General features: G+C 67.9%; 105 protein-coding genes, 2 tRNA genes and 1 other RNA gene (2 of these 108 only partly in view). 52 read left to right on the top strand and 56 right to left on the bottom strand.

Annotated features, from left to right (window positions below):
• Positions 1 to 707: the 3' portion of an ABC transporter substrate-binding protein gene (locus O3I_RS01520; protein WP_014981123.1), read on the top strand. 361 nt of this gene lie to the left of the window's left edge; only the last 707 of its 1,068 coding nucleotides appear in the window; the start codon falls outside the window, past its left edge; the stop codon is at positions 705 to 707.
• Positions 704 to 1,498, top strand: coding sequence for an ABC transporter ATP-binding protein (locus tag O3I_RS01515; RefSeq protein WP_014981122.1), 795 nt, complete (start codon positions 704 to 706; stop codon positions 1,496 to 1,498). Before O3I_RS01520 ends, O3I_RS01515 begins: the two co-directional genes overlap by 4 nt.
• Positions 1,499 to 1,513: 15 nt before the next feature.
• On the opposite strand, the gene O3I_RS01510 is transcribed toward O3I_RS01515, so the two are convergent.
• From O3I_RS01510 to O3I_RS01495, 4 genes are read right to left on the bottom strand one after another with little or no spacing between them, the layout of a single operon-like run.
• Positions 1,514 to 2,584: a zinc-binding metallopeptidase family protein gene (locus tag O3I_RS01510; RefSeq protein WP_014981121.1), complete on the bottom strand. Its 1,071-nt coding sequence runs from the start codon at positions 2,582 to 2,584 to the stop codon at positions 1,514 to 1,516.
• A gap of 6 nt (positions 2,585 to 2,590) precedes the next feature.
• On the bottom strand, positions 2,591 to 3,505 hold the full coding sequence (locus tag O3I_RS01505) for a transglutaminase family protein (RefSeq protein ID WP_014981120.1): 915 nt from the start codon (positions 3,503 to 3,505) through the stop codon (positions 2,591 to 2,593).
• Positions 3,502 to 6,336 (bottom strand): circularly permuted type 2 ATP-grasp protein, encoded by a 2,835-nt coding sequence (locus O3I_RS01500; protein WP_014981119.1) that lies wholly within the window; start codon positions 6,334 to 6,336, stop codon positions 3,502 to 3,504. Before O3I_RS01500 ends, O3I_RS01505 begins: the two co-directional genes overlap by 4 nt.
• A gap of 38 nt (positions 6,337 to 6,374) precedes the next feature.
• On the bottom strand, positions 6,375 to 10,097 hold the full coding sequence (locus O3I_RS01495) for a transglutaminase family protein (RefSeq protein WP_014981118.1): 3,723 nt from the start codon (positions 10,095 to 10,097) through the stop codon (positions 6,375 to 6,377).
• 172 nt (positions 10,098 to 10,269) lie between these two features.
• On the opposite strand from O3I_RS01495, the gene O3I_RS01490 reads away from it, so the two are divergent.
• Together O3I_RS01490 and O3I_RS01485 are read left to right on the top strand one after the other, a co-directional pair.
• Complete coding sequence (locus O3I_RS01490) at positions 10,270 to 10,476, top strand: hypothetical protein (protein ID WP_014981117.1); 207 nt, start codon at positions 10,270 to 10,272, stop codon at positions 10,474 to 10,476.
• Between the two features lie 21 nt (positions 10,477 to 10,497).
• Positions 10,498 to 11,142, top strand: a complete 645-nt coding sequence (locus O3I_RS01485; RefSeq protein WP_014981116.1) for a hypothetical protein — start codon at positions 10,498 to 10,500, stop codon at positions 11,140 to 11,142.
• Here the strand turns inward: O3I_RS01485 and O3I_RS01480 are convergent, their stop codons facing one another.
• From O3I_RS01480 to O3I_RS01470, 3 genes are all read right to left on the bottom strand, one after another.
• Positions 11,143 to 11,760: a LysE family translocator gene (locus O3I_RS01480; protein ID WP_014981115.1), complete on the bottom strand. Its 618-nt coding sequence runs from the start codon at positions 11,758 to 11,760 to the stop codon at positions 11,143 to 11,145.
• A gap of 92 nt (positions 11,761 to 11,852) precedes the next feature.
• Positions 11,853 to 12,461 carry a recombination mediator RecR gene (gene recR / locus O3I_RS01475; RefSeq protein ID WP_014981114.1) on the bottom strand — a complete coding sequence of 203 codons (609 nt, stop codon included), beginning with the start codon at positions 12,459 to 12,461 and terminating at the stop codon, positions 11,853 to 11,855.
• A 41-nt stretch (positions 12,462 to 12,502) separates the two neighbouring features.
• A complete protein-coding gene (locus O3I_RS01470) occupies positions 12,503 to 12,832 on the bottom strand; it encodes a YbaB/EbfC family nucleoid-associated protein (RefSeq protein WP_014981113.1) in 330 nt (109 codons plus the stop codon).
• Positions 12,833 to 13,014: 182 nt separating this feature from the next.
• Between O3I_RS01470 and O3I_RS01465 the strand changes: the two genes are divergently transcribed.
• From O3I_RS01465 to O3I_RS01455, 3 genes are read left to right on the top strand one after another with little or no spacing between them, the layout of a single operon-like run.
• Positions 13,015 to 13,596: a hypothetical protein gene (locus O3I_RS01465; RefSeq protein ID WP_014981112.1), complete on the top strand. Its 582-nt coding sequence runs from the start codon at positions 13,015 to 13,017 to the stop codon at positions 13,594 to 13,596.
• A gap of 57 nt (positions 13,597 to 13,653) precedes the next feature.
• Positions 13,654 to 14,469: a MerR family transcriptional regulator gene (locus O3I_RS01460; protein ID WP_014981111.1), complete on the top strand. Its 816-nt coding sequence runs from the start codon at positions 13,654 to 13,656 to the stop codon at positions 14,467 to 14,469.
• Positions 14,470 to 14,484: 15 nt separating this feature from the next.
• Positions 14,485 to 14,835: a VOC family protein gene (locus tag O3I_RS01455; protein WP_014981110.1), complete on the top strand. Its 351-nt coding sequence runs from the start codon at positions 14,485 to 14,487 to the stop codon at positions 14,833 to 14,835.
• A gap of 51 nt (positions 14,836 to 14,886) precedes the next feature.
• Here O3I_RS01455 and O3I_RS01450 read toward each other — a convergent pair whose 3' ends face one another.
• Positions 14,887 to 15,321, bottom strand: coding sequence for an SRPBCC family protein (locus O3I_RS01450; protein ID WP_014981109.1), 435 nt, complete (start codon positions 15,319 to 15,321; stop codon positions 14,887 to 14,889).
• Between the two features lie 207 nt (positions 15,322 to 15,528).
• Here O3I_RS01450 and O3I_RS01445 point away from each other — a divergent pair, with 207 nt between their 5' ends.
• Positions 15,529 to 16,971, top strand: coding sequence for an FAD-binding oxidoreductase (locus tag O3I_RS01445; protein ID WP_014981108.1), 1,443 nt, complete (start codon positions 15,529 to 15,531; stop codon positions 16,969 to 16,971).
• Positions 16,968 to 18,284, top strand: coding sequence for a class I SAM-dependent methyltransferase (locus O3I_RS01440; RefSeq protein WP_014981107.1), 1,317 nt, complete (start codon positions 16,968 to 16,970; stop codon positions 18,282 to 18,284). Before O3I_RS01445 ends, O3I_RS01440 begins: the two co-directional genes overlap by 4 nt.
• Positions 18,285 to 18,327: 43 nt before the next feature.
• Here the strand turns inward: O3I_RS01440 and O3I_RS01435 are convergent, their stop codons facing one another.
• The 5 genes from O3I_RS01435 to O3I_RS01415 form a co-directional block, all read right to left on the bottom strand.
• The gene (locus O3I_RS01435) at positions 18,328 to 21,885 is read right to left on the bottom strand and encodes a serine/threonine-protein kinase (protein WP_014981106.1); all 3,558 of its coding nucleotides are present in this window, start codon (positions 21,883 to 21,885) and stop codon (positions 18,328 to 18,330) included.
• A 364-nt stretch (positions 21,886 to 22,249) separates the two neighbouring features.
• Entirely contained in the window at positions 22,250 to 23,371 is a 1,122-nt protein-coding gene (locus O3I_RS01430; RefSeq protein WP_041563282.1) for an esterase-like activity of phytase family protein, read from the bottom strand.
• A 182-nt stretch (positions 23,372 to 23,553) separates the two neighbouring features.
• The gene (locus O3I_RS01425) at positions 23,554 to 25,689 is read right to left on the bottom strand and encodes a 3-hydroxyacyl-CoA dehydrogenase NAD-binding domain-containing protein (RefSeq protein ID WP_041563281.1); all 2,136 of its coding nucleotides are present in this window, start codon (positions 25,687 to 25,689) and stop codon (positions 23,554 to 23,556) included.
• Positions 25,690 to 25,750: 61 nt separating this feature from the next.
• Positions 25,751 to 26,965: an acetyl-CoA C-acetyltransferase gene (locus O3I_RS01420; RefSeq protein ID WP_014981103.1), complete on the bottom strand. Its 1,215-nt coding sequence runs from the start codon at positions 26,963 to 26,965 to the stop codon at positions 25,751 to 25,753.
• Positions 26,966 to 27,256: 291 nt separating this feature from the next.
• A complete protein-coding gene (locus O3I_RS01415; protein ID WP_041562345.1) occupies positions 27,257 to 30,208 on the bottom strand; it encodes a DNA polymerase III subunit gamma and tau in 2,952 nt (983 codons plus the stop codon).
• 441 nt (positions 30,209 to 30,649) lie between these two features.
• Between O3I_RS01415 and O3I_RS01410 the strand changes: the two genes are divergently transcribed.
• The 6 genes from O3I_RS01410 (at position 30,650) to O3I_RS01385 (ending at position 38,476) form a co-directional block, all read left to right on the top strand.
• Positions 30,650 to 31,504: a hypothetical protein gene (locus O3I_RS01410; RefSeq protein WP_237748239.1), complete on the top strand. Its 855-nt coding sequence runs from the start codon at positions 30,650 to 30,652 to the stop codon at positions 31,502 to 31,504.
• Between the two features lie 153 nt (positions 31,505 to 31,657).
• Positions 31,658 to 32,962, top strand: a complete 1,305-nt coding sequence (locus O3I_RS01405) for an ammonium transporter (protein WP_014981100.1) — start codon at positions 31,658 to 31,660, stop codon at positions 32,960 to 32,962.
• A gap of 86 nt (positions 32,963 to 33,048) precedes the next feature.
• Entirely contained in the window at positions 33,049 to 35,325 is a 2,277-nt protein-coding gene (locus O3I_RS01400) for an MMPL family transporter (RefSeq protein WP_014981099.1), read from the top strand.
• Positions 35,322 to 35,999 (top strand): TetR/AcrR family transcriptional regulator, encoded by a 678-nt coding sequence (locus O3I_RS01395; RefSeq protein WP_014981098.1) that lies wholly within the window; start codon positions 35,322 to 35,324, stop codon positions 35,997 to 35,999. The genes O3I_RS01400 and O3I_RS01395 overlap by 4 nt, the downstream gene beginning before the upstream one ends.
• Before the next feature lie 104 nt (positions 36,000 to 36,103).
• Positions 36,104 to 36,811 (top strand): hypothetical protein, encoded by a 708-nt coding sequence (locus O3I_RS01390; RefSeq protein ID WP_041562344.1) that lies wholly within the window; start codon positions 36,104 to 36,106, stop codon positions 36,809 to 36,811.
• A gap of 375 nt (positions 36,812 to 37,186) precedes the next feature.
• Positions 37,187 to 38,476 carry an ROK family transcriptional regulator gene (locus O3I_RS01385; protein ID WP_014981096.1) on the top strand — a complete coding sequence of 430 codons (1,290 nt, stop codon included), beginning with the start codon at positions 37,187 to 37,189 and terminating at the stop codon, positions 38,474 to 38,476.
• 58 nt (positions 38,477 to 38,534) lie between these two features.
• Here O3I_RS01385 and O3I_RS01380 read toward each other — a convergent pair whose 3' ends face one another.
• Entirely contained in the window at positions 38,535 to 40,154 is a 1,620-nt protein-coding gene (locus tag O3I_RS01380) for a DUF2207 family protein (RefSeq protein ID WP_014981095.1), read from the bottom strand.
• Positions 40,155 to 40,230: 76 nt separating this feature from the next.
• On the opposite strand from O3I_RS01380, the gene O3I_RS01375 reads away from it, so the two are divergent.
• Positions 40,231 to 41,403, top strand: a complete 1,173-nt coding sequence (locus O3I_RS01375) for a neutral zinc metallopeptidase (RefSeq protein WP_237748238.1) — start codon at positions 40,231 to 40,233, stop codon at positions 41,401 to 41,403.
• A gap of 7 nt (positions 41,404 to 41,410) precedes the next feature.
• Here the strand turns inward: O3I_RS01375 and O3I_RS01370 are convergent, their stop codons facing one another.
• A complete protein-coding gene (locus tag O3I_RS01370; RefSeq protein ID WP_014981093.1) occupies positions 41,411 to 41,743 on the bottom strand; it encodes a hypothetical protein in 333 nt (110 codons plus the stop codon).
• A 100-nt stretch (positions 41,744 to 41,843) separates the two neighbouring features.
• Positions 41,844 to 42,416, bottom strand: a complete 573-nt coding sequence (locus O3I_RS01365; protein WP_014981092.1) for an HhH-GPD-type base excision DNA repair protein — start codon at positions 42,414 to 42,416, stop codon at positions 41,844 to 41,846.
• 237 nt (positions 42,417 to 42,653) lie between these two features.
• Between O3I_RS01365 and O3I_RS01360 the strand changes: the two genes are divergently transcribed.
• Positions 42,654 to 43,460, top strand: coding sequence for a methyltransferase domain-containing protein (locus O3I_RS01360; protein ID WP_014981091.1), 807 nt, complete (start codon positions 42,654 to 42,656; stop codon positions 43,458 to 43,460).
• Between the two features lie 42 nt (positions 43,461 to 43,502).
• Here O3I_RS01360 and O3I_RS01355 read toward each other — a convergent pair whose 3' ends face one another.
• Entirely contained in the window at positions 43,503 to 44,792 is a 1,290-nt protein-coding gene (locus tag O3I_RS01355) for an aminotransferase class I/II-fold pyridoxal phosphate-dependent enzyme (RefSeq protein ID WP_014981090.1), read from the bottom strand.
• 180 nt (positions 44,793 to 44,972) lie between these two features.
• Positions 44,973 to 45,067: signal recognition particle sRNA small type (gene ffs / locus O3I_RS43310), an RNA gene on the bottom strand.
• A 139-nt stretch (positions 45,068 to 45,206) separates the two neighbouring features.
• Here ffs and O3I_RS01350 point away from each other — a divergent pair.
• A tRNA-Ser gene (locus O3I_RS01350) sits at positions 45,207 to 45,294 on the top strand.
• A gap of 61 nt (positions 45,295 to 45,355) precedes the next feature.
• Here O3I_RS01350 and O3I_RS01345 read toward each other — a convergent pair.
• Entirely contained in the window at positions 45,356 to 47,005 is a 1,650-nt protein-coding gene (locus tag O3I_RS01345; RefSeq protein ID WP_051066467.1) for a PQQ-binding-like beta-propeller repeat protein, read from the bottom strand.
• A 420-nt stretch (positions 47,006 to 47,425) separates the two neighbouring features.
• On the opposite strand from O3I_RS01345, the gene O3I_RS01340 reads away from it, so the two are divergent.
• The 6 genes from O3I_RS01340 (at position 47,426) to O3I_RS01315 (ending at position 51,794) form a co-directional block, all read left to right on the top strand.
• Positions 47,426 to 48,829 (top strand): lipase family protein, encoded by a 1,404-nt coding sequence (locus tag O3I_RS01340; RefSeq protein WP_041562343.1) that lies wholly within the window; start codon positions 47,426 to 47,428, stop codon positions 48,827 to 48,829.
• Positions 48,830 to 48,940: 111 nt separating this feature from the next.
• A complete protein-coding gene (locus O3I_RS45310; protein WP_167829095.1) occupies positions 48,941 to 49,114 on the top strand; it encodes a hypothetical protein in 174 nt (57 codons plus the stop codon).
• Positions 49,115 to 49,242: 128 nt separating this feature from the next.
• On the top strand, positions 49,243 to 49,590 hold the full coding sequence (locus tag O3I_RS01330) for a WXG100 family type VII secretion target (RefSeq protein WP_014981087.1): 348 nt from the start codon (positions 49,243 to 49,245) through the stop codon (positions 49,588 to 49,590).
• Positions 49,580 to 49,867, top strand: coding sequence for a WXG100 family type VII secretion target (locus O3I_RS01325; RefSeq protein WP_014981086.1), 288 nt, complete (start codon positions 49,580 to 49,582; stop codon positions 49,865 to 49,867). Before O3I_RS01330 ends, O3I_RS01325 begins: the two co-directional genes overlap by 11 nt.
• Positions 49,855 to 51,174 carry a putative toxin gene (locus O3I_RS01320; RefSeq protein ID WP_237748237.1) on the top strand — a complete coding sequence of 440 codons (1,320 nt, stop codon included), beginning with the start codon at positions 49,855 to 49,857 and terminating at the stop codon, positions 51,172 to 51,174. The genes O3I_RS01325 and O3I_RS01320 overlap by 13 nt, the downstream gene beginning before the upstream one ends.
• Complete coding sequence (locus tag O3I_RS01315) at positions 51,171 to 51,794, top strand: HEAT repeat domain-containing protein (RefSeq protein WP_014981084.1); 624 nt, start codon at positions 51,171 to 51,173, stop codon at positions 51,792 to 51,794. The genes O3I_RS01320 and O3I_RS01315 overlap by 4 nt, the downstream gene beginning before the upstream one ends.
• A 12-nt stretch (positions 51,795 to 51,806) precedes the next feature.
• On the opposite strand, the gene O3I_RS01310 is transcribed toward O3I_RS01315, so the two are convergent.
• From O3I_RS01310 to O3I_RS01285, 5 genes are all read right to left on the bottom strand, one after another.
• A complete protein-coding gene (locus tag O3I_RS01310) occupies positions 51,807 to 52,169 on the bottom strand; it encodes a hypothetical protein (RefSeq protein ID WP_141691664.1) in 363 nt (120 codons plus the stop codon).
• A gap of 271 nt (positions 52,170 to 52,440) precedes the next feature.
• Positions 52,441 to 53,664 (bottom strand): cytochrome P450, encoded by a 1,224-nt coding sequence (locus tag O3I_RS01300; protein WP_014981082.1) that lies wholly within the window; start codon positions 53,662 to 53,664, stop codon positions 52,441 to 52,443.
• Between the two features lie 106 nt (positions 53,665 to 53,770).
• The gene (locus O3I_RS01295; RefSeq protein ID WP_141691663.1) at positions 53,771 to 54,781 is read right to left on the bottom strand and encodes a helix-turn-helix transcriptional regulator; all 1,011 of its coding nucleotides are present in this window, start codon (positions 54,779 to 54,781) and stop codon (positions 53,771 to 53,773) included.
• A 47-nt stretch (positions 54,782 to 54,828) separates the two neighbouring features.
• Positions 54,829 to 55,569 (bottom strand): class I SAM-dependent methyltransferase, encoded by a 741-nt coding sequence (locus O3I_RS01290; RefSeq protein ID WP_014981080.1) that lies wholly within the window; start codon positions 55,567 to 55,569, stop codon positions 54,829 to 54,831.
• A gap of 220 nt (positions 55,570 to 55,789) precedes the next feature.
• Complete coding sequence (locus O3I_RS01285) at positions 55,790 to 56,239, bottom strand: nitroreductase/quinone reductase family protein (RefSeq protein ID WP_014981079.1); 450 nt, start codon at positions 56,237 to 56,239, stop codon at positions 55,790 to 55,792.
• Positions 56,240 to 56,327: 88 nt separating this feature from the next.
• On the opposite strand from O3I_RS01285, the gene O3I_RS01280 reads away from it, so the two are divergent.
• Both O3I_RS01280 and O3I_RS42305 read left to right on the top strand, forming a co-directional pair.
• Positions 56,328 to 57,545: a saccharopine dehydrogenase family protein gene (locus O3I_RS01280; protein WP_014981078.1), complete on the top strand. Its 1,218-nt coding sequence runs from the start codon at positions 56,328 to 56,330 to the stop codon at positions 57,543 to 57,545.
• 126 nt (positions 57,546 to 57,671) lie between these two features.
• Complete coding sequence (locus O3I_RS42305) at positions 57,672 to 58,181, top strand: MmpS family transport accessory protein (RefSeq protein ID WP_014981077.1); 510 nt, start codon at positions 57,672 to 57,674, stop codon at positions 58,179 to 58,181.
• Positions 58,182 to 58,227: 46 nt separating this feature from the next.
• Here O3I_RS42305 and O3I_RS01270 read toward each other — a convergent pair whose 3' ends face one another.
• The 4 genes from O3I_RS01270 to O3I_RS46180 all read right to left on the bottom strand — a co-directional run bounded on the left by O3I_RS01270 (position 58,228) and on the right by O3I_RS46180 (position 64,139).
• Positions 58,228 to 59,445 carry a cytochrome P450 family protein gene (locus O3I_RS01270; protein WP_014981076.1) on the bottom strand — a complete coding sequence of 406 codons (1,218 nt, stop codon included), beginning with the start codon at positions 59,443 to 59,445 and terminating at the stop codon, positions 58,228 to 58,230.
• Between the two features lie 10 nt (positions 59,446 to 59,455).
• Entirely contained in the window at positions 59,456 to 60,742 is a 1,287-nt protein-coding gene (locus tag O3I_RS01265) for a cytochrome P450 (protein WP_014981075.1), read from the bottom strand.
• Positions 60,743 to 60,950: 208 nt separating this feature from the next.
• Positions 60,951 to 61,538, bottom strand: a complete 588-nt coding sequence (locus O3I_RS01260) for a TIGR03086 family metal-binding protein (protein ID WP_014981074.1) — start codon at positions 61,536 to 61,538, stop codon at positions 60,951 to 60,953.
• Between the two features lie 84 nt (positions 61,539 to 61,622).
• Positions 61,623 to 64,139, bottom strand: coding sequence for a bifunctional serine/threonine-protein kinase/ABC transporter substrate-binding protein (locus tag O3I_RS46180; RefSeq protein ID WP_014981073.1), 2,517 nt, complete (start codon positions 64,137 to 64,139; stop codon positions 61,623 to 61,625).
• Positions 64,140 to 65,005: 866 nt separating this feature from the next.
• On the opposite strand from O3I_RS46180, the gene O3I_RS01245 reads away from it, so the two are divergent.
• Positions 65,006 to 65,491: a GNAT family N-acetyltransferase gene (locus tag O3I_RS01245; RefSeq protein WP_202804914.1), complete on the top strand. Its 486-nt coding sequence runs from the start codon at positions 65,006 to 65,008 to the stop codon at positions 65,489 to 65,491.
• Positions 65,492 to 66,031: 540 nt separating this feature from the next.
• Positions 66,032 to 66,670 carry a class I SAM-dependent methyltransferase gene (locus O3I_RS01240; RefSeq protein WP_237748235.1) on the top strand — a complete coding sequence of 213 codons (639 nt, stop codon included), beginning with the start codon at positions 66,032 to 66,034 and terminating at the stop codon, positions 66,668 to 66,670.
• A gap of 341 nt (positions 66,671 to 67,011) precedes the next feature.
• On the opposite strand, the gene O3I_RS42300 is transcribed toward O3I_RS01240, so the two are convergent.
• Positions 67,012 to 68,673, bottom strand: a complete 1,662-nt coding sequence (locus O3I_RS42300; protein ID WP_014981070.1) for a WS/DGAT domain-containing protein — start codon at positions 68,671 to 68,673, stop codon at positions 67,012 to 67,014.
• 119 nt (positions 68,674 to 68,792) lie between these two features.
• A complete protein-coding gene (locus O3I_RS44640; RefSeq protein ID WP_141691661.1) occupies positions 68,793 to 68,981 on the bottom strand; it encodes a hypothetical protein in 189 nt (62 codons plus the stop codon).
• A 59-nt stretch (positions 68,982 to 69,040) separates the two neighbouring features.
• Between O3I_RS44640 and O3I_RS01225 the strand changes: the two genes are divergently transcribed.
• Positions 69,041 to 70,699, top strand: coding sequence for a cytochrome b (locus O3I_RS01225; protein ID WP_041562340.1), 1,659 nt, complete (start codon positions 69,041 to 69,043; stop codon positions 70,697 to 70,699).
• Between the two features lie 78 nt (positions 70,700 to 70,777).
• Here O3I_RS01225 and O3I_RS43500 read toward each other — a convergent pair whose 3' ends face one another.
• Positions 70,778 to 70,987: a DUF397 domain-containing protein gene (locus O3I_RS43500; RefSeq protein ID WP_014981068.1), complete on the bottom strand. Its 210-nt coding sequence runs from the start codon at positions 70,985 to 70,987 to the stop codon at positions 70,778 to 70,780.
• Between the two features lie 418 nt (positions 70,988 to 71,405).
• Between O3I_RS43500 and O3I_RS01220 the strand changes: the two genes are divergently transcribed.
• The 4 genes from O3I_RS01220 (at position 71,406) to O3I_RS42295 (ending at position 74,248) form a co-directional block, all read left to right on the top strand.
• Entirely contained in the window at positions 71,406 to 71,891 is a 486-nt protein-coding gene (locus O3I_RS01220) for a DUF309 domain-containing protein (RefSeq protein WP_041563272.1), read from the top strand.
• A 48-nt stretch (positions 71,892 to 71,939) separates the two neighbouring features.
• Positions 71,940 to 72,857, top strand: coding sequence for a tRNA glutamyl-Q(34) synthetase GluQRS (gene gluQRS, locus O3I_RS01215; protein ID WP_014981066.1), 918 nt, complete (start codon positions 71,940 to 71,942; stop codon positions 72,855 to 72,857).
• Positions 72,858 to 72,904: 47 nt separating this feature from the next.
• Positions 72,905 to 73,612, top strand: a complete 708-nt coding sequence (locus O3I_RS01210; RefSeq protein WP_014981065.1) for an RDD family protein — start codon at positions 72,905 to 72,907, stop codon at positions 73,610 to 73,612.
• A 258-nt stretch (positions 73,613 to 73,870) separates the two neighbouring features.
• Entirely contained in the window at positions 73,871 to 74,248 is a 378-nt protein-coding gene (locus tag O3I_RS42295; RefSeq protein ID WP_014981064.1) for a hypothetical protein, read from the top strand.
• Positions 74,249 to 74,366: 118 nt separating this feature from the next.
• Here O3I_RS42295 and O3I_RS01200 read toward each other — a convergent pair whose 3' ends face one another.
• On the bottom strand, positions 74,367 to 74,894 hold the full coding sequence (locus O3I_RS01200; RefSeq protein WP_014981063.1) for a DUF4190 domain-containing protein: 528 nt from the start codon (positions 74,892 to 74,894) through the stop codon (positions 74,367 to 74,369).
• 29 nt (positions 74,895 to 74,923) lie between these two features.
• Between O3I_RS01200 and O3I_RS01195 the strand changes: the two genes are divergently transcribed.
• On the top strand, positions 74,924 to 75,703 hold the full coding sequence (locus O3I_RS01195) for a queuosine precursor transporter (RefSeq protein WP_041562338.1): 780 nt from the start codon (positions 74,924 to 74,926) through the stop codon (positions 75,701 to 75,703).
• Positions 75,704 to 75,735: 32 nt separating this feature from the next.
• On the opposite strand, the gene tgt is transcribed toward O3I_RS01195, so the two are convergent.
• The 5 genes from tgt to O3I_RS01170 form a co-directional block, all read right to left on the bottom strand.
• Positions 75,736 to 76,980 (bottom strand): tRNA guanosine(34) transglycosylase Tgt, encoded by a 1,245-nt coding sequence (tgt, locus tag O3I_RS01190; RefSeq protein ID WP_014981061.1) that lies wholly within the window; start codon positions 76,978 to 76,980, stop codon positions 75,736 to 75,738.
• 167 nt (positions 76,981 to 77,147) lie between these two features.
• Entirely contained in the window at positions 77,148 to 79,067 is a 1,920-nt protein-coding gene (locus O3I_RS01185; protein WP_051066466.1) for an ABC transporter ATP-binding protein, read from the bottom strand.
• A complete protein-coding gene (locus O3I_RS01180) occupies positions 79,064 to 80,797 on the bottom strand; it encodes an ABC transporter ATP-binding protein (RefSeq protein ID WP_014981059.1) in 1,734 nt (577 codons plus the stop codon). Before O3I_RS01180 ends, O3I_RS01185 begins: the two co-directional genes overlap by 4 nt.
• 162 nt (positions 80,798 to 80,959) lie before the next feature.
• Complete coding sequence (locus tag O3I_RS01175; protein WP_014981058.1) at positions 80,960 to 81,481, bottom strand: RrF2 family transcriptional regulator; 522 nt, start codon at positions 81,479 to 81,481, stop codon at positions 80,960 to 80,962.
• 46 nt (positions 81,482 to 81,527) lie between these two features.
• Positions 81,528 to 82,121: a TetR/AcrR family transcriptional regulator gene (locus tag O3I_RS01170; protein ID WP_014981057.1), complete on the bottom strand. Its 594-nt coding sequence runs from the start codon at positions 82,119 to 82,121 to the stop codon at positions 81,528 to 81,530.
• Positions 82,122 to 82,322: 201 nt separating this feature from the next.
• Here O3I_RS01170 and O3I_RS01165 point away from each other — a divergent pair, with 201 nt between their 5' ends.
• Positions 82,323 to 84,617, top strand: a complete 2,295-nt coding sequence (locus O3I_RS01165) for an MMPL family transporter (protein ID WP_014981056.1) — start codon at positions 82,323 to 82,325, stop codon at positions 84,615 to 84,617.
• 202 nt (positions 84,618 to 84,819) lie between these two features.
• Complete coding sequence (locus O3I_RS01160; protein WP_014981055.1) at positions 84,820 to 87,114, top strand: MMPL family transporter; 2,295 nt, start codon at positions 84,820 to 84,822, stop codon at positions 87,112 to 87,114.
• A gap of 51 nt (positions 87,115 to 87,165) precedes the next feature.
• On the opposite strand, the gene O3I_RS01155 is transcribed toward O3I_RS01160, so the two are convergent.
• The 3 genes from O3I_RS01155 to O3I_RS01145 all read right to left on the bottom strand — a co-directional run bounded on the left by O3I_RS01155 (position 87,166) and on the right by O3I_RS01145 (position 88,081).
• The gene (locus O3I_RS01155; protein WP_014981054.1) at positions 87,166 to 87,420 is read right to left on the bottom strand and encodes a hypothetical protein; all 255 of its coding nucleotides are present in this window, start codon (positions 87,418 to 87,420) and stop codon (positions 87,166 to 87,168) included.
• Positions 87,421 to 87,488: 68 nt separating this feature from the next.
• Positions 87,489 to 87,689 (bottom strand): hypothetical protein, encoded by a 201-nt coding sequence (locus tag O3I_RS01150; protein WP_029894749.1) that lies wholly within the window; start codon positions 87,687 to 87,689, stop codon positions 87,489 to 87,491.
• Between the two features lie 191 nt (positions 87,690 to 87,880).
• On the bottom strand, positions 87,881 to 88,081 hold the full coding sequence (locus O3I_RS01145; RefSeq protein WP_029894752.1) for a hypothetical protein: 201 nt from the start codon (positions 88,079 to 88,081) through the stop codon (positions 87,881 to 87,883).
• Positions 88,082 to 88,277: 196 nt separating this feature from the next.
• Here O3I_RS01145 and O3I_RS01140 point away from each other — a divergent pair, with 196 nt between their 5' ends.
• From O3I_RS01140 to O3I_RS01125, 4 genes are read left to right on the top strand one after another with little or no spacing between them, the layout of a single operon-like run.
• A complete protein-coding gene (locus O3I_RS01140) occupies positions 88,278 to 88,478 on the top strand; it encodes a DUF6191 domain-containing protein (RefSeq protein WP_014981051.1) in 201 nt (66 codons plus the stop codon).
• Positions 88,479 to 88,526: 48 nt separating this feature from the next.
• Complete coding sequence (locus tag O3I_RS01135; RefSeq protein ID WP_014981050.1) at positions 88,527 to 88,835, top strand: hypothetical protein; 309 nt, start codon at positions 88,527 to 88,529, stop codon at positions 88,833 to 88,835.
• Between the two features lies 1 nt (position 88,836).
• The gene (locus O3I_RS42290) at positions 88,837 to 89,454 is read left to right on the top strand and encodes a carboxymuconolactone decarboxylase family protein (RefSeq protein WP_014981049.1); all 618 of its coding nucleotides are present in this window, start codon (positions 88,837 to 88,839) and stop codon (positions 89,452 to 89,454) included.
• Positions 89,455 to 89,490: 36 nt separating this feature from the next.
• Positions 89,491 to 89,919 carry a hypothetical protein gene (locus tag O3I_RS01125; protein WP_014981048.1) on the top strand — a complete coding sequence of 143 codons (429 nt, stop codon included), beginning with the start codon at positions 89,491 to 89,493 and terminating at the stop codon, positions 89,917 to 89,919.
• A gap of 6 nt (positions 89,920 to 89,925) precedes the next feature.
• On the opposite strand, the gene O3I_RS01120 is transcribed toward O3I_RS01125, so the two are convergent.
• On the bottom strand, positions 89,926 to 90,774 hold the full coding sequence (locus O3I_RS01120) for an NAD(P)H-binding protein (protein ID WP_014981047.1): 849 nt from the start codon (positions 90,772 to 90,774) through the stop codon (positions 89,926 to 89,928).
• Positions 90,775 to 90,836: 62 nt separating this feature from the next.
• Between O3I_RS01120 and O3I_RS01115 the strand changes: the two genes are divergently transcribed.
• Entirely contained in the window at positions 90,837 to 91,238 is a 402-nt protein-coding gene (locus O3I_RS01115; RefSeq protein ID WP_014981046.1) for a winged helix-turn-helix transcriptional regulator, read from the top strand.
• 228 nt (positions 91,239 to 91,466) lie between these two features.
• Here O3I_RS01115 and O3I_RS01110 read toward each other — a convergent pair whose 3' ends face one another.
• A complete protein-coding gene (locus O3I_RS01110; RefSeq protein ID WP_014981045.1) occupies positions 91,467 to 92,081 on the bottom strand; it encodes a class I SAM-dependent methyltransferase in 615 nt (204 codons plus the stop codon).
• A gap of 72 nt (positions 92,082 to 92,153) precedes the next feature.
• Between O3I_RS01110 and O3I_RS01105 the strand changes: the two genes are divergently transcribed.
• The 4 genes from O3I_RS01105 to O3I_RS43305 all read left to right on the top strand — a co-directional run bounded on the left by O3I_RS01105 (position 92,154) and on the right by O3I_RS43305 (position 93,638).
• The gene (locus O3I_RS01105; protein ID WP_014981044.1) at positions 92,154 to 92,591 is read left to right on the top strand and encodes a MerR family transcriptional regulator; all 438 of its coding nucleotides are present in this window, start codon (positions 92,154 to 92,156) and stop codon (positions 92,589 to 92,591) included.
• A gap of 144 nt (positions 92,592 to 92,735) precedes the next feature.
• Positions 92,736 to 92,906: a hypothetical protein gene (locus O3I_RS43495; protein ID WP_237748234.1), complete on the top strand. Its 171-nt coding sequence runs from the start codon at positions 92,736 to 92,738 to the stop codon at positions 92,904 to 92,906.
• A 37-nt stretch (positions 92,907 to 92,943) separates the two neighbouring features.
• The gene (locus O3I_RS01100) at positions 92,944 to 93,312 is read left to right on the top strand and encodes a type II toxin-antitoxin system RelE/ParE family toxin (RefSeq protein WP_014981043.1); all 369 of its coding nucleotides are present in this window, start codon (positions 92,944 to 92,946) and stop codon (positions 93,310 to 93,312) included.
• A gap of 2 nt (positions 93,313 to 93,314) precedes the next feature.
• Positions 93,315 to 93,638 (top strand): helix-turn-helix domain-containing protein, encoded by a 324-nt coding sequence (locus O3I_RS43305; RefSeq protein WP_063632229.1) that lies wholly within the window; start codon positions 93,315 to 93,317, stop codon positions 93,636 to 93,638.
• Between the two features lie 50 nt (positions 93,639 to 93,688).
• Here O3I_RS43305 and O3I_RS01090 read toward each other — a convergent pair.
• From O3I_RS01090 to O3I_RS01080, 3 genes are all read right to left on the bottom strand, one after another.
• A tRNA-Ser gene (locus tag O3I_RS01090) sits at positions 93,689 to 93,779 on the bottom strand.
• A gap of 61 nt (positions 93,780 to 93,840) precedes the next feature.
• Positions 93,841 to 94,275 carry a nucleoside deaminase gene (locus tag O3I_RS01085; protein WP_014981041.1) on the bottom strand — a complete coding sequence of 145 codons (435 nt, stop codon included), beginning with the start codon at positions 94,273 to 94,275 and terminating at the stop codon, positions 93,841 to 93,843.
• A gap of 34 nt (positions 94,276 to 94,309) precedes the next feature.
• On the bottom strand, positions 94,310 to 94,849 hold the full coding sequence (locus tag O3I_RS01080; RefSeq protein WP_029894770.1) for a tRNA adenosine deaminase-associated protein: 540 nt from the start codon (positions 94,847 to 94,849) through the stop codon (positions 94,310 to 94,312).
• Between O3I_RS01080 and O3I_RS01075 the strand changes: the two genes are divergently transcribed.
• Entirely contained in the window at positions 94,848 to 95,858 is a 1,011-nt protein-coding gene (locus O3I_RS01075; RefSeq protein ID WP_081593867.1) for a prephenate dehydrogenase, read from the top strand. The genes O3I_RS01080 and O3I_RS01075 overlap by 2 nt on opposite strands.
• Before the next feature lie 43 nt (positions 95,859 to 95,901).
• Here the strand turns inward: O3I_RS01075 and O3I_RS01070 are convergent, their stop codons facing one another.
• The 5 genes from O3I_RS01070 to O3I_RS01050 all read right to left on the bottom strand — a co-directional run bounded on the left by O3I_RS01070 (position 95,902) and on the right by O3I_RS01050 (position 103,917).
• The gene (locus O3I_RS01070) at positions 95,902 to 96,519 is read right to left on the bottom strand and encodes a putative glycolipid-binding domain-containing protein (RefSeq protein ID WP_014981038.1); all 618 of its coding nucleotides are present in this window, start codon (positions 96,517 to 96,519) and stop codon (positions 95,902 to 95,904) included.
• A 52-nt stretch (positions 96,520 to 96,571) separates the two neighbouring features.
• Complete coding sequence (locus O3I_RS01065; protein ID WP_041562335.1) at positions 96,572 to 98,422, bottom strand: ABC transporter ATP-binding protein; 1,851 nt, start codon at positions 98,420 to 98,422, stop codon at positions 96,572 to 96,574.
• Positions 98,423 to 98,448: 26 nt separating this feature from the next.
• A complete protein-coding gene (locus tag O3I_RS01060; RefSeq protein WP_014981036.1) occupies positions 98,449 to 100,344 on the bottom strand; it encodes an ABC transporter ATP-binding protein in 1,896 nt (631 codons plus the stop codon).
• A 290-nt stretch (positions 100,345 to 100,634) separates the two neighbouring features.
• A complete protein-coding gene (gene fadD32, locus O3I_RS01055; RefSeq protein ID WP_014981035.1) occupies positions 100,635 to 102,563 on the bottom strand; it encodes a long-chain-fatty-acid--AMP ligase FadD32 in 1,929 nt (642 codons plus the stop codon).
• Between the two features lie 106 nt (positions 102,564 to 102,669).
• Positions 102,670 to 103,917 (bottom strand): KasA/KasB family beta-ketoacyl-ACP synthase, encoded by a 1,248-nt coding sequence (locus O3I_RS01050; RefSeq protein WP_014981034.1) that lies wholly within the window; start codon positions 103,915 to 103,917, stop codon positions 102,670 to 102,672.
• A 391-nt stretch (positions 103,918 to 104,308) separates the two neighbouring features.
• On the opposite strand from O3I_RS01050, the gene O3I_RS01045 reads away from it, so the two are divergent.
• The 3 genes from O3I_RS01045 to O3I_RS46175 all read left to right on the top strand — a co-directional run bounded on the left by O3I_RS01045 (position 104,309) and on the right by O3I_RS46175 (position 107,482).
• A complete protein-coding gene (locus tag O3I_RS01045; RefSeq protein ID WP_171904446.1) occupies positions 104,309 to 105,442 on the top strand; it encodes a DNA cytosine methyltransferase in 1,134 nt (377 codons plus the stop codon).
• 251 nt (positions 105,443 to 105,693) lie between these two features.
• The gene (locus O3I_RS01040) at positions 105,694 to 106,107 is read left to right on the top strand and encodes a very short patch repair endonuclease (protein ID WP_081593866.1); all 414 of its coding nucleotides are present in this window, start codon (positions 105,694 to 105,696) and stop codon (positions 106,105 to 106,107) included.
• Positions 106,108 to 106,753: 646 nt separating this feature from the next.
• The gene (locus O3I_RS46175; RefSeq protein WP_014981031.1) at positions 106,754 to 107,482 is read left to right on the top strand and encodes a DUF998 domain-containing protein; all 729 of its coding nucleotides are present in this window, start codon (positions 106,754 to 106,756) and stop codon (positions 107,480 to 107,482) included.
• On the opposite strand, the gene O3I_RS01030 is transcribed toward O3I_RS46175, so the two are convergent.
• The gene (locus O3I_RS01030) at positions 107,463 to 109,034 is read right to left on the bottom strand and encodes an esterase-like activity of phytase family protein (RefSeq protein ID WP_041562334.1); all 1,572 of its coding nucleotides are present in this window, start codon (positions 109,032 to 109,034) and stop codon (positions 107,463 to 107,465) included. The genes O3I_RS46175 and O3I_RS01030 overlap by 20 nt on opposite strands.
• A gap of 128 nt (positions 109,035 to 109,162) precedes the next feature.
• On the opposite strand from O3I_RS01030, the gene O3I_RS01025 reads away from it, so the two are divergent.
• Complete coding sequence (locus O3I_RS01025) at positions 109,163 to 109,555, top strand: RidA family protein (RefSeq protein WP_041563267.1); 393 nt, start codon at positions 109,163 to 109,165, stop codon at positions 109,553 to 109,555.
• 61 nt (positions 109,556 to 109,616) lie between these two features.
• Entirely contained in the window at positions 109,617 to 110,348 is a 732-nt protein-coding gene (locus O3I_RS01020) for a maleylpyruvate isomerase family mycothiol-dependent enzyme (RefSeq protein WP_014981028.1), read from the top strand.
• 70 nt (positions 110,349 to 110,418) lie between these two features.
• On the opposite strand, the gene O3I_RS01015 is transcribed toward O3I_RS01020, so the two are convergent.
• The 4 genes from O3I_RS01015 to O3I_RS01000 all read right to left on the bottom strand — a co-directional run bounded on the left by O3I_RS01015 (position 110,419) and on the right by O3I_RS01000 (position 113,441).
• Positions 110,419 to 111,369: a Gfo/Idh/MocA family protein gene (locus tag O3I_RS01015; protein ID WP_014981027.1), complete on the bottom strand. Its 951-nt coding sequence runs from the start codon at positions 111,367 to 111,369 to the stop codon at positions 110,419 to 110,421.
• Between the two features lie 73 nt (positions 111,370 to 111,442).
• Positions 111,443 to 111,817 carry a hypothetical protein gene (locus O3I_RS01010; protein WP_014981026.1) on the bottom strand — a complete coding sequence of 125 codons (375 nt, stop codon included), beginning with the start codon at positions 111,815 to 111,817 and terminating at the stop codon, positions 111,443 to 111,445.
• Positions 111,818 to 111,914: 97 nt separating this feature from the next.
• Positions 111,915 to 112,262 (bottom strand): DoxX family protein, encoded by a 348-nt coding sequence (locus tag O3I_RS01005; RefSeq protein ID WP_014981025.1) that lies wholly within the window; start codon positions 112,260 to 112,262, stop codon positions 111,915 to 111,917.
• Positions 112,263 to 112,361: 99 nt separating this feature from the next.
• The gene (locus O3I_RS01000) at positions 112,362 to 113,441 is read right to left on the bottom strand and encodes a nitric oxide synthase oxygenase (protein WP_237748443.1); all 1,080 of its coding nucleotides are present in this window, start codon (positions 113,439 to 113,441) and stop codon (positions 112,362 to 112,364) included.
• Between the two features lie 566 nt (positions 113,442 to 114,007).
• On the opposite strand from O3I_RS01000, the gene O3I_RS00995 reads away from it, so the two are divergent.
• On the top strand, positions 114,008 to 115,078 hold the full coding sequence (locus O3I_RS00995; protein WP_014981023.1) for an alpha/beta hydrolase: 1,071 nt from the start codon (positions 114,008 to 114,010) through the stop codon (positions 115,076 to 115,078).
• On the opposite strand, the gene hisC is transcribed toward O3I_RS00995, so the two are convergent.
• Positions 115,075 to 115,343: the end of a histidinol-phosphate transaminase gene (gene hisC / locus O3I_RS00990; RefSeq protein WP_014981022.1), read on the bottom strand. 811 nt of this gene lie beyond the right edge of the window; the window shows 269 of its 1,080 coding nt (coding positions 812-1,080); its start codon lies off the right edge, out of view; its stop codon occupies positions 115,075 to 115,077. The two genes, O3I_RS00995 and hisC, sit on opposite strands and share 4 nt — an antisense overlap.

The following is a 115,343-nucleotide window of genomic DNA, read 5'->3' as shown; positions in this document are numbered from 1 at the left end:
TGCAGCTGCCGGTGCGGGTGCTGTGGATCCACGATGTCATCGGCAAGTCGGAGTCGCTGGTCGCCAGGGACGCCGCGGTCACCGACCTGGCCGGGCTGCGCGGTAAGCGCGTCGCGACGCCGTTCGGCAGCACCGCGCACTACAGCCTGCTCGCCGCGCTGGGCCGGGCCGGCCTGGCCGCGGACGTACAGCTGATCAACCTGAAACCCGACGCGATTCCCGGCGCGTGGACCGGTGGCCAGATCGACGCGGCGTGGGTGTGGGATCCGACCCTGTCGAAACTGCTCGAATCCGGTGGCCACATCGTGACGTCCAGCGCCGACACCGCCGCGGCGGGTGCGCCGACCTTCGATCTGGCGGTGGCGGACCGGAAATTCCTGGACGAGCACGCGCGCTTCGCGGTGGTCTGGGCGAAACTCCAGGACTACGCCGTCCAGCAGCTGCGGACCGCGCCCGCGGACGCGGCCGTCTCGATCGGCGCGCAGCTCGGCATCGACCCGAAGCTGGTGGGGCCGCAGCTGGCCGGGTACACCTATCTCGGCGCGGCCGAGCAGGCCGACGCGAAGTATCTCGGCGGCGGCTTCAGCGGCGATCTGCGCAAGACCGCCGAATTCCTGTCGAGCCAGGGCGGCATCGACGCCGTCGGCGACGAAACCGCCTACCGTGACGGCATTTACGTCGATGCCGCGAAGGGCGCGGGCTCGTGACGGTGCGCGCCGACGTGCGGCACCGGGTCACCCTCGCCGGGGTGAGCAAGTCCTACCCCGGCGACGATGGTCCGACGCAGGTGCTCGCCCCGACGGACCTGACCATCGAGAGCGGCGAATTCGTCTGCGTCGTCGGCCCTTCCGGCTGCGGCAAATCGACGCTGCTGAACCTGCTCGCCGGCTTCCTCGAGCCTACCGAGGGCACAGTCCGGGTCGGTGACCGTCCCGTCACCGGACCGGACCCCGACCGCGGCGTCGTCTTCCAGCAACCCAACCTCTACCCGTGGCTCTCGGTCCGGCAGAACGTCGAGTTCGGCCCGAAAGTCCGTGGCGTGCCCAAGGCTCGGCGCGTCGCCGAGGCGGAGCGGATGCTGTCCCTGGTCGGCCTCGACCACCTCGGCGGTCGCCGACCCTACGAGCTGTCCGGCGGGCAGCAGCAGCGCGCGCAGATCGCCCGCGTACTGGTCAACGATCCACAGATCATCCTGATGGACGAGCCGTTCGGCGCGCTGGACGCGCTGACCCGCGAAAAACTCCAGGGTGAACTGCTCACGCTGTGGCGCGATCGCCGCAAGACGGTTTTCTTCGTCACCCACAGCATCGAGGAAGCGCTCCTGCTCGGCACCCGGGTCCTGGTCATGGGCACCCGTCCCGGCCGGGTGAGCTACGACGAGCCCACCTCGTTCAAGGCCGATCTCGTCGAGCCGACGTTCGCCGCCATGCGCGACCGGGCCGGTTTCACCACGATGCGCGACGAGGTCTCCGCCCAGATCTACGCCGCGCACGAATAGCGCTCTGGGACAGGGTCACCCGGCCGAGCGCGCGCAGAGCTCGTGGGCCAGGCGCATCTTGTCGAGCACGCGGTCCGGGAGCACGAACGGGTAGAGGTCGGGGTGGCCCATGGAGCGGTTGACCATGTTGAGCGACCAGGCCAAGGGCAGCCAGAGGTCGATGATCTTGTCGAAACCGGAGCGGCCGACCTGCGGACGGTCGAGACTGGCGCCGGCGGGGGCGATACCGAACGCCGCCGCGGTGTCCAGGGTGTCGCGGATGTGCAGGTAGTGCGCGAAGGTTTCGGCCCAGTCCTCGGCGGGATGCATGGTGGCGTAGGAGGATACGTAGTCGGACTCCCAATTGGGCGGCGCGCCTTCGGCATAGTGGCGGTTCAGCGCGGCCTGGTAGTCGGCGTCGGGATCGCCGAACAGGTCCCGGAAACGCTGCCGCGCCTCGTCGTCGGCGACCAGCACCATGAAGTAGTAGTGGCCGATCTCGTGCCGGAAATGCCCGAGCAGGGTGCGGTACGGCTCGTCCATCTCGATACGCAGTTGCTCGCGGTGCGGATCGTTGGCCTCGGCCAGATCCAGCGTGATCACCCCGTCCTTGTGACCGGTGATCACCTGCTTGTCGACGCTGGAGAGCAGGTCGAAGGCCAGGCCACGGGCCGGATCCCGGTCGCGTCCGACGATGGGCAGGCCGAGTTCGGTCAATTCGACGAGCAGCCGGCGTTTGGCCGCTTCGGCCTCGGCGAACGCAGCCAGCCCCGCGGCGTCGAGATCGTTCGGACGGGTCCGGGTCAAGCGGCACGACGCGCACAGCACCGGCTGTCCGTTGCCGTTGCCGATACCCGCGTCCGACCCGTCCTGCGGCACCTGGACCAGCCAATTGCACTGCGCCACATGGAGGTTGTCGCACAGCCGGAAGCGGCTCGCGTCGACCACGCCGGCGGCCGCGTCGACCGCGGCGTCACCCGGCGGGTCACCGATCACCACCAGGCTGAGCGTGCTGAGATTGAAACCCAGTGGGCTGGAACAGGACAGGCACACCGAGTTCTCGAAGGCCAACTGCTGGCCGCAGTGGGGACAGGCGAAATCACGCACGCTGGCTCACACCTCCACCGGAGAGACGTCGACCGAAACGGTAATTGTGCTCTCTTTGGCGTCGGTATAGATGATGCCACGCAGCGGCGGCACGTCGGCGTAATCGCGGCCCCAGGCCACGGTGACGTAGCGTTCGTCGCCGAATTGGTCGTTGGTGGGGTCGAAATCGATCCACCGCCCGGTGCGGTCCTGCGCGTCGGCGCCGGGTACCCACACGGCGGCCCAGGCGTGCGTGGCGTCGGCGCCGACCATGCGCTCCTTGCCGGGCGGCGGGTCGGTGGCCAGGTAGCCCGAGACGTAGCGGGCGGCCAAACCGTGCGCGCGCAGGCAGGCCACGCCGACCCGGGCGAAGTCCTGGCAGACGCCCGTCCGGGCCGCGAACACGTCGGCGACCTTGGTGGACACCGTGGTCGAGCCGGACTTGTAGGCGAAATCCGCGTGGATCCGGCTGTTCAGTTCGGCCACCGCCGCCAGCAGCGGACGCCCGGGGGTCAGCGATTCGGCCGCGTACGCCGTGACCTCCGGGGTGATCTCGGGCGGGCGCAGATCGAGCGTGAATTCCACGGCCAGCGGCCCCGTCGCGCCGGTCGGCCGGGCAGTCTCCCACGGCCTGCTCGCCGGGCCCGCCGCGGCGTCGCCGGGCCGGTCGACCTCGACCAGCGACTCACCGGTGACCACCAGGGTCCGATGTTCGGCCGTGACATGGAAATACGACGTGGTGTTGCCGTAGACATCCGAGCCGATGGACTGATCCGAGGGCACCGGATCGACCGACACGTCGTGCGAGAGCAGCCGCTGCCCCGGAAATTCGCGCGGCGTCAGATACGCGCGACCATAGGAACTGGTGACCTCGTCGGAGTACCGGTAGGTGGTGCGGTGGGCGACGCGATACCGCCGGGCCGCACCCTTGCGCTCGCTCATCCGACCACCCGGGTGCTGCCCCACAGCGGCTGGAAGCCCGCGGGCAGCGCCAGTTTCGCGGTCTCGAACGATTCGGCCAGCTTGCGCAGGCGCAGGTGCACACCGTCGAGCAGTTCGGCCAATTCGGTGCGCCTGCCTTCGTCGTCGGTGACTTCCAGATCGTCGGGATCCACCCGCCGCAGCATGCGTTGTGCGTCGGCGAGCAACCGCTGCGGCCGCGACGATCCCGAGGCGCCGGGCAGCGCCCGCAGGTCGGCGTCGAGCCGGTCCAGCTGGTAGGCCAGCGAACGCGGGTTGGCGGTATCGAAGAGCAGCAGCCCGGCGACGGCCGAGATGCGCACCGAATCCCGGTGCCGCCGTCGGTAACTCACCTGCGATTCGGCCGCCCGCAGCACCGACTCGGTGACCACCCGCTCGGCCTCCTCCGGGTAGGTCTGGGTCAGCGCCGCCGACATCAACGCGGTCAGCGCGAGCCCGCGTTCGATGCGTTTGCCGATATCCATGACGTACCAGCCGGAGTCGCGCACCAGTGACTCGGCGCCGATCCCGGACAGCGACAGCAGTGCGGCCAGCGTGAGCGAATGCACCGCCGACAGCGCCGCTTCGCGGTCCTCGCCGAAGCCCCGGTATTCGGCCATGGCGCGGTCTACCGCGCTGAGGATCATCCAGGTGTCGTTGGAGAGCTGGTCGCGCACGGCCCGCGCGGCGTTCGCGCAGCGATCGACGGCGAAAGCCAAGGAGCCGGGCAGATCTCGGTCGACGGTCAAGGCCACCAGATAGTCGTGTCCCTCGCGAGAGGCCCCGGCCACGGCCGGCCGGGGTTCAGGCGAATCGGCCGCGCCCATCGACTGGGACTGCCCGGAGGCGCCTTGCGTGGCCGCCATCGCACCCGGCTGGGTCTGGGCCTGGCGTCCTGCCGAACTCGTTTGCGTCGCAGTGTGATCGGGTGTCGCGCCCGCGGGTGACATCGCGTCGTCGGGTGCGGCGCCGAACAAGACCGCGGCCGGCGCGACGGTCGCCGTGGCCCGCGCCAGCGCGGCCATCAGGACCGGCACCGCCTCCGCACCCTCCAACCACGGCCGGTACCGGAAGTCCTGGTAGCGCTCGTGCGTGGCGATCAACAATCGGGCCGCCGCTTCGGCGCGTTCGCTGTAGCGGCCCATCCAGAACAGATCGTTGAGCACGCGCGGCGAGCTGATCGCCGCCACGATCGGCAACCGCCGCGAGACCCGCTCCTCGTGCGGGGCCTCGGTGCCGACTGCGGGTGCGGGCGCCGGCGCGGCCCGCACCCAGATGTCCTTGGCGGCGATCTTGATCACCACCCGATCGGGCAGCGTGCGCTGATGCAACTGGCCGAGGCCGCCCGCCATCGCCGTGTAGCCACCGCGCCGGGCCATCGAGAACAGCCGCATGCCGACCGGCGCGGGGGTCAGCCCGCCGTAACCCTCCACCGCCGGCGCGACCGAGAACTGCGCGGGCTCCTGGCCGACCCACTGCCAGCCATCGGCCTCGATCCGCGCGCGCAGATCGGCTCGCTGCCGGATGGACAGCGCGGGGCCGAAGAGCGTCGCACCGTCGATGGCGGACCGAATGATCAAGCGGTGCAGGTTCTTTGTCAGATGGGCGCGTTCCTTGTCGTCGCCGCCCCAGAAGCTCGGCGCGCTCTCCAGCAGCAGATCCTCGCCGAGCAGCGCCTTGGCCAGACGCGGCAGGAAACCGGTCAGCGCCGGGTTCTCCAGCAGGCCGCTGCCGAGGGTGTTCACCACGGTCACCGCGCCCCTGCGCAGGACCTCCACCAAACCGACCACGCCCAGCCGCGAGTCCGGCCGCAGATCCAGCGGATCGGAGAACTCCGCGTCCACGCGTCGCAGCACCACGTCGACCCGGCGCAGCGTGCCCAGTGAGCGCATCCACAGCGCGCCGTCGCGCACCACCAGGTCCGCGCTCTCCACCAGCGGGAAGCCCAGCATGGACGCGAGATTGGCTTGGTCGTAAGCGGTTTCGGAGTGCACACCCGGACTCAGCACCACGACCACGGGATCGTCGGCCTCACCCTCGGGTGCCGACTCGATCAACATCAGCCGCATCGCCCTGGCGAACGGGGTGAGCGGGCGGGGATTCGAGTGTTCGAAGGCCTCCGGGATCGCCGTCGACACCACCCGGCGATCGGCGAGTGCGTAACCCGCACCCGACGGCGCCTGGGCCCAGTCGGCGGTGACCCGGAACCGGCCGTCGCTCCACCGGCTGATATCGCAGGCGTGCAGGAACAACTGATGCCGCCCCGGCACCGTGATGCCATGTGCGGCACGGACATAGCCGCTGTAGCCGAAGACCACCTCCGGCGGGAGCAGCCCGTTGGTGAGCATCCGGCGCGGACCGTACACATCGGTGAGTACCTCGTCGAGCACCCGGGACCGCTGCACCAGACCGGCCTCCAGCCGGGTCCAGTCGTCCGCGGAGATGAGCAGCGGAATCGGATCCAATCGCCACGGCGTCGTCACCGCCTGCTCACCCGAGCCGGTGACCTCGGTATAGGTGATGCCGTCGTCCTCGATCAGCCTGCGCACGCGGCTGTCCAGCCTGCCGAGGCCGGTGGTGCCGAGTTCGACGAAATCCGCGGACAGCTCCGACCACATGCGGCGCACCCGGCCGCCGGCGTCGACCAGCTCGTCGTAGTACCCCTCGGTGGGCCTGCCGCATTCGTCGTAGGGTGCGGTCTCCACCCCGCCGCTGCGGTAGCGCGCGAATTGCTCGGCAACCTGCTCGCGCACGCCGGGCGCGGCGCTCGTGGCCCGCCGCGCATCCCGCGACGACGCTTCGGCTTCGCGCATTGTCACCGCGCCGACCTCGCTTCCCCTGTCAGACGTGCCTACCGGTCGCCGACCACGCCCCAGACGGTCCGCGCGCGGCGCAGATCGAGCACGCCCGCCACGCCGCCGTCCAGGGACTGTGCTGCCATTTTCGCACGTAGTTCCCCGGGATCCGCGCGGGCCGTGGTGTGCCCCGCCGCCTCGAAGCGGCGGTTGCGGCGCGATTGCGCGGCCACCGCGTTCACCGGAGGCTCCTCGTAGGCCATGCCGCCCGGGTGCGCCACGTGATAGGTGCAGCCACCGCGCGAGAGCCCGGTCTCGGCATCGATCAGGTCGAAGACCAGCGGCACGTCGACGGTGATCGACGGATGCAGCGAATTCGGTGGCTGCCACGCCCGATACCGCACCCCCGCCACCTGCACCCCGGCCTTGCCGGTGGCCAGCAGCGGGATCGGCATGCCGTTGCAGGTCACCACGAACCGTTCGCGGTCCGCGCCGACCACCCGCACCTGCAGCCGCTCCACCGACGAGTCGACGTATCGCGCGGCGCCCGCCGCGGTGGCCTGTTCGCCGAGGGTGTGCCACGGTTCGATGGCGGCGCGCAGTTCCAGTTCGACGTCGCCGAGCACGACCGTACCGATGCGCGGAAAACGGAACTCGGCGAACGGATCCAGCCAGCTGACGTCGAAATCCATACCGTGCGCACGCAGGTCCGCGACCACCTCGGCGATATCGGCGAGCACGAAATGCGGCAGCAGGTACCGGCCGTGCAGATTCGCGCCGTGCCGAATCAGCGGGGCGCGCAACGGTTGGGCCCAGAATCGCGCAACCAGCCCGCGGACCAGCAGCGACTGCACCATCGCCATCTGGAAGTGCGGCGGCATCTCGAAACCGCGCAGTTCCACCAGACCCAGCCTGCCCCTGGCGGTTTCGGGGCTGTAGAGCTTGTCGATGCAGAACTCGGCGCGATGGGTGTTGCCGGTGAGATCGGTGAGCAGGTGCCGCAGCGCGCGGTCGACATGCCAGGGCGCGTGGAACGGGCCGCCCGGTCCCGTGAGCCGGGCGATCTCGGCGAACGCGATCTCCAGCTCGTACAGCGCCTCCGCACGGCCCTCGTCCACCCGGGGCGCCTGCGAGGTCGGCCCGACGAAACGACCGGCGAACAGATACGACAGCGCGGGATGACGCTGCCAGTACGTCAGCATCGACACCAGCAGGTCCGGCCTGCGCAGCAGCGGTGAGCGGGCGGGCGTCGCGCCGCCCAGCGTGATGTGGTTGCCGCCGCCCGTTCCGCCGTGCGTGCCGTCGACCTCGAACGACTCGGTGCTCAACCGGGCCAGCCGGGCCTGCTCGTACAGCGTCGACAACAGGTCGGACTGCTCGGCGAAGGAGACCGTCGGCTGCACGTTGACCTCGATCACGCCCGGATCCGGGGTCACCGAGAGCGTGCGCAGCCTGGGATCGGCGGGCGGCGGATAGCCCTCGAGTACCACCGGACGGTCGAGCTCGACCACGGCGGCTTCCACGCGCTGGATCAGATCGAGGAAATCGTCGAGTTGTTCGGTGGGCGGCAGGAATACGTGCAGCCTGCCGTGACGCACCTCGCCCACCAGGGCGGTGGTCGGTTCCCACGCGGCGGACTGGACCACCGCGGGCGGCTCGGCGGGCGCCGGTGCCCGCGGCCCGACGAACAGCGGGTCGGCGTCGGGGCGCGGGCGCGGCGGATGCCAGGACACCGAGTCGAGCGGCAGGCGCAGTCCGGCCGGAGAATCCCCGTCCGTCAACACGATTCGCCCCGCGGGCTGATCCGCGCACACCCCGCGGCGCAACCGCCAGTCGGCGCTCGCCCAGCCCGCGCCGTCGTCGCGCCGGTACAGCGACAGGACGTAGGCGGCCGGTTCGGTGACCGTGGCGTCGAGCCGCGCGAGCAATGCCGCCCTGGCCTGCACCGAGTCGTCGGCAGGGTCGAGATCGTCCTGTGGTGCGACCGGAACACCTTGCGGCGCACGGGCTTTCCCGGAAATCCGGAGCAGCGGATCCTCGTACGCCGGACGGACCTGGGTGTCCGGCAGGCCGAGACCGGCGGCGACGTGCGCGATCACCGCGCGTGCCGAATCGGGCCGCGCCGGACCATGCGCGCGCGGGCGCAATCCCGCCTGCGCGTTGGCGGGTTGCACCGCCGACACCTGCGCTCCGGCAACCCTTTCTCCTCCGGACGCCGCGGGGGCCACGGACATCGCGGGGGCCACGGACGTCACGGGAGTAGCGGGGGCCACGGACGTCACGGGGGTAGCGGAGGCAACAGACGTCACGGGGGTAGCGGGGGCAACGGACGACAGTGCGGCATCGTCGCCGCGACGTTGTGCGCCCGCTGCCGTGCCGCCACCGCTGTCCACCGAAACGCTCGACAGCTCAGCATCATTCGCCAATGCGATGGCCCCCGTGCCGGAGGCCGAGGCACCACCGGGGGCAAGCGCATCCGGCTGCGGCCACGCGGTGCCGACCGGCGTCCACGGGTCGGCGAGCAGGTCCTGGCGCGTCCACAGCGGCGTCCCGTCGGCCCGCCAGGCCACCGCGATCTCCCAGCGCGGCAACGGTTCTCCCGGATACCACTTCCCCTGCCGGTACTGGGTCAACCCGGTCGGCGCGTAGATTCGCCGCAACCGGTCGGCGAGGTCGACCGCGCGTTCGCGCTTGTGCGCGCCATCGGCCTCGGTGGTCCATTCGGGCGCGGTCTGGTCGTCGATGGAGACGAAGGTCGGTTCGCCGCCGACGGTCAGGCCCACGTCGGCGGCGGCCATCCGCGCGTCCAGCGCGGCACCCGATTGCTGGATCCGCTCCCATTGAGAGGTGGTGTAGGGCAAGGTGACCCGCGGGTCCTCGTGGATGCGCCGGACGATGTTGCTGAAGTCCATGGTGGCGCCGGTGGGCCCGGTCGCGCCGGTGATCGGCGCGGCCGACACCGGGTGCGGCGTCGCCGCGAGCGGGATGTGCCCCTCACCGGCGAACAGGCCCGAGGTCGGATCGAGCCCGACCCAGCCCGCGCCGGGCAGGTACACCTCGGTCCAGGCGTGCAGATCGGTGAAGTCGGCCCGCGGGCCCGACGGGCCGTCCAGCGACGGCACGTCCTGGGCCAGCTGCACCAGATAGCCGGACACGAACCGCGCCGCGAGCCCCAGCTCGCGCAGGATCGACACCAGCAGCCAGGCCGAATCGCGACACGACCCGAGCGCGGCCCGCAGCGTCTGATCGGGCGTCTGCACGCCCGGTTCCATCCGGACGGTGTAGCCCACGTCGTGCCGTAAGGCCTGGTTGACCGAAACCAGGAAGTCGATGGTGCGCGGTCGCGCGGTACCGGAGTGCGCGCGCACCCAGTCGCGGACCGGCGCACCGGGCCCCGACCCCGGCTCCGCCTCGTCCACCGGCCGCAGGTACGGCTCCAGATCCGCGAGCAGGTCCGCGCCGTAGCGGAACGGGAAATGCTCGGCGTAGTCCTCGATGAAGAAGTCGAACGGGTTGATCACCTCGAGGTCGGCGATAAGCCCGACGGTCACCGACAGTTCCCGCGCGGGCTCCGGAAAGACCAGCCGCGCAAGGAAATTGCCGAAAGCATCCTGCTGCCAATTGCAGAAATGCCCGGCCGGCGTCACCCGCATCGAGTAGGCTTCGATCCTGGTGCGGGAGTGCGGGGCCGGGCGCAGGCGCACCACGTGCGGATGTACCTCGACCAGCCGGTCGAAGGTGTAGACGGTCCGGTGTTCGAGCGACACCTTGATGCCCATGCAGCAAGTTCACCACACCCGGCCGCGGCATGGACGTGGAGTTTCCCGAGAGTCGCCGCACCGAGGCCGCCGCGCGACACACGACGCCGACGTCCCCCGCCGCACGGCCCGGGAGTGCTACACACGAAATGACGGACCGATCTCAGCCCTTCGTCCCCGCTGCGAGGTAGCCATGCGCGAGCTGGACTGTTCCTGCTGTGAATCCGCGATCGACCACTGCCACGGCACCCTCGTCGTGCACTCCACCAGGCGCACCGAATGCACCGAGGACGGCTGCGTCGATCTCGACTACACCCGGCACGCCTTCGTCGTCGACTGCGGCGACGTCGCGGGCGGCTGTCCCTGCGCGGAGCCCGACGTAGCCCGTCGCCGCGCCTGAGCAGACCCGTACCCTATTCGGGTGAGCTATGACCACGTGCTGTTGCCGTCCGGTGTCGCGTCATCGATCCCCGAGGTCGACGCTTACCTGAGCACCCAGCAGGGAGTGCAGGAGTCGGAGGTGGTCGCGCAGATCGCGACCGAGCTGAACAAACGCAACGACGAGTTGCCCGCGGACGACAGCTTCCTCAGCAGCGCCCCGGTCGGCGGCGCCGCCACCGGCGCGGCATTGCAGGTGTCCTGCCCCTACGACGCGATCGGCTTCGTGCGGCAGTTGATCTTCTCGGTCGCGACCCCGCTGGACTACGCGGTCTACGATCCGCAGCTCGCCTGGCTGATCGACCCGGCCGGGCACGTGCCGGCCACGGTCACCCACGGCGGCGCGGGCGAGTTCCCCTATTTGACGAAAACCCTGGCCGACCAATGGGTTTCCGAGCTGGCGCCGCCGAACCCCTATCTGGTGGTGGAGCGCGACGACCAGGTCTACATGCAGACCTACCGGGAGAAGACCGGTGCGTTCACCCTCGAATACCGGGACGGCTCGGCCGAGAAACACTTCGGCACCACGGTGCTCGACGCCGCCACCGTCTCCGCGCTGATCTGGGACTGGGCCACCGACAACCGCGACCGGATGCAGACCCTGCCCTGGTCGCGCGTCGAGCTCTGACTACTGGTTCTGCACCGCGAGGCGGCCCGCCAGCGCGAGGAAGGAAGCGCCGAACACCCGTCGCATCCAGGTGACCACCACCGGGCGGGTGATGACGTGGTTGCGCAGCGCGGCCGCGCACACGCCGTAGATCGCGAAGACGACGAACGTGGCCAGCATGAACACCGCGCTCAGTTCGAGCATGCGCGCCAGCGCGTTCGGTGAACCGCTCGGCACGAACTGCGGCAGGAACGCGAAGGCGAACAGGGTCAGCTTCGGGTTGAGGAGGTTGAGCAGCACCGCCGACACGATCACCTTGCGCGCCGACTGCCCGGACTGCTCGGGCTCATCGGGCACGGCGAGCGCGCCCTTGTCGCGGAACGTGCTCCACGCCATGTAGATCAGGTACGCGACACCGAAGTACTTCAAGGTCTGGAAGGCCATCGCGCTCGTGTTGAGCAGCGCGGCGAGACCGGTGATCGCCGCGAGCAGATGCGGGACGGTGCCGAGCGTGCACCCGAACGCCGCGATCAGGCTGGCCCGCGTGCCCCGGGAGAGCCCGGCCGCGAGGGTGTACAGCGCGCCGGTACCCGGGGTGACCACGATGACGAGCGTGGTCAGCAGGAATTCGATGCTCATTTCCGACACAGTAACTCGCGCCACAGCGAGCGCAACCCCCGGTGATTCGGGGCTGGACCGGCCGGTCACGGGCTGAATCGGCCCGCGCGGGACTAGAGCGCGCGGCGTCCCGACAGCGCGCGCCCCAGGGTCAGCTCGTCCGCGAATTCCAGGTCGCCGCCCATCGGCAGACCCGAGGCCAGCCTGGTCACGCTGAGCCCGGGGAAGTCGCGCAGCATGCGCACCAGGTAGGTGGCCGTCGCCTCGCCCTCGGTGTTCGGGTCGGTCGCGATGATCACCTCGCTGACGTCCACGCCGTCCTGCTGGTTTCCGATGCGCGCCAGCAGTTCCCGGATGCGCAGCTGGTCGGGCCCGATGCCGCTGAGCGGGTCGAGCGCACCGCCGAGCACGTGGTACCGCCCACGGAACTCCCGGGTGCGCTCGATGGCCTGCACGTCTTTCGGCTCCTCGACCACACAGATCATGGTGCGGTCGCGCCGCGGGTCGGCGCAGATGCGGCACAGTTCGCCGTCGGAGACGGTGCCGCAGGACACGCAGAACTGCACGCCGTCGCGCACCTTCTGCAGGGCGGCCTGTAGCCGGTCGATCTCCGGCGGCTCCACCTGCAACAGATGAAAAGCGATGCGCTGCGCGCTCTTCGGACCGACACCGGGCAGCTTGCCCAGCTCGTCGATCAGATCCTGAACCGGACCCTCGTACAACGGCTACGTCCTCTTCGCCTCTGCGGCACTCGTCGTGGTGATCAGAAGTTCGGCAACCCCGGCATGCCGCCGCCCGAGAGCGGACCGAGGCGCTCGGCCGCGAGCTGCTGGGCCGTGGCCATCGCGTTGTTCACCGCGCCGATCACCAAGTCCTGCAGCGTGTCCACGTCCTCGGGATCCACCGCCTTCGGATCGATGGTGAGCGCGACGATCTCACCGGTCGCCTTGACGGTCACCTTGACCAGCCCGTTGCCGGCCTGACCTTCCACTTCGGCCTCGGCGAGCTCGGCCTGGGCTTCCATCACTGCCTGCTGCATCTGCTGCGCCTGGGCGAGTAGCTGCTGCATGTCGAACTGACCACCGGGCTGCACGGCATGTCCTCTCTGAAGAAAGTGTCACTGATCAGCCTAGTCCCTGGGCGCGCGGCGCCGACGGGAGCCGCCCGCGGCGCATGACAGGTAACAGGTTGGGTAGTTCCGGCTTAACCGGATCAAGATCGACCTAACATCGGAGGCAGGTCGGGAGACCGGTGCGGCAGTTCTGGAGAAAAGCTATGCACGCGATCCGAGCACGTTTCCTGAGCACGCTGGTGCTCTCGCTGGGCATTCCCGGCATCCTCCTCGGCGTCGGCGGCCCGGTGGCCACCGCCGATCCGGGTGTCACCGAGGCGGCCGCCGACTACGGCGGCGGCTGCGTCCTCTACCCGGACAATCGGGCCGCCACCATCGACGCCCTGCGTTTCCGCTGCGGGCCCGAGCAGCAGGACGCGATCTTCCGGGACGCGCCACGCGGTGCGGTGCCGACGGGCGTGAAAGACGGCTGGGTCACCAGACCGCCCTCGATCCAAGGCATTTCGTCCGCGTTCTGGATCGGCAAGGTCTTCTACACCGGCCCGGACGGCGGCACCCTGACCAACCGCGTCACCGGCGCAGGCTACGAAGCCTGGCCCGCGTACGTGTACACCGCGCCCGCCCTGCTGGACGGCAACCCGGCCTGGGCCCTCGACTACGCGCCCGCCCCCACCCCGCAGGTCTACGACGAGATCCGCGAGGTCACCCCCGGCGTCTGGTTCGGCTACTCGTGGTGGCGCGGCGGCGTCCAGACCACCATGCTGCTCACCTTCGTGCTGACCTGACCGGCCCGATCCACAGAAGTTTGACTCTCCCCCCGCTGGAGGGTGTTCGCTGAAGGCATGACAGCGACCGTCGCCATCGGGGAGTTCGCCCGGCTCACGTACCTGACCGTGAAGACGCTGCGGTATTACCACGACATCGAGCTGCTCGCGCCCGTCTCGATCGACAGCGGCTCGGGGTACCGGCGCTATTCGATCGATCAGGTGCCCCAGGCGCATCTGATCCGCAGGCTGCGCCAGCTCGATATGCCGTTGCCCGAGATCAAGGCCGTGCTCGACGCGGCCGACGAGGACACCCGCAACGCCGCGCTGCGCGCCCACCTCGAACGGATGGAAGCCGAACTGGCGCGCACCCGCGCGGTGGTGACGTCGCTGCGGGCGCTGCTGACCCCCACCGCGCCGCTCGCCGTCGAATATCGCTCGGAACCCGCCTTTCCCGCACTCGCGATCGCGGAGGTGGTCACCCGGGAGGCGATCGGCCCGTGGTGCGAAGCCGCGTTCACGCTGTTGCATCAGACGCTGGGCGCGGCGGGCATCGCGCCGAACGGCGTCGACGGCGCCACCTACTCGATGGAGTTCTTCGAGAACGACATCGGTGCGGTGGTCGCCTTCGTCCCGATCCCCGGCGACGCCGAGATCGCACTGCCCGACCGGGTCTCGCGCATCGAACTACCCGCGCGCCGGTTCGCGGTCGCGCGACACGACGGACCGTTCGACGACTTCGACCGCACCTACGGCGCACTCGGCAGTCATGTCGCCGAACACGACGAGTCGCTCGCCGAACCGATCCGCGAACGCTATCTGGTGAGCCCCGACGCCACCGACGACCCGCACGCCTACCGCACCGAAGTCTGCTGGCCGATCGGCCTGCTCTGAAAAATGGAGACCCCCATGACTCTCGCCCTCGCGCACATCACCATCGACAGCGCCGATGCCGCCGCCCTGGCCGACTTCTGGTCCGAGCTGCTCGACCTCCCGGTCGACCCGGAGGCCTCGACCGAATTCGCCACCGTGGGCCGCACCGCCGCAGCCGCGCCGGTGCTGATGTTCATCCGGGTGCCCGACAAGACTCCCGGCAAGAACGTCATCCACCTCGACCTGCACGCCGCGGACTGGCGCCGGCACGTGGACCGGGCGATCGGCCTGGGCGCCAAGCGCATCGGCGATTTCGACGAGTACGGCGCGCAGTGGACCACGCTGGCCGATCCGGAAGGCAACCTGTTCGATATCGGCGCACAGTAGCCGAAAGCCCGGCACCATCAGGTGCCGGGCTCCGCTATTCGTGCCGGTGCGTCAGGCGAGTTCTTTCTGCAGGTTGCCGAGCACCTCGGCCTGGATCTTCTTCAGGCCCAGCGGCGCGAAGATCCCCTCGAAGATGCCCTTGACCCCGCCCGCGCCCTGCCAAATGGTGCGCTGGGTGACCTGCGAACCGGTGCCGTCCGGAGTCACCGTCCAGGTGGTGACCAGGGTGGAGTTCGAATCACGCTCGGTGACAATCGAATCGGACACCGTCACGACGGCGTGCACATTGCGCGAACGCTTCTCGGTGGCCTGCAGCGTCCACTCGGCCACGGTGCCCGCGCCCTTGCCGCCCTCGACCACCTTGTAATCGCGGTAGTGCGCGGACAGAATGCGCGGCCGCACCGTCTCGTAGTCCGCGATGGCTTCGAGGGTGCGCTGCGGGTCCGCCGCAACGGCGATCGAACTGCTGGCGCTGACCTGTCCCACAATGAGCTCCTTGTCCGGGTACGGTAACTCGACCGGTGTACATCCTGCCCTGTAGCGGCCGCCACGCCGTATACCGGTGCAGCCGTGTGGCGAACTTCTCTACCCGGGCCGATATTCCGGTTCGCAACATATGCGTGACATTTCTCCCCGGACCCCGCCCTCGCGGTGGTCTGACAATGCGGTGCGTACTAGCGTCGAGGGGTGGCAGTGAGTCTGTTGGGCAAGGCCGGACGCGCGCCGGTCGCACGCGAATCCGGGTTTACCGCGCACCACGCTGGGGTCGAGCGACTCTTGGCGAGTTATCGCGCTATTCCCCGGAACGCAAATGTCCGTTTAGCGAAGAAAACCTCCAATCTGTTCCGAGCCAGAGCCAAGAACCCCGCACCGGGACTCGACGTCTCCGGCCTCACCGGGGTCATCGCGGTCGACCCGGTCGCGAAGACCGCGGACGTGGCAGGCATGACCACCTACGAGGACTTGGTCGCGGCGACCCTGCCCTACGGCCTCGCGCCGTTCGTGGTGCCGCAGCTCAAGACGATCACCCTGGGCGGCGCGGTGACCGGCCTCGGCATCGAGTCGACCTCGTTCCGCAACGGCCTGCCGCACGAGTCCGTGCTGGAGATGGACATCCTGACCGGCGCGGGCGAGATCATCACCGCCACACCGGACAACGAGCACGCGGACCTGTTCCGCGGCTTCCCCAACTCCTACGGCACCCTGGGCTATTCGGTCCGGCTGAAGATCGAGCTGGAGACCGTGCAGCCCTTCGTCGCCATCCGGCACCTGCGCTTCCACGATCTGCGTGAACTCGAGCGCACACTCGCCGACATCGTCATCGAACGGTCCTATGACGGCGAGCGGGTGGACTACCTCGACGGGGTCGTGTTCACCGCCGACGAGAGCTACCTGACGCTGGGCCGGCAGACCGACGAGCCCGGCCCGGTCAGCGACTACACCGACATGGACATCTACTACCGGTCCATCCAGCACGACGACGCCGCCCCCAAGCGCGACCGGTTGACCATCCACGACTACCTGTGGCGCTGGGACACCGACTGGTTCTGGTGCTCGCGCGCCTTCGGCACGCAGAACCCGAAGATCCGCCGGTTCTGGCCGAAACGCTACCGGCGCAGCAGTTTCTACTGGAAGCTCATCGCGCTGGACCACAAGTACGACATCGCCGACAAACTCGAGGCGCGCAAGGGCAACCCGCCGCGCGAGCGGGTGGTCCAGGACATCGAGGTGCCGGTGGAGCGCACCGCCGACTTCGTCGAATGGTTCCTGCGCGAGATCCCGATCGAGCCGCTCTGGCTGTGCCCGCTGCGGCTGCGCGACACCGGCGACACCTCCGGCAGCACGGAACGCACCTGGCCGCTGTACCCGCTGGAGCCGAACCGTACCTACGTCAACGCCGGATTCTGGTCGGCCGTGCCCACCGTCCCCGGCGCGCCGGAAGGGGCGGCCAACCGGGCGATCGAGCGCACCGTGACCGACTTCGACGGACATAAGTCGCTGTACTCGGATTCCTATTACGACAAAGATGAGTTCGCGGCGCTGTACGGCGGCAATACCTACACCGAACTGAAAAAACGCTACGACCCGGACCAGCGGCTGCTGGATTTGTATTCGAAGGCGGTGCAACGCAAATGACGACATTCAAGGACCGTTCTGACGTCTTAGCCGATCTCGGGACCAAACTCAGCATTGCCGAGATCTTCGAGACGCTGATCGAGGGCGAAGTCCCGATCCGGCTGACCGCCTACGACGGCAGCACGACGGGCCCGGCGGACTCGAAGTACCAACTCGACATCAAGACTCCCCGCGGCATCAACTACCTGGCGACCGCGCCCGGCGATCTCGGCATGGCGCGCGCCTACATCGCGGGCGACATGACCGCCGAGGGCGTGCATCCCGGCGACCCGTACGACATCCTGAAGGCGATGGACAGCCTGAAGTTCCGGCGTCCGTCCGCGCTGGCGCTGCTCGCCATCGCCCGCTCGCTCGGCTGGGAACGGCTCAAGCCGATCGCGCCGCCGCCGCAGGAGACGCTGCCGCGCTGGCGCCGGATCGCACTGGAAGGCCTGCGGCACTCGAAGACTCGCGACGCCGAGGCCATCCACCACCACTACGACGTCTCGAACACCTTCTACGAGTACGTGCTCGGCCCGTCGATGACCTACACCTGTGCGTGTTACGAGAACGAGGAGCAGACCCTCGAGCAGGCGCAGGAGAACAAGTATCGCCTGGTCTTCGACAAGCTGCGGCTGAAGGAGGGCGACCGGCTGCTCGACATCGGCTGCGGCTGGGGCGGCATGGTGCGCTACGCGGCCAAGCGCGGCGTCAAGGTGATCGGCGCGACCCTCTCGGCCGAGCAGGCCGAATGGGCCCAGGCCAAGATCGCCGAACAGGGCCTGTCCGAGCTGGCCGAGGTGCGGCACTCCGACTACCGCGACATCCCGGAGTCCGGCTTCGACGCCGTGTCCTCGATCGGCCTCACCGAGCACATCGGTGTGCACAACTACCCGTACTACTTCGAGTTCATCCAGAGCAAGCTGCGCGACGGCGGCCTGTTCCTGAACCACTGCATCACCCGGCCGGACAACACCAGGACCACCAAGGCGGGCGACTTCATCGACCGCTACGTGTTCCCCGACGGCGAACTGATCGGCTCCGGCCGGATCATCTCCGAGATCCAGAATGTCGGACTCGAGGTGCTGCACGAGGAGAACCTGCGCGAGCACTACGCGCTCACCCTGCACGAATGGTGCAAGAACCTGGTGCAGAACTGGGATGCCTGCGTCGACGAGGTCGGCGAGGGCACCGCCAAGGTGTGGGGCCTGTACATGGCCGGTTGCCGGCTCGGCTTCCAGCGCAACGTGGTTCAGCTGCACCAGGTGCTCGGCGTCAAACTTCCGCCGGACGGCACCTGGACCGTGCCCCTGCGCCCCTGGTGGACAGCTTGAGCTCGATGTATACCGTCTGAATGTAGACCGTGAATTGCCCGCTCTAGTCCAGGAGTTCGTCCAGGAACAGGGCGGGCAGTTCTATGTCGCCGGTGTGTGCTGCGGCGGAGGGCATTTCGGCGCGCAGCACGCGCAGGATGGACACGACGCCGGGCCCCGCGTCGAGCAGTGGCCTGGTCCAGCCGAGTTCGGCGCAGGTCGCGGCCGCGGGCAGGAGCAGGCCGGTGGCCTCGCCGACCCAGCCGGAGGCGGCGAGACATTCGGCGAGCAACAGCGCCGCGTCCAATTCCGCACGCGGGCGGTGCTTGTCGACCATTCGGGCATACAGGGCGCGCGACCGCCGCACCGCGCGGTCGTCCGAGCCGAGGCTGCCCTCGGCCAGCAGCGTGCGGATGGCCGCGATCTCCTCGGCCTCGGCGGCGAGCACGGCGGCTCCGATCATCCGGTGGCGCGGATGCAGCGCTCCCGCCGGTGCTTCCGCGGACTGGCCGTCGCGCTCCAGCGCGAGTCCGAGGCGCACCCGTTCGGCGCGGATGTGCGCGCCGAGCCGGGTCAGCCGGTTGTCGGCGGCGATCCGCGCGCCCTCATCGAGCCGCGCCGCGGCCGTGAACAGGTCGCCCAGCACCGCTTTCACCCGCGCGCCGACCACGAAGGTCGCGATGAGGAAGTCCACCGGGCCGACCCGGGCGACCAATTGGTGGCTTTCGTCCAGTAACTGGTCGGCGACGTCCAGATCGCCGCGGCGGTAGTTCAATTCACCGAGCAGCGCCGCCGCGACCCGCACCGCGTGCGAGCGCGGACCCGAGCGTGCCTTCGCGACCTCCCACGCCTCCTGGAAACACTGTGTCGCCGTGGGGATGTCGAGCTGTTCGTAGGCGGCCGCGCCGCGCCCGCACAACCCGAACACCGCACCGAGCGGATCCTTGGACCGCGCATGATATTCCGCCGCCCAGTCCTGGATGGACCGTGCGCCGTCGAAGTCGAACTCGCACAACCGCACGAACGAGGTCAGATTCGCCGCGGTCGACACGGTCCAGGCCGGCAGGTCCTGCGGACTCTGCAGGCAGTCCGCGACCCGATCGAGCACGCCTTCGGTCCGGTCCCTGGCGATCTGATCGGCGGCGCCGAGCACGGCGGCCTGGCAACGCTGCTGTTTGACGTCCTCGTCGGTGGCCGCGCCACGCGCGAGCAGATTCGACAACCGGCCCAGCGCCGTACGCGCCGCACCGGACTGCTGCAGGTTCACATTCGCCCGCGCCACCGCCATCAACAGCTTGGACCGCGAAGCCACCTGCTGCATCGGCAGTTTCGAGACCGTGCCGAGCAGTGTGGCCAGCCGGGACCGGTCGATGAGGTCCATGCCGCCGACCTCGAGCAGGTCCAGCGCCATCTTGAGATCGGTGGCCGCCAGCGCGTGGTCCACCGATTTGCGCAACAGCTGGTGTTCGGCGTACCAGCGGGAGGCCTTGCGGTGCAAGGTTTTCGACTTCCCTGGCTGCGCGCGCTCCAAACGGGCCCGCAGGTGCTCGGCGAACAGCGGCTGCATCCGGAACCATTCCGGATCGTGCTCGATCCGGCGCAGGAACAGTTCCCGCTGCTCGGCCTGGATGAGCAGCTGTTCGGCGTCCTCGTCCTCCGACAGCGCCGAGGCCAGCGAACCGCACACCCGCTCGGTCACCGCGATCGACATCAGGAAGTCGAGCATCCTGGGTTCCAGTGTGTCCAAGACGTTTTCGGCGAGATACTCGCGAATGCCGTGATTGCCCCCGGACAGTTGCGCGAGCAGCTGCGCCGGATCGGTCTTGCCCCGCAGGGACAAGCTGACCAGCTGGATGGCGGCGGGCCAGCCGTCGGTGGTCCGATGGATCTCCGACACCTGACTGTCGGTGAGCGCGAACCCGTGCCGCTGCACCAGGATCTCCCGGGTCTCCGCCGCGGTCAGGCGCAGTGCGGCGGAACCGATTTCGACCAATTCGTCGTGCACCCGCATCCGGCTGGTAGGCAGGCCGGACTGCTCCCGGCTGGTCACCACGAAGCGCAGATGGTGACAGCCGTTGTCCAGCAACGCGTCCATCGCCCGGTGCGCGCCCGCGTCGGTGACCCGGTGCCAGTCGTCGACCACCACGACCAGGGTGCTGCCGCTCGCGTGGATCTCGTCGATCAGCGTGGAAATCACGAAAGCGGCTGCGTCGGCGGGTCTTTCCTCCAGCACCTGGTCCAAGCCGTTGCCGATATCCGGGCGGACCCGGCGGATCGCCTGGATCAGGTGGGCGAGAAACCAGATCTCGTTGTCGTCGCCGTGGTCGACCCCGAGCCAGGCGACCGGGATGCCGCGCTCGGTCAGGTCGGTACGCCATTGCGCGGCCACCGTGCTCTTGCCGAACCCGGCGGGCGCGTGGATCACGGCCAGCCTGCGCCGGCCGCCGGCCCGCAGCACGTCCAGCAGGCGCGGGCGGGGCACCGGTTCCCGCGCCGGGGTGGGCGGCCGGAACTTCGTCGCGGCGGTGGGCGGCAGGGTTGCCCCCGTACCCGTCTGCCGTCCACCTCCGGTGTGCTGAGAAACCGCGGGCCGCAACGTCAACGGCCAACTGCGCCGGGCGGTCACCGCGGGCCGCGACGACGAGGTCTCCGCCGGGCGATCGATCGGCTCGGGCGCGGCGACCGTTTCCAGCAGCGCCATCTCGTCGGGCATGTGGTCGTGATCGCGCTGCACCGAGCGCAGCAGCTGACCGAAGTCGTAGGCCGTCGTGGGGCGATCGGCGGGATCGGTCGCCATCGCGTGCTGGATCACCTCGGCCACGTCGGCGGGGATATCGTGCTCGCGCAGATCGGGCACCGGCTGGGTGGTGATCCGCAGGAACTGCGCGACCACCTTCTCCCCCGCCTGCCGCTCGAACGCCGCATGACCGGTCAGCAGCGCGAACAGCGTGGCGCCCAGGCCGTAGACGTCGGAGCGGATGGTCGGATCGTCGCCCTTGAGCACCTCCGGCGCGGTGAACGCGGGCGAGCCGGTGATCATGGAGCTGGAGGTCTGGAAACCGCCGGGGATGCGGGCGATCCCGAAATCGGTCAGCTGCGGTTCGCCGTAACCGCTGAGCAGCACGTTCGCCGGTTTCACGTCACGGTGCAGGATCTGGGCCCGGTGCGAGCTCTCGATCGCGCCCGCGAGCTTCACCCCGGCCCGCAGCGAATCGGCCCAGGTGAGCGGACCCTGATCGCGGATGACCTGCTCCAGCGAGCCACGGGTGCAATACGGCATCACGATGAACGGCAAACCGCTGGGCGTGACGTCGACCTGCAAAATATCGACGATGTTCGGATGCCCGGACAACCGGCCCATGGCCTGTTCCTCGCGCAGGAAGCGTTCGCGGCTTTCCACCTCGATCTCCGAGGAGAGCACCTTCACCGCGACGACGCGTTCGAGCGTCCGCTGCACACAGCGGTACACCACGCCGAATCCACCCCGGCCGATCTCCTTCGCATCGGAGAGCCCCATCGCCTCCAGCTCGTCGGCGATGCCGAGCAGCGGGTGGCGCTGGGTGTCCGAGTCGGCAGGGGTCGAGTCGGGACCGACCTCTTCCGACCGCGTCCGCGGATTCATGTGACCACCTCGAACTCACATCGAATCGACGTCACCGGCGACCAACTGGCGCGCCGACCCCGGACCGCACGAGCAACCCCGCGATGTCCGATATGTCTGCGCATACTCCAACGTAGCGCGGCCCGGCATCGGTCGGCAGAAGTTTCGAATCCGCATGATTTCCACCACCACCCTCCGGATAATTCTGCCCAGGTCAGTGCCACGCGGCGGGGGCTCGCCGCCGATGCGCACAGAAACGAGATCCGCTCCATTACATTCTGACGCCTGGCGTGGGAGAAACGCGGCGATCCGCCAACGACAGGCGGCGTCGGCCGGGTGCGCGCCGGACAGTTGCCGGAGCACTCGGGGAGCTACCGGCGCAGCCTTAGCGGACGGCGAGGGCGATCAGCTGGGTGATCTGGTTCGGGGCGAAGTTGTTGTCGCTCACCAGGACCAGGGTGCGCTCGCCGGAGGGCAGGCGCGGGCCCCAGGTCACGCCCTCGACGTTGTCGATCGCGGGCAACCCGACGTCGGCCAGGTCGACCAGCAGCCGCTTGGTCACCGGGCGGGCATTGCCGATCGGGGCGTCGAGCACATTGCTCGCGCCGCCGAGATCGGCCTCGTAGATCCGGATCTTGTTGCCGACCCCGACCACGAAGGCCCGTTCGAGCACCAGGATCTTCGACGGATCGTAGGGGTCGGCCGCGAGGATCGACGCGATGCCGTTACCGCCCTGGCCGGGCGTCGGCCTGGACTCGGCGAACACCGGCTCGAGCGGGTACACGTACTGGGCGAGCAGCGCACCGGTCCTGGCCTGCACGGTCAGCCGGGCGGGCGCGCCCGCGGTCGTCGTCGGCTCCGGACCGTCCTGCAGCAGCGGGGCCTCCACCGACGTCACGAACAGCGCGCCACCGGCGGCGAAGGTCGCGCCCTCCAGCACGCTGTTCTGGCGCGGACCCGAATTCGGTTGCATCCGTTCGTTGTCCGGGATCGGCAGCTCGCCCGCGAAGCTGCCGTCGGGCCGGGACACCCGCACCGAGGGGTCGGCGAGCACGGTGGCGGTGCGCTCCCCCTCCTGCGTCCAGAAGTAGTTGCCGGTCCACGGATCGACCCGGATCTCCTCCGGATCCACCGACTTGGGACCGTAGGGCGCGCCGTTCGCGGTCGGCAGCGGGCGGGTGCCGGTGAAGCTCACCGGTCCGAGACCGTCGGGGCCGACGGCGAAGCGGGCAGTGTAGAAGCGCGCCGGATTACGCTCCGAGCGGTCGTCGCTGATCAGCACGTAATCGCCGGTGCGCGAGTCGAAGTCGATCCCGGACAGGCCACCGACCGCGGTGCCCTGGTAAACCAGATCGTTCGGCACCACCTGCGCGCCGAGCAGCCGCACGGCCCCCGCGCCGGGCCCGGCCGCCGCCTCGGGCACCGCCCGCGCGGCAGGCACCGCACCGAGCGCCACCGCCAGCGCCGCGATCACCAATGTCTGCCCGCGCACTACCCGTCGTCCCATCCGCATCACGCTAATCACCGCACGGTACCGGCGGGTGAACACCGCGCAAACCGGCGAATTCCGTTATCCCGGTGGTCTTTCCGTCGCCGGTTTGCGGTGCGCAGGGCGCCCTGGCCCGTCAAGCCCCGAAGACGGCGAAAGCCCGCCACCGCGAGTTGCGGTGGCGGGCTTTGCCATTGGAGCTACTTGCGCAGCGAGGCCGGAACCTCGAAACGCTCGCCGTAGGTCTTGGCGAGGTAGTCGGCGCGCTCGACGAACGCCGCCTGGCCACCCGGGTAGCCGACGATGAACTGGTGCACGCCACCGGTCCAGGCCGGGAAGCCGATGCCGAAGATCGAGCCGATGTTCGCGTCGGCGGTGGTCTCCAGCACGCCCTCGTCGAAGCACTTCTGGGTCTCGATCGCCTCCGCGAACAGCATGCGGTCGATCAGATCCTGCAGCGGAACGGTGAAGTCCGCCGTGGTCTTGAAGTGCTCACGCAGGCCCGGCCACAGACCGGTGCGCTTGCCGTTCTCGTCGTACTCGTAGAAGCCCGCCTTCTCCAGGCGACCCGGACGACTTTCGCCGACCATGTAGTCGATGACGTCCTGCGCCGGATGCCGCTTCTTGCCCATCGTGGTGTCGCCGTGCTCGGCGGCCTCGATGGTCTCCTTGGCGATCTTCTGCATGAGCTTCATGTTCAGCTCATCCGACAGCTGCAGCGGCGCGGCCGGGTAGCCCGCCTGCAGACCGGCCTGCTCGATGGTCGCGGGCTCGATGCCCTCGGTGAGCATGGCGATCGCCTCGTTGACGAAGGTGCCGATCACGCGCGAGGTGAAGAAGCCGCGGCTGTCGTTCACCACGATCGGGGTCTTCTTGATCGCGAGGGTGTAGTCGAACACCCGGGCCAGCGCCTCGGGCGAGGTCTTCTCACCCTTGATGATCTCCACCAGCGGCATCTTGTCGACCGGCGAGAAGAAGTGGATACCGATGAAGTCCTCTTCGCGCTTGACGCCCTTGGCCAGGCCGGTGATCGGCAGGGTCGAGGTGTTCGAGCCGAGCAGCGCGTCGGGGGTGACGATGTCCTCGATCTCCTGGAACACCTTGTGCTTGAGCTCGGTGTTCTCGAAGACGGCCTCGATCACGAAGTCCACGCCGTCGAAGTCCTTGGCGTCGGCGGACGGGGTGATCCGGTCGAGCAGCGCCTTGGACTTCTCCTCCGTGGTCTTACCGCGGGAGAGGGCCTTGGCCTCGATCTTCTCGGAGTAGTTCTTGCCGCGCTCGGCCGCCTCGATGCTGACGTCCTTGAGCACGACCTGGTAGCCCGCCTTGGCGGAGACGTAGGCGATGCCCGCGCCCATCATGCCCGCGCCGAGCACACCGATCTTCTTGATGTCCTTCTTCGGCACATCCTTCGGCCGCGAGCCACCGTTGTTGATGGACTGCAGGTCGAAGAAGAACGCCTGGATCATGTTCTTCGCGACCGGGCCGGTGAGCAGGTGCACGAAGTAGCGCGACTCGATGAGCGACGCGTTGTCGATGTCGACCTGCGAACCCTCGACCGCGGCGGACATGATCGCCCGCGGGGCGGGCATGTTCGCGCCCTTGATCTGCTTGCGCAGGTTCGCCGGGAAGGCGGGCAGGTTGGCCGCGAAGGCCGGGCTGGACGGGGTGCCGCCGGGGATCTTGAAACCCTTGACGTCCCAGGGCTGTACGCCCTTGTCCGGGTTCGCCTTGATCCACGCCTTGGCGGCCGGAACCAGCTCTTCGACGGTGCCGACGAGCTCGTTGACCAGGCCGATCTCCTTGGCCTTGGCCGGCTTGTTGCGCTGGCCCTGCAGCAGCACCTGCATCAGGGCGTTCTGCAGACCGAGCATGCGCACGGTGCGGATCACGCCGCCACCGGCGGGCAGCAGGCCCAGGGTGACCTCGGGCAGGCCGATCTGTGAACCCGGCACGTCGGCCGCGATCCGGTAGTGACAGGCCAGCGCGATCTCCAGGCCGCCGCCGAGCGCCGCGCCGTTGATGGCGGCGACGACCGGCTTGCCCAGGGTCTCCAGGCGCCGCAGCGCGCCCTTGATGGTGCCGAGCTCGTCCATGACGCCCTGGCCGTCTTCCGGGCCGACCTTCATCATGTTCTTGAGGTCGCCGCCCGCGAAGAAGGTCTTCTTAGCCGAGGTGATCACCACGCCGGTGATGCTGTCCTTCTCGGCTTCGAGCTTCTCGACGGTCGCGGTCATCGACGACTTGTACAGCTCGTTCATCGTGTTGGCGCCCTGGTTCGGGTCGTCCATCGTCAGTACGACGATGCCGTCCGAATCCTGCTCCCAACCGATCATGTTGGTTTCGGTGCTGGTCACAGCTCTGTGTCTCCTTGAATTTCTCAGCTGCCGGTTGGGATTAGACGCGCTCGATGATGGTCGCCACGCCCATGCCGCCGCCGATGCACAGGGTGATCAGGGCGTAGCGACCGTTGCGGCGCTCCAGCTCGTCGACCATGGTGCCGGTGATCATCGCGCCGGTGGCACCCAGCGGGTGGCCCATGGCGATCGCGCCACCGTTGACGTTCAGCTTCTCGTCCGGGACGTTCAGGTCCTTCTGGAACTTCAGCACCACGGAGGCGAACGCCTCGTTGATCTCGACCAGGTCCATGTCTTCGATGGTCAGACCCGCCTTGGCCAGCGCCTTCTTGGCGGCCGGGGTGGGGCCGGTGAGCATGATGGTCGAGTCGGCGCCGCTGGTCGCGGTCGCGACGACGCGGGCCCGCGGGGTCAGGCCGGAGGCCTTGCCCGCATCCTCGGTGCCGACCAGCACCAGCGCGGCGCCGTCGACGATGCCCGAGCTGTTGCCGCCGTGGTGCACGTGGTTGATCTTCTCGACGAAGTAGAACTTCTGCAGCGCGACGGCGTCGAAGCCGCCCATCTCACCGATCACGGCGAAGGACGGGTTCAGCTTGGCCAGATCCTCGGACGTGGTGCCCGGACGCATGTGCTCGTCCTTGTCCAGCACGACGATGCCGTTCTGGTCCTTGACCGGGACGATCGACTTGGCGAAGTAGCCGCCGGTGGTGGCCTTGGCGGCCAGTTCCTGCGAGCGCACCGCGTAGGCGTCCACGTCCTCGCGGCTGAAGCCCTCGATGGTGGCGATCAGGTCGGCCGAAACACCCTGCGGCACAAAGTACGTGTCGTAGTTGGTGGCCGGGTCCAGCGCCCAGGCGCCGCCGTCGGAGCCCATCGCGACCCGGGACATGGACTCGACGCCACCGGCGATCACCAGATCGTCGAAGCCCGAGCGCACCTTCTGCGCGGCCAGGTTGACGGCCTCGAGGCCGGAGGCGCAGAAGCGGTTCAGCTGGAAGCCGCCGACGGTGTCCGGCAGGCCGGCCACGGTCACGGCGGTGCGGGCGATGTCCATGCCCTGGTCACCGACCGGGCTGACGACACCGAGGATGAGATCGGAGATCCGATCCTCGTCGAGGTTGGGGAAACGGCCGCGCAGCTCCTGGATGAGACCAACAGTCAAGTCGATCGGCTTGACCGAATGCAGCGAGCCGTTCTTCTTGCCGCGGCCGCGCGGAGTGCGGATGGCCTCGTAAATGTAGGCCTCTGTGGTCATATCGGAGTGTTCCTTCCTTAAAGGTGCGGCGGCCGGACGTGGTCCGCCCGAGCGCTCTGTGCGCCTACCCCGCGCGATGCGGCATAGGCGCGGGTAACCTCGCCGACCGGTCCTGCGACCGACCGTCCTGACGCTGTACAAAACGCGGCATGCGACGGCGGACGCAGGTTCCGATCGCCCATACGCCTGGGCTTACCATAGAACCTCGTCGTACCGGAGCTCACGGCCACCCGTTCATATTAGCGTGGCGTGCGAACTCCGGTTAACTTAACGTCGTGACGGCGGTGGTTGTCAACCACTCAGGCGTGTGGCCCCCAGCTCACTCTTCAGCAATTCGAGGGCGACCTCGTCGGGGTCGCGGCGATCCTCTGGCGCCACCGGCACCGCCGCGGCGCGGATCATCTCCTCTTCGTCCTCGGGGGTGTCGACCGGGACCGCCCGGTCGGCGGACCAGCCGTTGCCGCTGCCAGTGTCACTTCCGGTCGGGGGTTGCGCCGACTCGGGCGGCGCACCGTCAAAAGGGCCGGGATCATCCGGTAGATCGGGGAAGTCGGGCGGCGGAATATCGTCGTCGCCGAAGGATCGCGGCCGGTTCGCGGCCTTGTCCGCGGCGGCGTTCTTGGCCTGGCTCGGCCGGGAGAAACGCGGTGGCGCGGGCGCGTCCGCACCCCGCCCGCCTGCGGCACCGGCCTCACGACCGGCCGATTGACCCGACGCACGCTGCGGTTTCGCCTGACCGGTCGTCCGCTGCGCGGCCGCGGGCCGAGTCGCGGCGCCACCCGCCTCCCAGCGCACATCCAGCTCACGCCCCAGCACCGCGCGCACCGCCGACCGCACCGCCTCCACATTGCGCGGATCGGACAGCCGCTGCGCCAACGGCGCATGCTGATGCGCGAACACGATGACATCGCCTTCGATCCGCGCCACCGAAGCCCCCGCCAGCATCGCCTGCACCGCAGCCCCGAACTCCCGCACCTTGGCCCGAATATCCCCCCAAGAACTTTCCACTTCCCGCAACAGATCCCCGTCCTGCGCGGCGGGCGCAGACTGCGCGGCAGGCGCGGCCGGTGCAGCGGATACGTCCGGGGCGGTTGGTGCGGCGGCCGCGGACTGCGCGTCTTGCGCATTCGGCGCAGCCTGCGCGCCGGTTATCTCCTGCGCGGCGGCCGCAGGCGGCGCGGTCGGCCCGGACTGCGCGGCGGATACGCCTTGTGCGGCTGGTGCCACCTGTGCGGCAGCTGCGGACTGCGCGGTAGGTGCGCCCTGCGTCGTTGGACCAGACTGCGCGCCCTGTGCGGCGGATCCACCCTGTGCGACTGGCGCGCCCTGCGTCGTTGGACCAGACTGCGCGCCCTGTGCGGCGGATGCACCCCGTGCGACTGGCGCGCCCTGCGTGGTGGGACCCGACTGCGCAGTCGGCGCACCCTGCGGGGCTGATGTCGGCTGCGCGTCGGGCGCGCCCTGCGTGGTCGGCGCGGCCTGTCCGGAGACCACGCCGTCTGCTGCGGCGGGCGCGTGGGGTTCGGCAGCCCCGCCAGGCCCCTCGTGGGTACCGTGCGAAGCCGCATCGCGGCTCGGCGCAGCAGCCGATCCCTCGGCACCGTCATCGAAACCGCCGGCCGCTCCGGCGTCGCGCGGCCCGTCGCCCTGCTCTGTCGGGGAAACAGGCTGCGCCACTGGAGATTCGGCGTTTTCGGCAGCCGTACCGCCTGGGGTCGCAGGGACCTGGTCGGCAGCGGACTCGCTCGACCGATCGGCCGGTCGCTCAGTCTCGGGAACGCCAGCCGTCGCGTGCGCGCCCGACCCGGCAGCCGCCCCGTCGACCTGTTGCGACCGCACCGCATCGGCCGTGGTGGTCGACGCGTCCACCGAGGAGCCCTGCGTTCCTCCGATGCTCGGATCGGGGGCGACACCGTCGCGGGGTGTGTCGGCGGCACCCTTGCCTGCGGCTTCGCGGCGGATGGCGGCGAGGGCTTCGGCGCCGCGGCGGCGGTTCGATTCGGGGCCGGAGCCGGGGGCGGGTAGGGGGGCGGGTGTACCGCTGGCGGGGGCGGCGCTCGCGGCGGGGGGTGCGGGCGGGACGGCTCCGCCGGCGAAGCCGCGTTCGAGGCGTTCCAGGCGTTGCAGCGTGGCCGATTCGGCGTCGGAAACCGAGGGCAGCAGCATGCGGGCGCAGACGACCTCGAGCAGCAGGCGCGGGGAGGTCGCGCCGCGCATTTCGCCGAGGGCCTCGTGCAGTAGTTCGGCGTAGCGGGTGAGGGTGGCGGGCCCGAGCCGTTCGGCTTGGTCACGCATCCGGTCGAGCACGTCGCCGGGCCCGGAGACCAGGCCCCGGTCCACCGCGTCGGGGACGGCGCGCATAAGGATCAGGTCACGCAAGCGCTCGAGCAGGTCGACGGCGAAGCGGCGTGGATCATGACCGGCCTCGACCACCCGGTCGACCGTGCCGAACAGCGCGGCGCCGTCATCGGTGGTGAGCGCGCCGATCGCGTCGTCGATCAGCGCGACGTCGGTGACGCCGAGCAGCGAGACCGCCCTGGAGTAGGTGACGCCTTCGGGGCCCGCGCCGGCCAGCAACTGGTCGAGCACGCTGAGACTGTCGCGGGGCGAACCGCCACCGGCGCGAATCACCAACGGGTACACCGCTTCTTCGACCGGCACCTGCTCCTGGTCGCAGATCTTGCCGAGCAGCCCGCGCATGGTCGCGGGCGGCAGCAGCCGGAACGGGTAGTGGTGGGTGCGCGAGCGGATGGTGGGCAGCACCTTGTCCGGCTCGGTGGTGGCAAAGATGAAGATGAGGTGGGCGGGCGGCTCTTCGACGATTTTCAGCAGCGCGTTGAAGCCCGCCGTGGTGACCATGTGCGCCTCGTCGACGATGAACACCCGGTACCGGGATTCGGCGGGGGCGTAGAAGGCGCGGTCGCGCAGTTCCCTGGTGTCGTCGACGCCGCCGTGGCTGGCGGCGTCGAGCTCGATCACGTCGAGGTTGCCCGGGCCACCCGGGCCGAGCGCGACACAGGACGGACAGGTGCCGCACGGCGTGGACGTGGGCCCCTCGGCGCAGTTCAGGGAGCGCGCGAGGATGCGGGCGGACGAGGTCTTACCGCAGCCACGCGGCCCGGAGAACAGATAGGCATGACTGATCCGCCCGGTGTCGAGGGCGGTGCTCAGTGGGTCGGTGACGTGCTCCTGACCCACTACCTCAGCGAACGTTGCCGGTCGGTACTTCCGGTACAGAGCCACGGGCAGAGGTTACCGGCGTGCACCGACAAAGAACATTCCCGCTCGTCGTGGTGCTCGGCGCGGCGGAAACTCGGCAGCACAGCGCGACAGTTGTGATCTAACTCACAAGATTCCGAGTCCCCCATTAGACCCCATCGACCCACGACAACATTGGCAACGTACCGGCAATCACGGATACGACACCGGTCGTAACGGGGAAACTACCGCCCAATTCCCCCAAGTAGACGAAAAAATAAGACTCATCCCCCGATTTGCCGCAGGTTTATGGAGATAACGAAAGCGTCAACACGGATGACATCGACGCAATCGTCTGGCTACCGTGGCAATCGGCAACTTCGGTAGCCAAACCTTCATCAGGTTGGTTGCCCCGGCCGGTCCCTCATCCCGACCGGGGCACAACCGAAGTGCACAGTTCAGCGCCCAGAGTTCCAGCGCCACCGAGTGCCACGTCCATCGGAGGAACTGCTCACCGTGTCGCCCGACGACATCGCCGCCGCGTTGCTCGCCAGCACCGATTTCGCCGGCAATCGATCCGCAGTCGACCTGTTGAGTCGCGCGATCAGCCCGCAGGACTTCGCGATCAAACGCGATTCGCTCCCGGTGACCGCCGCGGCCGATCCCGCCACCTCCACCGCCATCCTGGAACTGCTCGAACGCGGCCAGGTGCCGACGATGGCCGCGATCCGCACCCTCACCGCGCAGAACGAGATGCGCCGCGAGGCCGAACGCATCGAGCGCCTCGGCCGCCGCGCCCAGCGCAGCATCGACGATTTCGGCCGCGCGCTCGCCGTGCTGGCCGACGCGCACTGGACCGCGCACGGTATCGGCCCGACCCGGCGCGACGTGCTGTCCTCCGACGAGGTCATGTCCCTGATCCGAACTCGGATCGGCGATATCGCGCCCTCGGCCGTCAAACACCTGTGGCTGATCGAGCGCGCGCAACGGGCCGGCTGGATCGCCTCCAACGCCAACGCCGGCTCGTTGTGCGCGGGCCGCCGGTTCCACGCCGATCAATACGGCAACCGGGTGTCGCTGCGCCCCGTCAACACCATCGGCACCGCCGTGGCCGCCTACCTCGCCGACTACCGGACCGAGCACGGCCGTGCGCCGCGCTGGTGCACCGTGGCTCAGGAGTTGCGCGACGACCGGGGCCGCCGGGTCTTCCACAACACGGCCGACGCCCGGGCGCAGGAGCTCTGGCTGACCACCGCCGACTGGGTCGCCCTGGAGGACGAACTGCCCGTGCCGGGGAAGCGCGGCCAGCGCGCGATCGCCCGCAAATCCCGCACCTCCTGAGCGCTACCGACTGGTAGCGAAAGCGGCCTCGATCCCACAGTGCGGACGAAACATCCCATGTCCAGAACCGCTCGCAATACGCGGACCAGCGCATATCCGGTGGTGACCGTTCGGTAATTTCCTTGCAACGCATCCTGCGTGGAAGGAGCTACCGTGCCCACACCCCTCGATCCCGCGGCCACTGCCTGGCTGCTCGTCAGCACCGCTCTCGTGCTGCTGATGACCCCGGCGCTCGCGCTGTTCTACGGCGGCATGGTGCGCTCGACCGGCGTGCTCAACATGCTGATGATGAACTTCATCGCGATCCCGCTGGTAACCGTGGCCTGGCTGCTGCTCGGCTACAGCATGGCCTTCAGCGACGACGCGGGCGGCGGCCTGATCGGCAACCTGGACCACTTCGGTATGGCGAACATCGACCCGGGCACCGTGCGCGGTGCGGTGCCGGAACTGCTGTTCGCCACGTTCCAGCTGACCTTCGCGATCCTGACCGCGGCACTGGTCAGCGGCGCGATCGCGGACCGGGCGAAGTTCGCCGCGTGGATGGTGTTCGTGCCGGTGTGGGCGCTGGCGGTGTACGCGCCGATCGCACACTGGGTGTGGGGTCCGGACGGCTGGCTGGCCTCGTTCGGCGCGCTGGACTACGCGGGCGGTCTGGTCGTCGAAATCGCTTCGGGCGCTTCGGCACTCGCGCTGGCCCTGGTGCTCGGTCCGCGCATCGGCTTCAAGACCGACGCGATGCGCCCGCACAACCTGCCCTTCGTGCTGCTCGGCGCGGGTCTGCTCTGGTTCGGCTGGTTCGGCTTCAACGCGGGTTCGGCGCTGTCCGCGAACGGCATTGCGGCAGCGGTCTTCTTGAACACGCTGGTGGCGGGCTGCCTCGGCATGCTCGGCTGGCTCGCGGTCGAGCAGATCCGTGACGGCAGGCCGACCACGTTCGGCGCGGCCTCCGGTGTGGTGGCCGGTCTGGTCGCGATCACCCCGTCCTGCGGTTCGGTGAACACGCTCGGCGCGTTGGTCGTCGGGCTCGCCGCGGGCGTGGTGTGCTCGTTCGCGGTCGGCTGGAAATTCAAAGCGGGCTACGACGATTCGCTCGACGTGGTGGGTGTGCACTTCGTCGGCGGCATCGTGGGCACGGTGCTGATCGGCCTGCTCGCCACCCAGGTGATGACCGGCGGTGTCGACGGCCTGTTCTTCGGTGGCGGTTTCGCCCAGCTCGGCAAGCAGTTGGTCGGCGTGCTCGTGGTCGCGGCCTACGCGTTCCTCGTGACGTTCGCGCTCGGCAAGCTCATCGACCGGGTCATCGGCTTCCGGGTGAGCAAGGAAGACGAGACGGCGGGCATCGACTTCGCGCTGCACGCCGAGACCGCCTACGCCGAAGGCGTGCACGGTCACGCGCCGCGCCGATTCGGCGAGGGCGGCCACTTCGGCCACAGCACTGCGAGTGACCGGGATCACTGACCGGCCACGAACTCCCACTGTCGGCGCAGGGTTAACGGCGTTACGCTAACGCCGTTACCTTACTGCGCCGAGCGAGGGAGCCGCGCATGCTGATTCGGATCGCACAGCTGGTCACGCGGTATCCGCGCGCCATCCTGATCGCGGCGGCCGCCCTCGCGATCGCCTGCGGCGCGTTCGGCGCGACGGCGGCATCGCACCTGAAGTCCGCGGGCTTCACCTCACCCGACGCCGACTCCTCCGAGGTCACCCGGCTGCTCGCGGACAATTTCGACGGCGCGGCACCCAACTACATCCTGCTGGTCAGTTCCGACGCGGGCGCCGACGCACCGGCGACCCGCGCGGTCGGCACCCGCCTGGTGGAGACGCTGCGGGCCCGCCCTGACGTCAAAGGCGTGCAGTCCTACTGGACCGCCCCGCCCGCCGTGGGCTCCGCACTCCGCAGCACCAGCGGCAAGGACGCGCTCGTGCTCGCCTACCTGACCGGCGACGACACCGAGGCCCAGCGCACCGCGGGCGAACTCACCGAACAACTCGCGGGCAGCGCCGACGGCGTCACCGTCCGCCAGAGCGGCATCGCGTCGGTCTTCCACGACGTGAACAAGCAGATCACGCACGACCTCGCGGTGGCGGAGGCGGTGGCGATCCCCATCTCGCTGATCGTGCTGATCCTGGTGTTCGGCAGCGTGATCGCCGCCGCCCTGCCGCTCACGGTCGGCATCTTCGCGATCCTCGCCACGCTGGCCATCCTGCGGATGTTCACACTGATCACCGACGTCTCCATCTACGCGCTGAACATGACGACGGCGATGGGTCTGGCGTTGGCGATCGACTACAGCCTGTTCATCGTCAGCCGGTACCGGGAAGAACTCGCCAACGGCCTCGATCCGGTGCGCGCCACCATCCGCGCCGTACAGACCGCGGGCCGCACAGTGCTGTATTCCGCACTGACGGTGGCGCTTTCGATGTCCGTGCTCAGCATTTTCGACATCTACTTCCTGCGCTCGTTCGCTTACGCCGGTGTCGCCGTGGTCGTCGCGGCCGCGGCGGCGGCCATCGTGATCCTGCCCGCAGCGCTCGTACTGCTCGGCCATCGGGTGAACGCGCTGGATATCCGAATTCCGTTGCGCCGCATGTTCGGTCGCCCCACGCCCGATCCGCTGAGAAGCCAAAGGCCGGAACAGAGCTGGTGGTACCGCGTGGTGACCTGGGTGACCCGGCGTTCGGTACCGGTGGCCCTGCTGCTGGTCGCGCTGTTCCTCGCACTCGGATCACCGTTCCTTTCAGTGAAATTCGGCTATCCGGACGACCGCGTGCTGCCGACCTCGGCGGCGAGCCGTCAGGTCGGCGATGTGCTGCGGGCCGAGTTCCCGGCGGCCAATTCCGGCAACAACACCACGATCGTGTTGGACGGATATCAAGGCGGGCCAGGGCCGATCGGCGCATACGCCACGGGTTTGTCCCGGGTGGACGGCGTTTCGGCGGTGCTGTCCAGCGCGGGCATCTACATCAAGGGCGCACGGGTGGCGAGCGGTCCGCCCGGAATGGCCAACGGCACCGGCGAATACGTGAGCGTGGCGACCCGGCCGGACCCGTTCTCCCCCGCGGGCAAGGCGCAGTTGCTCGCGCTGCGGGACGTGCCCGCCCCGGGCCCGACCCTGTTCGGCGGTGCCGCCGCGGTGAATGCCGACGCCCTCGATTCGCTGAGCAAGCGGATGGTGCCCGCGGTCGCCCTCATCGCGCTCGCCACCTTCGTCGTGCTGTTCCTGTTCACCGGTAGCGTGCTGCTGCCGCTGAAAGCCATTGTGCTCAACACGCTTTCGATGGCCGCCGCGTTCGGCGCGATGGTCTGGATCTTCCAGGACGGCCATCTGTCGGACCTGCTCGGGTTCACGGCGGTGGGTTATCTGACGCCGACCACCCCGATCCTGATGTTCTGCGTCGCGTTCGGCATGTCGATGGACTACGAGGTGTTCCTGCTGTCGCGGATCCGGGAGGAGTGGCTGGCGTCGGGCCGGGTCGTCGACGGCGTCGTCGTGCGTACCGCCGAGGACAATGTGCACGCCCTCGCGGTCGGCATCGCGCGGACGGGCCGGATCTACACGGCCGCGGCCCTGCTGATGGCCATCGTGATCGGCGCGATGATCACCTCGAAGGTGTCGTTCATCCAGTTGATGGGCCTCGGCCTGACCTTGACCGTGCTCGCCGACGCCACCCTGATCCGCACCATGCTCGCGCCCGCGCTGATGAAACTGATGGGCACCGCGAACTGGTGGGCGCCCAAGCCGCTGGCCCGGCTGCACGCCCGGATCGGCTTGCGCGAGGAGAGCGATCCCGCCGAACCCGTGCTGGCCGGGCACAAATGATCCGTGCCGGTCGATCCCGTTCGGCGCGCGGTGCCGGCGCCCAGCTACGGACCGAAATCCTGGACGCGGCAACGGAACTGCTGACGCGCACCGGGCACGCCGATGCGGTGTCGATCCGGGCGATCAGCCAGCGGGTCGGGGTCAGCGCACCCTCGATCTACCGGCACTTCGCCGACAAGGACGAGCTCATCGGGGCCGTCGTCGTGCAGGTTTTCGAGAATCTGGACGCCGCGATCGTGGCCGCGACCGATCCCGCCGACACGCCGCTCACCCGGATGCAGCAGCAGGGGTTGGCCTACGTCCGGTTCGCGCGGGAACATCCGGAGCAGTACCGGCTGGCGACCCTGCCCACCGAATCGAGCAGCGCGGTCGATCAGGTGATGACCAGCGGTGCGTTCCAGCACTTTTCGCAGACCGTGCAGGACTGCATGGACGCGGGTGTGTTCACCCCCGGCGACACCCTGCCGGTCGTGCTCGACCTCTGGGCGGCCGCGCACGGCATCGCCTCGCTGCTGATCGCCAAACCGTTCATCCCGTGGGGCGACACGGAGGAGGTGGCCAATCGTGTGCTGCGCGCGGCGTGCGTCGGCCACGTGGTGGTCGACCTGATCGGCCCGGATCCCGCGCCCGCGGACCTGATGGATTGGCTGGCCGGGCAACGCCGATCGCGCTGACGTCGCCAGTTGGAATCTGCCTGCGTTATTCCCTCGTTCTCCTGCGCTTACTGCTCGATGCTTCGCCAGGAGAAACGCACATCGAGATCGAGGGAATGCCGTAGATGAGGATGAGGAAGCTGGCCGTGGTCGCCGCGTTGGTGACCACGGCGACCGGAGTGGCCGCGGGCACCTCCGTCGCCGCGCCCGAAAACACCCCGGGCCCGGTGCATTTCACCGCCCGCACCACCGACACGTCATCGATCATCGAGACCGACGCCGGCTCGCTCGTGGTCGAAGACGGTGCCTTCAAGGTCAAGGCCGCCGACGGCACCACCGTGGCGGCCACGCCGCTGACGCTTCGTATCGACGAGTTCGAGTTCCCGATCGCCGCGCAGATCTCACAGCGCACCGCGACGCTCACCCCGCAACTCGACCAGGCGCACGCCACCTACAAGCCGGTCGCCCTGCCGTTCGAGGACAAAGCCCCGTGGAAAAGCGAATACGACCGTGAACAGGCCGCCTGGAGCCGCTTGACCAGCACCATCAGCGCCGGTGCCACCATCGGCACCCTCGTCGGCGGTCTCGGCGGCGCGGCCGTCGGCTGCGTGCTCGGCGGCATCGCCGGCGCCACCGTCGCCTCGGCCACCATCATCGGCCTGTTCGGCCCGTTCATCCCGGCCGCCGCGATCGGCTGCCTCGGCGGCATCATCGCGATCGGCGCCCTGGGCACCGTCGCGGGCCAGATCTTCGTGACCGCCCCGGTCGCCATCGGTGCGGCGATTCAGTACTTCACCACGATCAACCAGCCTTTCGTGGCACCACCGAAGTAGTCCACAACCGCTCCGAGCAAGCCCCGCCCAGCCGCGCTGAGCGGGGTTTTCTCGTAGTAGGCGGACAAAGCGATCCCCGCCTGCCCATCGCACCCGCGTGACCTGCGGAAACAGTGTGGGTGAGAACACAGCGGCAGTTTGAGGCTTGGTGAGTCGCGCCAACCGGTGTTAATTTCTTTTACATGTCTGCCAGCCGACCGACCGCACTGCGGGTCACCTATGTGACCGCCGCGCTCGGTCTCCGGCTGCCCTTGACGCGCGAACTGTGTTGTCGCCCTTGCTGCAGCTGAGCAGCCTTTTCGGCTCGTTCACTGCCCAGTCGCCCACGTAGGCACGTCCCGCCCCGGTGCGGGACCTCGGCAAGGAATCTGCACTATGTCCCTCCCTACCCTTGAACGCTCCACCGCCAGGGTCACCAACGGTCGAGCCCGGGTCCAGCGCCCGGTCGTCGCCCCCGAACTGCGCCTCGGCGACAACCCGGCGGCCGCGGTACTGCGCGCCGCGACCGGTGGTCCCGTCTCGCGCGACAATGCCGCGCGCACAACGGGTTTGAGCATCGCGACGGTCAACCGCCAGGTGTCCGCGCTGCTCGCGGCCGGCCTGCTGCGCGAACGGCCCGACCTGACGGCCTCGGGTGCGGTCGGACGCCCCCGGGTGCCCTTCGAGATCGATCACGAGGCGTACCTCACCCTCGGCATCCACGTCGGCGCCGCGGTGACCAAGATCGTGGCCGCCGACCTGCGCGGCCGTATCCTCGGCGGCCTGGCCATCGCCACCCCGCAGACCGGTCAGGAATTCGCCACCACCACCGTCGCCCGCAGTGCCAAGGCGTTCCTGCAGCGCTGGCATCGTCGCAAGCCGCTCTGGGCCGGCGTCGCCATCGGCGGCCGGGTCGACCCGGTCACCGGCGTGGTCGATCATCCCAAGCTGGAGTGGCAGGGCGCGCAGATCGGCGCCGTGCTCGGCGAGGTGCTGGAGTTGCCGGTCTCGGTGGCGCCGCACGTCGAGGCGATGGCGGCCTCGGAGTTGTTGCTGCCCACCATCGAATCGCGCGACGCCGCGGCCGGCCGTACCGCGGGCCCGGAGCGCGGCAGCAGCCTCTACTTCTATGTCCGGGAAACCGCCGGTGTGGCAGTGACATTGGACGGTCGCGTGCACACCCCGAGCAACGGCCCCGGCTCCATCGCACACTTGCCGACCGGCTCCGACGTGGAATGCACCTGCGGCAGGCGTGGCTGCCTCGAGGTCACCGTCGGCGACCGCTCGCTGCACTCGCGCGCCGTCGGTCGCGGAATCATCCCGGCGCACAACGGAACCGCGGGCTCCACCATCGCCGACCTGTACCGGGCCGCCGAGGCCGGGTCCGAGCCCGCGCGCGAACTGCTCGCCGAGCGCGCCACCATCCTCGGCAACACCGTGGCGATGGTCCGGGACATGCTCAACCCCGACCGGGTGATCCTGGGCGGCCAGGCCTTCACCGGCTACCGCCCCGCGGTCGCGCATGTGGCCCGCGCCTTCAACCAGGGTTCCAGCCTGCCCCCCACCGATATCCGGATCAGCGGATTCGGCGGCAAGGTCCAGGAATTCGCCGCCGTGGTCACCTCGCTGAGCGTGCTCTACGCGGACCCACTGGCGGCCATCCGCCGAACCACGTTGGCCGACTGAGTATTCCGGCCGTTCGTTTCCCGCACACGATCTCTTGTGTGCGGGAAACGGTGTGCGCTCAGCGCTCCGGTGCGAACAAGCCTTCGAGCGCGGTGATGAAGAACGGGAAGTGGCCGGCGAAACGCTGCAGGTTGCGGTCGCGTTCGAAACCGCCGAACCAGTACAGCCCGGGCTGTGCGTCGGCGGACGGGTTGAGATCGCGGAAGGCCCGGATCCAGTTGTCGGCCCGGCTGCCGATCACCATGAACGGCAACGCACGGGAGAACACCGTCTCCTGATCGATCGGCGGAACCTGTTCGCGCCGAGTCGTTTCCAGCCCGCGCTGCAGCGCGCGGATCTGCCCGGACAGCGCGAGACCGTGCGCGGTCCGCACCGGCAGATACTTCGGCAGCAGCGCCGTGGCGATACCCGCGAGCGCGATCGCCACGCCGACCAGCGCGTGTCCGGCGGTGAGCGCGAGCCCGATCGTGGCGGCGATACCCGCGACGATCAACGCGCCGCCGAGCCAGCCGGCCAGCCCGGGCCGCCGCCGGTCGGTGAAGGTGCCACGGGCGACCGCGTCGTCGAGCAGTGCGGTGCGCACCGGTCCGGACTGCACCCGTCCGGGCGCGCGCAGCTCGGTCATCGTGACCGCGTCCGTGCCGTCGGGCAGCAGGGCCAGATAGACCGCTCTCTCGTACCCGCGCAGCTGATCGTCGGGCGTATTGACCCGGGTGATCCGCCAGTCGGCGTCGCTGAGCGGCAGCACCCGGATATAGCGGCGCACCGCGAGATCGACCACCGTCGCGGCGATGTCGACCGGGTCGACGTGCTCGTCCAGCAGCAGCCCGGCCTCGCCGGGCAGTACACCGTCGGGCGAGACGAACTGGACCCGTTCACCCTCGCGCAGCAGCGGATCGAGGGTCTGCGAGCCCGTGCCCGCCGCGGCGTTCTGCCGCCGCGCACGCAACACGAAGACGGCCAAGCCGATCAGCGCGAGCACCAGCACGCCGAACGCGACCAGCACCGGCGTGGTGAACGCGAACGGACCCGCGGCGCTGTCGTCACGCACGTCGGCATTGCTCGGCACGGTGTTCGGCGGCAACTGCAGGGTGAGGTCGATCGCGTCGCCCTTGTGCAGGTCGGTCTGCTCCAGGTAGAGCACGCCGTCGACCTCGGTCTTCACGTCGGCGCAGGCCCTGGTGTTGCCGGGCGGACCGAGTTTGCAGTCCACGATGCCCATTTCGAAGCTGGGACTGATCAACGTGGCGCTGATCGCGGCGATATCGCTGCGCACCACCCCGAGCCAGTTGAACACCTGGCTGCCCGGGGCGTCGCTGACCAGGTTGTGCACCGAGTAGGTGAACGTAGACGTACCGGGCTTGGCCTCGATGGTGAATTGGTCGTTGGCGACCGTCGCGGTGCCCGCACCCTTGGTGTCGACGTCGGTGACCTTGAAGCGGCGCTCGACATCGTCGCGCACCTGCAGTCGCAGCGGCAGCGACATCTGGAACGTGCCGTCCGGCGGCACCTCGACCTGCTCGACCACCTCGAGCACGCCGTCGCGGTTCAGTTTCAGATCGGCGGTGATGGTCACACCGCTCGGTGCGGGCTCCGGGTGCGCCGCCGGGGCCGTCGCGAACAATGCCGCGGACGCGAGTAGCAGCGCGCCTACGGCGGCCCCCCGAAAAGTCAGCATGGCAGCCTACTTTAGACAGCTTGCTATTCTGCGTCATCGGCTGTCGGCGATCACTGAGACGAGGGGGTACGGGGGCGTGACACAACCACCGTACGGATACGGGCCGGTTCCGCCTGGTGGGCGACCGGTTCCGCCCCCGCCCGGCTACGGTCCGCCCCCGGGGCAGGGTCAGCCGCCGCCCGGCTACGGCCCGCCGCCGGGCTATGGTCCGCCCCCCGGATACGGTCCGCCACCGGGGTACGCCCAGCCGGGATACGGTCCGCCACCGGGTTATTCGGCACCGCCCGGCTACGGTCCGCCGCCCGGCTACCGCGCACCGGCACCGCCGCCGATGCCGTACGGCCCACCCGGCCGTCCCCCGTACCCGCCGCGCCGGCGTTCCGGTGGCGGCGGCGCGTGGATCGCGCTGCTGGTCGTCGTGGTGTTCCTGGTGGTGGGCGGCTTGGTCCGCAACGCGATCTCGGTCGGCCGCAACGACAGCAGCCCCTCGACGGTCACGCCGAGCCTCACCTTCTCCCCCGACGGGTCGACCGGCCCCGCCGAGACCGGCGCGAACCCGCTGCTCGCCGACCCGAGCGCGACGTTGATCCCGGCCCGCTGCCCGTACTCGCCGTGGGGTACCCAGGTGGATGCCGCGCGCAAGTTCTTCGAGAGTGCCGCGTCGTGCCTGGAGGCGGCCTGGAAACCGGTGCTGCAGAAGGCGAATCTGCCGTTCCAGCCGCCGACGCTGAACGTGAGCGCCACCACCACCGGCATCACCACCCCGTGCACCGGCACCACCAGTAATTTCGCTGCCTTCTACTGCCCGGCCAACAAGACCATCTACATGCCGGTCAGTCAGTTGCAGACCGATTTCTTCAAGGACAACTGGGTGGTCTACCTGTCGGTGTTCGCGCACGAGTACGGCCACCACATCCAGGCGATGTCCGGGATCCTGCGCAAGGCCAATAGCGAGCGCGCCGACGCGGGCCCGCGCAGCACCCGCGGCCTCGAGCTGTCGCGCCGAGTCGAGTTGCAGGCCAACTGCTTCGACGGCATGTATATCGCGTCCTCGTCCGGCGGTGGTTCGCTGACCAACTCGCAACTGAATGTCGCCCGCAAGGACGCCTATGGACGCGGCGACCAGGCGGGCGACATGCGTGACCACGGCACCGCCGAGAACGGTGGCCAGTGGTTCGAGACCGGACTGGACAAGAACCGTGCCGCGCAATGCAATACGTTCACGGCGCCGGCGAGTTCGGTCAACTAGCGCAGGCTCACGCGCCGTCGGCTAGCGGCGGTTGCAGGGGCCGGGCGTAGGTGTATTCGGGCGCGACGGTGATCACGTCGCAGAGCTGGACTAGCTGTTCGGGAATGCCACCCTCGAAATGCGCTGCGGCGGGGACGATTACCGCGTCCACCCCCAGTCGCTGCGCCACCGTGGTCAATCTGTGCAGCACGTCGTCGGTTTCCGCACCGAACACCACGGTCTTCGCCAGGTCGTACCCGAATCGCTGGGCCAGGCTCCGGATCAGAACCTCGTCCCATTGCTGCCGGGCACCGGATACATCGCGGCGCAGATATCCGATCGCCGCCGGTCGTCGCCTCATCGAAACCACTCCTTTCGCCCAGAACAATCCCGGTAGACCACGGTCCCCGGCAATGCCCGTCCGCTGCCAGTCCCCCGCCACTGGCTCGGAGCGGCCCGCCCTACTTCTTGGCGGCGGCCTTCGCCTGCTTCTTGAATTCCCTTACCTGAGCCAGGGTTTCGGCGTCGGTGACGTCGGCGACCGAACGGCGTGATCCTTCGTCACCGTAGGCGCCCGCGGCTTCGCGCCAACCCGCCGGCTGCACGCCGCGCTGTTTGCCGAGCAGGGAAAGGAAGATCTTCGCCTTCTGCTCCCCGAAACCGGGCAGGTCTTTCAACCGGCGCAGCACTTCCTTCCCGTCCGGCTTGTCCTTCTTCCACAGGTTCTCGGTCCTGCCGTCGTAGTTCTCGATGATGTAGCGGGCGAGGTCCTGGGCGCGGCGCGCCATCGAGCGGCCGTACCGGTGGATGGCAGGCGGGGTGGCGCACAGGTCTTCGAACTCCTGCTGATCGGCCTCGGCGATGCGGTGGATGTCGAAGCCGCCCATCCGGTCGGCGATCTTCTTCGGGCCGCGGAACGCGTGTTCCATCGGGTATTGCTGATCGAGCAGCATGCCGAGCAGGGTGGCGAAGTGGTCCTCGGTCAATAGCTCGTCGGCTTCGACATCCTGTGCCAGGCAAAGCTTGCGACTCATCGCCGTTCCTTCCCACCGTTACCGAAACTGCTCGGACGGCTCGATCATCTCATTAGTGCCGACGCCCCGGGCGCACACTATTCATCGCACGCTCACCCGCCGGACAGTGAGTCAGGTCACAGGGGCGCAGTGCGGGGCTATACCGCCGCGCGTAGGCTCCAGCGCATGCCTCAGACGACGGCAGTACCTACATCGGCGCCCCACACGACGGGGTCCGCCAGAGATGGAAACGGGAGCATGGACACCTACACGTTGCGCCCGGATCGGTTCGACCGAGCAGGCCAGGACCAGCTCGTAGACGTACGCGATCTGCAAGCCGCACTGCCCGGAATCCGCAGGTTGCGGACCTGGGCCCAGGACGCGCTCGCGCTGCGTCCCGGCGAACGCGCGGTCGACATCGGCTCCGGCACCGGATCGGAGGTGCTGGCCTTCGCGGACACCGTCGGTGCGGACGGTGTCGCGGTCGGCGTCGAGCCCGACCCGAACCTGCTCGCCTCCGCCGAACGCCGCGCGGCCCAGGCCGGCTCGATCGCCAAGTTCCACTCCGGCGACGCCTACGGCCTGCCGTTCGGCGCGGACAGCTTCGACGCCGTGCTGTGCGAGCGGGTGTTCCAGCATCTGACCGCGCCCGCCCGCGCCGCCAACGAGATCGCGCGCGTGCTGCGGCCCGGCGGCCGGGTCGTGGTGGTGGACAGCGACTGGGGCACGGCGATCGTGCATCCGGGCGAACGGTCGGTGGTGCGCGAGGTGATCGACACGCTGATCTCCGCGACCACGAACCCGTTCTCCGGCCGCAGGCTGCCCGGCCAGCTGACCAAGGCGGGGCTGGTGATCGACGAGATCGGCTCGCACGCGCTGGTGCAGGACCGCACCGTGGGCGCGGGCTCGCTGGTCAACCGCATCTCGGCGATGGCGGTGGCCCGCGGCGTGATCACCGGGGAACAGCGCGACCGGCTGCTCGAGGATCTCGAGGCGGGCGCGGCCAGCGGCGACATCCACCTCTCGGTGACCATGTTCGCGGTGCTCGCGCACAAGCCCGAATAGGCGCACAGCGGGGCGCGTACCGAACGCGCCCCGCTGTTCCGGCTACTTGCCGAGCAGCTTCTCGGTGGCCGCGAGCAGCACGCAGGTGGCCAGGCCGTCCATCGCCTTTTCCAGCTCCGGCAGCTTCGGGAAGCTGGGCGCGATCCGAATGTTCTTGTCCTCCGGGTCATTCCGCAGCGGGAACGCCGAACCCGCGGCGGTGAGCGCGATACCCGCGTCCTTCGCCAGCGCGATCACCCGGCTCGCGGTGCCCTCCAGCACGTCGAGGCTGACGAAGTAGCCGCCCTTCGGCTCGGTCCAGGACGCCACCTTCGACGCGCCCAGCCGGTCCTCCAGAATCCGCAGCACCGCCGCGAATTTCGGCTCCAGGATGGCGCGATGCTTCTGCATGTGCGCGCGCACGCCCTCGGCGTTGCCGAAGAACCGCACGTGCCGCAGCTGGTTGATCTTGTCCGGGCCGATCGATTTCTTCGACAGGTGCTGCAGATACCAGTCCAGGTTCGCCGTCGAAGCGCCCAGGAAACTCACCCCGCCGCCGGCGAAGGTGATCTTCGAGGTGGACGCGAACACCAAGGGCCGGTTGGGGTTTCCGGCCGCGGCGGCGAGACCGAGCACGTCGAGCACCGGCGCGGCGGTATCGGTCAGCGGGTGCACGGCGTAGGCGTTGTCCCAGATCAACCGGAAGTCCGGTGCCGCGGTCGGCATCGAAACCAGTTCCCGGACAACCTCTTCGGAGTAGTTGACGCCACTCGGGTTGGCGTAGTTCGGCACCACCCACATGCCCTTGATCTGCGGATCGTTGGCCACCAGCTCCGCGACGGCGTGCGCGTCCGGGCCGTCGGGACCGAGGGGCAGCGGGATCATCTCGAAGCCGAGCGTCTCGGTGATCGAGAAATGCCGGTCGTAGCCGGGGCTCGGGCACAGAAACTTCAGCTTCTCCTCCGCAACCCAGCGGCGCTCGGAGTCGTTGGTGCCGTGCAGCATCGCGAAGGCCAGCACGTCGTGCATCAGCTCGAGGCTGGCGTTGTTGCCGGCGATCAGGTTGTCCACCGGGATGCCGAGCAGTTCGCCGAAGATCGCGCGCAGTTCCGGAAGACCCTGCAGGCCGCCGTAATTGCGGCAGTCGGTGCCCGCGGCGTCGCGGTAGTCACCCTCGCCGGGCAGGGTGAGCAGGGCGGCGGACAGGTCGAGTTGTTCCGGAGAAGGTTTTCCGCGCGTCAGGTCCAGCGTGAGCTTCTCGGTCTTGAGCGTCGCGTAGTTCGCGTTCTGAGTCTCGTGCTCGGACACGAGTTCCTCGTGGCTCATCAAACCGATCTGCGTTTGCCGGGGCATCCTGGGCAGCCTTTCGAAGCTTGCGGGGACGTGGGGTGTCGGCCGGACGATGTGCGGCGGCCGGGCATTCGATCCGCCTGGCGCATGTGCAGACGAACCGTGTTCACGTTACCCGTGTGTTGCTCGGAATTGGAGGCGTTATCCGTCAGCCGGACGAGGTCCGTGCGCAGCCCCGAAAATATAAGGGGACCCCGCGCACCCGGCAGAGCCCATTGACCCTTGCTGCCTTCCGGCCCTGGGGGAGTTCACAGGATGCGCGCCGCGCGGGATCCGTCGGCCAGTGTAGCCGCTCCCGCGCCCAGCGTGGTTCCCCGGGGGTCCCCGAACCCGCCGAAAACAGCCCGAACAGGTACTTCCGCCCTCCCACCGCCCCCATTTGGCGTCCGCCCTCCCCCTACCGGTATGCTGCTCCACGGAGGATTCGCCTAGTGGCCTATGGCGCTCGCCTGGAACGCGGGTTGGGTTAACGCCCTCAGGGGTTCAAATCCCCTATCCTCCGCCACGAAAGACCCCGCCGGTTCAGCTGTGCGGGGTCTTTCGCATTCTCCGTGCACGGCGGTTGTTCACAGACCGAAGGCGAGCAGGACGTTGCCGGGCATGCCGGTGGTGATCTGACGGCCGTAGCCGGAGTTGGTGAACAGCATGCCGTTGGCGATCACTGCGCCGTGGCCGTTGATGCCGCCGCCGACGCCGGGGACGCCGTTCACGGTGTGGAACAAGCGGGCGGTGTTGTATTCCCAGAGGATGGCGCCGGTGTCGGCGGCGAAGGCGCGCATCTTGCCGTCCATGCTGCCCTCGAAGACCAGGCCCGGGGTGGTGGAGACGGCGTTCGGCATCGCGAGCTGGCAGAGCGGCAGCATCGGCAGCGGCGGCGGGTCGAACAGGCAACCGTGCGCGGGATTCGGCGTACTCCAGAGGACGTCGCCGGTCGCCGGGTGCAATGCGAAAAGCGTGCCCGGCGTGCCCTGATACGTGGCGACGTACAGGCGCTGACCGTCGTAGCTGGCGCCCCACTGGATACCTTGCAGCGACTCCGAACCCGGGATGGGCAGCACCGGGACCGGCGTATTCAACCTGGTCTGCCAGATGATCTCGCCGGTGACCGCGTCGAGCAGGTGGAACACCCCGCTCTTCTGCCCGGCGCCGACGACCAGCCGGTCACCGATCTCGAAAATGTTCGGCTGCGAACCGAAGTCGAAATCGTGGCCGGGATCCGGGCAGTTGCCGCCCGGCGGCGGATACGTGCAGCGGCCGTTCCACGGCGCGTCCCCCGGTGTCATCCGGCGCACCCACCGGGTGGTCCCGGTGTCGAGATCGAGCGCGCCGATCGCTTCCGCCCCTTCGGGATAGCCGGTGTAGGGGTTGCCCGCGGTGTAGTACAGCGTGCGTGATTCCGGATGGATCGTGGGCGACGACCACACCGGCGCACCGCTGGGCGCGAACGGCGGCGACCCGCTCGGCGTCGGCTCCGGCGGCGGAATCGTGTAGTGCTGCCACCGGATGTCGCCGGTCGCGGCGTCGAGCGCCGCCACACTGCCGCGGAAGGTGCAGCACGGGTAGTGGTCGAGGGTGGCACTGCCGAGTTCCTGACTGGAAACACCGACATAGATGTGACCGTCGAAGGCCAGCGGCGAGCCGGTGATGATCGCCAACCGGTGCGCGTCCAGTTGGCGAACCCAGCGCAGGGCGCCGGACTGCGCGTCGAGCGCCCACATCCTGGCCGAGTTGTCGCCGAAGAAGACCATCCCGTCCATGACCGCGGGCCCGTTGCGCAACCCGTAGGTCGGGAGGTTTCCGCCGAGGGGCGTCTCGGCTTGGAACGACCACCGCGTCGCGCCGGTGTTCGCGTCCAGCGCGTAAAAGGTCCCGTTGCGACCGCCGACATAGACGGTGCCGTCCACTACGGCAGGCTGACTGGACGCGGCGATCGTGTCGGGAAATGCGAAGGCCCACTTCAGTTTCAGCGCGCCCACCGTGGCCGGGGTCAGCGCCGTCTCGTGCGGGTTGTAGCGCGAACCCGCGAGATCGAACTGCCACATCGGCCAGTCACCGTCGGCATTGTCGGCGCCGGCGGGCGGCGTCCCGATCAGCAACAGCACAGCCGCGCTCATCAAGACCGTCAGGCGCAGCCGCGCACCCCGCCGAACCCTGACCCCGCGGTCGGCAACGATCTTCCAGTCCATACCGAGCCCCCGTCCCTTGACGACCGCCATGCGCCGTCGAAGTGTGACCCGAGTTACATTACGCGCCACCCACCGTCGCTGTCGCCACTCGATTCCACTAACCGAACCGCCCCGAGGACTCCTCTCGACAGTTGCCCAGAGCCGTTCAGCACCCCTCCGCGCGGCGTACAGCAATCGCGATCTCGCGGCTTTCCACTGTCGGGGACACGTCGGTGTCCATGACGGCGCGAGCACTCTTTGCGACGGAGGTACATGAGGCATGCAGTCTCAGGTAATGCCAGGTCAATCCATATATCGGCTGGTAGTAGCTGGATCTGCGCGGGTGGAGTCGAGGGAGATTTGGCGCGAAGCCGCATCGATCCGTCCGAGACGGACTATTGCTCGTCGGCAAACGCCGGGGTAGGTTCGGCTCAGATGTGAGTCGATGTGGTCTCACAATGGGTTAGGGAGATGGCCGTGTTGACGAAGTGGTCTCGGCGGTTGGTTGTGCTGGCGGTGGCGATCACGGCGTCGGCGGCGACGTTGAACGCCGGTATCGCGGCGGGGGCGCCGGAGGGGGCGGTGCCGGTTCCGGTGCAGCCTGCCGCGCCGGTACCGGTGCCGCCCGAACTCGATCCCGGGTTCTACCGCCCGCCCGCCGAGGTGGTCGCGGCCAAAGCGCCGGGTGAGATCATCGCGGCGCGGCAGGTCAATGTCGCGAACGCGGGACTGATCCCGGTCAATGTCGACGCCTGGCAGGTGTCGTACCGGTCGAACAACAGCCGCGACGAACCCATCCCCGCCGTCGCGACGGTGCTGAAGCCGCGCGGATCGGCGCCGGACAAGCTGGTCTCGATGCAGATCGCCGAGGACTCGCTGGCCGCGTACTGCTCGCCGTCGTACGCGGTGCAGCAGTGGTCGCTGGCCACCTTCGTCGGACAGATCGTCGCCCCGCTCGAATTCGTCATCGCGCAGGGCGCACTCCAACAGGGTTGGGGCGTGGTCATTCCCGACCACCAGGGTCCGGACAGCGCGTTCGCGGCCGGACCGCTGGCGGGCCGGATCACCCTCGACGGAATAAGGGCCGCAAGGGATTTCGGTCCCATGCGACTGACACCGGACGCGCGCATCGGCATGTACGGCTATTCCGGCGGCGCGATCGCGACCGGCCATGCCGCCGAGCTGAAGCAGTCCTACGCACCCGAACTCAACATCGTCGCGGCCGCGGAGGGCGGCGTACCCGCCGATTTCGGCGCGGCGCTGGAGAACGGCAACGGCCAACTGTGGGCGGGCATGATCATGGGCGCCGTGCTCGGCATCGGACGCGAGTACCCGGAGTTCGGCGCGCTGCTCAACCGCGACCTGGATCCACTCGGTCAGGTGCTGTCCGTGGTCAAGGGCGGCCTGTGCGTGCAGTACAACACCGGACTGTTCCCGTTCGCGAATCTGAAAGGGATGCTGCGGGTTCCGGAAGGCGACCCGATGCGCAACCCGGTGGTGCGCGACACCCTGGACAAGACCCGCATGGGTAAGGCAGTGCCCGACATGCCCATGTTCATCTACCAGGCCAACCCGGACGAGCTGATTCCGGTCGGCCCCGTCAACACCCTCGTGGACACGTACTGCCAGAGCCCGGACGCGCAGGTCCAGTACGTCCGCGAACATCTCGGCGAGCATGTGACGACGGAGGTTTCGGGCGTCGCGACCGCCCTGCTCTGGCTGCGCGACCGGCTCGACGGCAAACCGGCCGCACCCGGTTGCAGCACCTCCGACGCGGGCTTAATGGTCCTGAATCCCGAGGGTTTGGGTCTGCTCGCCCAAACCTTCGGCGAGACCGTGGCCTCGTTCTTCGGCAAGCCGATCGGCGTCAAATAGGCATACAGCACGCTCCACGTGCAAACCGAGACCGGCCGTTGCTTCGAACGGCCGGTCTCGGTAACGCTCGGGTCCAGTACGCACTACCGTCCGGACCACGAGGAGGCGGCAATGCCCGACCACGAACACTGGTACCTGGCCTACGAGCGCGACGTGCTCGGCGAACCCGGCAGCCCCTGGCCGACCCGCCCACGATCCAGACCGCAGGTCGAGGAAACCCCCCGCTCCGCCTCCCGACTCCGCATCTTCCGCGCCCTACTGTCCCGCCACCGCATCGAACAGTGAAGCGCCCCCGAATCTTTCGCGTCGACCGACGCGTTTCCCCCAGGTCTACAGTGCGCGTTCGATCGAAATGCGCGCGGCGCGACACTATTTGGTAGTGTCAGGCGCAGCAAGCGCTCCCGGGGGGTTCAATGAGCGACGATCAATCATCGGACGGCCGCACGTTGCGCGTTGTGCCCGCAGAGCTCGCCGCCGCCGCGAAAACGATCAAATACCTGCTGGACGAACTCTCGTCCGGATTCAAATCGCTTGATACCGACGTGGTTTCGCTGACCAAAACCTGGCAGGGCTACCAGGGCGGGCTGTTCGCGCAGGGGTACACCGAAGTCAAACAAGGAATCGCTGATCTCTTGGACGCCATAGCCGATACCACGGTGGCTTTGGATGCGGGCGCAGAGTCCTACCTGGAACAGCAGCAGGTGCATGCCGAGGCCATCGAAGCGGTGGCGTTCTCGTTGGATTTGCCCGATGCGACATAGCGTAGATCTCACCCTGCTGGACTCGGTCATCGCGCGCATCAAGGGATTCGAGGGATTCTTCGACGAGCAGATCAAAGCTTTCGACGCGGCGGTCACGAAGATGCACGGCGTGTGGGAAGGGGACGCGGCGATCGCACAGCAGGATTCGCATCGGCGACTCATGGCAGCCGCCAAGGACATTCATGACGGTGTCGGCGATATGCGCCGAGCCGCGGTGGCCGCGCACGCGAACTACAGTGCCGCGGTGCAGGCCAATGTCGACATGTGGCAGGGCTGAGGCGGTTGTCCGAACTGGATGTAGACCCCGAGTTGTTCTACGAGGTCGCCGGGGCATACAGCCGAGCGAGCCGGTCGGCTTCGGCGGCGCTGCTGAAACTGGACCGGGAATTGCGCGCGGCCGTCAAGATGAGTGGCTCGGACTCCGGTAGCAGGTCGTGGGGCGGGACCTACTTCAAATCCGCGGTGGAGGCGCTGGTTACGGCGGGTATGGCGACCCGGGCCCTGGCCCAGATGGCGGCGCTGGTCAGACAGAGCGGAGTCAATCACGACCAGTCCGAACAGGCGGACTCCTACAACACTCCCGGCGGCACGCTGCCGGACGCCGATCCGGGCTCGCAGACCGCCGAGGCCCGGCCGCCGAAAAACCCGGCGGGCGGCACGCGGGCCGAACCGTCGCTCTGGAAAGACGTGATGGGCGCGGTCGAGTGGATCGACGGAGACGCCGACCTCATGGAGAACGCCGCCAACAGCTGGATCGCGGCCGCGAGCAGCTATCAGGCGCTCGATGACGCGATCACGCCGAAGATGAAGAGCCTGCTGGGCTCCACCTCCGAGGAGATTCCCACCATCGGCGAGACCCACACGACCGTGTTCGAGGGCGTCTCGCTGCTCGCCGATGCCATGCGCCAGCAGGGCGGGGCGACCAGTGGGTACGCCGGTCTCCTACGGCTCGCGCAGCAGGACATCGAGTGGGAATTGCGGGTGGAGAAGTTGGTCCAGGCGGTCAACGACCTCAACGCCGCCACCATCGGTAAGCCGATCGAAAAGGCGATCAAGGTGGTCGCCGAGCTCGAGATCGCCTACAGCCGCAGGCAGATCGAGAATGTCTTGACCGGGTTGAACAGCGCCCGCGACATGACCGCCACCATTCTCACCGGGGTTTCGACCACCGTGGTGAACAGCGTGAACACGAAATTCAAGCCGGTACTGGACAAGCAGCTCAAACGGCCGCCGGAGCCGACCTCGGCCGAGCGGCGGCGGAAGAACAAGCTCGAAGGAGCCAAAGCCGAGGCCCGAGCCGGTATCGATCCGACCAAGCCGAAGACGTCGATACCGTCTGCTTCGGGTACGGCCAGCCGTCGCATCCCGGACGACCTGGATACCACGAACAAGCGGTTGACCGAGGTCAAGAACGTGGAGCGCCAGGAATACACTGATCAGATCAAGGATTTCGTCAGTTACTGCGAGACCAACGGCTATGAGTTCGTGCTCGTCACCGACAAGAACACCAAGCTAGCATCAGAGATCCAGGATCTGATCAATCAGGGGAAGATCAAACACGTGCCGATGGACTTCAAGAGTTGACGACGACAGACGACGCCGCCGCGGCCGAGCTGCTCGAAGAATATCGGCAAGCGGGTGGATACGGTCAGACCATCCCTGATATCCCGAACAGTGTTTCGCTCACTCCGCCGGCTGTCGAAGTGGTCGCGCAATGGTTGTCCGAATTGGAAAAGCGGTGGCCCGGCCCCGAAACCGAAGGGCGCGAGCTCGCCCGGCTGAGTCTGGCAAACGCACTCGGCCGCAAGGAAGCCCGCAAGACCTCGGCAGTGCCCGCACTGATCTCTCAGTTCGATGTGGCCAAGCCGATGAGTGCCCGGACGCGATGGGCGGCAGGCAACTCGATCTATGAAATCCCCGCCGGGATCGACTATTTCGACCAACTTGCCGATATCGCGGCGAACCGAGCCTTCGGCGCGGATCGGCAGATGGTGGTCGGCTGGCTCGGCAAGTCCCGCCATCCCCGCGCCGCCGAGGTGGCCCTCGCCCAACTCGATGACACCGACGTCCAGGGCCACGCCCTGGACGCGCTCGCGAAACTACGGCCCCAAGGGGTGCGCGAGCAGATCGAACCGTTCTTGACCAGCAAGAACAAATGGCATCGCCGGACCGCGGAAAGAATCGCCCGCTACGACGAGAGCTGACGGTGCTCGAGGTCAGCGCCAGATGCGGCGTTGCGCTGTCGACGCTTCCAACGGGCTGACGGAAAGGTTCTCCCCCTCGAGCCGATAAGGCTCGAGAACTGTCAACGCGATGCCTTCCGCATGCTCCAGGAAAACTTCGACCCCGTCGCCGCCGGTGTCGGGCAGCCGGACGTCGACGACCAGCGCGGCCGCCCGGATCCGGCTCCGCATCGCGCCTATCGCCGCGGTGCCGAGCGCCAGCGATTGCGTCGCGCCCGCCGCCTCGGCGGTAATCAACTGTGTTGTGCCCTTTCGGTCTACGACGAGACCGAAAGGAACGAGCTGCCCGTGTTCGGTCAGCCGCTGCTCTGCCACCGTCAAGGCTTCGTCGAGCAAGCCGTCCAGATCGGATTGCGCCAGGTCCGACGCTGTCTCTCGCCACGCGACCACCGATGTTCCCCTTCGATCCGACCTCAACCGGCCACGGCTGGCACGCTACCTCGAGGTTCGATGCCGGCGGTGCCGACAGCGGTCGCGCGTTGGCCGCGCACACGCACCGAGCCGCGGCGATGGGATGCAGAGTCCGCGCTGTGCATCGCCACAGGCGCCGGCCGCGCGAACCGCGACCGTTCTTCGCTCACCAGACCTTTGAATGCGCAGCCTGCGATCACGGGGTCGGGGTTTCGAAGCGCAGGGGCAGGGTGAGGGGGCCGGTGGGGCCGAGGGTGGGGCCGGGTCGGCTGGGGGCGGCGAGGACGGGGTGCGGGAGCCGGCGGGCCAGAATCGGGAGGGCTTCGGCGATCTCGGCGCGGGCCAGTGCTGCGCCGAGGCAGTAGTGGATACCGCCGCCGAACATGAGGTGCGATGCGGGTCTGGTTGCGGTGATATCGAATTCGGCGGCACCGAATACGGCGGGATCGGTATTCGCGGCATTGGTCAGCATGTTGATGAAGCTGCCCGCAGGAATGGTGAGGCCCTCGAATTCGATGGTCTCGTCGGTCATCCGCCAGATCGTGTTGACCGCGGGCGCGACCCGCATGATCTCCTCGACCGCCCGAGGTGCGATGGCGGGATCCGCGGCCAGCATCCGCCACTGCTCCGGATAGTCGAGGAAGGTCTGCATCGCCAGACCGATTTGCTGGCGGGTGGTGTCCTGTCCCGCGAACAGCAGCGCACTCGTCATGGCGCGCAATTCGATCGGTGAAAGACGGTCCCCCGCTTCCTCAGCCGCTATGAGATCGGTCAGCAGATCGTCGGACGGGGTGGTGCGGCGCTGCTCGATCAGTTCATCGATCGCTTCGTGCAATGTCGCCAGGGCGGTCTCGATCCGATCCAGCTGTGCGGCCGCGGAAACACTGAACATCAAACCGATTTCGCTCGGCAGGCGACGGAAGTCCTCCCATCGTTCGCGCGGCACACCCAGCAGCTCACACAGAATCCGCGCCGGATAGCGGTCCGCGAAGTCCGCCATGAACTCACACTCGCCCGCGGCAACGATCGGCTCGATGAGTTCCGCTGTGACCGAACGCATTACCGGTCGCAGCCGGTCCACCGCGGCCCGGTTGAACGCCTTGCTCACCAATTGCCGCAACCGGGTGTGATCGGCGCCTTCTACGCTCGGGAGCACCGAGCCGATCCATTCGACCGCGGGCCCCGAGGTAATTCCTTGCGCGGCCAAGGATTCCACGCCGCCCCAGCGCACGCGGCGGTCCGCGAGCAAGGCCGCGGCCTCGCGATGCCGCAACACCGCGAACCCGATCGGCGTGCGGGCGTACCAGTTCGCGGCACGGGCGGCGGCGACCTCCGCCGAATCCGGCCGGAACGCCGGGTCGAGCACATTCAGTTCGACGACTCTGCCTGCGGAGTCCACCTCGTGTCCGGCCATCGACATCCGACATCACCCTTCCCACCGGAACGGTCCACCTCCCGGGACCTGGTGCAAAGGACGCTACGGACGGCCGAGGGCCCGGCCTATCGCAGATTTCTCGTATTTCTTGCTAGTCGCGCCCGTACAGCAGGCCGGTGAGCTGGCGTCTGCTGCGGATGCCGGTTTTGGCGAAGATCGCGGTGAGATGGGCCTGCACGGTCAGCGGCGAGATGAACAGCCGTTCGGCGATCTCGCCGGTACTGCAGCCCTGAACGACCAGCTCGAGGACTTCCCGTTCCCGTGCGGTGAGCCCGAAGGCCGCGTAGAGCAAGGGCGCGACGGCGCCGGGGTGCGCGGCCTGCAAGACCAGCGCGACCTGGGTGTCGGTGGCCGACGCGTGCAACGACACCCACCGCCCGGTGCCCCCGCGCACCCGGGCCGACGCCTCCTGTTCGGTGCGCGCCCGCTCGGCCAGAGCGAGCACCGCGAACGGCAGCGCGTCGTCGGCCGAGCCGAGTTCGGCCAGCCAAGAACGCGCGGGTTGCGAGATCGAGAGGATCTGCCCCGCCGCATCCAGCACCAGCACGCCCGGCCACCGCAGCTCGTTGCCGGGCGCCGAGCGGGCGAGCACGCCCGCGGTGCGCAAACCGCGCCCGAGCACGGCGGCGAGATCGTGCGCGAAATCGCGTTCGTCGGCGCTGAAGTCGTGCGGCCGCTCCCGGAACAGCGAGATATTGCCCCAGCAGGCACCGTCGATCACCAGCGCGGTGCGCAGCTCGCCGGTCATGTTGTTGGGGCGCAACAGTTCCCGATAGCGAATGCTGCGCTCCAGCTGTCCGCCGGTCTCTTCGCTCAGCACCCCGCTGTGCCGTTCGCCGAGCGCGAGGGCGACGAAGGAGTTGTAGTCGTCGGGCAGGTACGCGAACCGCGCCACCTCCGCGTCGGGCGGCGGCATATCGAACGATCGATAGCCCGTCTCGACCATGCTGTCCGGGTCGGTGGTGTGCCAGCAACCGGAGTCGTGCGGTACCGCCGCGGCCAGCAGCACCGCCGCCTCATCGATCAGATCGGCCGTGCTCAGGCCGGCCGCGGCCAGCCCGAGCATCCGCTCATACGTTCGCTCCCGGAGGCGACTGCTCACCTCCCCAGTCTCGCGCGCAACGCCCGCGCAGCCAACCCCTTATCGGATCAGCGAATGGCGGCCACCAAGGCGTCGGTGACCGAGCGCCAGATCACGCCCGCTTCGAGGAAGCCCGCTTCGCGCAGTTCGGTGAGATGCCAGTCGACGGGATGGGTCTCGCCGGTGACATGGGTGCTCAGGATTTCCCGGCTGGCGGCGACGTCGGCGGCGAGCTGCGGGTCGGCGGCCGCGGCCACCCACCAATCCGCCCAATCCAGCGTGCCGGCCTCGGTGACCCGCTGCTGATGCGCCTGCTGCACCGCCTCGTCCAGGGCATTCAGCAGCGGTGTACCCGGGTCGGGCATGTGGTCCGCGTTGAGGAAGATGCCGCCGGGACGGAGCAGTTTGCCGAGGTCACCGTAGAGGCGGACCAGTGGTTCGGCTTTCAGCCAGTGCAGTGCGGTCGCGGTGACGATCGCGTCGAACGGTTCGTCGGGCAGCTGCGACATCCAGTCCGGCGACTTGATATCGGCGGTCACGAAGGTCATCCGGGCGTCGTCCGCGAAGGTGCCACGAGCGATGGCCAGCAGGGCCGGATCACGATCGATGCCGACCGAGGTCGCCGCGGGCAGCCGCGCGAACAGCCGCCTGCTGATGGTCGCCGTGCCGCAGGCCAAATCGAGCACCCGCGGCGTCGATCCGGCCACGGCCTCGACCATATCGAGCATGACCCGGAACCGCTCCTCGCGGTCGGGCATATAGAACTCCTGCTGCCGGTCCCAGCTTTCCTGCCACCGCTCCCAATCCATGACGCCTCCGAATGAGTAGGAACTGTCCTCGCGTATGCGCTCGGCAATTTCGCTGCGCCGGAATATGCGGGAGATCGCGTCGGGCGATAGAGCACTGTTTCCGGGAGACGAGCAGCCGAGGGAACGATACCCGCTGGACAACGGGATATTGATGAACGACGGCAGGCGCCGATGCCGGAAAAAAATTGCCGGAATCAGCGCTCGGTCACCTGGAAACAGGTCAGGCGGGCTCGATCCGGAACACCGCGATCCGCTCGGCCGCTTCGGCCAGGGCCGCCGGGGTCGCCTCCGCGACCAGTCCGGTCTTCACGAACCATTCGTCCAACCGGGCCGGACCGTGCGCGACATGGTCACGCAGCAGCGTACGGCGTTCCGCCACAGGCAATTCGACCATCCGCACCACCGACGAGCGCCGGCCACGGGATAACGTCACGGTCGACGCCGCGCGAACATTGGCCACCCAAGCGGACTTCCCGTAGGCCTGGAACACGTAGCGCTCGCCGGCGATCGGGAGCACCGACAGCGGGACGGTCCGCAGTTCGCCGGTGCGACGGCCGGGGACTGTCAGGATGTGCATCTCGCTGAACGAGATTCCCAGTTTCTGCAACAGCTTTACCAGCCCGTTGAGTTTGTTGATCCGACGGCGCAGCCGCACCGGGTCCTGAGCCATGCCATCCACAGTACTGCCGATGTGCTGCCTTCGGTGGCCAGGACCGCGCGCTGCTGTCACGATGGTGGCAGTCCGGGGAAGGGGAGCAATGCGAATTCTGGTGCTCGGCGGTGCGGGACAGATGGGACGGGTCACCGCTGCGGTCCTCGCCGGTGACGACGCGGTCGAGCGGGTGGTGGTCACCGACCTCGACGAACGCAACGCGCGCTCCGTCGCGGATCGGTTGGGGCCCAAGGTATCCGGCATCGACCTCGACGTGCTGGACGAAGCCGCCCTGGCTGCGGCGCTGCGGGACTGCGACTTGGTGGCCAACTCGGTCGGCCCGTTCTTCCGGTTCGGCGTGCCTATCCTGACCGCGGCGATCGCGGCGGGCCGCGACTACGTCGACATCTGTGACGACTGGGAACCGACCCTGCAGATGCTCGAACTGGACGAGGCGGCACGGCAGGCCGGGGTCACCGCGCTGGTGGGCATGGGCGCCAGTCCGGGCATCGCAAACCTGTTGGCGTGCACCGCCGCTCGCGAACTCGACACCGTGGACGACATCATCACCGGGTGGAACATCGCCGGATCCGCGCCACCGGCGGCCACACCCGGAACCCCGAACGCGGCTGTCGCACACGGGATCCACCAGATCACCGGCACGATCCGGGTGCTGCGCAACGGCAGGATGGTCGATCGGCCCGCGTTGGAACAGCGCAGGTTCCACTACCCGGGCATCGGTCCCGCGCGCGGCTGGACCTTCGGTCATCCGGAGGCGGTCACGCTGCACCGCAACCATCCGCACGCGCGGGAGAACGTCAACCTCGTGATCGGTCAGCGCTGGACCATCGCGCTGCTCTCGGCGCTGCGTTACAGCGTGGATCGCGGGCTGCTCTCGGCGAACAACGCTGCCCGCATCGTCGAAGCGGTGGAACGTCGCGCGCCCGCGCGCCCGGCGAGCGTCCTGCGCCCCGGCGCCCCGCCGCCGATGTTCGCGGTGCTCAGCGGCACCCGCGCCGGTGTCCCCGCGACCGCCGCGACCGCGTTGGGACAGGTCCCGGGCCTGTCGATGGCCGAGATCACGGGCATCCCGCTGGCCGTCGCCGCACGCCTGCTGCCCACCTCGCCCGGTGTGCACACCCCGGAATCCCTGCTCGACCCCGACGTCTTCTTCGCCGCACTGGCCCCGCACTGCCTCGGGGCGCCCGCGCCGCACACCATGACGATCACCACTCGTTCCTGGGTCGACGATCACACCAACGCCGAAAGTCTTTCCGCGGCTTTGCTCACCGCGCTCTTGGTGCCGCCACGGCCGTCGGCGTAGCGATTCCTGCGGATGCGTGGTGGCGCGGCGCGCAGTACTGTCCAGCGCGGCAGACCCGCCGCCGACCGACTCGGAACCCGGTTTTTCTTGGCTCGGCGCGGCCGCAGTGCAAACGATTGGCGCACCATGACCACCCCACCGCATGTCCCGCAGCACCCGCCGGCGGACCGGCCGCCGCGACTACCGACCTGGTTGTGGGTGCTGCTCATCGTGGTGACGCTCGTGGTCGGCGGCGGTGTGGCCACGGCCGCAGTGGTGGCCACCAAGGACGCGAGCGGCTCCGCCACCGCCGTGCAGGCGACGTCACAGCCCGCCCGACCGACGACGGTGCCGCCCACCGGCACCCGCGCCGGACTGCCCACCGATCCGAAAAGGGTGCGCTACGAGGTCGTCTCGTCGACCGGAACGGTGCCGCGGCTGCACTACATCGACGACGCGGGTCCGCATTCCGAGACCAAGGTCGCCTCGCCGTGGTCCAAGGAGGTCTTGACCTTGCAGAAAGACGTACTGCTGACGCTCACGGCACAGGGCGGCAAGGACGCCGACCTGATCTGCCGCATCACCGTCGACGGCACGGTGCGCACCGAGCGGGAGGCGAAGGCGCCACAGGCCAACGCCATCTGCACGCTCGATTGACCTGCCGCCGGACCGCGCACGCTGGGGCGCGCGGTCCGATCCGCGGCTACGTCAGGTACACCGGCAATGTGCGGTGGCCGTTGGAGATGAAACTGCCCACCGGTTCCAGTTCGGCCGGGTCCACGGCGAACCTGAGCTTCGGGAACCGTTCGAACAGCGCGGGCAAGGCAATCGTGGCCTCGAGCCGGGCCAGCGGCGCGCCGATGCAGTGGTGCGCGCCGTGACCGAAGGACAGGTGCTCCTTGTTCGCCCGGTGCACGTCGAAGGTATCGGCCGTCGCGCCGTGCACCCGCGGGTCGCGGCCCGCGCCCGCGTAGGACGCGAGAATGGCCTCCCCCTTGGGAATTCGGATCTCGCCGAGCTCGATGTCCTCGACCGCGTAGCGCAGCGGCAGGTGCGCGACCGGCGCCTCGTACCGCAGCGTCTCCTCCACCAGATCCGACCAGGGCACCCGGCCGGCCAGCACGTCGGCGCGCTGGCCGTCGTGCGTCAGCAGCGCGAAGATCGCCTGATCGAGCAGGTTCACCGTGGTCTCGTGCCCGGCGTTGATCACCAGCATCAGGGTGTCGACGAGTTCCTTCTCGACGAGCTGCGAACCGTCCTCGTCGCGGGTGGCGATCAGCACGCTGGTCACGTCGTCACCGGGCGTGGCCCGGCGGAACGCGACCAATTCGCTGATCAAACCGTACATTTCGAGGTAGTTGGCTTGGGCCTGCTCGGCGGTGAACGAGGAGTCGAAGAAACCGTCGACACACTTGTGCAGGCCGGGACCGAGATGCTCGGGCACACCCATCATCTCGGTGATCACCTTGATCGGCACCGGATACGCGAAATGCGCACGCAGATCGACCGATTCGCCCGGCGGTGTTGCCGCGAGCGCGTCGAGCAGCGTGGTGGTGATCTCCTCGATGCGCGGGCGCAGGGCGGTGCTGCGCCGGTGCGTGAACGCGGGCGAGACAAGCCGGCGGAGCCGGCGGTGATCGGGGCCGTAGGCGGTGAACATGTTGTCCACCGCCACCCACGGCAACAACGGCCAGGCCTCGGTGATCTCCCCGTTGATGAACGAAGACCAGTGCCTGCGCGGATCTTTGGAGACGCGCGGGTCGGCCAGCAAGGTCTTGAGCAGGACGGCATCGGTCACCGACCACGCGGGCACACCGCCGGGTAACGCCACCAAGGCGACCGGTCCACGCGCGCGAATCCTGGCGGATTCGCCCTGGATGTCGACACCCGTCGTGTCCAGGACCAGTGGTTCATGCTCCATCGGACGCTCCTTACATCATGTTCAACGGAGGGGACTTGGGGAAAATGACCGGAAGCGAAGCCAGCGCACGGTGGAAAGGCCCGGGCCGCCAGGACAATTCGGCGACGGAGACGGCGAGCTGCATCTCGGGCAGCGCGTCCAGCAGCTGATCGATGGCGTCCTGCACCACCAGGTAGGCAACGGATTTCGCGGGGCACGCATGCGGTCCGGCGCTCCACGCCAGGTGCGAGCGGTTACCGGTACGGTCGCCGCCGCGGATCTCCGGATCGTTGTTGCACCCCGCGAGGCTGATCAGCACCGGCTGATGCGCGGGCAGCCAGTTGTTGTCGATCAGGATCGGCTGGCGCGGATAGGACGTGCAGAAGTTGGCCATCGGCGGATCGTTGAACAGCACCTCGTCCAATGCGTCCCGGGTGGACAGGCTGCCACCGAGCACATCGCCGCCGAACCGATCGTCGGTGACCATCAGCAGCAACGTGTTGATGATCAGGTTCTGCTGCGGTTCGATGCCCGCCCCGTAGAAACTGATCAGCTGCGACAGCATCTCCACATCGTCCAGCTCGGCCGGATGGTGCGCCAGCCGTGAGGTGACATCGTCACCGGGCTCGGCCCGGCGCAGCTGAATCAGCTCCATCAACGCCTCGCTGAGCATCTGCATGCCTTGCGCGGCATTGACGGTGTCGAAGAGCGCGGCCATGCCGGTCGCCACCCGCTGGCCCAATTCGGCCGAGCAGCCGACCATTTGGTTGAGCACCTCGAACACGAGCGGAAAGGCGTACTGGGTCACCAGATCCGCGGAGCCCGCCTGGCAGAACGTGTTGATCAGCGGGATCGCGATCTGCTCGACGGTGGAATGCAGTGCGTGCAGGTCGATTCCGTCGATGGCCGCGGTGTAGGCGTGCCGGTAGCGGGCATGCGCCGCACCGCTGTTTCGCAGCGCGTTCGGGTACCACTCCATCATCGGCTTGACCGGCGAGTCCGCGGGGATGTTCTGCTGCCAGGTGCGCGGGTCGGCCGGAAAGTGCTCCGGGTCGTTCAAGATGCGCAGCGCGGCTTGATAGCCGACCACGAGGGTCGCGGGGACGCCCGGCGCCACTTCGATCGGCACCAAAGAGCCATAGCGCTCGCGCATCTCGGCATAGGCGCGGTGCGGGTCGGCGGCGAACTCGGCGGTGTGCAGCAGCACCCGGGGGCCGTCGGTGTCGATCGGCGATCCGTGCTGCACCGGGCAGGCGCCGGGCAGTGCGGTGGTGGTGGCTGCGGTGGTCTGCGACGTGGTCAAAACAGTGAGCTCCATACGGTGTAAGGCCGGTCACGCACCTCGGTCACATGCGGCTGAAAAGATCGGAGGTGTATCAGGTTCCAGCCGACCATAAGTGACTATATGTGGATGATGCACATCGAGGGACGGAACTCGGTGGGGCGAAGGTGGATTCGCCGTGGTAACCGCACAGTTATTGCCCAGCACCCGATTTCGATCGGGGTAGCGCTCGGTTCGCCGGAGGTCAGGACTCGGACGCCGTCCCGGACCATCGGGGGTCGCGACCGGTGACAGCGACGATGCGATCGATCAGGGCGGCATCGCCGGAGGCGACCACGGCGGGTCCCCACAGTTGCGGGATCGGAGCCTTCGGCACGAAATCGACTACGTGGTCCAGGCACGCCCGCAAGGTCGCGGTGGGCAAGTCCAGGGGGCGGCCGGTCGCCCTGGCCAGGTCCCAGCCGTGCACCACCAGTTCGGTGAGCACGATCCTGCCCCAAACCTCGTTCGGCAGCGCCACATCCGGGGACAGTGCCGTTGTGCCCTGCCAGGCGTCGGGCGCGTCCCAGGCCAGCGTGAGCGCGTCGACCAGCTCGGCTGTCTCGCGGCGGCGCGCGGCGTCGAAAACGCTCGGGATGCTGTCGGGGTCATCCGGAGGACGATCGGAATCCTTGCGCGCCATCGCCGCGAACCCGACCGCAACCTCACGGATATGCCCGATCAGTTGCGCGACGGTGTACTCGCTGCACGGGGTCGGCCGGTCCAACTGCTCGTCCGTGGTGGCATTCAGGAGTTCGATCACGGTGGCACCGGCCGGTTTCAGGTCGAGCACGGTGGTCCTCCTTCGGTTCGACGCGGGCAGGTGCCCTCCTCCGTGCAGACGACTCGGCGCACCGGAATCAATCGGTCGCCGGAATCAGTCGACCTTGTAGAGCCAGATCTGCGGGGCGGCCGGTTCACCGGTGGCGGTCCAGCGATAAGTGCGCGCCAACCCGGTGCCGTCGTAGTTGTGCAGGTAGGTCAGGAGTTTCGAGCGCGTGTCCTGGCCCGCGGCGATACCCTTCAGGACGATGGTGGTCAGGTCATAGGCTTCGGCGGAGCCCGGGCCCGGCGGCTGACCATTGAGCGCCTCGTAGTCGGCGGCGAACCGGCTGACCACCGGCCCACAGGAGCAGGAGATCAGCGCGCCCGCCGCCGAATCACCAGCCGCAGCAACGAAGTCCGCGGTCACGGTGCTTTCGGCAGACACAAACGGTGCCGTGACGCCCGCTCCGCGCAGCTGTCGCAGCAGTTCGGCGGCTTCTTCGTACTGTCCGGAATAGAAGACCGCGTCCGGTTCAGCGGTGGCGATAGCGGCGACCACGGTGGCGAAACCGCGGTCACCCCTGGTGATTTCCGCGCCACACCGCGCATCGGCCGCGGCGCCGATCCCGGCGACGACGCTGCCTGCCAAACTCCTGCCGTACCCCGACTTGTCCTCGACCACACAGATCTTGCGGAAATGCGCGGTGCCGACCAGGTATTTCGCCAGTGCGGCGCCCTGCACGTCATCGGCGGCCAAGCCACGGAAGAAGCTGGACCAGCCGTTGGTGGACAGCGTCGGATCGGTGGCCGACGGCGTCAGGAACGGTAGTCCCGCGTTGTCGAAAACTGCTCCTACGGTGCGGATCTCATCGGAGATCATCGGGCCGACCAGCGCGACCGTCGACTGGTCCTGCACGATGCGCGTGGCGGTCAGCGCCGCCGCGCCGCCCGCGGTGTCGACCTCCCGCACCGTAACCGTGCACCCCGGATTCGCCTTGGTGAACCGGTCCACCGCGAGCTTGACGGCACCGTAGGTATAGCGACCCGGTCCGGTGGGGCCGGTCGCCGCGAGAGTGACGGGCGCGCAAGTCGCCTTGCCGTCACCGGCAGGGTCGGCGGCCGCTGCCGCCTTGGCCGACTCCTGGCCTTGCATGTCGATTTGGGCCAGCGGCGCAACGGTTCTCGGCGCGCCGACGGTCCCCGGCGCGATCGCACCGGCCCACTCGATGGGGGCGGAGGTATCGCCAGGGGCTTTGTGCCCGCCGTCGAACCCGCCGAAGGCCCACACCGCCCCCACCACCGCCGCGGTCGCGACCACAAGCACGGAACCACCGATGCCCGTCCGCCGCAGTACGCGGCTCTGCGCAGATCGTGCGGTGTGGACCGCGTTCCGGGACAACGCATCCGACGACTGTAGCCGCGGACCCGAACCTGCGGATTCAGGCTGGTTGTCCGGCGGTTCAGGGACCGCCCCGGCATCCGCGGGATGGGTTACACGCGTCCCTGACGCCGGATAGGCATCCTCGGACAGAGTCGTCGGCCATTCGGCGGGACGGGTTTCGGGATGTGAGCCTGGAGTTGGTGCAGGCCAGGTTCCTGGGAGCGTCGGCTCAGGTTCCTCGTTAGGTTCAGGTGTCGCCGAGGGCCGGGCGGCCGCTGGATTCGCTGTTTGTGTTTCCGCGTCAGCATCGCCTGCTGACCGGCTTTGGGTTGAATCATCCTGTCGCTGTGCTGATTCCACGGGCGGCACCCAGGCCAGCGGAGTGGTCGGCGGAGCCGAGAGTTCGTTCGCCGCAGTGCCGGACATGGCGTGCAGAGCCGCGGTGGCGAATTCGGTGCAGGAGGCGAATCGTTCGGCGGGGGTCTTCGCCAATGCCTTGGCCAGCACCGCGTTCAGCGCGGGCGGCAAGCCCGGACGCCGGTCGCCGACCGCGGGCGGTGGCTGTTGCAGATGACCCGCGATCAGGCCCGCCGGACTGTCCGCGACGAACGGAGCCGTGCCGGTCAGGAGCCAGAACAGCGTGCAGGCCAGCGCGTATTGGTCGGATCGGTGGTCGACGGGGGCGGCGGACAGCTGCTCAGGTGACGCGTACGCCAGTGTCGCGGCGAACATTCCGGTGCGGGTCAACTGCTGGGACTCGTCGCGCAGGCGCGCGATGCCGAAGTCCGTCAACAGGATTCGCTCGTTCTGTCCGGCCGTCGCCCGGGCCAGCAGGATGTTCGCCGGTTTCACGTCACGATGCAGCACCCCGACGGCGTGCGCGTAGTCGAGGGCCTTGGCCGTCTCGGCGACGATCTGGATGGCGCGCAGCGGAGCCAGCGAGCGTGGGTCGAGCGCGCCCGCGTCGGTGCCGTCCACATACTGCATCGAGATCCAGCGCGTGTCATCGTCGATACCGCGGTCGTACACGGCCACGATGTTCGGATGGTCCAGCCGCGCGACCAGCTCCGCCTCGCGCTCGAACCGCGCCAGCATCTCCTGGTCGGCATGCAGGTTCGAGCTGAGCAGTTTCAGCGCGATCCGGCGCGGCAGTCGCGGATGCCGCGCGAGATACACCGACCCCATCCCGCCCCGGCCCAGCCGGCGCTCGACCACGTATCCGGCGAAGATCTCACCAGCGCGCAGCATTCCGTCCTCTCCCACCCTGGGTCCCCCGACCACCGGCCCGGTCATCGTAGCCTGCGGATATGCTGCGGTCCCCGCGCCGACGCAACAGTCCCCAGGCCCCACCCAGCCGCGGTCCGCCGCACGCGGACGCCATGCCACGAACCCCGCACACCCACACCACAATCCGCCGTTCATACCCGCAGCACGGATCCCCCTACGCGCGGACCTGACCGACGCGAGCACGCGGGCCGAAGTTGTCCACAGCTGTCCACAGTTCGACTCCACACCCGGAACCCGCGCGGCTCCGATCGCGGACCTCGGCACCACCTCGGTCGCGCGAATCTCAGCACCGCTGGATTCGACGTTCGCGAAACCTGGCGACACCCCGGCCAGTCGCGCGACTGGGAGCGCAGACATCCCGGCCAGGTGCGGGGGGTCAGCCCGGGTACCGCTGGGCTGCAACCACGTCGGCCGAGAGGTGTCGAAATTCGCGACCAGCTCACGCACGACACGCTGCCGAATTCGCGATCAGCGGTGCCCGAATTCGCGATCAGAACCACCTACGCCCATGCCCCTGCCACGCACAGCGGGTACATCATCACCGCCGCCGCCCTCATCGACCAGACGCACCTGACCAACAGACACATAGGTCCGCGGCGACGCATGCCGCAGCAGAAGACCTCGACCGCAATATCGATGACTCATCCGGCCGACAGTCACGCACAAATGCCCGTCGAGCACCGACGACGGCGCGCATGGAGTTCGCTGTGCACGGAGTCGTCGGTTCGATCGACCCGTAAGCGGCGTGCGGCCGCAGGACGCGACGAACGGATACCGCGACGGAAATCCGTTGACCTCGCGGTCGCTGATCGTAGAGGCTCGCGGTTGTGCACAGGCATCCACAGGTGGTCGGACTCGAGCCGTTGGCGGAGGGAAATCTGCGGCTGTTGTTGGCGGCGGCGGTCGCGGATGCCGATCCGCTCGAGGTGATGCCGCCGGTAGCAGGGTCGACCGGCTGGGACGCGGTCAGTGAGCAGGCGTTCCTCGACTTCCATCGAGGTCGCGCGCTGCGGCCGGACGCACCCGTCGAGTACACGTATGTGATCACGGTCGACGGCCGGGTGGTCGGGGCCGCGCGGCTGGAGCCGGGCGAACACGGGGTCGAAGCAGGTGTGTGGATCGGCCGCTCCCAGCGCGGACGAGGCGTCGGAAAGGCGGTCGCCGAACAACTGCGCGCGGCGGCCACCGCGATCGGCGCGCGACGCATCCACGCGGTCACCACGGTCGACAACATGGCGGCCCGGAAGCTGTTGGCCGCGGCGACACCCGCCGTCGATGGCGACACCGTCACCGCGACAGTGGATCTCGGCTGAAGCCGACGGTGCATGGGCGGGGTTGAGTTCACGCCGTCGCCGTCTGGATGGTGTGCAAGAGGTTGTGCACAGGCGATCACACGCGGACAACCAGACGCGCGCTGGGAAGGGCCCGGCGTTATGTGCAAGCAGGAAATCCGCCATCCTTAACAGCAGGAAGCCCCCGTCCCCACCAGCAGAGCCCGCCGTCCCCACCACCCCGCAAGCCGCCGTCCCCCCAGCAGAGCCCGCCGTCCCCACCAACAGCAAGCCGCCGTCTGCACGAAAGTCCGCCGTCCTACCAGGCGAGGCGCAGCCATTGCCTACCGGAAAGCGCGTTCTGACTGATGGGTTCTGCCGTTACCTGTACTCGGGCACGATTACATACCGCCGCCGTGTACGGCGACCGAGTTCCGGCGCCTGTACCCGCAGCCGCCGAGCGGAATCGGTGAGATCACAGAGGTTGTGCACAGTTCACACAGGGACTCGCCGTGCGACCCGCCGGTGTCTCGTGCAGAAGGTCTGTGAGGTCCGCATGCTCCTCGTGGCAGAGTGGGTGCGGTGACCGGAATCGACTGGAACCACAACAGTTTCTACCACCGGCTCCTCCTGCGTCAGTTACCCAAGAACATGTCCCGTGTGCTCGATGTCGGTTGCGGGGCGGGTGCCTTCGCCGTCGTGCTGGCACGGCAGGCCGAGCGGGTCGACGCGCTCGATCAATCCCCGGTGATGATCGACGCCGCGAAGCAGGTCGTACCCGCGAACGTCACATGCATCCTCGGCGACATCCTGGAACAGCAGTTTCCGCCCGCGACCTATGACGCGATCGTCTCCATCAGCACACTGCACCACCTGCCGCTCGATGAAGTGCTGCCGGTCCTGGCCGACGCACTGCGCCCCGGCGGTGTGCTCGCCGCCGTCGCACTGCCCCGCACCGATCTCCCTCGCGAGTTGCCCACCGAACTCGTTGCCGCACTTGGACACCGAGTGCTCGGCGGCACCTTCGCACTACTACGCAAACTCGGCCTCGGCGACCGGCACGCCCTCGATCCCGCCCACGCCGACATGCCCGTCCGCCTCGACCCACCTTTGACCACCCGCCAGGTCCGCGAACAAGCGCGCACCCTGCTCCCCGGCGCGCAAGTCCGCCGCCGCCTGTTCTGGCGCTACTCCTTGGTCTGGCACAAACCGCACCCGTAGGCCGAGGCTTTCGGTCCGGAGAACCGGGGCACCCGCCGCGTTCGGTTCGATGGCGACGAGATCACGGCCCCATCTGGCCGTTGACCTGCTCCCGCAGTCGCTGGACATCCACCCGCCACGCCCTCGGCAATGAGCCTGCTGATATCCCCCGTCGATCCACATACGGGGTGACGATCGCGGTCGGTTCCAGGCACCCACCCCCGGACCTCTCCGAGAATGCCTGGCGAAAGTCTGCCGACGCACGGCCCGTAACCCGCCAAGGCACGGCCTGAACCTGGACAGTCGATCACCAGGTAATGGTGGCGGCCTCTCGGCCGATGCCGCCCACCATTACCTGGTGATCAGTCGACCAATTCCTCTTTCAAGCCGCGCGCGACCTCGTCCAGGGCGGCTCGGAGCAGTTCCGTGTAGACGTCGAGGTCCGGGATGGTCGCGTGGTCGGCGTGGACGGAGATGGTGATCGTGTCGCCAAGGCCGTGCACACCGTGGGTGAGGTGCATGACGGAGCCGAGGGCGGGGAAACCGGCGGTCCAGCGGACGCGCCCGCCGCCGAAGGTGAGGTCCGCGGGGCCGCGGTGCACGCTGGAGACCACGGTGTGGCCGGCGATGGAGTCGGGGACGATGTCGATCGGATAGCGGGCGATATCGCGGCGGAGCAGGGGCGCGGGGACGACCTCGGTGACCCGATCCTGCGCGGTGAGCAACGGGTGTTGCGCGCGCACGCGGCGGTCGCGCAGCGTCGCCGCGATCTGGTCGGCGCGCTCACGCAGGTCTGCGACGTCGGCACTCAGGTCGACGCTGAGGCTGCGATAGTTGTTGTGCGCCCGAGCTTTCGCGGTATCCGACAGCGCCATCGGCACCTGTGCGCCGAGCCGATCCACCTGCTCACCATGGGATACGAGGTAGCGAGCGAGCGCCAGGGACACCGCGGTCAGCACGACGACGGTGACCGTCCGCCCGGGAACGCGTAACGCCGACGCCTCCCACACGAGCATCCGAACCCGATGCACGGCAGCACCGCTTGCCACGATGTGGTTGACCCGGTTCGGCACGAAACCCTCGCCGGGCTCCGGCAATTCGCCCGCCGCGGTCAGGTCCGCGAGTTCCCGCTGGGCCTGGAACGCTCCGTAGCCGCGATACGCCGTCCGCATCATTCGAATCGGCAGCCACGGCACCGCGATCGCCGCGTCCACCCAGCGTGCGGACACCAACGGCGTGCGGGCCGTCCGCACAACCAAACGAGCCACAGCTCCGGAACACAGCCGGTCCGCCACGCTGCATCCACCAGACGTGTGTTGCGCGTGGAAGGACCGATGGCTACGAATTCTGTTCTCGGCGAGATGAACCGGTAGGCGAAGGAGGGCACTGGCCGCTGCCCTGACCTTCCGGACCGACACGTGCGTCATAGCGGCAGGGTTGTCGCGACGCGGAGGGTTAGCCCCCGAACGCGCCGCGCCGAGCACCCCCGATGTCTCTCGGATACCCGGCAGGCCACTGACGGCTTGCGGCTCAGTGAACAGCTCTCGCGCGATCTCGGCAGCGCGCCGACCATCGGCCAGCGCATGGGACATCTGCAGCACCGCCACCAGCGCAGGCCTACGGGCGATCGGCGACGCTCCCGCGAAGTCCGCCGCACGTTCCCGATCCCCGTAACCGACGATGCCCCGGAAGATATGCAACCGCCACGGGTGCACGGCCGCATCGAGCACGCTGCCGGCCACGTCCCCCAGCGCACCTTCGAGATGCGACCAATCCGGCTGGGCCAGTTGGTGTTCTACGACCTGCTCCGCATCGAACTCGGCGGGTGCCCAGGACGGGTAGTCGAGATCGCCCGGCACATCCCGCGCCCGCACGCGGAGAGCGTCGATGGTTGCGACGCGATCCGCGACAGCTGCGCGGAGTTGTTCGAACGAGTGCCCGGCATCGTCGAAGCAGTACAGCAGGAACAGGTCGTTACGCGTGCGACCCGCCAGCCAGTACATCGTCGCGTCCTGCGGGGCCATCCTGCGCACCGCCCGACAGTAACGAAGCCGCCGGACCACCGCTCTCTCGCGTCGGGAACCCCGGCGTCCAGAACCCCGAAGCACAAATAGCGAGCCTCGAATCAGACTTGACATAAAATTCACGAATTGTTTGACAGCGCAAGGCAATACCCACTTTTCGCGCGCACAAACGGCCGTGCGGCCGCGATCTTGGCCCAACTGCGCCGAAACCCGGAAAACCGCACGGTATCGCCCTGTTCGCCGGTCCGCGAAGCCATCGAATGATCTTGATTTACAAGATCATCCGGGAAAACCATCGATTCGGACACGATCCGTTGCTACCGTCTGTAGTAGAAGCAAATCACTTCTCGTGGGCGGGGTGTCGGATATGACAACTCAACTTGGTAACAAGGTCAGCGCACAGGCGGACTCCGCCGACGAGCGATATCGCGCCGCCGCGTTCCTGAAGCGGTCGATCAACAAGGTCTTCCCGACCCACTGGTCGTTCCTGCTCGGCGAAATCGCGCTGTACAGCTTCATCATTCTGCTGCTGTCGGGCATCTACCTGACCCTCTACTTCGATCCGTCGATGGCCGAGGTCGTCTACAACGGGTCGTACCAGCCGCTCCGCGGCGTCACCATGTCGCGGGCGTACGAGTCGGCGCTCAACATCTCCTTCGAGGTACGCGGCGGCTTGTTCGTCCGTCAGGTACACCATTGGGCCGCACTGCTTTTCGCGGCGTCGATCATCGTGCACCTGTTCCGGGTGTTCTTCACCGGCGCGTTCCGCAAGCCGCGTGAGGCGAACTGGGTGATCGGCTCGCTGCTGCTGATCCTGGCCATGTTCGAGGGCTACTTCGGCTACTCGCTGCCCGACGACCTGCTCTCCGGCACCGGCCTGCGCGCCGCGTTCTCGTCCATCACCCTGGGCATGCCGATCATCGGCACCTGGCTGCACTGGTTGATGTTCGGCGGCGACTACCCCGGCACCATCATCATTCCGCGCCTGTTCATCGCGCACGTGCTGCTGTTCCCCGGCATCATGCTCGCGTTGATCGCCGCACACGTCGCGCTGGTCTGGTACCAGAAGCACACCCAGTTCCCCGGCCCGGGCCGCACCGAGAAGAACGTCGTCGGCGCGCGCATCGTCCCGGTGTTCTCGCTGGATCAGGGCGCGTTCTTCGCCTTCACGCTCGGCATCGTCGCGATCATGAGCGGCATCTTCCAGATCAACGCGATCTGGACCATGGGCCCCTACAATCCCGCGCAGATCTCGGCGGGCTCGCAGCCGGACTTCTACATGATGTGGACCGACGGCATGATGCGCCTGATCCCGCCGTGGGAGCTGTATCTGGGCCGCTACACGGTGCCCGCGCCGGTCTGGGGCGCGCTGCTCATGGGCCTGGTGTTCACGGTGTTGATCACCTACCCGTGGATCGAGAAACGGCTCACCCGCGACACCGCCCCGCATCACAACCTGCTGCAGCGTCCGCGTGACGTGCCGGTGCGCACCGCGATCGGCGCGATGGCGATCGCCTTCTACGTGGTGCTCACGTTGTCCTGCGTGAACGACATCGTCGCCTACAAGTTCGACATCTCGCTGAACGCGACCACCTGGACCGGCCGGATCGGCCTGCTCCTGCTGCCGCCACTGGCCTACTTCGTCGCCTACCGCGTCTGCCTCGGCCTGCAGCGCAGCGACCGGGCAGTGCTGGAACACGGTGTGGAGACCGGCGTGATCAAGCGACTGCCGCACGGCGAGTACATCGAGATCCATCAGCCGCTCGGCCCGGTCGACGACCACGGCCACCCGATCCCGCTGGAATACCAGGGCGCACCGGTCCCCAAGAAGATGAGCAAGCTCGGCCTGGCCGGCAAGCCGGGCACCGGCAGCTTCCTGCGGGCCGACCCCTGGCAGGAGTCGGAGCGCAACCACGAAACCGACCACGCCGAAGAGCACAAGCAACTCGCGGTGCTCCGCGATTACCAGGAACGAGATCGGCGCAACGGCAATGGTTCCCACGGGAACGGTTCGTCGGATAGCTGAAATACGGCAGGCAATGCGAAGGCCCCGAGTCCGTACCGACCCGGGGCCCGTACTGCTTAGTTGGGTGACCTGCGGTTATCAGGCGCGCCCGAACTCCCCCTGCGCAACTCCGGTTAGGAACGCATCCCACTGCCCCGGAGCAAACGCCAGCACCGGGCCATATCCGTTGTCCTTGGTGTCTCGGACCGCGACTTCGCCGTCGATCAGAAATGCGACTTCTACACAGTTTCCGTCGGGGCCACTGTATGTGCTCTTGCGCCACACAGCATCAGTCAAATCAACTTCCACGGCACTAGCTCCTTTGCTGCGTCGAGAACGAGATTCCTTCTGACATCGTTCTAACTAGCACCGGCACTCGGCCAGAACGCCGAATCCCCTGTGCGCCTGGTGGAAGCGCGCAACTCCACGGTGCGTCGTCATCGCACGGTACGTTCGGGGCCAATGCGCCCCACGAGGTTGCCCCCGCGCGCTAAACAGTAGCAGGTCTATCGAAAGTTTGCCCGATTCTTGCCTTTTAAATCATCGCATCTGCCACGTTTGCGAAGATGACCAGTTGCGGAAACATTGCCAGCTAGTAGTAGGCATTCCACTCGGTGCTGTTCCAGTAACTTTTGACCTGATGTAATTGCTCCGTGATCCGTCAATTGTTCTTTCTTTGGACAACGGCTCATCGACGTCATCGCCGGCACCGGGCATGATGGAAGGCATGGTTGACCGCGATCGCGACGATGCAGGTCGCGCCCGGAACTCTCGTCCGCGAGACCGGTTGGGGCGCCCACTGCCGTCCGGAAGTGCCGGAGTTGCCCGAATTCCCGATGATCTTGAATTACCCCCGCAGCAAACACTCACCTTCGCTCAGCAACTGCTGGACGACGGTTTGGCATTCAACGCGCACGAGGTATTAGAGGCCGCGTGGAAGAACGGACCGTTCGCCGAACGGATGCTGTGGCAGGCCCTCGCGCAGCTCGCTGTCGGTGTCACACACATCCAGCGCGGTAATCCGAAGGGCGCGCGTACCCTGCTCACCCGCGCGGCGACCCGTCTGACCGAGTTCCGGCCCGAGGACGAGGCCGACGCACCGTACGGCATCGACCGCGCCGGGCTCATCGCCTACGCCGAGGCGCTGCTCGCGGCCGTCGACGCGCAACGCCCGATTGCACCCGAGGAGCTCAAGCCACGGCTGTGCGGCTGACCTCTACGATGGCGTGCGTGCCTCCGTCGTTCCTGACAAATCGGGCTCGTGCCTGAACCGGGCGCGGGCCGCTACGCCCCGAGCCCGTCCGGGGACCTGCACGTGGGCAACCTGCGCACCGCCCTGCTCGCCTGGGCCTTCGCCCGATCGACCGGTCGCGAGTTCCTGATCCGGGTCGAGGATCTCGATCGGGTGCGACCGGGCGCCGAGGAACGTCAGCTGGCGGATCTGGCCGCGATCGGACTGGACTGGGACGGCCCGGCGGTCCGGCAATCCGAGCGGCTCCCGCTCTATCAGGCCGCGATCGATCGGCTCACCGCCGCCGGGCGCACCTACGAATGTTTTTGCACGCGAAGAGAAATACAGCAGGCGGTGACGGCGCCGCACGGGCCGATGGGCGCCTACCCGGGCACCTGCCGCACGCTGACAGCGCAGGCACGAGCCGCGTTCGTGGCCGAAGGACGATCGGCCGCGCTGCGGCTACGGTCCACGGCGACCGAATTCGAGATCGTCGACGAACTGCACGGGCGCTACCGCGGCGCGGTGGACGACGTGGTGCTGCGGCGCGGCGACGGCGTTCCCGCGTACAACCTCGCGGTGGTGGTCGACGACGCGGCGCAGGGTGTCGATCAGGTGGTGCGTGGCGACGACCTGCTCTCCTCCACCCCGCGCCAGGCCTATCTGGCGACGCTGCTCGAGCTACCGGTCCCGCGCTACGCCCACGTCCCACTCGTGCTCAATACCGAGGGCAAGCGGCTCGCCAAACGGGACGGCGCGGTGACGCTCGCCGACCAGCTGGCCCTCGGCAACACGCCCGGACAGATAGTGGCGGCGATCGCCGCCTCGCTCGGCTCCGCGGCGACCTCGTCGGCAGAGCTCCTCGACAGTTTCGACCCGGCACATCTGCCGAGCGAACCGTGGATACTCGACGGGAATGGGTTGTTGCAACGCAGTCGATGTCCGTAACGTACGCATTCGTCCAACTACTGATCACTCGACGAGGACAAACAACTATGACAAGCGGTGGGTACGACCCCAACCAGTATCCGCAGGGCGGGCAGCCGTATGGGCAGCCGTACCCGCAAGGCGGCCAGCAATATCCGCAAGGCGGTCAGCAGTTCCCGCAGGGCGGCCAACAGTTCCCCCAGGGCGGTCAGCAGCCGCAATACGGTCAGCAGCCCCAGTACGGCCAGCAGCCGCAATACGGCCAGCAGCCCCAGTACGGCCAGCAGCCCCAGGATCCGTACGGCCAGTACCCGCAGCAACCGGGCGGCTTCAACAACTACGGCGGCCAGCCGGGTGACCTCGGCACCCGCTTCGGCGCGCGGTTGCTCGACGGCCTGATCTGCGGCGTCGTGGGCATCCCGGTCTACTTCGTCCTTTCGTTGGCCATGCGCGGCATCGTGGGCACCATCCTCAGCATGGCCGTGCTGTACGCGCTGTACACCGCCTACTTCGTGCTGATGGAGACCACTCAGGGAACCACTCTGGGCAAGAAGATCGTCGGTCTGAAGGTGCTCGCGCCCGGCGGCGCGGCGAAGATCGACCCGGTGACGTCCTTGAAGCGCAACCTCTTCGTGGCCGTGAACATCGTCTACTGTCTGGGCAACCTCGCCGGGCTCGGCATGGCCATCTACATCGCCGTAACCATCTCGCAGGACCCGAACAAGCAGGGCTGGCACGACAAGTTCGCCGGCGGCACCCAGGTTGTCAAAGCCTGATCTACACGCACGAACCACTGCCAAGTCAGGGGCGCGTCCGATTCGGACGCGCCCCTGACTGTTGTGTTCCCGAACCGGTAACCGCGCACCTCACGCACGGTCTGACGGCTGCCACCGGGACAACCCCGGCCGAAGAGCATCGACTGCCAGTCACTGCCAAAGGTGTTGCTTCCCTTAGCATCTGACGCGGCGGCTACGTAGCGTTTCAGGCAGCATCCAGATGCGGTTCATCCAATCACCACAACAGGGGTTCTCATTATGAAGATTCGTAAGCAGATCGCCGCCGCCGGAATCGTGCTCGCCGCTATGTCGGGCGCAGGAGCCGCACTCTCACCTGCCTTGGCCACTGCCGCACCCAACAGCGCGGGACTCAACCAGACCGCACCGCAGTTCCGGGTCGGGCTCGGGGCAGGTAGCTACATCTACCTGACGCCTGCCGAACAGCAGATGGTGGCGGCGGGCAGCGCTGCGGCTCTGGGGGCAACCATCTGCGGCTCCACGGCCGGCCTGGCCTGTCCTGCGGTAGCGGGTGCCTTGGCCGGCGCGGCGGCGTTCATCAGCGCTCGGGGCGGCGTGTGCAACGGGGAGTTGGAGATCAGGCAGATCGTCGGAAACCCGGTGTTCAAGTGCATGTAGCGGTGCCACCGCGCCGTGGCGCGGTCGCTTGTCGCCGAATGCCGCTCTAGACGACGCATTTACCGCCGAGTATCAGGGGTGTCATCTATACGGATGACACCCCTGACGTTTTCGGGGGTCAGGCCCCGCTGACCCCCGCGACGATCACGACGACGAACCACAGGACGGCCAGCACGATCATGCCGACGCCGATCCAGATGCCGGCCAGCGCCATGCCGCGGCCTTCCTGACCGGTCTGCTTGATCTGGCCCAGCGCGACGACGCCGAGGATGATGCCGACGATCGAGCCGATACCGCAGGTGAAGAAGCCGACCAGCGAGGAGATCAGCGCGCCGATCGCCATGCCGTTGCTGCCCTGCTGCTGCGGCATCCCGTACGGCTGATAGGCGGGCTGGTACCCGTAGTTCGGCTGCGGCTGCCCATAGGGCTGGGCGGGCGGCTGCTGATACCCCGGCTGGTACTGCGGTTGCGGCGGGGGTGTCATCGGTTGAGCGGGCTGCTGCGGGTATTGCGGCGCCGACGGGTATCCGGATGGTTGCTCAGCGTTCGGGTATTGCGGAACCGAGCTGGACGCCCCCGATTCCGGCGACACGCCTTGGCCACCGTACTGTTTCCACCATTCGTCGGAATCGCCGGGATTCGTCATTGCTACAGGGTATTCCACAACCTGGTTGGATGAAGCCCGTGAGTCAGCTCAATGAAACCGAAGTCCCAGAACCTGGGCACCCCGCACCGGAACATGCGGCATTTGCCCAGGTGGCGCGGGGGTACTACACACCGATCGTGGCGTTGTTCACGGCAACCCTGATCATCTCCAATATCTGCGCGACCAAGGGCGTGCAGTTCTTCACCGACCACTCGGTGAAAATCGGCCCGATCGAGGTGCTGCCGATCAGCACCGACGGCGCCTGGTTCCTGTTCCCCCTCGCCTACATCCTCGGCGATGTCCTGAGCGAGATCTACGGCTTCAAATCGGCCCGCCGGGCCATCTACTACGGCTTCGGCGTCCTGCTGTTGACCGTGGTGTGCTTCAAGATCGCGATCGAGTTGCCCGCCGCGAGCTTCTACGAGAATCAGGACGCGTTCCGCACCGTCATCGGCACCACGCCCCAGCTGGTCGCCGCCGGCCTGGCCGGTTACTTCGTCGGCGAGATGCTGAACTCCGCGACGCTGGTGCTGATCAAGGAAAAGACCAAGGAAAAGCACCTGTGGGCGCGGCTGATCGGTTCCACCGTGGTCGGCGAATTCGGTGACACCCTGATCTTCTGCTCGATCGCCGCCACCGCCATCGGCATCGACTCGTGGAGCCAGTTCGTCAACTACGTGATCGTCGGTTTCCTCTGGAAGACCCTCGCCGAGGTCATCGTGCTGCCGATCACCTACCGCGTCATCGCGTGGCTGAAGAAGCACGAGCCGACCTACGCGCCCAGCGAGAACTCCGCGCTACTCAGCTGATTCGTCCTCGGCCGCGGTCAGGTGCGCGCACGTCACGGCGTCGCGATCCGCCCTTTCCAGCGGCCGAGGGTTTCGGCTTTGTGCTCGTCGAAATAGCCGCCCTCGATGCTGGCGCGGATGCGGTCGACGAGCCGGATCGTGTAGCGCTCGTTGTGGATCGTGCAGAGCGTGGCCGCCAGGATTTCCTTCGCCTTGAAAAGATGGTGCAGGTAGGCCCGGGTGTAGTTGGCGCAGGTGTAGCAGTCGCAGGTCTCGTCGATCGGCGTGAAATCGCGGCGGAAGCGCGCGGTGTTGATATTGAACCGGCCCTCGGCGACGTAGATGGCGGCGTTGCGCGCCACCCGGGACGGATTCACGCAGTCGAAGGTGTCGGCGCCGTTCTCCACGGCGGTGAAGATGTCCTCGGGCTCGCTGATGCCGAGCATGTGCCGCGGCTTGTCCTCGGGCAGTTCGTCGCAGCACCAGCCGACGATGGTGCCCAGGTTGTGCTTCTCCAGCGCGCCGCCGATGCCGTAGCCGTCGAAACCTGTGCCGCCGCTACCGCGGATCGCCTCCAGCTCGCGACAGGCCTTGCGCCGCAGGTCTTCGTACTGCGCGCCCTGGATCACCGCGAACAGTGCCTGGTACGGACGGTGCGTGCGGGCCGCGGTCAACCGTTCGTGCTCGTCGATGCAGCGCTGCGCCCACTCGTGCGTGCGCTGCAACGACTTCTCTTGGTAGCCGCGGGTATTCAGCAACGTGGTGAGCTCGTCGAAGGCGAACATGATGTCGGCGCCCAGCTCGTGCTGGATGCCCATCGACACCTCGGGGGTGAACCGGTGCTTCGATCCGTCCAGGTGCGAGCGGAAGGTGACGCCGTCGTCATCGACGGTGGCCAGCCGCTCCTTGCCCTTCGCGATCACGTCGTCGCTGCGGACGTCGACCGCCTCCATCGCGAGCACCTTCTTGAACCCGACGCCCAGCGACATCACCTGGAAGCCGCCGCTGTCGGTGAAGGTCGGCCCCGGCCAGTTCATGAACTTGCTCAGTCCACCGGCCTCGTCCACGATGTCGGATCCCGGCTGCAGGTACAGGTGGTAGGCGTTGGCCAGCAGCGCCTGCGCCCCGATCTCCCGCATCGTCTCCGGCAGCACGGCTTTCACCGTCGCCTTGGTGCCCACCGGAATGAACGCGGGCGTGGCGATCTCCCCGTGCGGCGTGCTGATCACACCCGAGCGGCCGTGCCGTCCGTCGAGGCGGCTACCGACGGTGAACGAGAAGTTTCCAGGATCAGACACCCCGACATCCTCCCAGGTGCCCGCACCCCCGCTGTTTTCCCGCACCCCTTCGGTGCCGACGCACCCGTTTCGGCAGGACAGAGCCGGTGCGCGAGTACCGAGATCGGCGGGGCGAACGCGAGCGCGCCGCACAGCGGAGGTGTCTGCTGTGCGGCGCGCCCGGTGGGCTACGCGTCGGCGGCGGCCGCCGCGAACTGCGCGTTGTACAGGCGGTAGTACGGTCCGCGTTCCTCGAGCAGGCGCTCGTGCGTGCCGTGTTCGACGATGCGGCCCGCCTCCATGACGACGATCAGGTCGGCGTCGCGGATGGTGGAAAGGCGGTGCGCGATGACGAAGCTGGTGCGATCGCGGCGCAGGGCCGCGGTCGCGTGCTGCACCAGCAGTTCGGTGCGGGTGTCGACCGAACTGGTCGCCTCGTCCAGGATCAGGATGGACGGCTTCGCCAGGAACGCCCGCGCGATGGTGATCAGCTGCTTCTCGCCGGCGCTGACGCCGGAACCCTCCTCGTCGATGATCGTGTCGTAGCCCTCGGGCAACGCGTGCACGAACCGGTCGACGTAGGCCGCGCGCGCCGCGGCGAGGATGTCTTCCTCGCCGGCGGTCGGGCTGCCGTAGGCGATGTTCTCCCGGATGGTCCCCTTGAACAACCAGGTGTCCTGCAACACCATGCCGATCCGGGAACGCAGGTGATCACGGGTGATCCGGGTGATGTCGACACCGTCGATGGTGATGGTGCCGGAGTCCAGTTCGTAGAACCGCATCAGCAGGTTCACCAGTGTGGTCTTGCCCGCGCCGGTCGGGCCGACGATGGCGATCACGTGCCCCGGCTCGGCGATCAGCGAAAGCCGTTCGATCACCGGCTTTTCCGGGTCGTAGCGGAAGGAGATGCCCTCGAACTCGACCTCGCCGCGATCCACCGGGCGAACGTCGGGCTGCGCCGGATCGGGGCTCTCCTCCTCGGCGTCGAGGATCTCGAAGATCCGTTCGGCCGAGGCGACACCGGATTGCAGCAGGTTGGCCATCGCGCCGATCTGGGTGAGCGGCTGGCTGAACTGGCGCGAGTACTGGATGAACGCCTGCACCTCGCCGAGCGAGAGCTGACCGGTCGCGACCCGCAGGCCGCCGACCAGCGCCACCAGCACGAAGTTCACGTTTCCGAGGAACATGATCGCGGGCATGATCAGACCGGAGATGAACTGCGCCTTGAAACTCGACTGGTAGAGCTGCTCGTTGCGCTGGTCGAACTCCTGCCCGACCTCGCGGCTGCGGCCGAACGCGGTGACGATCTCGTGGCCGGTGTAGGCCTCCTCGACCTGGGCGTTCACCACGCCGGTGTACTTCCACTGATCCACGAAGTGCGGTTTGGACCGCTTGGCGATCTGCGCGGTGACGATGATCGCCGCGGGCACCGTGAGCAGCGCGATCAGGGCGAGCAGCCAGGAGATCCAGAACATCATGCCGAGGATGCCGATCACGGTGAACACCGAGACGATCAGCTGGCTCATGGTCTGCTGCAGGCTCTGCGACACGTTGTCCACGTCGTTGGTGACCCGGCTGAGCACGTCGCCGCGCGGCTGAGAATCGAAGTAGCGCAACGGAAGTCGATGGATCTTGTCCTCGATGTCGCTGCGCAGCCGCTTCACCGTGCGGTTGATGACGATGTTCAGCAGGAAGGCCTGCAGCCAGCCGAACAGCGCGGCGCCGACGTACAGCGCGAGCACCACCATGAGCACCCGGCCGACCGCGTCGAAATCGACGCCGACGCCCGGCACCACATCCATCGAACTCAACATGTCGGCGAAAGTGCTGTCACCCCTGGACCGCAGGAACTCGACCGCCTGCTCCTTGGTGGTGCCCGGCGGGAACTTCAGCTGCTTGCCCACGACCCCGTCGAAGACCAGGTTGGTGGCTTTGCCGAGCATGTACGGCCCGAGGGTGTTCAGCACCACCGAGGCGATGGCGAGCACGACGACGGCCCAGACGTACTTCTTTTCCGGTGCGAGCCTGCGCAGCAGGCGCTTCAGTGACGGTCCGAACGATTTCGCCTTGGCGTCCGGCGCACCCGGACCGGGCATTCCTGGCCTCATCGAACCTCCTCCGCGCTCAGCTGGGATGCGACGATCTCCTGATATTCCTTGCAGTCGCGCATCAGCTGCTCATGGCTGCCGACACCGGCCATCTCGCCGTCTTCGAGCACCACGATCTGGTCCGCGTCGCGAATGGTCGTGATGCGCTGGGCCACGATGATGACCGAGGCGTCCTTGGTCACCGGGCGCAGCGCGTCGCGCAGCCGGGCGTCGGTCGCCACGTCGAGCGCGGAGAACGAGTCGTCGAACAGGTAGACGCGCGGCGCCTTCACCAGCGCCCGTGCGATCGCGAGCCGCTGGCGCTGGCCGCCCGACACCGTGGTGCCGCCCTGCGCGATCGGCGTTTCCAAGCCCTGCGGCATCTCCCGCACGAAGTCGGCGGCCTGCGCGATCTCCAGACAGCGCCACAGTTCCTCGTCGGTGGCGTCGGGGTTGCCGTAGCGCAGGTTGCTGGCGACCGTGCCGGAGAACAGGTATGCCTTCTGCGGAATCAGCCCGACCTGCGCGCGCAGCAGTTCCAGATCGACGTGCCGGACATCGGTGCCGCCGAGGTACACCGCGCCGTCGGTGACATCCATCAACCGCGGAATGAGGTTGAGCAGCGTGGTCTTACCGGAACCGGTCGAGCCGACGATCGCGGTGGTGGTGCCCGGTTTCACGTGGAAGCGAATGGCTTTGAGCACCGGCTTCTCCGCGCCCGGGAAGGCGAATTCGGCGAACTGGAATTCGACGTCGGCCGGGTCACCCGCGAACGGCTGCGGCAGTTTCGGTGGCACCACCGACGATTCGGTCTCGAGCACCTCGCCGATCCGGTCGGCCGAGACGGCGGCGCGCGGCGCCATCATGGCCAGGAACGAGGCCATCATGACGGCCATCAGGATCTGCATGATGTAGGACAGCATCGCGGTGAGCGAGCCGATCTGCATGGTGCCCTCGTCGACGGCCTTGCCGCCGAACCAGATCACCGCGACCGCGGTCAGGTTGCTGATCAGCATCACCGTCGGGAACATCAACGCCATCAGTCTGCCCACGCGCAGCGCGGTCTCGGTGAGTTCGTTGTTGGCGACCCCGAAACGCCAGGTCTCCTGACGTTCCCGGACGAAAGCGCGGACCACCCGGATGCCGGTGATCTGTTCGCGCAGTACCCGGTTCACCTCGTCGATGCGGGTCTGCATGTCCCGGAAGCCGGGCACCATCCGGCTGATGATGAAGGCCATCGACAGACCGAGCACCGGCACCGCGATGAGCAGCAGCCAGGACAGGCTGAAGTCCTCGCGCAGCGCCATGATGATGCCGCCGATGCACATGATCGGCGCCATCACCAGGATGGTCGCCGACATCGCGATGAGCAGCTGCACCTGCTGAATGTCGTTGGTGTTGCGGGTGATCAGCGATGGTGCGCCGAACATGCCGACTTCGCGCGCGGAGAAAGTGCCGACCCGGTGCAGCAGCGCGCCGCGCAGGTCGCGGCCCGCGCTCATCGCCGCGAGCGCGCCGAGATACACCGAGCAGGCCGAGGCGACGATCTGCACGCCGGTGACCGCGAGCATGCGCAGTCCGGTGCTCCAGATGTAGCCGATATCGCCCTTGGTCACTCCGTTGTCGATGAGGTCGGCGTTGAGGCTCGGTAGATACAGCATCGCGATCACCGAGATCAGCTGCAGCACAACGACCCCGGCCAGCTGGGTGCGGTAGGGGTACAGATAGGTACGAAGCAGTCGGATCAGCATGCTGAACCGCAGGTTACCCGCATGCCGTGACGCGCGTCACGATGACTCCTGACCAGCATGAATACCCTCCCGTCGGGGCGCTTTTCGCGCCTAAGGTGGTGACGTGCAGCGGCTATTTCGCTCGTTCTAATCCAGCCGGCGCCGATCCCGAGTCAGCGGATGCTAGGTCTGATTCAGCGGACGCTCCCTGCGCGCCCATGCGCCCGCGTCCTCGGTGAGCGCATCAATGAACCCAGGCAGCCTACCGTCGGCTATGTCATCGATCGACACATTTTCCAGTACCGCACGAATATTCACGCGCAGCGCAATCCACACGCGTTGCAAAGATTCGGCAGCGCCAGAATAGGTCACGTCCTCCGGCCGCTCGCCACGCACCGACGCGAGCGGCCCCTCGATCGCGCGGATCACGTCGGCGATGGAGATCTCGGCGGCCGGGCGGGCCAGCCAGTAGCCGCCGTCCGGCCCGCGCCTGCTGATCACGAGTTCGGCGCGGCGCAGGTCGCTGAGCACGGTCTCGAGCACCTTGGGCGGGATGCCCTGCGCGGTCGCGATCGCGTCCGCCTTGACGACCGGCGCCGCCGGTATAGCGGGGGTGGGCCCCGACGGGGCCTGACTCAGCTGCGATGCGCGGGCGATCTCGAGCAACGTCCGCACCGCGTAGTCGACCTTCGCGGTGATGTGCACAGCGACTCCTGGCGATGTACGGCGTTTCCGGTCAAGTAGCTGCAATCTACGCGCAATCTCGCGCGGTGAGTACGCACGTCGCCGCGTCCAGCAACGTGGCTTCCACCAGGCCGTCGTCGGCGCCCGGCGCGAACTCCTTGGACATCAACGCAACCCCGAGCATCGCCAGCGCCGCGCTCGCGCGCAGCTTGGCCTCGTCGGTCGGGTCCGGGCCGGCCAGCCATTCACGCAGCGCCTGGTCGTCGTCGACGAGATCGGGATGCCGGTCGGCGACCGCGTTGACGATCGTCACGGTGTCGCGCAGCACCAGCGCGCCGGCGTCGCGGTGCGACACCATGCCGCGCAGGTAGACCCGCAGCACGTCCCGGATGGTGTCGGGGTCGTGCGGGCGCTGCTCTATGTCGACGACGACCGAGCGCAGGTGGTCGATGATCGGATCGATGATGGCGTGCAGTAATTCGAGCTTGGAAGCGTAGTGATAGTAGAGCGATGCCTTTGTGATTCCCACCGCATCGGCGACCTCGCGCAGACTCGTCTGTTCGAATCCTTTGTCGCCGAAAAGCTTCACCGCGGCATCGCGTATCGCGGATTTGGTGCCCCGACCAGCGACAATGCCGTCGGGGGTGGAACGGGCAGCCATCGGATGATCCTCTCACCACTAGTGCGCCGGGCTAACCATGCCGGAGAAATTGAGGTTGTACCTCCGCTTATCGCTCGGATAGTCTACCTACCGCACGGTAGGCAGAAAGCGTCAGTGGAGGCGGGGACGGCAGGGCAACCCCGCGAGTAGCTGTCTCCGGCTCTGAATTCATCACGCCTCAGCACCGCTAGGAGACCCTTCGTGTCCGTGTATCTATACAGATGGGGGAAGTTCGCCTTCCGCCGGAAATGGATCGTGCTACCCGTCTGGCTGCTGCTGTTCTTGCTGCTCGGCGGACTCGGCGCGCAGCTGAGCAAGCCGATGAGCAATGACTTCAGCATGCCGGATCTGCCCTCGGCACGCGCCAACGACATTCTGGACAAGCACTTTCCCGGCGCTTCGGCCGCCTTCAAATTCGACGCGGTCACCGGCACGTATGTGATCGGTGCGCCCGCGGGACAGAAACTCACCGACCCGGCCAACCGCGCCGCGCTCGACGCGTTCATCGCCAAGCTCGGCGAACTCGACATCGTCGATCACAGCAAGCCGGTCATGAATCCGGTCGAGGCCGCCGAGAAGATGGGCTGCCTGGCCAACCCCGACCCCGCGACCTGCAGCGGCGCACCGCTGAACGTGCTCAGCAAGACCGCACCCGACTCGGTCGCGGTGCTGAACGTGCCGTTCACCATCAAGAAGTTCACCGACGTCACCGACAAGGAGCGCGACGCCGCGTACGCCGTGGCCTCCGACGCGCGCAATGCCGGGCTCGACGTCGAGATGAGCGGCTCGATCGCGATGAAGCAGCAGGCGCCCAGCGGTAAGTCCGAGATGATCGGCATGGGCGTCGCGCTGATCGTGATGATCGTGGCGTTCGGCGCGATCGTCGCCGCCTTCGTGCCGATCGTGACCGCGATCGTCGGCCTCGGTGCGGCCACCTCGCTGATCATGCTGGGCACCTCGGCGATCGAGATCCCCAGCTTCACCACCTTCCTCGCCTCGATGATCGGCATCGCGCTGTCCATCGACTACGCGCTGTTCATCGTCTCGCGCTACAAACACGAACTCGCAGTACAGGATTCGCCTGAAGAAGCAGCCGGAACCGCACTCGGCACCGCCGGCTCGGCCGTGGTGTTCGCCGGTCTCACGGTGATCATCGCGCTCGCCGGGTTGAGCATCGTCGGCGTGCAGTTCCTGACCTTCATGGGTCTGGGTGGCGCCATCGCCGCCGGGTTCGCGGTGCTCACCGCGATCACCCTGATGCCCGCGCTGCTCGGCGCGTTCGGCCGGTTCCTGTTCAAGCCCAAGCTGCCGCTCATCGCCAAGCACGACCCCGAAGACGACAACTCCGTCACCATGGGCATGCGCTTCGGCCGGTTGATCGGCAAGGCGCCGTGGGTCGCGTTGATCCTGAGCGTCGTGGTGCTCGGTGCGCTCGCCGCACCGGCCGCCGGACTGAACCTCGGCCTGCCCGGTGACGACAGCCAGCCGAAGACCTCGACCATCCGCAAGGCCTACGAGCTGCGCACCGCCGGGTTCGGCGAGGGCAGCAACGGCGTGCTGAACGTGGCGGCCGACCTGTCCAACGTGCCGGTCGAGGTCAGGGAGACCGCGGTCAAGGCGTTGCGGGACAAGCTCGCCGCCTACCCCGGCATGGACTACGTGACCGCGCCCAAGTGGAGCGAGGACAAGCAGGGCGTGCTGCTCGACGGCGTGCCGAAGTCCGGTCCGAACAACCAGGCCACCAAGGATCTGGTGAGCGACGCCCGCGACGCGGAAGCGCAGCTGAAAGCCGAATTCGGGGTGGAGTACGGCATCACGGGCAGCACGGCGATCTACGCCGATGTCGACCACGTGCTGCTCGGCAAGATCGTGCCGTACCTGGCGATCGTCGCCGGCGCCGCATTCGTGCTGCTGATCCTGGTGTTCCGCTCGATCCTGGTGCCGCTGACCGCGGCGCTCGGCTTCCTGCTCTCGATGGCGGCCACCTTCGGCGCCACGGTGCTGATCTTCCAGCAGGGCAAGTTCGGCCTGATCGAGGACCCGCATCCGCTGGTCAGCTTCCTGCCGATCATGTTGATCGGCTTGGTGTTCGGCCTCGCGATGGACTACCAGGTGTTCCTGGTGACCCGCATGCGCGAAGAGTTCGTCAAGGGCAAGTCGCCGACCGAGGCGGTCGTCGCCGGTTATCACCACGGTGCCCGCGTGGTGACCTCGGCCGCGGTCATCATGATCTCGGTGTTCGGCTCGTTCCTGCTGGAAACCGACGTGACGGCGAAGTCGTTCGGTTTCGCGCTGGCGGCGGGCGTGCTGTTCGACGCCTTCATCGTCCGGATGATCCTGATCCCGTCGCTGCTGGTGCTGATGGGCAAGTGGGGCTGGTGGATGCCGAAGTGGCTGGACCGGATCCTGCCCGATATCGACGTGGAGGGCACCAAGCTGCGCGAGTTGCAGCAGCGCTCGGCCACCCCGGCGAAGGAACCGGTCGCCGTCAGCTGACCTGGTCCGATTCGGCCCCGCATGCGAATTTCGCGTGCGGGGCCGAGTCATATCCAGCGGCGGTTCTTGATCTTGTGACTGGTCCGCAGCAGACTCAGAAGAAGTTCGACTCTCCAGCTCGGTAGTTCCGCGGGCGCTGTCGGCCCGCGCGCTTGTCGCTCGATCCGATCCGGCACGACCCGATCACCGCGAGGAGAACCCTGTGTCCGTGTATCTATACCGGTGGGGAAAGTTCGCCTTCCGGCACAAGTGGCTGGTACTGCCCATCTGGATCGCCCTGTTCCTGGTGCTCGGCGGGCTCGGCACCCAGCTGAAGGAGCCGATGAGCGACGACTTCAGCATGCCGAACCTGCCCTCGGAACGGGCGACGCAGATTCTCGACCAGCACTTCCCCGGTATGTCTGCGGCTTTCAAATTCGACGCCGTCACGGGAACCTATGTGATCGGCGCTCCGCCCGGGCAGAAGCTCACCGACCCGGCCAACCGGCAGGCCATCGACGCGCTGCTGGACAAGCTGAACCAGCTCGACATCGTCGACCACAGCAAGCCGATCACCAACCCGCTCACGGCCACCGAGCAGCTGGGCTGCCTGGTCGCCCAGCCGGACCCGGCCAAATGCAGCGGCGCACCGCTGAACGTGCTCAACAAGACCGAGCCCGAGACCGTCGCCTTCTTCAGCGTCCCGTTCACCATCAAGGAATTCACCGAGATCACCGCCGACAACCGCAAGGCGGCCTACGACGTGGCCGATCAGGCGCGCGCCGCCGGATTGACGGTGGAGATGAGCGGCACGATCGCGATGGAGCAGCAGGCGCCCAGCGGCAAGTCCGAGCTCATCGGCATGGCGGTGGCGCTGGTCGTGATGATCGTGGCGTTCGGCGCGATCGTCGCCGCCTTCGTGCCGATCATCACCGCGATCGTCGGGCTCAGCGCCGCCACCTCGCTGATCTTCCTCGGCACCGCGTTCCTGTCGATCCCGAGTTTCACCACCTTCCTCGCCTCGATGATCGGCATCGCGCTGTCCATCGACTACGCGCTGTTCATCGTCTCGCGCTATAAACACGAACTCGCAGTACAAGATTCACCCGAAGAAGCCGCGGGCACCGCACTCGGCACCGCCGGCTCGGCGGTGGTGTTCGCCGGACTGACGGTCATCATCGCCTTGGTCGGACTGGCCATTGTGGGCGTGCGGTTCCTGACCTTCATGGGTCTCGGCGGCGCGGTCGCCGCCGGCTTCGCGGTGCTCACCGCGATCACCCTGATGCCCGCCCTGCTCGGCGCGTTCGGCCGGTTCCTGTTCAAGCCGAAGCTGCCGGTCATCGCGCAGCACGACCCGGAAGACGACGACTCGGTCACCAACGGCATGCGCTTCGCCCAGCTCATCGGCAAGGCGCCCGCGGTGGCGCTGATCCTGAGCGTGGTGGTGCTCGGCCTGCTCGCCCTGCCCGCGGTGCACATGAATCTCGGGCTCCCCGGCGAGGACAGCATGCCGAAGACCTCGACCGTCCGGAAGGCCTACGAACTGCGCACGTCCGGGTTCGGCGAGGGCAGCAACGGCGTACTGCAGATCGCCGTCGATCTCACCGGGGTCGCGCCGGACAAACGCATCGACGCGTTGAACTCGTTGCGCTCGGAGCTCGCCTCGTACCCGGATATGGACTACGTGACCGAGCCGCAGCTGAGCCAGGACGGACAGGGCGCGCTGATCAACGGCGTACCCAAGTCGGGACCGAACGACCAGACCACCAAGGACCTGGTCCGGGACGCGCGCGACGCCGAAGGCAGGCTCGAGGCGGAATACGGGATGAAATACGGCATCACCGGTACCACCGCGATCTACGCCGATATCGACCATGTGCTGCTCAGCAAGATCGTGCCGTACATGGCCATCGTCGCGGGCGCGGCGTTCGTGCTGCTGATTCTGGTGTTCCGCTCGATCCTGGTGCCGCTCACCGGCGCGCTCGGCTTCCTGCTCTCCATGGCGGCCACCTTCGGTGCGACCGTGCTGATCTTCCAGGAGGGCAAGCTCGGCCTGATCCAGGACCCGCGCGCGATCGTCAGCTTCCTGCCGATCATGTTGATCGGCTTGGTATTCGGCCTCGCGATGGACTATCAGGTCTTCCTGGTGACCCGCATGCGCGAGGAATACGTGCACGGCAAGCCACCCAAGGAGGCGATGATCAGCGGCTACCACCACGGCGCGCGGGTGGTCACCTCCGCGGCGGTCATCATGATCTCGGTGTTCGGCTCGTTCCTGCTGGAGGCCGATGTCACCGCGAAGATGATGGGTTTCGCGCTCGCGGCGGGCGTGCTGTTCGACGCGTTCCTGGTCCGGATGGTGCTGATTCCGTCGCTGCTCGCCTTGCTGGGCAAGTGGGCGTGGTGGATGCCGGCCTGGCTGGACAAGATCGTGCCGGATATCGATGTGGAGGGCGCCAAACTGTTCGCGTTGCGCGGGCAAGAGCACCCGAGCACCGCGAAACAGCCGGTCGGCTGATCGATCCGAACGCGCCCCCATCCGGTGACCGGGTGGGGGCGCGCCGGTGCGCTACTGGCTGGGTTCGGGCAGGACGCAGTCCGACACCTTCGGATTCACGCCGAAGTAGTTGAGCGGGCCTGCGATGGTGGTGACGGCGATGGTGCCCCAGCCCGCGCAGTTCGTCGGGCCACTCTGGAAATAGTGGCGCTGGCCGGCGGCCAGCAGGCCGATGACCAACCAGATGAGCAACAGCGTGCTGAACAAGCGGGTACCCGTACGACGGGAGCCCCGTGTACGGATATCGCGGGTGTCGCGGTCGCGCATGGCATCGCTTCCTTCCGTGCTCCCCACCTGGAGATACCCGGGCGCGACCCACTTATGCTGGGCTTTTGCTACTGGCTCGGCTGCGGCACGTTGCAGTCGGGCACCTTCGGGTTCACCCCGACGTAGTTGAGCGGGCCCGCGAGCACGGTGAGCGCTATGTTGCCGAAGCCCGCGCAGTTGATCGGGCCGCTGTCGAAGTAATGGCGCTGGCCCGCGGCGATCACGCCGATCACGAACCAGAGCACGACGATCACGCTTCCAAGTCTCATTACTGCCTCGTTCGTCGGCGCATCTCGAGCAACGTCATTATCTGGCGGTCGGACGCGACGCGCCCAACACGACAGGACGGTCTGTTGTGTCGCCGAGACGCGGCCGACCTCGCACCCGGTAACCGGATGCGAGGTCGTCGCCGCAAGGTCTTTGCCGGTGCGCGCCGGCTCAGTGGATCACGGCCGGTGGGTTACGGACTCGGTTGCGGCACATTGCAATCATCGACCTTCGGGTTCACGCCCATGTAGTTGAGCGGACCCGCGATCACCGTGACCGCGATCGTGCCGAAGCCCGCGCAGTTCACCGGGCCGCTGTCGAAGTAGTCCCGCTGGGCCGCGGCGATGACGCCGATCAGCAACCAGATCAAGACAATAATGCTTCCGATTCTCATATTTCTCTCGCTCATCGGTCTCGAGCGGACAGTTCGACGGCGCATACGGCATCTCGTCCTTCCCGCAACTTGCTAACCGGCGTATACCCCGGTTCGCCCGAAATATCCGCTCCGCCCGAACTATTGCTCGCCGGCTCGATCCCGCAGGCGTGTCCCGCTTTTCGGCGCAGGTCAGCAGGTTCGGGCGGGCACTCCGGTGACGCGGAACACCTGCGGCGCCCGGTTCGGTGCGACAGCACGGCCTCGGTACCGCAGTGGCGGATCCCCGGAACTCGACCACCGCGAGTCGGTCGCCGTGCTGCGCGACGACGAGGAGCAGGGCGCGCCGCCACTGCTCGGCGTCGATCTGAACCGGCGCACCGTCGTGCTGCGACCGAATCCGCCAAAAGACGAGTGACTTTCCGATAGCGGGGCGCACTGCGCACCGATCGATGAGAATGAGTCGATGGACGAAAAGTGGCGGCAATTCGGCGAGCACTTGATTTCCTCCCCCGGCCAGTTGTCGAGCGAAATTCGGCGAAAGATCAGGCAGCGCACCGCCATCGGTGACAGCGCCGGCGATATTCCGGCCGAACTAGCCGACTTCGCCGATCTGGTCGCGCAGCACTCGTACCGATCCACCGCGGACACCATCGCCGGTCTGACCGCGGCGGGACACAGCGACGACCAGATCTTCGAGGCGGCGGCTCTCGCGTCCTACGGCGCCGCCGATCGGCGACTACGCGCAGCCCGGCGCGCCTGGGGAGGGCACTGAAATGTGGCTCGGCGCAGTCGAATCCGGACATGATCGGGTAGCGCGGACCGTACTCGGCGGCATCCGGCGGTCCAGCAGAATGGAGCCGCCCGCGGTCCTCAAACTCCTGTTCTACCGGCACCGTTTCTTCGGCACGCCGCTGTCGGACATGTTCCAGCAGTCGTTGCGCGGTCCGTCGTTCTGGACCGTGGCCGAACGCGAAATCTTCGCCACCGCAACGTCGGAGGCGAACGAATGCCCGTTCTGCTACTCCGCGCATCACGCGATCGCGGGCGCCTACATCGACATCGGCGTGGTGGATCGCGCGCTGACCGACAACGGGGACTCGCCCATGCGCCCCGAAGCGCAGGCGATGATCGAATTCCTGCGGCGGATGACCCGCGATCCCGACGGCCTGACCCCGGCCGACGCCGACAAAGTGCGGCAGGCCGGCGTCTCCGACGAGGCTTTCGAAGAGGCCGTCTGGGTGGGCACGTTCTTCAACGTGATCAACCGGATGCTGAACACCTTCGGCGCCCCGGCGCTGGACGAGCGCGGATCCCGGGTCGGCGCCCGATTCATCAAATCCTTCGGTTACCGGGTTCCGGCGCCGATTAGGCTCTTCTCACGCGGTACCTGATCGCCCGTATACCCACCTGTCCGAGGAGGTAGCACGATGCGTAGGTCCATTGCTCGAATTGTCGTCAGCGGTGTCGCCCTGACCGCCTTCGGCGCGGTGCTCGCGGCTCCGGCCACCGCCGACGTGGCCGACGTCAGCGTCGCCGTCGGCGCCGAAGGTCTGCTGACCGGGTGCCGCTACACCGTCACGGCGGGGGTTACCGACGCGGTGATTCCGCCGGGTTCGGTGTTCTTCGTATTGTCCGGCGGGGTCATCCCTGGCAACGGGGAACGCATCTCCGGCGAGGCCGTGCACCATCCGGAGAACAACACGGTCAGCGCCACCTGGACGCCGACGCGCGTCGGCCGCCAGAACCTCGTCGCCATCCAGAGCGAGCCCGGCCGCTACACCTCGACCAAGTTCACCTCCATCGAGGTGATCGGCACCGGACTCGACACCGGCAGTTCCTGTCAGCGCATCTCCTGACCGGTGTCAGCGGAAGTCGGCGACGTGATCGGCCGCCCACTGCGCGTACGTGCGGGCGGGCGATCCGGTGACCTGCTCCACCGTGGTGGTCGACCGGCCCGGCGTCTCGACCATCGCGGCCAGGCCCGCCAGCACGAAGTCGGCGTATTCCGTTGGTAGCCAAGTCATTTCCTGCCTGGCCCGTTCGGGTGTGATCTCTTCCCAGGACAAGGTGCGCCCGAGTGCCCGGCCGATAGTCGCGACCTGCTCGACGCGTGTGGTCGCCGACGGGCCGGACAGCTCGTATTTCGCTCCGAGATGGTCGTCGGTGGTCAGCGCGCACACCGCCACCGCCGCGATATCGGCCTCGTGCAGCAGCGTCATCGACGCCGCACCGTAGGCGCCACGGACCGTGTCGCCCGCGCGGATCTGTGCCGCCCACTCCAGGGTGTTCGTCGCGAAACCGTAGGGGCGCAGGAAAGTCCACTCCGAGCCGGAGGCCACGATCGGCCGCTCGACGGCGGCGTGCGTGGCGCCGATCGGATTGTCCTGCTCCTCGATGTCGTCGCGGACCGCGGCCGAAGACAGCAGCACGATCCGACGTGCGTACGCCGCGATCACCTCGATCACCGGCCCGGCGTGCTCGACCGACAGTGCGGGCCAGGTCAGATAGACCGCGTCGATATCGGCGAGGGCGGCCGCCAGTGCGTCGGGCGCGGTCAGGTCGCCGGAGACCACCTCCACGCCCGCGGGTAGCCGCGCGGCGGCCGGGTTACGAGCCACTGCGCGCACCTGCTCCCCCGCGGCCGCCAGTTGCGAAACCACTTGCCCGCCAACATGACCGGTCGCGCCGATCACCAGATATTTGGATGCCATGCGGTCACGGTATAAATCGGGCTTACCTCAGGTAAGTCTCTACCCCGAGGTAAGCTCAGGGCGTGACGGTAGGTTTCCAGGCAGACAGTGATCCCGCCATCCCGCAGCGTGACGCATTCGACAAAGACTGCCCCGCCCGGACGATCCTCGACAAGATCACCAGCCGCTGGGGTGTCCTGATCCTCGCGGCCCTGCGCGACCGGCCGCTGCGCTTCTACGTCCTGCGTGATCGGATCGACGGCATCAGCGAGAAGATGCTCTCCCAAAACCTGCGCACCTTCACCGATTACGGCTTCACCGAACGCATCGTCGAACCGACCATCCCACCCCGGGTCACCTACGCGCTGACACCGATGGGCGCCGAATTGGCCGAACAGTTGCACGGTCTGCTCACCTGGGTCGGTGCGCACGCGGAGAGCATCGTGCGATCCCACTCCGGTGGATCGAATTCACCAGCGACCTAACGGTCGTGCGCGATCGCTGTGCAGGCCGCAGCACCGCCTGAGACCGGTTCGACGGCAACATCATCGACCGATCTCGTTCCGACGGTCTCACCTCAACGGCCGGGTTCACCGCCTGACGTAGTCGTGGCGGGCCGCTCGGCCATCCGGGCGGAAACTCCTCGCCGCCGAAACAAGCCGAGGGGCCGCACCTTCGGAGCTGGAGCCGCAAGGTTGCAGAGCCGGACGGCCTCACGGACGGGTGGCGTGGACTGCCCACAGGGCATAGCGGCCTATGACACGGCGTTCGACCTGCACGTCCGTGAAATGTGCTGCGCGGCAAAGGTTCGCGAAGGCCTCGGCTTGTTCCCCGGTCCATCCGTGGCTGCCCAGGCCGGTAGCCTCGGCCTGCACCGCCCGCTCGACCGTGAGGAATCGGCCGCCGGGGTGCAGCACGCGATACGCCTCGGACAACCCACCGGTGACATCGGGCCAGTGATGCACGGTGGCCACTGCCCATGCCACGGTGACCGCGCCGTCGGGTAACGGGAGATTCTCCGCGACTCCCGTCGTCCAGCGAATCGTCTTCCCGTGCACGAAGACTCGAGCCAGACGCAGCATCGACGCGGACGGATCGACGCCGGTCACCCGCGCCCCGCGGCGCGCGGCCGCCTGCACCGCGCCGCCAGGCCCGCACCCGATATCCAGGACGTGGTCGGCCTCCGTCACCGCGGCCAGATCAACCACGGTGCGCGCACGGCGACGCCCGAGGGCGAGCATGACGAATCCCATTGCGAGGCCGATCGGTCCGGCGAAACCGCGGTGGTCGGCGTGGTGGTTGACGACGGGAGCCAGTGGGGCATTCATGGCGGGTCTCCTCGGAAGTGGTTGTCTCCCGCCACCTTGCAGGTTCAAGTCGACTTGAAGTCAAATAGTGGGATGGATCTGATCCCGATCGGTCAGGCCGCGGCGATGCTCGGCATGACCACATCGGCCCTGCGCTACTACGACGAGCGCGGCCTGGTGTGCCCTACCACCCGCACCGGCGGCAAACGGATGTACAACACCGACCAGATGCGCCGCCTCGCCTTCATCAAGGTCGCGCAAAGCCTCGGCCTGCCGCTGGACACCGCCGGCGCCGTCCTCGACGCCCCCAGCCCCGAATGGCGCGACCTGCTCGCCCAGCAGATCACCGACCTCGAACGCGTCATCACCCAAGCCCGAACCGCCCAAACCTTCCTCACCCACGCCCTGCACTGCCCCGCCGACCACCCCGCCCGCGAATGCCCCACCATGCGCACCGCCCTGGACCAACTCCTAGCCGGCACCCCCCTCTCCCAACTCACCGGCGAAACCCCTGACCCCGTTTCGACATAGTGGAGTCATGGCTACTGCTACCCGGAACGGCGCTGTGATCGCGTAGAGCGACAAGACCGAAGTCGTCGAAGGAACCCACTACTTCCCCATCGACTCGGTGCAGACCGAACTGCTCAGGGACTCCGACACGCACACCATCTGCCCATGGAATGGCACGGCCAGCTCTACACCATCGAAGTCGACGGTGAACGCAACAATGACGCCGCCAAACATCAAGGGCTACATCGATTTCTGGCGCGGCGTCCATATCGAAGACTGACCAACGACGAAGAAGCCAGCGCCCGCAGGCCCCGGCCAGCGGGCAGCACCTTCTGAAACGTCAATTATCACATCTACGTGATACCCTGAAGTAGTGGAGCTGTTCGAGATCTACCTTGACGACGAAGTGCTCGAATTCCTCGATACCCTGTCGATTCTCGACCTCGCCCGCGCTGATACCGCTGCCGGGTACCTCGCAGAACATGGCCCGACACTCAGCGAACCTCACTGCCGCTATCTCGGCGACGGCGTCCGTGAACTCCGTTTCCGGCTTACCGGGGACCGGGCGACCCGCATGACGTACTGGTTCCCACCGAAAGCGGGGCCGTTGGCGATCCTTCTCACCGCCTTCCGCAAGACCAAACAGGTGGAGAGTCAACAGGTCACGAGGGCGAAGCAGGCACGCAAAGTCTGCGAGACCGAGCATGACCTCAGCTTCCACACCACGTTCGAAACGGAGTGATCATGACAGCCACAGCGAACAAGACCAAGCAGACCTCGAAGAAGACTCGAAGCGAAACCACGGCCAGTCTCGCGGCGAAACGCGCCACTCCCGAATACCGGGCTGCAGCAGCGGCATTCCGACTGGCTGCCGAGATCGGTGACGCTGTCCGGGCCGCTCGAGAGGCGCGCGGCTGGACCCAATCGGAGCTCGCCGAGCGGGCCGGACTGAAGCAGCACGCGGTGTCCCGGCTGGAGTCCGGCGACGTCGTGCCCACCTTGAAAACTCTGCTGCGGGTTTCAGACGCCCTCGAAGTGGAGATCGTCACCGTCAAACACGTGGCCTGAACGGCCGTCGAAACAAGAAGCCCCGCACCTGTCGGAACAGGGCGGGGCTTTGGCGGTGGCGGAGGGATTTGAACCCTCGGAGGGGGGTTACCCCTCACACGCTTTCGAGGCGTGCTCCTTAGGCCGCTCGGACACGCCACCGCCGACAACCATACCGGACCCTGGGCTGAACGTTAAATCCGCAGGGAGAGGGGGTGGTGGGTCAACGTTGGGTGTGGAAGAAGGTGGTCAGGAGGGTGGTGCAGTCGGACTCGAGGATGCCGCCGCGGACCTGCGGGCGGTGGTTGAGGCGTTGGTCACGGACCGCGTCCCAGAGCGAGCCGACGGCACCGGTCTTGGGTTCCCACGCGCCGAAGAGGAGCCGGGACACCCGGGCCAGCACCAGGGCGCCCGCGCACATGGTGCACGGCTCGAGAGTGACGGCGAGGGTGGCGCCTTCCAGACGCCAGCCGTCGCCGTGCACCTCGGCCGCGCGGCGCAGCGCCAGGACCTCGGCGTGCGCGGTGGGATCACCGAGCGCCTCCCTGGCGTTCGCCGCGCGGGCGAGTTCCCTTCCGGTGGAATCGAATACGACGGCACCGACGGGGACGTCGCGGGGGTCCGCGGCGGCGGCCGCGGCGATCGCGGCGCGCACCATGTCGGTATCGGAAGGGAAGGGTTGCCCGGCCACGTCAGCGCGGCAGCTTGTCCAGCACCGCCGAGAGTTCGTCGGCGAAGCCGAGCCGTTGAGCGATCATGCCGAGCTGCTCGTCCGGGTAGAGGTCGGTTTCGGCGAGGATGACGCTCAGCACCGGTTCGGGCAGACCCAGATCGGCGAGCACGCCGAGGTCGCCCTCCTCCCACGGCTCGATGTCGTCGAGCTCGTCGGGATCGATGTCGGGGATTTCCACGTTCAGGGCTTCGAGCACGTCGGCGGCGATGTCGTAATCAATGGCGGCCGTCGCGTCCGATACCAGCATCCTGGTGCCGCTCGGCGCGGGGCGAACCACGATGAAGAACTCGTCGTCGATGTCGAGCAGGCCGAATACCGCACCCGAGCTGCGCAAAGCCTTCAGTTCGTTTTCCGCTGCGGACAAATCGGTGAGTGCCGCCTGGCTCAGCGGACTGCACCGCCATTTGCCGTCTTCGCGGACAACCGCCACTGCGAACCCTTCTACGTCGTCGTAATCGTCCGACGTCGCCCTATTCGTGCCCGAGCGCTGTGCTGCCATGGCCGCAACGGTAGTCTGCTCGAGCGGAAATGTTGAAGTCGTATGCGAATCTGTTGGGGTGACTGCTGTCCCGAAAGCCTCCGTTTGTGTCCTCGGAACCGGTTTGATCGGCGGTTCTCTGCTGCGTGCCGCGGTCGCGGCCGGCTATGACGCCTGGGGTTTCAACCGTTCGGCGAGGGGCGCGGGCGCGGCGCGGGCGGACGGATTCGATGTCACCGAAGACCTGCCTGCCGCACTCACCAAGGCCGCCGAGGCCGACGCGCTGCTGGTTCTCGCGGTGCCGATGCCCGCGGTCGGGCCGCTGCTCTCCGCGGTCGCGACGTTCGCGCCGCACTGTGCGCTGACCGACGTGGTGAGCGTCAAAGGCCCGGTCGCGGCGGCGGTGCGCAAGGAAGGCCTGGCGGCCCGCTATGTCGGCGGCCATCCGATGGCGGGCACGGCCGAATCCGGCTGGGCCGCTACCGATCCCGATCTCTTCCGGGACGCCGTATGGGCGGTCGGCGTGGACGAGGGCACGCGCGCCGAACCGTGGACCACGGTGACCCGGCTGGCCCTGGACTGCGGTGCGGTCGTCGTCCCGGTGGTCGCCGACGAGCACGACCGCGCGGTGGCCAGGATCTCGCATCTGCCGCATGTGCTGGCCGAGGCGCTGGCGGTGGCCGGCGCGGCGGGCGGCGATCTCGCACTGGGGCTGGCGGCCGGTTCTTTCCGCGACGGCACCCGGGTCGCGGGCACCGCGCCCGATCTGGTGCGCGCCATTTGTGAACCGAATTCCGGCGCCCTGCTCGAAGTGCTCGAGGAAACGCTCACGCTGCTCGGCGCGGCCCGCGACACGCTGCGCGCCGACAATTCCCTGGCCGAGCTGGTCGAGGCGGGACACGACGCCAGGCAACGCTACGAAACCGCGCAACGCTGGGAAATCACCGATATCCACCCCGGCGACCACAATTGGCTGGCGAAGTTGCGCGACGCGGGACAACGCGGCGGCGTCATCACGCGACTGAACTAGTGCCGCGACCAGGACGGCATCGAATTTCCCGGAACCCGAATTATCAGATGCGTTCGGCCAGGCCCGGGTAGTCGAGCAGGAAACCGTCGGCATCGACGGTGACGGTCGCGCTGGACACCGGCGACAGCACGCTGATGCCGTCGGCCGCCGCGCTGTAGGTCAGGCTGGCTTCCTGGACGAGCAGGTCCGGCAGCCGCACATAGACGACCGGCACCTGCACATCGTGCACCGCGTGCTGCAGGTCGAAGCGCCGGATCGGCAGCGTGTTGAAGAACGGGCTGAGCACCACGTCCACGTCGAGCGCGCCCGCGAAGGTGGAGCGGACGTGGCTGCCGCCCGCGTCCACCAGCCAGTAGTTCTCCTCGTCCCGGGCGATGGACGCGTGCCGCTCGCCCGCGGCCGTGGTGGTGCGCAGCGAGAGACGTTTGGTGGCGCCGCTCTCGTCGGTCACCAGGTCGTAGGACGCGCTGAAGGCCGGGTGGTCGTCGCACGCGCCGCCGATCATGCGACCGGCGGCGCGGATACGGTTGCCGTTGAGGGTCACGCGCACCGATTCCATCCGGGACGCGTTGTGCGCGCGCCAGGTGAGAATCGCCGGCCAGCGGGAGGCCGGTGGCGTCTCGTTGCCGGTGGCTTGGCTCTCGGAGGCTGGGATCGTCACATCTCTACCGTAAGCGACGCCGGCCCGTTGCCCGCACCACACCGGGCCCGCATCACACCAGCGACTCGCGCCACGCCGCGTGCAGGCTGGCGAACTTGCCGGTGCCCGCGATCAGCTCATCGGGGGTGCCGTCCTCGGCGACACGCCCCGATTCCAGCACCAGCACCCGGTCGGCGATGGCCACCGTGGACAACCGGTGCGCGATGATGACCGCGGTGCGGTCGCGCAGCACCGTCTCCAGTGCCCGCTGCACGAGTCGCTCGCCCGGGATGTCGAGGCTGGACGTGGCTTCGTCCAGCACGATCACCGCCGGGTCGGCGAGGAACACCCGGGCGAAGGCGACCAACTGCCGCTGGCCCGCGGACAGCCGACCACCCCGCTTGCGCACATCGGTGTCGAAACCCTCCGGCAACGCCTGCACGAACTCGTACAGTCCGACCGCGCGGGCCGCCGCGAACACGTCCGCGTCGGACGCGTCGGGCCGGCCGAGCCGGATGTTGTCGGCCACCGAACCGGAGAACAGATAGGACTCCTGGGTGACCATCACGACATTGCGGCGCAGGTCGGTGTCGGTGATCCGGTGCAGATCGATCCCGTCGAGGGTGACCGTGCCGCTGGTCGGGTCGTAGAACCGGGTCAGCAGCTTGGCCAGGGTCGACTTGCCCGCGCCGGTGGCACCGACCAGGGCGACGACCTGTCCCGCGGGGATCTCGAGACTGAACTCCGGCAGCACCTCGCGCTCGCCGTAGCCGAACGACACCCGATCCAGCCGGACCGCGCCGGTGGCCTTGGTCAGCGACACCGGCTCGGCGGGTTCGCGCACCGAGGGTTCTTCCTCGAGCACGCCGGAGATCTTCTCCAGCGCCGCCGCGGCGGACTGGTACGAGTTGAACACCTGCGCGAGTTCGTCGAGCGGACCGTAGAACTCGTTGAGGTACAACAGGTATGCCGCGAGCACGCCGAGCGCGAGGTTGCCCTCGATCACCAGCCAGGCGCCCACCACGATGATGATCACCCGGGTGATGTTGCCGATCACCCTGGTGAGCCCCGCGTAATCGCCCATGCCGCGCATGGCGGCGGTGGTCGCCCGCTGGAATTCGGCGTCCTCGTGCGCCAGCACCGACTCGTTGCGCTGCTCGCGCCGGAACGTCTGCACCGCGCGCATGCCGCCCATCGACTCGACGAACTGCACCACCACCTTCGCGATGGCACCGCGGGTCCGGCGGTATCCGGCGCGCTGCCTGCGCTGGGCCCAACGGGTGACGAGCACGAGCGGCACGAAGCCGATCAGCACGATCGCGGCCAGCGTCAGGTCCAGGTAGATCAGCAGCACCGCGATGGTGAGCACCGAAAGGATCGCGCTGAGCGCCTGGTTCAGCGCGCTCTCCAGCAGTTCCTGCAGCGTCTCGATGTCGCCGGTGAGCCGCGCGACCACCTTGCCGGAGGTGTACTTCTCGTGGAAGGCGACGCTGAGCCGCTGCATATGCGTGAACGAACGCACTCGCAGGTCGAACAGCACGCTCTGGCTCAGCCGGCCGGATACGCGCAGGAACAGGAACGTGGTCGCGACCCCGAGCAGGACCGCGCCGAGATACCCGCCGACCGTCCAGGCCAGCGGGGTCCAGTTGCCTTTGCGCCCTTCGCTGATGCCGGTGTCGAGGCCGTGCGCGACGAACAGCGGCGCCGAAACCATCGCGGCGTTGTCCACCACGATGAGCACCAGCGCCAGCGCCGCCAGCTTGCGGTACGGCCGGATCAGGTCGAGCAGCAGCCGCCGGGATCGACCGGCCAGCACCAGGTTTCCGGCCTGGGTGACCTCCTTGTCCTCGCTCGCGATGCCGCGCCAGTCGGCGGCCTCGTCCCGCGTGTCCGGGTTCACGGACGAATCCGCTTCCGGTGCCATGTTTTTCGACGTGACAGTGTCCGTACTCATTGCTGCTCACCTCCCATCAGTTCGCGATATCGGCTGCTGCTGCGCAGCAGTTGGTCATGGGTGCCCTCGGCGACGATCCGGCCCTCCGCGAGCACCGCGACCCGGTCGGCCAGCGCCGCCGTCGAAGGCCGGTGCGCGACGAGCAGGGTGGTCGCGCCGGCCAGCACCGTGCGCAGCCGCTCCTGCACCCGCTCCTCGGTCTCCACGTCCAGCGCGGACAGCGGGTCGTCGAGCACCATGATCCGGCTCGGGCGGTGCCCACCCACCCCGTCGGCTCCGCCTCCTGCCGTCTCGCTGTGCGCACCATCAGCTTTGCCAACGCCCGCGAGCGCACCCGCCCCGCTCAGCACGGCGCGGGCCAGCGCGAGCCGCTGGCGCTGACCGCCGGACAGGCTCAGGCCCTGCTCGCCGATCCTGGTGTCCAGGCCCCAGGGCAGTTCGTCCACGAACTCGCTCGCCTGGGCGACGTCGAGCGCGCGACGCACGTCGGCGTCGGTGGCCGACGGGTCGCCCAGCGCGACGTTCTCCCGCACGCTCGCCGAGAACAGCACCGGCTCCTCGAACGCCACCGAGACCAGCGACCGCAGGTCGGCCAGCCGCATGTCCGCGATGTCGATGCCGTCGATGGTGATCGCGCCGCCGGTGACGTCGTAGAGCCGCGGGATCAGATTGAGCAGCGCGGTCTTGCCGCTGCCGGTCGCGCCGACCAGCGCGACCGTCTCACCCGGCCGAATCTTGAGCGAAACGTCTTGCAGCACTTCTGCTTCTGCGTCGGGGAAGGTGAATTTCACCCCGTCCAAACGCAGTTCGCCGACGATCTGTGCGGGCAACTCGACCGGATCGGCCGGGTCGGTGATGTCCACCGGGGTATCGATGATCTCCCAGTAGCGGTCACCCGCGGTGCGCGCGTCGTTCCACTCGGCGAGCAGGAAGCCGGTCCAGATGATCGGCCACTGCAGGAAATTCGCCAGCGTGATGCCCGCGACGAGGGTGCCGAGCGTCATCGTGCCCTGTACCACCGACCAGGCGCCGAAACCGAGCGCGAACACGATGGCCAGCTGCGGCATGCCGGTCATGGCCGACCACAACCGGGCGTCCAGCCGGACCTTGTACAGCTCGGTCCGCTGCAACTCGCGCGACTGCGCGCGGAACCGGCCACCGAAGAACGCACCGCGGCCGAACGCCTTGAGCACCCGCACGCCCTGCGCGGATTCCTCGGCGGTGGTCGCCAAGTCGCCCGCCTGGTCCTGCGAGCGGCGCGACGCCTTGGCGTACTCCCGCTCGAACCGAACGGCGATGTAGGTCAATGGAATCGAGATGATCAGGAACAGCAGGCCGATCTGCCAGTTCAGCCACAGCAGGGCGAGCAGGCCGACCGGGATCAGCACCATGTGCAGGATCAGGAACGGACCGGCGAACGCGACGAACCGGCGCATGGTGGCCATGTCGTCGACCGCGCGGGACAGCAGCTGACCCGACTCCCACGCGTCGTGCCGTCCGATCGCCAGCGTCTGCAACTTGCGGAAGATCTTGGCGCGCATGGTGATCTCGAACTCGGTGGCCGGCTTCGCGACCAGCCAGCGCCGTCCCCACACTCCCGCGGCGTCCAGCAGGCCGAGCACGAGCACGAGCAGCGCGGGCCACAGGGCCCCGCCGAAATCCTTCCTGGCGATCGGGCCGTCGACGATCCGCGCGATCACCAGTGGGATGGCGATCGCGGTCAGCGACGAGAGGATCGCGAGCACGGTCGCGCCGAGCAGCGCGCGCCGATGCGGGCGCACATACGGCCAGAACCGCCGCAGCGAATCCAGGCGGCCCGGCGGCGACGCCGCGGGCCGCTGCGGTCTGTCGGCCTCCGGATCGGCTGTCGCGACGTCCAGTGCGACTGACATAGCTCCCCCTAGAGGTCTGTGGCTGGCGATGGAAAGAGACGGGACGCCCGCTGATGATCGCATCGGGGTCCGACAATCCAGGGTGGCATCAACATCCACATCCGCCAACCGATTTTCCGCGCCGGCCGATCCCCGCACGTCGACGTTCGTGCTGGATATCACCCCTGCCGCGCATTTCGTCGCCGTCATGAACCCAGTCAACAACCCGAAGTAACCTCGAGGTCAAGAAAACCGGCCGGGCCGCTGTCCGTGGTGGACAGCGGCCCGGCCGGTCGGGGTGTGCAGGCGGGTTAGCGGACGCCCGCGCTTTCGGCCTCGCGCTCCTGCGGTGCGTCCGGGAACGCCTGCTGCTGGTATCCGCCGCGCAATGTGCCGTCCAAATACGCGGCGCGGCAGGCGCGCCGCGCGATCTTGCCGCTCGACGTGCGCGGGATGGAACCCGCGGGCACGAGCAGCACGTCCCGCACCGTGACGCCGTGCCGCTGCGAGACGGCCGCGCGCACGACATCGGCGACCGGCTGGGTTTCGAGTTTGCCCGCGCCGGTGTTGCGTTCGGCGACGATGACCAGTTGCTCGGAGGTGTCGTCGGCGTCGAACCGGAGCCCGGAGTGGCTGTTCTTGTCGAAGACCAGCGCGGGCAGTTCGTTGGCCGGCACCGAGAACGCGGCGACGAAACCCGGTCGCAGCGCGGTACTGGACTCCTGCGCGGAGAACTCGAGATCCTGCGGGTAGTGGTTGCGGCCGTCGACGATCACCAGATCCTTGACCCGGCCGGTGATGTAGAGCTCGCCGTCGAGATAGGCGCCGTAGTCGCCGGTGCGCATCCAGTTCGCGTCCTCGGCGGTACCGATCGCGTGGCTGCCCTCGGGCAGCCGGGCGGTCAGCTTGGCGCGGAACGTGGCGGCCGTCTCCTCCGGACGCCCCCAGTAGCCGATGCCCATGTTCTCGCCGTGCAGCCAGATCTCGCCGACCTCGCCGTCGGCCCGCTCGACCCCGGTGCTCGGATCGACGATCGTGGCCCACTGCGACAGCGCGACATAACCGCAGGAGACCTGCGCGATCGAGTTCTCCGCGCCCTCCTCGACCTCGACCATCCGGCCCGAATTCAGTTGCGCGCGATCGACATAGACGACCCGCGCCTCGTCCTGGGCCTTCGTCGCCGAGACGAACAGCGTCGCTTCCGCCATGCCGTAGCAGGGTTTGATCGTCGTCTTCGGCAGCCCGTACGGGGCGAACGCCTCGTTGAATTTCTTCATCGACGACACCGAAACCGGCTCACTGCCGTTGATCAGGCCGATCACATTCGACAGGTCGAGTTCCTCGCCGGGCTTCGGCTTGCCGCGGGCCGCCGCATGTTCGAACGCGAAATTCGGTGCGGCGGCGAAGGTTCCGGCGCCGTCCGAGGCGGCGGCCAGTTCTTTGATCCAGCGGTACGGCCGCCGGACGAACGCGCTCGGCGACATGATGGTGATGAATCCGCCGCCCACCGTCGGCAGGATCACGCAGAGCAGGCCCATATCGTGGAACAGCGGCAGCCAGGTGACGCCGCGGGAATTCTCGGTGACGCCGATGGCGTCGATCATCTGCAGCAGGTTGGTGCCCACCGCGCGGTGCGTGATCTCCACGCCCGCAGGCGTTCTGGTGGAACCGGAGGTGTATTGCAGATACGCCACGCTGTCGATATTGATATCCGGCCGCACCCAGGTCGCGCCGACGCTGTCCGGAATCGCTTCCACCGCAATGATGCGCGGCCGCTGCGGGGCGGGCAGATGCCGGAAGAAGTTCCGCACACCCCCGGCCGCGGAGCCCACCGTGAGAATCGCCGCGGGCGTGCAGTCGCCGAGCACCGCGGTGAGCCGATCGGTATGCCCCTGCTCCTCCGGATCGAACAGCGGCACCGCGATATTGCCCGCGTAGACGGCCGCGAAGATGGACACGACATAGTCGAGTCCCTGCGGCGCCAGAATCGCCACCCGGTCGCCCGGCTCGGTCACCTGCTGCAAGCGTGCCGCGACGGCCCGCAAACGGACGCCGAACTGCCGCCAGGTCAGCTCGTGGTACTCACCGTCGCGTTCCCGCGAATAGTCGATATAGCGGTAAGCGAGGTCGTCGCCGTTCTCCGCACTGTGTTTGTCGACGAAGTCGATGAGGGTCTTGTCACCGCGGATCTTGATATTGCCCTGGTCATCCAAATAGTCGTCGAAAGTCTCGTCGATCATCGCCTTATCCTTTTGCCAAAGCACGCACTCAGGCCGTGCAGTTACACCGAACACAGGTCGATAACGAAGCGTCGGGAAGGCTAGCAGGTGCGCCGCCTTCCGGCGCTCAGTACCGCCCGAAGGCGATCGCCACGTTGTGTCCTCCGAAACCGAAGGAGTTGTTCACGGCGTAATCGATCCGCCCGGTCCTGGCTTGGCCTTTGACGACGTCGAGGTCGATTTCCGGGTCCTGATTGTCCAAATTCAGTGTGGGCGGCACGATCCCGTCGCGAATGGACAGCACGGTGAGCACCGATTCGAGCGCGCCGACCGCACCGATCGAATGCCCCAGCGCCGACTTGGGCGCGTACACCGAGGTGTGATCGCCGACCGCGGCCGCGATGGCCTTCGCCTCGGCGGTGTCGCCGATCGGGGTCGCGGTGGCGTGCGCGTTCACGTGCGTGATGTCGCGCTTGGACAGTCCGGCCTTCTCGATCGCCTTGGTCATCGCGCGGGCGGCGCCCTTGCCCTCGAGTTCGGGCGCGACCAGATGGAACGCGTCGGAGGTGATGCCCGCGCCCATGATGCGCGCGTGGATCGTCGCGCCGCGCGCCTTCGCGTGCTCCTCGGTCTCGATCACCATCATCGCGCCGGCCTCACCGAACACGAACCCGTCGCGGTCCTTGTCGAACGGGCGCGAGGCGTTCTTCGGGGCGTCGTTGCGGGTGCTCATCGCGCGCATCATGGTGAACGCCGCGATCGGCACCGCCTGGATCGAACCCTCCACACCACCGGTGACCACCATGTCCGCGTCGCCCATGACGATCATCTGCCAGGCGTTCGCGATCGCCTCGGAGCCGGAGGAACACGCCGACACCGGCGTCACCACACCCGCCCGCGCACCGAGTTCCACGCCAACGCAGGCCGCCGAGCCGTTCGGCATGATCCGCTGGATGGTCAGCGGCGAAACCTTGCGGTAGCCACCGTGTTCCAGCCGGTCCCTGGCCCCGACCAGGTATTCGCTGCCGCCGATGCCGGTACCGATGGACACGCCGAGCCGGTCCTTGTCCACCTCGGGGCTGCCCGCGTTGCGCCACACCTCGCGGCACAGCACGGTCGCCATCTGCTCCACGTAGGACAGGTTGCGCACCTCGTTGCGGGTGAGGCAGTCCGAGGGCGAAACCTTCAGATGCCCGCCGATGCGCACCGGCAGCTCGAACTGGTCGATGAAGGTGTCCTCCAGGACATCGATGCCGCTCTCCCCGTTGAGCAGGCCTTTCCAGGTCGAATCGACGTCACCGGCGATCGACGTGGTGGCCGCCAGGCTGGTGACGACCACGTTGGGAAAGCTCCTGTTTTTCGAAGGTACCTGCATGTTCGCTCACTTTCCCTAGCGTGACGACTAAGAAATCTGTCGAGCCGAAAACCTGGTGGAGCAATGGCATTTCGTCCGCGGACGCGCCGGAGAAACCGGGGCGGCATCCGCGCGGAGCACGCATGAACGCAGGCAGAAACGCCCGCCGAGCCGTCATCAGGGCCGCATGTGATCGGCCGATGAGCATTATCGAGGAGCAGCAGACCGATCATCTTGCTGACACGCGGACCGTACCAGGCGCACCCGCACCCGCGCTGTCCGCTGCCCGTGATCGCGTTGCTCGCGGACGGCGCCGGGCAACTCGAGTAACCTGCTACCCCGGGCACGGGGCGCGAGGTCGGCGCGACCCGGCCACCGAGGCGAGGAAGGACGGTCGGTGACGGGCGCGCGGATGGTCGGGCTGTTCGCCGGGATCGGCGGGCTCGAGCTCGGTCTCGGGCACAACGGCTGGCAGACCGAGCTGCTGTGCGAGATCGACGCCGGCGCGCAAGGCGTGCTGGCCGCGCGGTTCCCCGACGTGCCACTGCATTCCGACATCACCACGCTGCGTGCGATTCCCGCGGGCACCGAACTCGTCGCCGCGGGGTTTCCCTGCCAGGACCTGTCCCAGGCCGGCCGCACCGCGGGCATCACCGGAAAACGCTCCGGTCTGGTGGACGAGGTGTTCCGGTTGGTGCGGCGCAAACGCGGGCCGCGCTGGCTGTTGATCGAGAACGTGCCGTTCATGCTGCAACTCGGCCGGGGCGCGGCGATGCGGCACATCACGGCGGCGTTGGAGGAGCTCGGCTACACCTGGGCCTACCGGGTGGTGGACGCGCGGGCGTTCGGCCTGCCACAGCGGCGTCAGCGGGTGCTGATGCTCGCCTCGCGCACCGAGGACCCCCGCGGGGTGCTGTTCGGCGACGACGCCGGCCCACGCATCGTCGGCGATGCCGACCACGACCCGTGCGGTTTCTACTGGACCGAAGGGGTGCGTGGCCTGGGCTGGGCGGTGAACGCGGTGCCGACGCTGAAGGGCGGCTCGGCGCTGGGGATCGCCAGCCCGCCCGCCGTGCGGCTGCCCTCCGGCGAGATCGTCACACCCGGACTGGTGGATGTGGAACGGCTGCAAGGCTTCGACCCCGAATGGACCGCGCCCGCCGCGGACGTGCCCGGGGTGCGCAAAGGACATCGGTGGAAGCTGGTCGGCAACGCGGTGAGCGTCCGGATGGCCGACTGGGTGGGTTCGCGGCTCAGCGCACCGCTGGACCCCATCCCGGGCGATCAGCCGCTGCCACCCGGAACGCCGTGGCCCGCCGCGGCCTGGGGACACAACGGCGTCGCCTACCGCGTGCCGGTCTCCACCTGGCCAGTGCACGAGCCTTACGAAGACCTGCGGAACTACCTCACAGACTCGCGCCTGCTCTCCGCCCGCGCCACCGCCGGCTTCCTCCGCCGCACCACCATGGGCAGCCTCCGCTTCCCCCCGGGCTTCCTCGACGACGTAGAAAGCCACCTCCACCGCATGGGCGGCTGGGCCGCATGAGCCCGGCTGACAGGCGCACCCAGCGGGCGCCCAGCACTCCCCCGGCGGATGATCCACACCCAGACGCCATCCCCAAGCCCGCGGACCACGGCGAACCACGCGAACAAGCAAGGGCCGCCGCTCACGTCGGCAGCGGGAGCGGCGCGAAACGCGCGCGTGCTACCTCTGAGGCGGACAACGAACCGCCGCGCGCGGGAAATCGCACGCCGCGCGGGGAAACGCCGACTGACACGCGCGCGGGGCGCGAATCGGTGCGCGCGGGGCGTCCGACTACGGATGCGGCGACGAGTGCGCGGATGGCGCGGCAGCGGCGGAGCGGGACCAAGCCGGAATTGGCGCTGCGCAAGGAATTACATCGGCGGGGGCTGCGGTACTTCGTCGATCGCGCGCCGATCCGCGGGCAGCGGCGGCGAGCCGACCTGGTGTTCCCACGCCTGCGCGTAGCGGTCTACGTCGACGGCTGTTTCTGGCATCGGTGCCCGCAGCACGCCACCGATCCCCGCAACAACGGCGAGTGGTGGGCCGCGAAGCTGGCCGGGAACGTAGCGCGCGATCGCGCGACGGACACAGCGCTGACCGAAGCGGGCTGGCAGGTCATCCGCGTGTGGGAACACGAGGACGCGGTCGCCGCCGCAGACCGGGTCCAAGCGGCCCTGCGCAGCTGAACGCCGCGCGACGCACCTCCAACGGTGGACGCCACACGCCGCATCCTGGGCGGCGGGTCGAGTACACGAGGCCGCCGCAATCGCAAGGCCGCAAGGCCGCAAGGCCGCAGATGCTAACCCCGGTGCTGGTCGAGGGTGACGGGCGCAGGGTGACGGGCGCGAAGCTCAGCGCCGTAGCTCCAGGACCCTTCAAGATCAGGGGGAACTGGTGGCCGTGGCTTCTTGGGCGATGCCGCCACCAGTTCCCCCTGATCTTGGTCGCTCAGCACCCCGGCAGGCCGTCACGCCACGTAGCGGCGGGTCGGCAAGCGACGCGGCGGGGCGAGCGAGGGCGACGCGGCGGGGTGAGCGAGGGTTGCCGACAGGGCGAGCCGGGCCCTGGAGGTCAGCGGTTGCGGACGCGGACGAGGGTGCGGGGGGCGTGGGCGGCCACGTAGCTCGACGCCACCATTACGGACATCACCGCGAGGGCGGCGGCGGCTGTTGCGTAGCCGATCATGGGAACCTCCTTGGGAACGCTTCCCTGCCCAGAGTGGCCACCGAACCTGACAAGAGCCTGTGTATCGCTTGGCAAAGCCGTGTGACAGCCGAGACACGCTGGCCTACCGTTGGTCGTCGGTCCAGCGGCAGGCAGGAGAATGGTTCCGTGACTGGTAGCCGGAAGATCGCCGAACGGCGCGTGCGGGTGGCGTCCTTGGTGATCGCGGCGGCCATCCTGATCGCGGGACTCTGCTATTCGTCCTGGGTGCTCGAGTTCTTCCTGAAGCTCGATATCGACCCGGTCAACTCGTTCCTCAGCGAACTGGACGCCGAAGGCAAGCCCTACCGGCAGGTGTTCGCGACCGCCGACAAGATCGTGGGCGCACTGCTGATCCCCGCCGCGATCGGCGGTCTGCTGCTGTTCCCGCGGCGCCGGCTCACCACGGTGGGCTGGGTCGCCCTGTTCTGTTTCGGCGCCGCCACCATTGCCGATGTGCTGCTGCCCTTGCGCGACTGCGCGAAGGGCGACACCACGTGCGGCGGTGGCGGCAGCGAGTTGTTCCCGCAGCTGCACCAGCCGCATGCGCTGTCCAGCACCATCGCGGTGACGTCGATCGCGATCGCCACGTTCGCGTTCAGCTTGGCCGCTTTCCGCTACCACCGCTGGCGGATCCTGCGCGAGTTCGGCCTCGTTGTTCTCGTGCTCGGATCGGCGGCCACCGTGTGGATGCTGGTTGCCGACAACTTGCCTGGCAACTATGCCCTGGGCATCGCTCAGCGCATCCAGGTCAGCTCGATGTCACTGTGGCTGATCACGCTGGCCGCCGCGGTGATCTTGGAGGGCCGGGAAAGGACCGACCCGGACCCCGACGGAGCTACTTCACCGTCACCTTGACCGTGTGTGTACCGGTCTTCGCCGGCAGCTTGGTGGTGTCGACGAAGAGAATCTCCCCGCTGTCCTGCACGCCGTTCGGCAGCGTCTTCGGCTTCAGCCCGAAGGGCGGCTGCTCGCCGGTGCTCGCGGCCAGGCCGAAGTCGCTGTCGTTGGCGATGTAGAGCGTCTTGCCACCGTCCGTGGTGGCGACGCCCTCGATCTTGTCGTGGCCGAAGAACTTTCCGTTCGCGTCGAGTTCTTTCACCAGGGCGCCTAGATCGAGATTCTTCGGCTTGGCCGCCGGCGTGATTCCGACCTTGGTGAGCGCCGCGACGCCCTCCGCGGTGGTGACCGAACCGACCAGCGCCTCCAGCGATTTGCCGTCGACCTGCAAGCCGCGTTCCGGGTCATACTGCGCGCCGGGCACTTTCGCGTCCGGACCGACATCGGTCGCGGCGGCGATGTCGACCGTCCACAGCTTCTTGTCCCCCTTGGGCGCCAGATTCCCGTCGCGCTCATCGATCAGGAACGTGGTGGCACTGAGTGCGGTGATCTCCGAGTCGGCGACCTTGGTGCTCTTCGGGTTCTCCAGCGGGACCACGAATTCCTTCAGCGCCTTCGTCTTCAGGTCGACGGTGACGATGCGGGTCAGCGGAACGTCTTTCGCGGAGCCACTGAGGCCGGGGGTGTTGAGCGCGCTCTGCATCAGGCCGACGAGGGTGCTGCCGTCGGGGGTGACCGTCAGGCCCTCCATGCCCTGGTTCGGCGTGCGCAGCGAAAGTTCCTTGGGCAGCCCGGCACCCGGGGCGAGGCGTTCGATCTCAGCGCCCTTGGCATCGAAATGCACCAGGAACGGGCCGTATTCGTCGGACACCCAGAAGGTGCCGTCGGGCAGGGCGACCAAACCTTCCGGATCGAGGCCGTGATCGGTGGGCGGCAAGACGTTTCCGGCGAGATCCTTGATCGTCTCGCCGGTGCTCGCGGCCACATCGACCTGACCGTTGAACGGGACGCCGGCCTTGGTGTGCAGCTCGATCGTGGATTGCAGCACCGCACGGGTGCCCACCAACTTGAATCGGCCGATCTTCGGCACGAAAGCCGGTGTCGGCGAGAGTTTCTCGTTCTTGCCGGGACCGTCCACATTCGGCCCCCGGTCGGTCAGTCCGTAGAACTCGTCCGTGCTGCCCGGTACCGGCGTCCACGCCGAGCCGAACCCGCTGCCCTGCACCGTCGTTCCGCCGAACTCGCCGAGCGCCGGAATGTCGGTGGTGTACAGGCGAACCGCGTCCGTGGTGGTCACCTCGAACGTGTCGTCGCCGGTGTAGCCGGGGTTCGGCGTGTACACGAGCGCACCGTCGACGCGACGGCTCAGTGTGCCGTGCGCCGGGTCGGCGAGTCCGACGGCGGCACTGCCGCCCGTCTTGGCGAGCAGGTCATCCAGCGAGATCACCAGCGGCTGCCCGGCGGTGGCGGTGAAATCCACTCCGCCGTCGGAACTGGAGCAGCTTGCGGCCAGCACACCGGCACAGAGGACGGCAACGGCGGTGACGCGAGGACGAGATCGATCTTTCACCCGGAATGCCTACCGCGCCGATCCGAAATCTGGACGACGTGCGGGTGACAACTCGGTGCCGGTTTCCGCTCGGCTAACCCCGGAAAAAGCCGGTGACCGTGCCGATCGCACCGTGCGATGCTGTCGCCATGACTGCTCGCGTGAACATCGCCTCCGGCTCCGAATTCGAAGATCTCGTCGGCTACAGCCGCGCCGTCCGGATCGGCGACACCGTCGCGGTGAGTGGCACCACGGCCTCGGTCACCGGCGGCACCGCGGTCGGCGGCGACGATATCGGCGAACAGACGCGCGAGGTGCTGCGCCGCATCGCCACCGCCCTCACCGAGGCCGGGGCGAGCCTGTCCGATGTGGTGCGCACCCGCATCTTCGTCACCGATATCTCCCGCTGGGCCGAGGTCGGCAAGGTGCACGCCGAGGTGTTCGGCGAGATCCGCCCCGCCACCTCGATGTACGAGATCAGCGCGCTGATCACACCCGCACTGCTGGTCGAGATCGAAGCGGACGCGATCATCGGCGGGTAGCCGAGCGCGGCCCGTCGTTGTTCTTCGGCGGGGCGCGAGCGCGGTCGCTAGGGTCGCAACTGTGACCAGCGACGCTGAGCGATCCCCAGTTCCACTCGACGTACTCGCCGAGGCGACCGACCGTCTCCTCGACACCATCCGCAAGCTGAGCGACGACGACCTGACCGGTCCGTCGCTGCTGCCCGGCTGGACCCGCGGCCATGTGCTCGCCCATCTCGCCCGCAATGCCGACAGCGTGCTCAACCTGCTGCTGTGGGCGCACACCGGGGTGGAGATCCCGCAGTACGCCAGCATGTTCCTGCGCGACTTCGATATCGAGGCCGGCGCGCCGCGACCGCTGGACGCACAGCTCGCCGACAACGAGGCCGCGGCGAAACGCTGGGCGGCGGTAGCGAATTCACTGACCGAGGGGGCCTGGCACGCGGAAGTCCGTACCCGGCAAGGCCGTCCGATTCCGGCCACCGAGGTGCGCTGGATGCGCCTGCAAGAGGTGGAGATTCACCACGTCGACCTCAATGCCGGGTTCTCGCCCGCCGATTGGCCCGCATCGTTCGTCGCGCGCATTCTGGCGCAGGCCACGGTCGACATGAACCGGCTCACCGCCGCGGCGACCACACCCACGCCCACCTTCGAGATCCGCTCCACCGACACCGACTTCGTCGGCTTGGTCGGCACCGGCACTGTGTCGAGCACCGTCACCGGCACTGCCGCCGCGCTGGCCGCCTGGCTGCTCGGCCGCTCCGCCGGCGACGAGCTGACCGGCGAACTGCCGACCCTGCCGGACTGGAAGTAGCTGCTGGACAAACGATCACCAGGTAATGGTGGCGGCCGACTCGACCGATGCCGCCACCATTACCTGGTGATCACGCTCGATGGAAGTGTTCCACCGCTTCCTGCACGCGCAGTCCCGCCGCGAAGTCCGCGAGGGTCGAGGCTTCGCCGCGGATGGCGGCGGCGAACGCGGTCAGCCGCGTGTGCTCGGTGCCGCGTGGACCGTCGAGCGGACGCTCCTGCCAAGCGGTGCCGGTACTGACCTCGAGGTGGGACCAGTCCGTGATCCGATAGGAACGCTTGGTGCCGTAGAGGATCCACTCGTACGTTTCCGGTGCGGCCGCTACCAACCCGGTGATCGTGACCGGTACCGCGCCCGCGGTGTACAGCCCGTGCGCGCTGAGTTCGGCGTCCGCGCCGTAGGCGATTCGGGTATGCGCCGGCGTCAGCGGGCCCAGCAGCCGGTCGGTCAGGAAGAGAAAGTGCGAACCGACCTCGCGCAGTAGTCCGCCCTGTTCGCGACCCGCGACCCAGCGGGCGTCGCGCTGGAAGGCGCGCGGCCATTCCGGGAACGTGAAACGCATGTCCACAGCGACGATTTCACCCGCTTCGCCGTCGTGCACGGCTCGCATCACCGCGACGGCCGCCGCGCGATCGGACAGCGTGAAATTGAGCGCGTTCACCGCACCGGTTTCCGCCGCGACCCGCACCATATCCGCGCCGTCGGCGAGCCGCGCCGCGAGCGGCTTCTCCGAGAACACCGCCTTGCCGGCGTTCATAGCCGAGATCGCATAGGACGCATGCGTATTCGGCGGGGCCGCGATGTAGATCGCGGCCAGTCGGTCATCTCGAACCAGCGCCTCGGGATCATGTCCGACCGCGAGATCGGGATACTGCGCGCGGACCCGTTCGACCGCCGCCGCGTCGGGATCGGCCGCCGCGACGACGTCGAACTCCGGATGCCGGTGCGCCACTTCGAGCATCTCGGTGCCCATCACGCCGAGACCGATGATGCCCAGGCGGATGCGGGAATTGTTGACCATCTCGCCAGCCTGGACGGCATTCTCGGCCGGGGCAAGCAGGGACCGGATGGGAAAATAAAGTTCAGCGCGTCGGTCAGCGGAAGGTTTCGTACAGTCGCGCGTCGACCAGGATGCCGAAGTGGCCGGTGATGAACTCGTTGCATTCGGCGTGCGGATGGGTCTGGGTGGCATCCAATTCCGGATGCGGGCCCGCGTAGGCGTGCCGCTGACTCGACTGCCGGTAGGGGCCGATCCCCGGGTTGCGGCCGATCGAAATGCCGATGCAGTCCGCTTCCACCGTGAAGAAGCCGTCGCCACCGGGACAGAAGCCCGTCGCGCCGGTCAATGTGCGATCGAGCGTGCAGTCGCGCGGTTCCGCGGCCGCGGGACCAGCGGTGACGATGGCCGAGGCCACCACTGCCGCGAGCAAGGTGGACCCACTGATGAAACGAACCCAGCTGCCTGTCATTCGAATCTCCTTTTCTACGGGTATCGCGTCAACCTAGCGAAGCCCCGCCTTCGAATATTTCGAGAGCGGGGCTTTGCTGGATGAGCGATGGGGGTGTTCAGACGGCGGCTCCCAAACCTGCGGCGATCAGCGCGGGGATCATGTACATCAGCGGGAACGGAATGTGCGCGTAGGCGCGGGCTTTGATGTTGGTGATCACCGCTCCACCGAAGTAGAGCACGATCCCGATAGTAGCGGCGATGCCGATCACAGGAAAGAACAATCCGGCGACAAGTCCTACGGCGCCAGCCGCTTTGGCGACACCCAACCACGTCCACCAGGTCTGCGGCACCCCGTACTGCACCAGCGGGTCCACCACCCAGGCGGCACGAAAGAAGATCGACGCGGCCGAGAAGCCCACCCAGGCGGCGGCCAGAATCGTGACGATGACATAAGCGGCATGCATTGGTTCGTGCTCCTCGTGCGGTGTTCAAGGTCGGACACCGAGTAGACGAAGCACGGGAACCATGTGTGACATGCCGCCTGAATCGTCAGTGCGCGGATCTCACGCTTCCCCGCTGAAGTCGCGGCGGACGAAATTGGGGCGGATGTCGAGATCGGGTGGGTCGTAATAGCGGTGGAACGTCGGAGTCAGGCCGGAAGACAGGGGCGGGTTGATCCAACTCCAGTCGGTGGGACAGGCGCGGCCCGCGGACTTTTCCCGTTCGACGTGGTCGCAGAACTGTTTCGCCACCGTGTGATGGTCGACCAGGTACACGCCCGCCTTACGGAAGCTGTAGAGGACCGCGCGGTTGAGCTCGACCAGGGCCAGGTCGCGCCACAGGGTGCGCTCGGATCTGGTGTCCAGGCACATCATTTCGGCGATGAGCGGCAGCATGTTGTACCGCGTGGTGTCGCTGAGGTTGCGCGCGCCGATCTCCGCGCCCAGGTACCAGCCGTTGAACGGGGCGAACGGATAGGTGACACCGCCGATTTCGAGGTTCATGTTGGAGACGGCGGGGACCGCGTGCCAGCGCAGGCCGAGGCCGGCGAACCACTCGAACTCCGGGTGCTCCAGCTCGACCTCGCGCGCCAGTTCGGGCGGAACGTCGAACCAGCGGATCGGCTCGTCGGGCGTGCTGATCAGCAGTGGCAGAATGTCGAAAGGCGTTCTCGCGCCGCGCCACCCGAGTTTCCTCGCGAATTCGGTGAGCGTGATGTTGGCGGCGTCACCGGTGACCGTGCCGTCGCCGTTGCGGTACCCCGCGTACCGGATGAGCTGCGGGCTGACGATGCGGAACTCCCGCCCGTCGGCCTGACGCGGTGGGCCGACGGTGATCATCGACTGAATGGCACCGCCGTTGGTGGCGACCCGCAGGTGCTCCCAGCAGACCTCGGCCAGATCGCGCGCCGAACGCACCTGCCGGGCGTCGAGCAATTTCAGTGAGCGCCAATGCTTTCGGCCGACGCAACGGGCGTGGTTACGCCACGCGAGCTTGGCTCCGATCAGGATTTCCTCGGCGGTTTGCAGATAGCAACCGGTCTGTTCCAGGTGGTGCAGCACGGTGCGGCGGCGCTGTGCCGGTAGGTGCGCCAGCTCGGGCATGCGGAAGAATTCATCGCACTCACGGAGTCTGCGCTTCAGATCGCTACTGAAAGGCTTTGTGTCAGCGGTGGTTTCGAGCGGTGACGCGGGTAACACAGGGTTCACGGTTTTCTCCGGTCGGGCATAGGTACTGCGGTGAAACAGACAATTTCGAGCAGGAGAATTCGCGCAGGCGCGCAGCCGATACCGCCCTACCGGGCGGCCCGCGCAGACGGGTCGGCGCGCTGATGCCGCGAAATAGCTTCGGCCGTGCAGCCACACCCATGTTCGTCCTCATTCATGCCCCGGAAAAGGCCCGGACAGTAGCGTACGGCGGGTGTGCTGGCAGTGTGCCCGGATTTGCTCGATTTACCACGTCGGCCCAAGTCGGCGAGTAAAAGGTGCTGTCGAGCGTTGTTGACACAGTGATCTAGACAACACCGCCGCCCGGCTCCGCTGGCCCCAATGCAGCGACCACGCCGGCGCAGTGCGCCTCGGCTATGAACAAAGATCCTGGCAGTACCGCCACATTCGGCACAGCCGGGTAAACGTGGCACTGGTCACACATTATGGCCAACCGCTATGGCTTCCGAGGCGAACCGGGCGTTTCTGGCAGGATGGATCGCATGCTGTCTCGGCGTGGGGTGCGGCGCTGGGTGTCCAGCGTCATGGTCAGCGTGGCACTGGTTTCGGGTGCCGCGACGTTCGGCGCTCCCCAGGTGTCGGCCGAACCCGGGGACCCCCAGCAGCCCAGTACCGGTTCTTCCGATGGCCCGGCTCCGGCCCCGGCCACGACGGAACGACCCGCCCGGCCACGGATCGACCGGATCGAGCCGATCGACGACCGGTGGCTGCGGGTGTTCGTCGCCTCCCCTGCCATGAGTCGCACCGTCGAAGTGCAGGTGCTGCTGCCGCGGGACACCTCGCACCCGCGGCCCACCGTCTACATGCTCGACGGTCGCGAGGCGAACCCGACCACCAACAACTGGACCGAAAAGGGTCACGCCGACAAGTTCTTCGAGGACAAAGACGTCAACGTGGTGCTCACCGTCGGCGGCCCCGCCAGCTTCTACACCGATTGGCAGCAACCGGATCCGGTGCTCGGCACCAACAAGTGGGAGACCTTCCTGACCCGGGAGCTGCCGCCGCTGATCGACGCGAAATTCCAAGGCAACGGACGCAATGCGGTGATGGGTGTCTCGATGGGCGCCGAGGCCGCCATGATGCTGGCGTTCCGGCAGCCGCAGCTGTACACGGCGGTCGCGGCGCACAGCGGCTGCTTCTCGATGGGCACCGATCTCGGTCAGGCCCAAGCCAGGGCGGTCGTCGCCACCTATAAAGGCGAGCCGGACAACATGTTCGGCGCGCAGGACGACCCCGCCTGGCTCGACCACGATGTCACGCTGCACGCGGAAGCGTTGCGCGGCAAGACGATCTACATGTCCGTGGGCAGCGGCCTGCCCGGCGTCCACGACGTGCCGGGCGAACCGGACGTCGACCTGCCCACCGCGATCACCTTCGGCGGTCCGCTGGAGGCGGCGACCAACGTCTGCACCCGCCGCCTCACCGATCGGCTGCGCGGCCTCGACATCCCGGTGACCGCGCATTTCCGGGCGACCGGCACCCACGCGTGGCCCTACTGGGCCGACGAGTTGGTGCGGTCGTGGCCGGTCATCTCGGGCGCGCTCGGCGTCTAGCCCAGGAAGCGCGCCACCACCGCGGGATCGGTGGCGAAGCTGAGGAACAGATCGTTCTCGTGCGGGTCGCCGGTGGTGACCCGCACGCCATCGGTGCCGTAGGGACGCACCAGCACACCCGCCTCCGCGCTCGCCTCGCCGTATTCGGCGCTGCGCGCGCCGAGCGGCAGCCACACGAAGTTCGTTTCGCTCGGCGGCACCTGGTAGCCGGCGGCGAGCAGAGCCTCGCGCATCCGATTCCGTTCGAGCACCAGCGCCTCGGTGC

Source organism: Nocardia brasiliensis ATCC 700358 (genome assembly GCF_000250675.2).
In the GTDB taxonomy this organism is placed as follows: domain Bacteria; phylum Actinomycetota; class Actinomycetes; order Mycobacteriales; family Mycobacteriaceae; genus Nocardia; species Nocardia brasiliensis_B.
Note: the sequence above shows the minus strand (reverse complement) of the source record. Positions and strands in the feature narration are given on the sequence as shown.

Coding starts and splice junctions, on each gene's coding strand:
- O3I_RS01365 (WP_014981092.1), bottom strand. CDS start 42,416: ATGAGTCGCAAGCTTTGCCTGGCACAGGATGTCGAAGCCGACGAGCTA.
- O3I_RS42300 (WP_014981070.1), bottom strand. CDS start 68,673: ATGGCCCCGCAGGACGCGACGATGTACTGGCTGGCGGGTCGCACGCGT.
- O3I_RS01325 (WP_014981086.1), top strand. CDS start 49,580: ATGCGACATAGCGTAGATCTCACCCTGCTGGACTCGGTCATCGCGCGC.
- O3I_RS01455 (WP_014981110.1), top strand. CDS start 14,485: ATGACTCTCGCCCTCGCGCACATCACCATCGACAGCGCCGATGCCGCC.
- O3I_RS01380 (WP_014981095.1), bottom strand. CDS start 40,154: ATGCTGACTTTTCGGGGGGCCGCCGTAGGCGCGCTGCTACTCGCGTCC.
- O3I_RS01460 (WP_014981111.1), top strand. CDS start 13,654: ATGACAGCGACCGTCGCCATCGGGGAGTTCGCCCGGCTCACGTACCTG.
- O3I_RS01185 (WP_051066466.1), bottom strand. CDS start 79,067: ATGAGGCCAGGAATGCCCGGTCCGGGTGCGCCGGACGCCAAGGCGAAA.
- O3I_RS01210 (WP_014981065.1), top strand. CDS start 72,905: ATGACAAGCGGTGGGTACGACCCCAACCAGTATCCGCAGGGCGGGCAG.
- O3I_RS01120 (WP_014981047.1), bottom strand. CDS start 90,774: ATGGCATCCAAATATCTGGTGATCGGCGCGACCGGTCATGTTGGCGGG.
- O3I_RS01385 (WP_014981096.1), top strand. CDS start 37,187: ATGTCCCTCCCTACCCTTGAACGCTCCACCGCCAGGGTCACCAACGGT.
- O3I_RS01360 (WP_014981091.1), top strand. CDS start 42,654: ATGGACACCTACACGTTGCGCCCGGATCGGTTCGACCGAGCAGGCCAG.
- O3I_RS01145 (WP_029894752.1), bottom strand. CDS start 88,081: ATGAGAATCGGAAGCATTATTGTCTTGATCTGGTTGCTGATCGGCGTC.
- O3I_RS01025 (WP_041563267.1), top strand. CDS start 109,163: ATGACTGCTCGCGTGAACATCGCCTCCGGCTCCGAATTCGAAGATCTC.
- O3I_RS01430 (WP_041563282.1), bottom strand. CDS start 23,371: ATGGGACGACGGGTAGTGCGCGGGCAGACATTGGTGATCGCGGCGCTG.
- O3I_RS01390 (WP_041562344.1), top strand. CDS start 36,104: ATGAGGATGAGGAAGCTGGCCGTGGTCGCCGCGTTGGTGACCACGGCG.
- O3I_RS01155 (WP_014981054.1), bottom strand. CDS start 87,420: ATGCGCGACCGCGACACCCGCGATATCCGTACACGGGGCTCCCGTCGT.
- O3I_RS42305 (WP_014981077.1), top strand. CDS start 57,672: ATGACCACCCCACCGCATGTCCCGCAGCACCCGCCGGCGGACCGGCCG.
- O3I_RS42295 (WP_014981064.1), top strand. CDS start 73,871: ATGAAGATTCGTAAGCAGATCGCCGCCGCCGGAATCGTGCTCGCCGCT.
- O3I_RS01125 (WP_014981048.1), top strand. CDS start 89,491: ATGCGTAGGTCCATTGCTCGAATTGTCGTCAGCGGTGTCGCCCTGACC.
- O3I_RS01005 (WP_014981025.1), bottom strand. CDS start 112,262: ATGCATGCCGCTTATGTCATCGTCACGATTCTGGCCGCCGCCTGGGTG.
- O3I_RS01110 (WP_014981045.1), bottom strand. CDS start 92,081: ATGAATGCCCCACTGGCTCCCGTCGTCAACCACCACGCCGACCACCGC.
- O3I_RS01010 (WP_014981026.1), bottom strand. CDS start 111,817: ATGACAGGCAGCTGGGTTCGTTTCATCAGTGGGTCCACCTTGCTCGCG.
- O3I_RS01355 (WP_014981090.1), bottom strand. CDS start 44,792: ATGCCCCGGCAAACGCAGATCGGTTTGATGAGCCACGAGGAACTCGTG.
- O3I_RS42290 (WP_014981049.1), top strand. CDS start 88,837: ATGTGGCTCGGCGCAGTCGAATCCGGACATGATCGGGTAGCGCGGACC.
- O3I_RS01065 (WP_041562335.1), bottom strand. CDS start 98,422: ATGGCACCGGAAGCGGATTCGTCCGTGAACCCGGACACGCGGGACGAG.
- O3I_RS01105 (WP_014981044.1), top strand. CDS start 92,154: ATGGATCTGATCCCGATCGGTCAGGCCGCGGCGATGCTCGGCATGACC.
- O3I_RS45310 (WP_167829095.1), top strand. CDS start 48,941: ATGCCCGACCACGAACACTGGTACCTGGCCTACGAGCGCGACGTGCTC.
- O3I_RS01200 (WP_014981063.1), bottom strand. CDS start 74,894: ATGACGAATCCCGGCGATTCCGACGAATGGTGGAAACAGTACGGTGGC.
- O3I_RS01075 (WP_081593867.1), top strand. CDS start 94,848: ATGGCCGCAACGGTAGTCTGCTCGAGCGGAAATGTTGAAGTCGTATGC.
- O3I_RS01400 (WP_014981099.1), top strand. CDS start 33,049: ATGCTGATTCGGATCGCACAGCTGGTCACGCGGTATCCGCGCGCCATC.
- O3I_RS01050 (WP_014981034.1), bottom strand. CDS start 103,917: ATGCAGGTACCTTCGAAAAACAGGAGCTTTCCCAACGTGGTCGTCACC.
- O3I_RS01505 (WP_014981120.1), bottom strand. CDS start 3,505: ATGAGCGAGCGCAAGGGTGCGGCCCGGCGGTATCGCGTCGCCCACCGC.
- O3I_RS01180 (WP_014981059.1), bottom strand. CDS start 80,797: ATGCTGATCCGACTGCTTCGTACCTATCTGTACCCCTACCGCACCCAG.
- O3I_RS01220 (WP_041563272.1), top strand. CDS start 71,406: ATGGTTGACCGCGATCGCGACGATGCAGGTCGCGCCCGGAACTCTCGT.
- O3I_RS46180 (WP_014981073.1), bottom strand. CDS start 64,139: ATGCTGCGCGCTGGTGAGATCTTCGCCGGATACGTGGTCGAGCGCCGG.
- O3I_RS01290 (WP_014981080.1), bottom strand. CDS start 55,569: ATGGATTGGGAGCGGTGGCAGGAAAGCTGGGACCGGCAGCAGGAGTTC.
- O3I_RS01480 (WP_014981115.1), bottom strand. CDS start 11,760: ATGAGCATCGAATTCCTGCTGACCACGCTCGTCATCGTGGTCACCCCG.
- O3I_RS01080 (WP_029894770.1), bottom strand. CDS start 94,849: ATGGCAGCACAGCGCTCGGGCACGAATAGGGCGACGTCGGACGATTAC.
- fadD32 (WP_014981035.1), bottom strand. CDS start 102,563: ATGATCGACGAGACTTTCGACGACTATTTGGATGACCAGGGCAATATC.
- O3I_RS01195 (WP_041562338.1), top strand. CDS start 74,924: ATGAAGCCCGTGAGTCAGCTCAATGAAACCGAAGTCCCAGAACCTGGG.
- O3I_RS01300 (WP_014981082.1), bottom strand. CDS start 53,664: ATGTCGATGGCCGGACACGAGGTGGACTCCGCAGGCAGAGTCGTCGAA.
- O3I_RS01425 (WP_041563281.1), bottom strand. CDS start 25,689: ATGATCGGTTGGGAGCAGGATTCGGACGGCATCGTCGTACTGACGATG.
- O3I_RS01270 (WP_014981076.1), bottom strand. CDS start 59,445: ATGGAGCATGAACCACTGGTCCTGGACACGACGGGTGTCGACATCCAG.
- O3I_RS01225 (WP_041562340.1), top strand. CDS start 69,041: ATGACAACTCAACTTGGTAACAAGGTCAGCGCACAGGCGGACTCCGCC.
- O3I_RS01330 (WP_014981087.1), top strand. CDS start 49,243: ATGAGCGACGATCAATCATCGGACGGCCGCACGTTGCGCGTTGTGCCC.
- O3I_RS01395 (WP_014981098.1), top strand. CDS start 35,322: ATGATCCGTGCCGGTCGATCCCGTTCGGCGCGCGGTGCCGGCGCCCAG.
- O3I_RS01490 (WP_014981117.1), top strand. CDS start 10,270: ATGCGCGAGCTGGACTGTTCCTGCTGTGAATCCGCGATCGACCACTGC.
- O3I_RS01150 (WP_029894749.1), bottom strand. CDS start 87,689: ATGAGACTTGGAAGCGTGATCGTCGTGCTCTGGTTCGTGATCGGCGTG.
- O3I_RS01465 (WP_014981112.1), top strand. CDS start 13,015: ATGCACGCGATCCGAGCACGTTTCCTGAGCACGCTGGTGCTCTCGCTG.
- O3I_RS01060 (WP_014981036.1), bottom strand. CDS start 100,344: ATGTCAGTCGCACTGGACGTCGCGACAGCCGATCCGGAGGCCGACAGA.
- O3I_RS01500 (WP_014981119.1), bottom strand. CDS start 6,336: ATGCGCGAAGCCGAAGCGTCGTCGCGGGATGCGCGGCGGGCCACGAGC.
- O3I_RS01435 (WP_014981106.1), bottom strand. CDS start 21,885: ATGAATCCGCGGACGCGGTCGGAAGAGGTCGGTCCCGACTCGACCCCT.
- O3I_RS01280 (WP_014981078.1), top strand. CDS start 56,328: ATGCGAATTCTGGTGCTCGGCGGTGCGGGACAGATGGGACGGGTCACC.
- O3I_RS01015 (WP_014981027.1), bottom strand. CDS start 111,369: ATGGTCAACAATTCCCGCATCCGCCTGGGCATCATCGGTCTCGGCGTG.
- O3I_RS00995 (WP_014981023.1), top strand. CDS start 114,008: ATGCTGTCTCGGCGTGGGGTGCGGCGCTGGGTGTCCAGCGTCATGGTC.
- O3I_RS01340 (WP_041562343.1), top strand. CDS start 47,426: ATGGCCGTGTTGACGAAGTGGTCTCGGCGGTTGGTTGTGCTGGCGGTG.
- O3I_RS01045 (WP_171904446.1), top strand. CDS start 104,309: ATGGTCGGGCTGTTCGCCGGGATCGGCGGGCTCGAGCTCGGTCTCGGG.
- O3I_RS01135 (WP_014981050.1), top strand. CDS start 88,527: ATGGACGAAAAGTGGCGGCAATTCGGCGAGCACTTGATTTCCTCCCCC.
- O3I_RS43305 (WP_063632229.1), top strand. CDS start 93,315: ATGACAGCCACAGCGAACAAGACCAAGCAGACCTCGAAGAAGACTCGA.
- O3I_RS01495 (WP_014981118.1), bottom strand. CDS start 10,097: ATGGGCATCAAGGTGTCGCTCGAACACCGGACCGTCTACACCTTCGAC.
- O3I_RS01170 (WP_014981057.1), bottom strand. CDS start 82,121: ATGGCTGCCCGTTCCACCCCCGACGGCATTGTCGCTGGTCGGGGCACC.
- O3I_RS01420 (WP_014981103.1), bottom strand. CDS start 26,965: ATGACCACAGAGGCCTACATTTACGAGGCCATCCGCACTCCGCGCGGC.
- O3I_RS01440 (WP_014981107.1), top strand. CDS start 16,968: ATGACGACATTCAAGGACCGTTCTGACGTCTTAGCCGATCTCGGGACC.
- O3I_RS43495 (WP_237748234.1), top strand. CDS start 92,736: ATGGAATGGCACGGCCAGCTCTACACCATCGAAGTCGACGGTGAACGC.
- O3I_RS01370 (WP_014981093.1), bottom strand. CDS start 41,743: ATGAGGCGACGACCGGCGGCGATCGGATATCTGCGCCGCGATGTATCC.
- O3I_RS01265 (WP_014981075.1), bottom strand. CDS start 60,742: ATGGAGCTCACTGTTTTGACCACGTCGCAGACCACCGCAGCCACCACC.
- O3I_RS01345 (WP_051066467.1), bottom strand. CDS start 47,005: ATGGCGGTCGTCAAGGGACGGGGGCTCGGTATGGACTGGAAGATCGTT.
- O3I_RS01285 (WP_014981079.1), bottom strand. CDS start 56,239: ATGGCTCAGGACCCGGTGCGGCTGCGCCGTCGGATCAACAAACTCAAC.
- O3I_RS01085 (WP_014981041.1), bottom strand. CDS start 94,275: ATGGTGCGCGCCGCGATCGCCGCGGCCGCCGCCGCGGACCCCCGCGAC.